Genomic DNA, 113,565 nt, shown 5'->3' with positions numbered 1-113,565 from the left:
TACCGCTGACACGAACAACGCCAAGGCAAACACATGCCTCACCAACGTCTGGCGAATGTAGGCGCTCATCCACAGCGCCAGCACCAACACCACGAACATGGCGCCGAACAGCACGGTCGCCAAGCCCAGGCCCAACGCGTCGAGACGCTCGAGGTAAGCGTCGTACCCCTTGAGCAGGTACAAAAACAGCAGCAATTCCTTGAGGTAGCGGGCCATGTTTTTCCTCGACCGGATCGCGGTGTCGAAAGCGCTTCGTTCCTGCACGTTAGCAGCCGGTTTTCAAAGCGCAAGAAACATCCCCCACAACACGCGTCAAAAAAAAGTTACCCCAAAAACGACACGAAAATAGGTAACAAAATATAAAAATCTATGGATAACGACCGTTTATCGCTTTGTTAAATGCCGGCAATCCCCAGTAAAACAGCCACTTTGCTAGAACAGTCAATGACTTGATATCAAAAGGCCCGATTTCACATGAATTGCCAACACTGACAACTGTCATTTTGCTGACACGCTTTTCTGAAGCTGCGCTATACCCCTCTAAACAGTTTCATCCGAGTTACATCATTCGGTTTGCGAGGCGCGCCAAAAATGGACGTGAGCGTATTTGGTACGGGGTATGTCGGGCTGATCCAGGCGGCTGCAATGGCTGACGTCGGACACCGCGTTTTGTGCATCGACATCGACCCGAACAAGATCCGGCAACTGCAACAGGCTGTGCCAACCATCAGCGAGCCGGGACTGTCCAATCTGCTCGAAGACAACATCAAGGCCGGACGCTTGTCGTTCAGTTCCCAGGCCAGCGACGCGGTCAATCATGGCGAGTTGATCTTCATCGCCGTCGGCACGCCCGCCGATGAAGACGGCTCGGCCGACCTGAGCCATGTGCTGGCGGTCACCCGGCAAATCGCTGATTTCATGGACAGCGACCGCACCCTGGTCATCAAGTCCACGGTGCCGGTGGGTACCGCCGACAAGGTGGCCGAATGCGCCCGCCAGGCATTGGCCCGGCGCGGCCTGAAACAGCTGAACGTACGCGTCGTGTCCAATCCCGAGTTTCTCAAGGAAGGCAGCGCCCTGGCCGATTGCATGCGTCCGGACCGGATCATCGTCGGCACCGCCGATCCAGTGGCCCGCGACCAGATGACGGAGCTCTACGCGCCCTTCTGCCGCAACCACGAAAAACTGATGTTCATGGACAACCGCAGCGCCGAACTGACCAAGTACGCCGCCAACGCCATGCTCGCCACCCGCATCAGTTTCATGAACGAACTGGCCAACCTCACCGAACGGCTGGGTGCCGACATCGAAGCGGTGCGCAAAGGCATCGGCTCGGACCCGCGCATCGGATATCACTTCATCTACCCCGGCTGCGGTTTCGGTGGTTCGTGCTTTCCCAAGGACCTGCGGGCCCTGCTCCACACCGCCGAACAAAGCGGCATGCCACTGCGCCTGCTGCGCAGCGTCACCGACGTCAACGACAGCCAGCGGCACATCCTCTTCGAAAAACTGGCCAAGCAGTTCCAGGATGGCCTGGCCGGCAAGTCGATTGCCATCTGGGGCCTGGCGTTCAAGCCCAACACCGATGACATGCGCGAAGCCCCCAGCCGCTACCTGATGGAAGCCCTGTGGCGTGAAGGCGCACGGGTCCAGGCCTACGACCCGGAAGCCATGTCCGAATGCCGTCGCCTCTACGGCTATCGCAAAGACCTCAACCTCTGCGCGACCCGCGATGACACCCTGGAAGACGCCGATGCCCTGGTGATTTGCACTGAGTGGAAGAACTTTCGCGTGGTGGATTTCGACCTGCTGGCCAGCAAGTTGCGCGCCCGGGTGATCATCGATGGCCGCAACCTGTACAACCCCGAACACCTGGCCGCCGCCGGGCTGTTGTATCGCGGTATCGGGCTGCGACACACCGTGCCCGGCACCCCGGCGCCAGGGCCGCAAGCATGAACATCCTGGTCACCGGCGCAGCCGGTTTCATCGGTGCCCACGTCGTGCTGCGGTTGCTGCGCGACGGTCATCGCGTGTGTGGGCTGGACAATTTCAACGACTACTACGACCCGCAACTCAAGCACGACCGCATGGCCTGGGTGAACGGCCAGGTCGGCAGCTTCCCCTTGGCGCGGCTCGACCTGGCCGACGCGCCGGCCATCGATGAACTGTTCCAAACCCGGCGCCCGGACGTGGTGATTCACCTCGCGGCCCAGGCCGGCGTGCGCTACTCCCTGGAAAACCCCCAGGCCTATGTCGACAGCAACATCACCGGGTTCCTGAACATCCTGGAAAACTGCCGCCGGTATCCCGTCAAGCACTTGATCTACGCCTCCTCGAGCTCGGTGTACGGCGCCAACACGCGCATTCCTTATTCAGTCCAGGACAACGTCGACCACCCGTTATCGCTGTATGCGGCAAGTAAAAAAGCCAACGAGCTGATGGCCCACAGCTACAGCCACCTGTTTGGCATTCCCTGCACCGGCCTGCGGTTCTTTACGGTGTACGGCCCTTGGGGCCGGCCGGACATGTCGCCGATCCAGTTTGCCCGCGCCATCGCCGAAGACCAGGTGCTGCAACTGTTCAACCACGGCGAGCACCAGCGGGATTTCACCTACATCGACGACATCGTCGAAAGCATCGCCCGCCTGATCGACCGTGCGCCCCAGGTCACGCCCTTGCTGGATCACGAACAACCAGACCCGGCCACCAGCCGCGCGCCCTGGCGGGTCTACAACATCGGCGGCCAGCACCCGGTGGCGCTGCGCACCTACGTCGCGCTGCTGGAAAAACACCTGGGACGAACCGCCCGCATCGAGCTGCTGCCCCTGCAAGCCGGCGATGTGCTCAACACCTGCGCCGATGCCAGCGACCTGGCGCGGGCCACCGGCTTCCGGCCGTGCATCGCACTGGACGACGGCCTGGGTCGTTTCATCCAGTGGTTCCTCGATTACTACCCACTGCCTGCCCACGCGCCGCTCGCGGCCCAACCTCAGCGGAGGAGTCTATGACCCGACATGAACAAGCCATCGAGATCAATGCCCCCGTGCGTGACAAACGCATCGATCCCGACCACCGCAGGCGCCTGGACGCGGCCATCCACCGCCAGGGCCGTGGATGGTTGACCGGCCGCGACGGCGGCCGGCCCTGGACGGTCTCGCGCACCAACCGTGTGCTGGCCTGCCTCGGCGCACTGGCGATCCTGGTGATGTTCTGCCCGCTGTTGCTGGGCCTGGCACTGCTGGTCAAATTTTCCAGCCCGGGCCCGGTGCTGTTTATTCAGAAGCGCACCGGTTATCGCGGGCGGGTGTTCGGCATGTACAAGTTCCGCACCATGGTCGCCGACGCCGAGGCCCTCAAGGAGTCGCTGCGCCACCTCAACAAACACGGCGCCGAGGCCATCGATTTCAAGATCGACAACGACCCGCGCATCACGCCCATCGGCCGATTCCTGCGTCGCAGCAGCCTCGACGAACTGCCGAACCTGATCAACGTAGTGACCGGCGACATGCGCCTGGTGGGCCCGCGGCCGACCTCGTTCAACGCCTATCGCTACAAGGACAACCATCTTGTGCGCCTGAGCATCTACCCCGGCATGACCGGCCTGTGGCAGATCTCCGGGCGCAGCAATATCGACTTCGACCAGCGCGTGGAATTGGACCTCAGCTATATCGCTGAACAAAGCCTGTGGCTGGATTTGAAGATCCTGATGCTAACCCCCTTCAAAGTTTTCAGCGGCCACGGAGCGAGTTAAATGGACGGTTCAACGAATATCCTGACCATAGCCAGCCCGAGCGAGACCAACCTGACCTCGACCGTGCTCGACCCTTCCCTGCGGATCCTGCTCTTGACGTCCGCCAACACCGGCACTGGCACCAGCACCAGCGCCATGGCGCTCGCCGCGCAACTGGCGCAGATGAGCAACGGTCGCGTCCTGTTGGTGGATGCCAGCCAGTCACCGCGCAACCTCAGCCAACAGCTGTCGTTGCACAAGGAGCGCGGCTTCACCGACCTGCTGTTCAACAGCCTTGCCCCACCCCTGTTGCAGGATTGCGTGGTGCAGGCGTCCAGCCTGCCCTTCGACGTGCTGCCCCACGGTCGCCTCGGCCGTAATGCCGACCACCTGAGCCCCGAGCGGCTGCGCCCGCTGTTCAGGCAACTGGCGGCGCAATACCGCTTTGTGGTGATCGACGGCGACGCGGTGTATTCGGCCAGCGACACCCTGGTGCTCAGCACCCAGGTGGATGGCGTGGTGCTGGTGGTGCGCGGTGAAGACACCCGCTGGGAAGTGGCCCAGGCCACCCGCCAGCGCCTGTCCCAAGCCGGCGCGAAAGTGGTCGGCAGCGTGTTCAACCGCCGCAAGTACTACATGCCCAAGTGGCTCTACAACAACCTGTAAGCCTGCAAAAGGATGACGAGATGAACGCCAAGATGCTTGTCCTGTTGTTGCTGCCGCTTGCCGGTTGCTCCAGCACCACCGATACCCGCTCGATGCCGGTGCAGATCCTCACGGCCGCGCCGGCCAACGCTCAGGCCACGGACATGCCCAGGGTCGAACAAACCCTGAGGCCCCAGGATGTGCTGGATGTAATTTTTCACATCGACACCACCTCGTCCCAGGCTTATCGAGTGCAACCTGGCGATCAGGTTGCCTTGAACTTCACCGCCGCCAGCCAGCTCAACGGCACGCAACAGGTGATGCCCGACGGCAGCATCGAACTGCCGGGCGCCAACACCTCGGTGAAAGTCGCCGGCCTGACCACCGACGAAGCCCGCCTGGCGGTGCAGCGCGCCTACAACCAGAAGATGCTGTTCCAACCCAACCGCAACCAATTGACCGTTCTGGTGACGAGCCCGCTGTCCGGCGAGACGAACTTGCGCAACACCCTGACCCACCCGGCCACGGGCATGAGCCGGGAAATCATCGTGGGCCGGGATGGCTACGCCAGCTTCCCGGAAATCGGCTCGGTGCCGTTGCAAGGCATGACCGTCACCCAACTGGAAACCTTCCTCAACGAGCGCTACGCACAGTTGCCCGGCCACATGACGGTGGATGTGCTGCTCAAGTCCACCGCCGGCAACGAGATCTATGTCCTCGGCGAAGTGGCGCAGCCGGGTTCCTACCCGATCCGCCGGCCGATCTCGGTCCTCGAGGCCCTGACCCTGGCTCGTGGCACCAACGTCAAGGCCAGGCTCGACTCGGTGGTGATCATGCGTCGCAACGGCAATCAGGTTGAAGCCCGCCACTACGACGTGGAGAAGGCCCTGAGCGGTGACGCCTCGCAGATCGCCTACCTGCAACCGGAAGACATGCTGTATGTGCCCAAGACCGGCTTGGCCAAAGCCGGTGAAATGGCCAGGCAACTGGCCGACGTGGTGCTGTTCCAGGGCGTTGGCGTCAGCTTCGGCTACGACCTCGACAACGACAGCAGCGGCAACTGACCCAGGTGAATGATCATGAACCCCAAGGAAAACTATCTGCACGAGTTCTTCAGGATCTTCTTTGCCAACAAGCAGTGGGTGAAGCGCGTCTTCCTGATTTTCGCCCTGATCGCCCTGGTGCTGCCGTTGATGCTCAAGCAGAGCTTCGACATCACCGCCCAGGTGATCGTCCAGTCGAAAAAACTCTCCCAGGGCGACGCCACCACGTCGCTGAACCAGGAAAACGCCACCTTCATCCCGCCGTCCCTGGCGGACATGGAAACCGAGAGCAATATCTTGCGCTCGCCGGCGCTGATCCGGCAGACCATCAGTGTCCTGCGTGAACAGGGTGAATACACCCCAAGCCCCGGCATTCTCAACAAATGGGTGAGCGAACCGCTCAAGCGCTACATCACCCAGCCCCTGCGCGAGTACGTCGTCAATCCGCTGCGCGATGGCCTGGGGCTTGAGGTCGATCCGGTGCGCGACACCGTGCTCGATACCCTGACCGACGAGGCCATCGAAAACCTGAAGATCGAGACGCTGCCCGGCTCGAACGTCATCTCCATTGTCTACAGTTTCGGCGACCCGGCCCAAGGCACCCGGTTCGTGGCGCAACTGCTGCAGAACTACCTCAGCAACCGCCAGGACCTGCAGTCGATCGAACTGCCGCAGACTTTCTACGAGCAGAAGAAAGCCCAATACCAGACGCGCCTTGACGGCTTGGAAGGCAACCGCCTGACGCTGCTTGAAGGCGTCGGCTCTTCCGATCCCAAGGAAGAAATCACGTTCCGCTTGAATGCGATCAACACCGAGGAGCAGGCCCTGAACCTGTACCGGGATCGCCTGCTGCAAAGCCAACGCTGGCTCGATTACCTCAAGACCAGCCTGACGGCGGCGAACAGCTCGCGGTTCAACGACTACACCTTCCCGTTCACCTTCACCACCACCGTGGACAACATTGCCTTCGAAGACCGGGAAATCCGGCAAATGGGCGAGCAATTGACCAGCCAGGTGAGCCGCTACATGAACGACCTGGCGATCTTCCAGCCCAGCAGCGAACCGATGCTGCTGGCCCGGGAGCAAATCGTGCGCACGCGCCAGCAATTCCTCAAAGTGGTGAACAACCGCATCCAGGAACGCACCACCGACCTGGCGGTGGTCAGCTCGGTGATCAACCAGAAAGTCGAACGCATCGCAGCCTTCAAGGAACGCATCCACCAGTTGCAGGAAACCCAGAGCAAGCTGCGGCAGATGGACACCGAGATCAACGCCCTGCATGCGGCCTTCTCGACTTATGCCCAACGCTTCGCCGAGGCCAGCACCGCGCGTTCGCTGGACAACGACCTGTCCAACGCCCGGGTCCTGAGCCCGCCGTTCGAACCCACCGCCGCGGCCTTTCCCAAGCCGATGCTGATCATTGTCTTCGGCATGTTCAGCGGCCTGCTGCTGGCGATCGCCCTGGTCTATGTGCGTGAGTTCTTCGATCATCGCTTCAAGCACCCAGCGCAAATCAGCCAGCAACTGGATCTGCCGGTCTTGCTGGTGATCAACGAGCAGTCACCCGAGCAGATCAATCCGCACCGCAACTGGAGCCTGCCCAGCCTTGTCCATTGGGTGAGAAATTGAACGCGCCGTTCGGCCCGTCCCGCCATGACAGCCCCTTGTCGATCATTCATTTGCTCGACAGCGGTGGCTTCTATGGGGCCGAGCGGATGCTGCTCGATCATTGCCTGGCGACACCCGGCCAGCACCAAGTGGTGTTTCTGGCGGCGCCGCCGACCTTGATCACGCGGTTCCGCCAGGCCGGAGTCGATTGCCACCACTGCGCCAGTTGGGCCGAGTTGTTGCAACATTTGCGGCAACGGCGCGCCGAGCGACCACTGATCAATACCCACAACTTCAAGGGTCTGTTGTTCGGCTGGTCGGCGGCCACGATGCTGCGCCTGCCGCTGGTGATTACCCAGCACGGCTTCACGCCGCGCAGTCCAAAGCAGCGGTTCTATACGTGGCTGAGCCTGCAACTGTGCCGTACCGCGCCGGTCAAGCGTGTGGTTTGCGTGGCCGAAAGCATCGCGGCGCTGCACCGCCAGGCCAGCGTGCGGGCGGAAAAACTCGATGTGATCCCCAACGGCCTGCCCGCCGTCACGACGCCGCTGCCCCACCACGCCGACAGGCAGCGCTGGCGGGTCGGCTACGTCGGTCGGTTGAGCAGCGAGAAGGGCCCGGACCTGTTCCTCGACGCGATGATCCCGCTGTGCCAGCGCCATGCGTCGCTGCACGCGGTGATGCTCGGCGACGGCCCGGAACGCCAGTCCTTGCTCAAACGCATCACCGATGCCGGGCTGCCCACGCGCATCGAACTGCCTGGTTATCAGACAGACATGAACGGCTGGTGGAGCCGCCTCGATGCGCTGGTGATCAGTTCACGCACCGAAGGCACGCCGATGATCCTGCTCGAGGCCATGCAGGCCGGCGTGCCGGTGGTGGCGTTCGGCGTCGGCGGCATTCCCGATATCCTGCAAGACCGCCACAACGGCCTGCTCGCTACACCGGCCGACAGCGAGGCGCTGGCCCGCCAGATCGAAACGCTGTTCAGCGAACCACCCCTGGCGCAGATCCTCGCCGACAACGCGCGGTGCACCCAACGCGACCGCTACGACCTGCGCACGCTGGCCGAACGCTGGTCACAACTCTATATCCGCACGGCACGGGAGGCTCGGCCATGATCGTCCCGCTCTCGATCGTCAGTCTGCTGGGGCTGGTCTGCCTGGCATTGCTGGCCAGTCCTTATCCGTTCCTGGCACCGGGCGCAGTGTTTGGCCTGGTGGGCGTCGCCATGCTGTACCGCAAGCCCAGCTGGGGTTTGCTAGGCATTGCCGCGCTGCTGCCGTTCGAAGGCCTGTTCAAGGACAACGCGTTTTCCGGCAGCAAATTCCTCGGCGTGGCGCTGATCCTGATCCTGATGCTGCAGTTGGCCTTGCACCAGATCCCTGGGACGCGCCTGCGCAGCAATATCTGGAAGCCGTTGCTCGGCTTCATGGCGTTGTATGGCCTGAGCCTGTTGATCTCGGAAAACATCGGCGTATCCCTGACGCATCTGCGTGAACTCGCCGTAGGGCTGATTCTGTTCGTGATCGCGCTGCTGATCGGCCGCGAGCTGAACCTGGATATGTTCGCCCGGCTGATGACGGTGAGCGTCGCCACGGCCTGCGTGCTCGCGATGTTTTCAGCCCGGTATCAGGATCAGGGCCGCGCCTCGGGTTTGCTGGAAGACCCGAACGCCTTTGCGCTGTTGATTGCGTTTACCGTACCCCTGGCATTGTTGTTGGCCATACGCAGCCAGAACCTGTTGCATCGGTTGTTCTGGGGCGGCGCTTTCATCCTGTTGTTGGGCGGGATGACCAAGACCGAATCGCGTTCAGGGCTGGTTGTGCTGTTGCTCAGTTTAATGATCGGCTTGTATCACTATCGGGCGCAGCTACCTCGCATACGTCCTCGGCACCTGGGGTTCGCGATGCTCGGCCTGGCACTCATGGTTCCGGTGACAGTCGCCGTGATGCCGGCTGGCTACGTGGCGCGCATCCAGTCGTTGAGCATCCTCAGTTCCGGCACCAATGCCCACAAGGACGGTTCCTTGGGTCGTCGCGCCTCCTACATTGTGGTGGGCAGCCAGATGATCCGAGAAAACCCGATTCTCGGTTCCGGCCCCGGGACGTTTCCGCAGCACTACGCCCCCACCGGCTACGCGAAGGCATTCTCGGCCAATCGCAAAATGGGCGATCTGTACCGCCAGGCCCATAACACCTACCTGGAAATCTTCAGCGAAATCGGCGTGCCAGGCGGCTTGATGTTTGTCGCTACGATTGGGCTGGGCCTCTATAACCTGATGCGCGCGCGCCAACTCTGGCTCCAGCGCCGGGACTGGGCCCAGGCGGACCTGCTGACGCACTTGGGCATGAGTTTCCTGTCGCTGGCGTTGTTCCTGATGTTCCTCAGCGCGCCGAACCACAAGTTGCTGTGGATCATGCTCGCCTTGACCAGCATTTTGCGCTACGACGCCGAACAGGCCGAGCCGCAGGAGGCCCGTTCATGAGCCGCGTAAGCATCATTATCCCGATGTACAACGAGGCCCGGCACATCGGCCGCACACTGCTGGCGGCGCAGGAAGCGGCTCGCCAGGCGCGGCTGGATTGCGAGTTGATCGTGGTGGACAACGGCTCCGACGACCATGGCCCGCGCATCGCCAACGAGCTGGGCGCGCGGGTGTTGATCGTACCTGGCGTGCACATCGGCGCCCTGCGCAACCGTGGCGCGGCGGTCGCCAGTGGGGAATGGCTGGCGTTCATCGACGCCGACATGGAAATGCCGGCCGACTGGCTCAAGTCACTGCTCGAAATGGAAGGCCGCCAGGGCGATGTGCTGGGGCTTGACCTGGACACGCCCGGCCAAGCGCCGTGGTTCGCACAGGCTTGGCAGCGCCGCAGTCAGCGTCCGGGCTCCCGCCCCTTGCATCGCGTGCAATGGTTACCCAGCGCCAATCTGTTGATGCGTCGCGCCTGGTTCGAACGGGTCGACGGTTTCGACGAGACCCTGCGCACGGGTGAAGACAAGGATTTCTCCCTGCGCCTGCGTCAAGCCGGTGCGCAGTTGTTGCTGGTCAACGAAAGCGTGGCCCTGCACTGGGGCTATGAAGGCAGCTGGCGCGAATGGATGAGCAAGGAGCTGTGGCGCCAGGGCAGTCACTGGCAGTTGTTGCGCAGCCACGGGCCGAGCCTGCGCCTGCTGCGGTTTCCCGCGCTGTCCATTGGCACCTGGGGCATGGATTTGCTGGCACTGATCGCCCTGCTTCAGGGCCAGGCGCGCCTGGGGCTGATGCTGTTGTTCATCAGCACATTGCCGGCCTTGGTCCTGAGCTTGCGCCAGAGCCAACGCGACCCGCGCCTGACCTTGCAACTGTGGACCTTGCACGGGGTGCGCCTGCACCTGACCGGTGCCGCGCTGCTGCTCAATCTTTTCCAACGGAACGTCAGGAGACCTGCCCGTGGCTGAATATCTGTATTGGTCTTGCCTGTTGCTGCCGGTGTACGCCTACCTCGGCTACCCCGTGCTGTTGACCTTGCTCACTCCGCTGTTTCCGGTACGCCGCTACATCACCGCAGTGCCCATGGACGTCAGCATCATCATTGCTGCCCATAACGAGGCGCGGCACATCGAAGCGAAATTGCGCACGCTGCTGGCCCAGGATTACCCGGCGCGCTCGCTGCAAATCATCCTTGCCAGCGACGGTTCCACGGACGACACGGTGGCCTGCGCGCGCAACGTCGTCGACCCGCGGATTACCGTGCTCGACCTGCCACGCCAGGGCAAGGCCGCCGCCCTCAATACCGGCGTGGCCCACAGCAACGGCGACATCCTGGTGTTCACCGATGCCGACAATCAATGGTTTCCCGACACCCTCGGCCATCTGCTGGCACCGCTAGGGGATCCTGAGGTTGGCGCCTGTGCCGGCCATATGGAGATTCCCGTGCCGGGCAAGGGCCTGAGCCTGGGCGATAGCCTGTATCGCCATTACGAAGGCTGGTTGCGGCGGGTGGAGAGCCGCACCGATTGCATGGTCTCGGCCGACGGTGCCCTGTTGGCTTTACGCAGGGTTTTGTTCCAACCGATACCGGCGCAAGTCAACGATGACTTTTTCCTCAGCACCTGCGCGCCGGCCGCCGGCAAGTCCATTGTCTACGTACCCCGGGCCCGGGTGACCGACCAGGGCGTGGACGAAGCCGACAAGCAGTTTCGCCGCCGCCAGCGAGTCACCGTCGGTGGGTTGCAGAGCCTGGCCCAGCGCCGGGAGCTACTTAACCCGCTGCGTCACGGCCTCTACGCCATCGGGTTGATCAGCCACAAATTGATCCGCCGCCTGGCGCCAGTGTTGCTCTTGCCGCTGTTGCTGAGCAACGCCTGGCTGTGGGACGACCATCCGTTCTATCGCCTGAGCCTGGTGGCGCAGTTGCTCGGCTACGCCATGGCACTGATCGGCTTGATGGACGCTGGCCACCGGTTGCCCCGGCCCTTTCGCCTGGCGGCGTTCGTACTGGTGACACTGGCGGGCATGAGCATCGGGCTGTGGCAGTTCCTGCGGGGCCAGCGCTACAGCCAATGGAACCCCGAGCAGAATCGCTAAGGAGAAGGGCCGATGTCGATCAAACACGTCTTCAAGCGCACCGGCGGCTGGCTGTACCTGAACACGTCCCTGGGCCGCCACCCACTGCGTGGCGCCGGCGTGATCCTGATGTTGCATCGCGTGTTGAACAACGACCGCGCCGCCGAATTGCCCCATCGCAACGAGCTGTGCGTGGGGCCCGATGCGTTTGAACATTTGCTGATCTGGCTGCAACGGCATTTCGAATGTGTGCCGCTGATGAGCTTGCTGCTGGCCGACCCTGAGAGTGTCCCGAATCGCCCACGGGTGGCCCTGACCTTCGACGACGGCTGGCGCGACAACGCCATGAATGCCTTCCCGTTGCTGCGCCAATACCAGGTGCCGGCGAGTATTTTCCTGTCCACCGACTTCGTCGGCAGTCGCCAGCACTTCTGGTGGGAAAGCATCGGCGAAACCCTGTGGGGCAGCCACGGACAGGTGGCCCGGCATTCGCTGATCGAGCAGTTGCAACACGTCGGGCGGCCGTTGCCGGTGCTGCTCGATGATATCGACGATGAGCGCCGCAGCCTGGCGCTGCTGCATTATCTGCAAAGCCTCAAGACCCTCGATCCACGCACCTTGAGCGACCTCACGCAAGCCTGCCCGCACGGCTCGCAACCCCAAGCGCTGGATTGGCCCCAGGTGCGCCTGCTCGAAGATTCCGGCCTGGTCCGCTTCGGCCCCCATGGCGCCAGCCACGCGATCCTGACCGGGCTGGACGACCAGCGCCTGCATGAAGAACTGACCCGCAGTTGGACAGCCCTGGAAAACGGCTGCGCCCAACCTTTGCCGGTGTATTGCTACCCCAACGGCGATAACGACGCTCGCGTGCGCCAACAGGTGGCGGCCCACGGTTTTGCCTTCGCCCTGGGCACCGAGGCCGGGCTGTATCGCAACGATGGCGACCCTTTGAACCTGCCGCGTTTCGGCGTCAGCCAGCGCAACGCCTGCCACCCTGAATTGTTGGCCTGGCGCATTCGCCAAGGAGCCCGGTCATGAATCGCGCACATTACATCAGGCTTTTGGTGTTGAGCATGGGCACGAGCCTGGCGATGATCGGCCTGCGCCTGCTGCGCAACGTGTTGCTGGCACGGATCCTGGGGCCCAGTGAACGCGGGCTGTTGGCACTGCTGAGCACCCTGCCGGACCTGATCAGCGCCACCACCAGTGGAGGCCTGAATTCCGCCGTGGGTTATCAGGCGGCGCAGCATCGCTCGATGAGCCTGTTGCTCAGCCACGTGCTGGTCTTCGGCTGCCTGCTGGCGGGGTTGCTGACGCTGCTGGTGGTGGCGCTGGTGCGCGGGTTCGGCGCCGAACTGGACATCACCCTGCAACTGGGGCTGCTGGCCTGGCTGCTGTTGCTGGCCGTGCCGCTGGCGGTACTAAAGAGCGGCCTCCTGACGCTGCACAACGCCTCCGGCGGCGTCGGTGTGTTCAATGCCTTGCGGCTGATGGAATCCCTGGTCCCGCTGTTGCTGTTCGTGGCGCTGTTCTGGATGTGGAAAGACACGGCGCTGGAAGCGGCGCTGATCAGCTGGCTGGCGGGCCTGAGCCTGGTCGTATTGGCGGGCTGGATGTGGTTGCGCCGAGATCATGCATTCACGCTGCGCTGGGATCGCACCGGCCAGAACGAACTGCTGCGTTACGGTGTCCGCAGTCATCCGGACCTTTTGTTCCAGCAACTGATGATGCGCTCGGATTACCTGTTCATCGGTGCACTGCTGGGCAGCACGGCGCTGGGACACTACGCCATGGCCAGCGCCGCGGCTGAACTGCTGCATATCGTGCCGGAAGCGGTCACCACGCCACTGATGAAACGCCTGCTGCAGCAAGACACAGACATGAAGCGCCTGACCCCGCTGGCCTTGCGCCTCACCGCCACGGCCATGCTCGCCGCCTGCCTGGGCATGGTACTGGTCGGCGAATGGCTGATCGTCACCATGTTCGGCATCGCCTATCAACCGGCGTACCCGGCCCTGCTGGCGCTGCTGCCTGGGGTGTTCGGGTTGTGCTACGCGAGCATCCTGCGCCTGGACCTGCTGGGCAAGGGCCGCCCCGGTAGCGTTTCGTTGCTGATGGGCGTGGGGGCGCTATTGAATCTGGCGCTGAACCTGATCCTGATTCCGAGCTACGGCATCGTCGGCGCCGCCGCCGCTTCGTCCATCGCCTACTTGGGCGTAACCGTTGCCATGCTGGTGATGTATTGCCGCCTGAGCGGCGTGGCGCCGTGGCAGACCCTGATTATCCTGCCCAGCGATTTGCTGCCGATGCGCCAGATGCTGTTGGGGAAATCCGCGTGAGCACCGTCGCCAGCAAAACCGCCATCGCGAGCAAGCTCGCTCCCACAGGGTCCGGTATGTGTAAGCACCACAAATCCCTTGTGGGAGCGAGCCTGCTCGCGAAATCGGTGGATCAGTTGGCGCTGATGTTGCGTGTGACGGCGCCATCGCGAGCAGGCTCGCTCCCACAAAAACCTGGCGCCGAGCACGATTTTCATGACCACCACAAATCAACTGTGGGAGCGAGCTTGCTCGCGATGAGGCCAGTGCAGCGCATGCTCAAAATGAGCGGTTGCCTGTGTTTCCTGCTTTTGGCCACCTCGGCCCAAGCCGCGTCCATGCAGTGGACCGGTATCCGTGACGGCAGCCTGTACCTGCAAACCGACCGTCCGGATGCTGTCACCGTACGCTGGGTGCCCGCCTGGCAAGCCGAGGCCAATGCCGAACACGTGTATCTGCTCGACGGCCACGGGCGCTTGGCGGGCGAACGCCTGGTCAAGGCCGACCAGGTGCGCGGAGAGCAACAATGGCCCTTGCTGCCCGGCGCCGCCAGTTATCGGTTGGAGATTCCCGGCTACAGTTTCCGGCGCTATAGCGTCGAACACGACGCCCGCACCCGTGCCCTGTTCGCTCCGGCCAAGGTGCATTTCAGTGCTGAAGCCCACGATGGCGACGAGCTGTATTTCAAAGTGGCGGCCGGCGAACAGGCGGTGCTGGCAGGCAAGTTCCACGGCGGCGCGCGGGCATTGCAAGCCCGGCGCGTCGCCGATGGCAAACAGCTGCAACTGAACCTCAAGCCGTACCGCGCCTATTGGCAGTTCGACCAAGTGGCCCTGCCGGTGACGGATGTTGAACAAGTCTGGCGCGTGCACGTGCAGGGCAATGGCAAGCTGGCGTTATGGCTGGACGGCACGGCCAACCTGTTCGCCCAGGACCCGGCGCACTTGCAGCCGGTGCGCCAGGCCCCGGGGCAGACCCACCTGACGCTCCACGACGAGGCGCTCGGCACGACCCCTAAACTGGGCATATACCTGCCCTACGAATTACTGCCGCCCTCCAGCTACGCGATGCTCGATGCGCTCAAACCCCAGGCGGCAAGCCTCTACAGTTTTGTCGATGTCATGGCGGCCAAGGTCAATCATGAAGACGCCTTCCGACGTTTGTATCAGGGCCGCTTCGGCATCAGCCAGGACATCACCCTGCTGGCCGCTACCCAGCGCCGGGCAGATCTGCAGGCCGACCGGACCAGTCTCAGCGGTTTGCAAGCCTGGCTCATGTCGACCCGGGCTTCGGGCGGCAACGGCATCCATTACCTCAGCTTTGCCGATGAGCCAAACCTGAACTACCCAGACTTCGCCAGTTTCCAGCAACTGTTCCAGAGCATGGCGGCCCACGTCCGCGCCGACCCTGCCAACGCACGCGCCGGCGTCCGCATCGCCATACCCGCCAGTTCCCGGTTCACCAACGGCCCCTTCACCGACAATGCGGCAGACAAGCGCGGGATCGACTGGGCACGGCGCCTGCTCGCGACGTCCGACGACCAGATCGACGCCTTGGCCTGGCACGAATGGATGATCCGCGACCTGCTGGCCACCCGGGTCTACCGCGACAGCGTCCGTCAGGCCGCCAACCTGGTGGGGCTGGACAGCCAAGGCCGGCCCCGCAAGGCGTTGCTGTTGGACCAGACCAACATGTCCAGCGGCTCGAGCCTGAGCCCTTACGACCAGGAAACCCACTACGCCGCCTTGTGGTGGACGTCGGTGGCAATCAACGCCTCCGCGGATGGTTGGCTCGACATGCTCAACTGGTTCATGCTCGCCGACGAACCTGAATACCCCAAAGGCATGGTGCGGGTGCTGGACGACCAGCGCTTCGAGCTCAAGCCCGTGGGCCTGGCCCAGCAGTTCATCCAACAGCACTGGCTCGACCAGGTGCTGCGCCTGGACAACGACGCGTTTGAAGTCGACGTACTGGCCATGGCCACCGGAAAACAACGCAATCTGCTGGGTGTGAACAAAAGCACGCGAGCCCATCAGGTCAGCCTCGACGGCACGGCCTGCCCTCAGCCAGGCATGACCTTGATGTATTTCGGCCCGGACAACCGCAGCCACAGCGCTGCGCTTGAGTGCAAGGCCGGCCAGGTCGGGTTCCTCCTGCCAGGGGAAACCGTGTTCGCCCTCAGTTGGACAGCTCCCCTTCCCCCCAACCCTGCCACCCGTCAGGAGGCACCATGAACGCTCTGCAAACATTGCGTGATCGCATCCAGAAAAAAGGTCTGCGCGCCGTTCTAAAGCAGCTGTGCAGACGCTACGTATTTGCCCACACCCGACTGGTGTGGTTGGAGCATGACATACGGACCCCGCTCCCCCCCCATAACCTCAAGCCCTACCCACCGATGCGCCTGGAGTTCATCACGGTCGCCAATGCCGATGCTTTTGCCCGGTACTTCGGCGACCGCGTCGAAACCATGCGCGAGTTGGCGGCCGAAGGCTACACCGGCTTGATGTACCTGGATGATCAGGGCGACAGCGTGGGCTTCGCCTGGGCCAGTACACGGGACTATTTCGACCGCCATTTCTACCGCTGCAACTTTCCGATCAAGCCTGGCGAATACTTTCAGTTCGGTGGCGAGGCGATTCGTCAATACTGGGGGACCAGTATCTCGGCGGACATGCAGTTGGAGGTGTGGAAAGTCATGGCGGACCAGGGTTGCAGCACGATGGTCGATGTCTGCGATCTGCAAAACATCCAGGCGATCAAGATGCACATCCGCATGGGCTTCCAGGAGCGCGGGCAGATCACCCACCTCTACCGTTTGTTCGGTCTTTGGCGGTTCCTGCGCAATACGTCTTACGCCGGCACGGCACTGGACGCGTTCCGTAAACCGGCCCAGCCGGCTGCCTCGACGTCGGCGGCCTGATCCCCATGGCGATCCGGTTCCAATGGTGTCGCTCCCTGGGCGCAGCGGATTTTCCTGTATCAGCTTATGAACAGCTGCTGACCCAGGTGGCCGACGCAACACCGTTCAACAGCCTGGCCTGGCTGCAAGCGGCGGAATTCGCCCTGTTGCCCGAGCAGCAGTTGCATGTACTGCTGGGTTGGCAAGACCAGGCCTTGTGCCTTTGCCTGCCCCTGATATCAGGACGTGAACGTATCGGCGGACTGCGGTTCCGAGTGTTGCATCACTTGGGTTTTCCAATGACCGACCGCATCGCCCTGCTGGCGCGCCTGGACGCCGAAGACATGGGTCAGGCGCTGATGCAGATCCGTCAGCACTTGCCTCACGCGTTGCTGCAATTGAATGAAGTGATCGAGCCGATCGGTGAGCAAAGCGTCCTCAGCGCCTGGATGGCGCTGAGTTCAACCGGAGAACGGCGGCTCAGTTGCCGGGTTCCGGTGCATTTGATCAATGACAGTGACCGTCAAGAGATATCCGGCGATCCACGCTACAAATTGCGCCGGGCGCGCAAGCGGATCGCCGCCTGTGGCGCCGAGATCCGCCGGGTGACACCGGATGCCATCAGCATGGGGCAATTGCTGCGGACCCTCGCCGACGTCGAGGCGGTCAGTTGGAAAGGCGAGGAAGGTGTCGGCATTTTCGCCGACTCCAGGCGCCAGCAATGGATGAACCACGCCTTCACCGCCCTCGCCGCCCAAGGCCTGGTGCGGGTGGTGCTGCTGGAGCTGAACGGCGAGTGCATCAGCTATCGCCTCGGCCTGCTGGACCAGGGCCGGCTGTACGATTACAACCTGGCGTTCCTGCCGCAGCATGCCGACCTGGGCAGCGGCCGGGTATTGCTTGAAGAGTGGATCCGCTGGGGGCTGGACGAAAACTGGCGCTGGATCGATGCGTCGCGGGTCAGTCTCAATAACTCCAACCATCAATTGCACGAGCGCATGACCGGCCTGCTGGAACACTGGCGTTGGAGTTTTTATTCCTGGCAGCCTGATGGTTTGCTCCTGGGTTTCGCCTTGCGGCTTTGGAAGAGCCTGAAACCATGGCTTGGCAAGCGCAAGACGAAACCAACCGCGGCGACGTCATCGTCTTCCACCAAGCCCCAGGAGAACACCCATGCCTCGCCGAGCGATCATCAACGCTGACGACTTCGGGCTCAGCCTCAGCGCAAACGCATTGATCCTGCGGGCCTTCGAGACCGGCGTGATCAGTTCCGCCTCGGCCATGGCCAACATGCCGGGTTTCGAGCAAGCCTGTGAATGGGCCCGGCAACCGCTGCTCAACGGCCACGTCGGCCTGCACTTCAATCTCAGCTACGGCCCGCCGCTGGGCCAGGCAATCGCATCGCGCCGGCTTTTTTGCGACGCCAATGGCCAGTTCGACCTGAACCTGTCGCGGTATTGCCTGCGCCTGGGTACTAAGGACTTGGCGGCGGTAGAAGACGAGCTCCATGCGCAATGGCAACACTGTCTGGATCACGGCCTGAGCCCCAGCCACCTCGACTCTCATCAACACGTGCACAATATCTGGCCCATCGGCGAACTGGTGGCCCGCTTCGCCGCCCGGCAAGGCGTGCCCATGCGCCTGGCGCGCAACCTGGGGGTGAACTTGAACCTGCCCAAGCGCATTTTCAAGACCCTGCTCAACCGGCGCTTGCGCAGCCTGTGCGGGGCGACAGCGGATTACGTCTGCACGCCAGCCGACCTGGACCACGCCGCGCCGCCGCAACACGGCTCGCTCGAAGTCATTGTTCATCCGCTGCAATTGGACGGGGATTTTGGCGATGCCAGCCTGATGCCAGGAGACTCGTTGACCCACGTACTGCACAAGCGCCTGGCGGGCGTGCCCAAGGTCGCGCATGACCGGACCACGCGGGTGTTGAAGCTGGTTGAGCATGGGGACGGGCACTGACAGGGACGCGTAGACCTATGGCGAGGGCCCTCGCCACAGCTCATTCGTTGTTTCAACTACCGTGTTCAAGCACCGAGGCACAGCCGCGCCAGCGAGGCACGGCGATCGATGGCCTCACGCAACCGGCGCTTCTGCGCCTCCCAGACATTGGCATCCACCCGGGGTGAACGCATCAGCGCCAACATCGCTTCCTTGGCGTTGAGGTATTCGGCCCACGCATCCCGCGCCTTGAGACTGCGCCGCTCTTCCTCGCTCATGTCCATGCGCCGCAGGGCCAGGGCACATTCGTCCTGGATCAACGGGCCGAGGGTCGCCTGGATCTTGTGGGGTGCCTTGAAACACGCCGTACCGGCGACGATCTCCCGCGCCCGGTCCAGGCCCCATGCCAACGCCTGGGCCAGCGGCTCATGCAAGGTGCGGTCGTAGAATTCTTCGACCCAAACGGAGCCGTTCGGACGATAAACACAGACGAAGACTTGCGCCATGCCCTGCTGATTGATTCTTGCTTGAACCTCGACCTGGGTACCGTCCTCCAGGATCTCTTCGTGGTTGCGCGCCGGCAACCGGCTGTTCACCCAAAGCCAATACTGTGCGCTTCTACGTCGCATCGCGTTGCCCTCCCCCTAAGGAAAAGGCAGTAAGGCACAGGGTTTGAGTAATTTCCAGGGCCACAAGGCACGCTTCTGACGAATGACAACCACTTTTTATCGGTCGAGCTTTTTCTCCACTTCCCTGACCTTGTCCTGCAATTTCTCGGCGTCCTGCTCGTGGCTCTTGATCGACTCGGGCGTGATCGTCTTATCTACCTGGTCAGTCGCCGGTTCAGGGCGATGTACATCGCGCTGCACCACCGGCACCGGTTCGCCGCTCGCATCTTGCGCCTGCGTACTGTTGCCTGGCTGGGTCTGTCCTTTGGAAGGCTTTGTCGTCATGGCTTCGTCCTCGATATCGATGGATGTTGAATTTTCGAGTGGGGCGAAACGGTGAGAGTTCGATCGGGTTGCAGCCACGCTTTGGAGAAAGACCCGGGACTCACTCCCTCGCCAGAGGCACACCGTCCGAAATCCCTGCGCGCTCTGAGAAGAATCTGCTACAAGGCAGCTTTCGTCCCGAGTAGCGAACCGCCTCGATGCCTTCATTTTCACTCTCACGCGCTAAGAAGCGCTGGCTGGCCTGGTCTTTCATGGCCGCGATGGTGGTTGGACTGCCGGTGGGCTGTGCAGTGTTGCAGCACAAAGAGCGAGAACTGGTCTTTCGCATCGAGCCCGGTACCGCACGCTGGTTCAGTGGGTTGCCCAGTGGCGTGCAGGAACTCGACCTCAAGCCCAAAAGCTTCAAGGCCGGGGAAAATATCCACGGCTGGTGGTGGCCGGTCGAACGCAAGAACGCGCCGGCCATTTTGTATTTGCACGGCGTACGCTGGAATTTGACTGGCCAACTGTTCCGTATTCAACAACTGCGGGCGCTGGGCTATTCGGTACTGGCCATCGACTACCGTGGCTTTGGCAAAAGCCACGGGGAGCTGCCGTCGGAGGCCAGCGTCTATGAAGATGCACGCATCGCCTGGGAGCGTCTCGAAGTCTTGCAACCGGACCCAAGCCTGCGGCTGATCTATGGCCATTCCCTGGGGGGCGCCGTCGCGGTGGACCTCGCTGCGCAACTCGGCCAGCAGGTGGCGAAGGATGGCAAAGCCCGGGTCCGGGGCCTGGTCATCGAATCCACCTTTACGTCCTTGGGCGATGTCGCTACCGCGATGGCGAATACCTCCCTGCCGGTGCGCTGGCTGTTGTCGCAGAAGTTCGACTCCATCGACAAGATCGGCGAGATCAACATGCCGCTGCTGGTTGTCCATGGCGCCGCCGACCGCTACGTGCCGCCACGGTTCAGTGAACAACTGTTCAACGCCGCCCGGGAACCCAAGCGCCTGCTGCTGGTGCCTGGGGCGACGCATAACAACAGCATGAGCCTGGCGGGCAAAAACTACCGGCAGGCATTGGATGCACTGATGAAAAGCTCACCATCGCCTGTGGCAGGAAACATCCCCACTGCCCCGGCCAAAGCGGGTTGAGCCACTGAACTCTCCATGCCTCCTGTGGGAAGCGGTGGGTCAGTTAGTAGCGATGTTGGCTGTGCCGGCGCCATCGCGAGCAAGCTCGCTCCCACCGTTTGTCCGAGGTGTTCGCAAATATTGCATACACCAAAAACCCTGTGGGAGCGGGCTTGCTCGCGAAAGCGGTGGGTCAGTTGGTAAAGATATTGACTGTACCGCCATCTTCGCGAGCAAGCCCGCTCCCACAGGGTTCCGAGGCGTTCAAGAAATCGGCATCCACCGCTGATCCCTTGTGGGAGCGAGCTTGCTCGCGATGGCGGTGGGCCAGGCGACGATGAGCCGTCAGGCCCCCGCGCCAAACCGGTCACGACTGTTGGTCAGGTGCAGCCACATGGCGGCGCGGGCGGCGTCCGGGTCCTGGCGCTTGATGGCGTTGAAGATCGCCTCATGCTCAAGGCTGGCAAACTGCGCCAGCTTGCTCAGATCCGCCTGGCCGCGCTCGGCCACGTTCACACGGGTCCTGGGAATCATCGCGTTGCCCAGGTGCTGCATGATCTCGACAAAACAGGCGTTGTCCGTCGCTTCGGCGATGAGCAGATGGAAACGCCGGTCAGCTTCGGCACAGCTGTCGTTGTTGTTGGACAACCGCTGGTAATCATCCAACGCCTGGCGCATCTGCTGCAGTTGGTGTTCGCTGCGACGCTGGGCCGCCAAGGCAACGGCCTGGGTTTCCAGGCCCAGACGAAGTTCCAGCATTGCCCGCACCCCCGCAGCGGTGTCGACATTCAGCCGCAGCCCCTGCTCGCCGGTTTGCGCCAGCACAAACGTGCCGATGCCGTGGCGAGTCTCCACCAGCCCCGAGGCCTGCAACTTGGAAATCGCCTCGCGCACCACCGTACGACTGACGCCATGGGCCTGCACGATGGCACCTTCCGACGGCAACTTCTCGCCCGGTTTCAACTGCCCCAGCAGGATACTCTGGCTCAGCTTCGCCACCAGGTCATGGGCCAGGTTGTGGGTGCGCTTGCGCAGGGGGACGTGGGTGTCTGGCGGCATGAACCGTTGTTCCTTGATACGGGCAGGCTGATCGTCGGATGAAACCTCGTCGCGCCCTGAACTTGTATGACAAGCTAGATCATCGCAGCCCAGACAGGGTTGCGCCAGTACAAACGCCACCCTGTCTGAATTTTTTCGTTTTTTACCAACCCCAACAAACAAAGGAGCTCAGGGATATTTTCAAGTGATCATATTCAAAAATCGACAAAGCTCACTTGTAAGACAAAAAAATCAAGTTGTATGATGTCTATCAACATCGCCCCGTCGCGATGCCCCATAAAAACAACGAGTGGGAAAGACATGCAGATTCAAGAAGCCACCAAAGCCCCGATCATTACCAGCATGCAGGTCGTACCCGTGGCCGGCCACGACGGCATGTTGCTGAACCTCAGCGGCGCCCACGGTCCGTTCTTCACCCGCAACATCGTCATTCTCAAGGACAACGCCGGTCACACCGGCGTGGGCGAAGTGCCCGGCGGCGAGCGCATTCGCCAGACCCTCGAGGACGCCCGTTCGCTGGTGGTCGGCAGCCCTATCGGGACGTACCAGAAGATCCTCAACACCGTGCGCCATGCCTTCGCCGACCGCGATGCCGGCGGCCGTGGCCTGCAGACCTTCGACCTGCGCATCACCATCCATGCGGTTACCGGCCTGGAAGCGGCCTTGCTGGACCTGCTCGGCCAACACCTGGACGTACCGGTCGCCGCCCTGCTCGGCGAAGGCCAGCAGCGTGATGAAGTGAAGATGCTCGGCTATCTGTTTTACGTTGGCGACCGCCAGCAGACCGACCTGGCCTATCGCAGCGAACCGGACGCCGACAACGACTGGTTCCGCGTTCGCCACGAAAAAGCCCTGGATGCCGACGCCGTGGTGCGCCTGGCCGAAGCGGCCCAGGCTCGTTATGGTTTCCAGGACTTCAAGCTCAAGGGCGGCGTGCTCCAAGGCGACGCAGAAATCGAAGCGGTTACGGCCCTGGCCGAGCGTTTTCCACAGGCGCGCATCACCCTGGACCCGAACGGCGCCTGGTCACTCAAGGAGGCGATCCGTTTGTGCCGCGACCAGCACAAAGTGCTGGCCTATGCCGAAGACCCTTGCGGTGCCGAGAACGGCTATTCCGGGCGCGAGGTCATGGCTGAATTCCGCCGCGCCACGGGCCTGAAGACCGCCACCAACATGATCGCCACCGACTGGCGCGAAATGGGCCACGCCATCACCTTGCAGTCCGTGGACATTCCCCTGGCCGACCCGCATTTCTGGACGATGCAGGGCTCCGTGCGCGTGGCGCAGATGTGCAATGAATGGGGCCTGACCTGGGGCTCGCATTCCAACAACCACTTCGATATTTCCCTGGCGATGTTCACACATGTGGCCGCCGCGGCACCGGGCGACATCACCGCCATCGACACCCACTGGATCTGGCAGGACGGCCAGCGGTTGACCAAGGCGCCGCTGCAGATCCAGGGCGGTTGCGTGCAGGTGCCGAAAAAACCGGGGCTGGGGATCGAGTTGGACACCGACCAACTGGCCAAGGCCCATGAGCTGTACAAAGGCATGGGCCTAGGGGCGCGGGACGATGCGGTGGCGATGCAGTTCCTGATTCCGGGCTGGACGTTCAACAACAAGCAACCGTGCCTGGTTCGCTGAGTCGATCAACTTCCCTGTGGGAGCGAGCTTGCTCGCGATGGCGGTGGGTCAGTCGCATTGATGTCGACTGACACTTCGCTATCGCGAGCAAGCTCGCTCCCACATCGGGTCGATGGTACCCATGAGCTTGAGGCCACTCATGACTCCCACACTGGGATCTGGGGTGGCCTTTGATTTCATGACCGCCGCAAACACCTGTGGCGAGGGAGCTTGCTCCCGCTGGGCTGCGTAGCGGCCCCCTTCCGGCGGTTGCTGCGCAACCGAGCGGGAGCAAGCTCCCTCGCCACAGTCATCATCGCCCTCAAACATCACCTAACCAGCGCCAGCTATCCGCTCAGCTTCTGGCATTCATATCTAACCCTCCGGCCGCAGGATCAACACCGCCAACGGCGGCAGGTTGAGCTCCAGCGACAAGGCCTGGCCATGGCTGGGCACTTCTTCGGTGGAGGCTCCGCCGCCGTTGCCGTAGTTGGAACCAGCGTAGGTGTCGGCATCGCTATTGAGCAATTCGACCCAGCGCCCGCCGAACGGCACGCCGACCCGGTAGGCCTCGCGTGGCACCGGGGTGAAGTTGGCCACCACCAGCACCGGCCGGCCATCCTTGCTCCAGCGCAGCCAGGCGTAGACGCTGTTGAGGGCATCGTCACCGATCAGCCATTGGAAACCCTGGGGCGCGTCATCCTGGTCATGCAGCGCCGGTTCTTCGCGGTACAGCCGGTTCAGATCGCTCACCAACTTCTGCACGCCCCGGTGCTCCGGGTATTGCAGCAGGTACCAATCCAACTGCTGGTCGTGGTTCCACTCGCGCCATTGGCCGAACTCACAGCCCATGAACAACAATTTCTTGCCGGGATGGCCCCACATGAAGCTCAGGTAGGCCCTGAGGTTGGCGAACTTCTGCCAGCGGTCACCGGGCATCTTGTCGATCAGCGAGCGTTTGCCATGGACCACTTCGTCGTGGGAAATCGGCAACACGAAACGCTCGGACCAGGCATACACCAGGCCAAAGCTCAGTTCGTTGTGGTGATGGGCGCGGTACACCGGGTCTTGCTGGATGTAGTGCAGCGAATCGTGCATCCAGCCCATGTTCCACTTGTAGGCGAAACCCAGGCCGCCCTGCTGGGTGCTCTGGCTGACGCCCGGCCACGCGGTGGACTCTTCGGCGATGACCAGGGCACCAGGGGTCTCCAGCGCCACCACGTCGTTGAGGTGGCGCAGGAAATCGATGGCTTCGAGATTTTCCCGCCCGCCGTGACGGTTGGGCACCCACTCACCGGCCTTGCGCGAATAGTCGCGGTACAACATCGAGGCCACGGCATCCACCCGCAGGCCATCGACGTGGAAATGCTTGAGCCAGTGCAACGCCGACGCCAGCATGAAGCCGTGCACTTCGGTGCGGCCCAGGTTGTAGATCAGCGTGTCCCAATCCTGGTGGAAGCCTTCCAGCGGGTTGCCGTATTCGTACAGAGCGGTGCCGTCGAACTGGGCCAGGCCGTGGGTATCGGTGGGGAAATGCGCCGGCACCCAGTCGAGGATGACGCCGATATTGGCCTGGTGGCAGGCGTTGACGAACGCGGCGAAATCGTCCGGCGAACCAAAGCGTGCCGTCGGCGCGAACTGTGACAACGGCTGATAGCCCCAGGAACCGCCGAACGGGTGCTCCATGATCGGCATCAGCTCGATGTGGGTGAAGCCCAGGTCCTTGACATACGGAATCAGCCGCTCGGCCATTTCATGCCAGTTGTATTGCCGGGCCACCTCCCCCGCCTCGTCGATTTCGCACTGCCAGGAGCCGGCGTGCAATTCATAGATCGACAACGGCGCGCCCGGTAGCTGGCGTTCGCGACGGCTTTGCATCCACTCATCGTCGTGCCATTCGATGTTCAGCGGCGAGGCGACCTTGGAAGCGGTGTCCGGGGGCATCTGCGTGGCCAGCGCCACCGGGTCGGCCTTGAGGGGCAGGATGCCGTGGGCGCCGAGGATTTCATATTTGTAGCCTTCGCCGGCACCGAGCCTCGGGATGAAGATCTCCCATACGCCGGATGGATAACGGATGCGCATCGGATGCCGCCGGCCGTCCCAGACGTTGAAGTCCCCCACCACCGACACCCGTCGCGCGTTCGGTGCCCAGACCGCGAAGCGCACGCCGTCGACGCCATCGACGGTCTTCAACTGCGCCCCCAGGCAGGCGCTGAGATCACGATGGTTACCCTCGGCGAACAGATAAAGGTCCATCTCCCCCAGCAACGGGCCGAAGCTGTAGGGGTCTTCGGCAACCTGCTCGCCGCCAGCCCAACGGGTGCGCAGCAAGTACGCCTGGGCGCGAGGGAAATGGCCGACGAACAGCCCCGGGGTTTCGGTGGCTTGCAGCTCACCCAGTTCTTCGCCGCTGTCCCGGGCCAACACATGTACGCTCAGGGCACCGGGCAGGTAGGCACGGATGAACTGGCCGCCGGCGCCGTCGCCATGGGGCCCAAGGATGGAAAACGGGTCGTGATGTTCGGCACGCACCAGCGCGTCGATGTCATGGGGCGCCGGCAACAAGGACTCTTTGGCCTGCCCCTGGGGTTCTTTATTCGAGACACTCATGATTCTCTCCACTAAATCGGTCCGGCTACGTCGGAAAAGGGTTGCAGCCCCTTCAACAACCCGACCAGGCCGTGCAGCGGCACGGGCAGCCAGGTGGGGCGATTCTCGGCTTCATAGGCCACTTCATAGGCCGCCTTCTCCAGGCCGAACAACGCCAGCGCGGCGTCTTCGCCTTCAGCATCCTTCCACTCATGGGCAAGACTAGCTGCCGCCAGCCGATATGCCTCGACAAATGCCTGGCGAGCCTCTTTCAAATAACGATCGGCGACCCGTTGCCGCGCCGCATCGGCATCTGCCGTGCTGTCGACGGTGTGCAAATGAATCGCCATGGCCGCCGCATAATCGAAGGAACGCAACACGCCACTGACATCCTTGTACGGGCTGTGCTTGCCCCGTCGCTCATGCAATGGCCGCGCCGGCTCACCTTCGAAGTCGATCAGGTAAGCATCGCCCTTGATCACCAGGACTTGGCCCAGGTGCAGGTCGCCATGGACGCGAATGCGCAAGCCACCGGCGGCCTTGCCGGCCAGTTCCTGGACATGGGCCAGGACGGTTTTCTTGTGCTCCAGCAAGCGTGCGACCATGGCCTGGTCGGCGGGGTTCAATTGGCCTTGGTTCTGCTTGAGCAAGCGCAAGGCGTTTTCCACCTGGGCGGCCACGTCCTTGCCGATGGCCTGGGCTTCCTTGGCGTTGGTGGTTTGCGGTGCGAAGTCCGGGTCGTCGGTGGCCTGGGCCAATACCTGGTGCATTTCCCCCAGGCGTTGGCCGAGCATCCCGGCGAAATCCTTCAGCTCGCCCAAGGCGTTGTAATGCTGCTCCTGCTCGGACACAGCGTCCGCCAGCTCATCGCGCAAGGCGCGTTCGAGGTTGTTCTGGGTCCATTCCCAGGCGTCGCCCTGGTTGCTCAGGTAGCCTTGAGCGATCATCAGCAGCGCATCTTCGCCTTGGGCGTCGCGGCGAATCACCGAACCCAGCAGCGGTGAAATGTTGCTGAACCCCGCTGCGGTCAGGTAGGCACTCATTTCCAGTTCCGGGTGCACACCCGAGGCGACCTTGCGGATCAGCTTGAGGACGAGGCTGCCCCCCACCACCACCGAACTGTTGGATTGTTCGGCGGACAGGTAGCGCACCTCCGGCTCGTCTCCCAGGTTCAACGCGGCCAGGCCTTCGGTCGGCTCGAAACGCAACTCACCTTCGGCGAACGGCAGCACCGTGGCGGCCTGCATGCTGTGCAGCACCGCGCGCACGAAGCTTTCCAGGCTGAAGGCATCGGTGATCAAGCCCACCTGACGCACCCGACGAACCCGGGACAAAGCCAGCTGCTGCGGCAATGCGGCGCCGACCTGGTCCTCGGCAAGCAGGCCGAACGGCAGTTGATAACGCAGGGTCTGGCCGCCACTGGTGACATCGATTTCACTGAGCAACACCGGATGCTGTGGATCGCCGAAGCGCACGCCATAGACGATGTCGACCTTCTCGATCGCGCTGTCCTTGCCGGCGAACCAGCGCCGGTTCTGCAACCAGGTCGGCAGGATGGTTTGCTCCAACGTGGTGCGCGATGGCGCTTCGAGCAATTCTTCCAAGCGTTTTTTCAGCACCAACGTGGTGAAGTCCGGCAGGCTCTGGGCCGGTTCCACGTGCCAGCTCGGCATTTGGTTTTCTGCCGCCAGGGCGAACCAATAGAAGCCGTACGGCGCCAGGGTCAACAGGAAGTTCAACTGGCCGATGGGCGGGAAGGCATTGCCGCCGAGCATCTCCACCGGGACCATGCCGGCGTAGGCCGACAGGTCCAGCTCGGCGGCCTGGGCGCTGCGGGACACGTTGGCCACGCACAGGATGATTTCGTGCTTGCCGTCGGGCCCGGTGTATTCGCGGGTATAGGCCAGGATCCGGCGGTTGCTCGGCGAGAGCATCTTCAGCGTGCCACGGCCGAAGGCCTTGGACTGCTTGCGCACCGCCAGCATGCGGCGGTTCCAGTTGAGCAGCGAGTGCGGGTCGCCGGCCTGGGTCTCGACGTTGACCGACTGGTAGCCGTACAGCGGGTCCATGATCGGCGGCAGTACCAGGCTGGCCGGGTCGGCGCGGGAGAAACCACCGTTGCGGTCGATGGACCACTGCATCGGCGTACGCACGCCATCGCGGTCGCCCAGGTAGATGTTGTCGCCCATGCCGATTTCATCGCCGTAGTACAACGTCGGCGTACCGGGCATCGACAGCAGCAGGCTGTTGAGCAGCTCGACACGACGACGATCGCGCTCCAGCAGCGGCGCCAGGCGCCGGCGAATGCCCAGGTTGATACGCGCCCGACGGTCGGCCGCATAGTAATTCCACAGGTAGTCGCGCTCCTTGTCGGTGACCATCTCCAGGGTCAGCTCATCGTGGTTGCGCAGGAAAATAGCCCACTGGCAATTGGCGGGAATCTCCGGGGTCTGGCGCAAAATGTCGGTGATGGGGAAACGATCTTCCTGGGCCAGGGCCATGTACATGCGTGGCATCAGCGGGAAGTGGAAAGCCATGTGGCATTCGTCACCGTTCAGCCCTTGGGCGTCGACATCGCCGAAGTACAACTGGGTGTCTTCCGGCCATTGGTTGGCCTCGGCCAGCAACATGCGGTCGGGGTAGTTGGCGTCGATCTCGGCGCGGATCAGCTTCAGGACATCATGGGTCTCGGGCAGGTTTTCGTTATTGGTGCCGTCGCGCTCGATCAGGTACGGGATGGCATCCAGGCGCAGGCCGTCGATGCCCATGTCCAGCCAGTAGCGCATCACCGACAACACGGCCTTGATGACCTGCGGGTTGTCGAAGTTGAGGTCGGGTTGGTGAGAGTAGAAACGGTGCCAGAAGTACTGGCCCGCCACCGGGTCCCAGGTCCAGTTGGACTTCTCGGTGTCGAGGAAGATGATGCGCGTGCCGTCGTACTTGTGGTCGTCATCGGACCAGACGTAGAAGTCCCGCGCCTTCGAACCTTTCTTGGCTTTGCGCGCTCGCTGGAACCAGGGGTGTTGGTCGGAGGTGTGGTTGATGACCAACTCGGTGATCACCCGCAGGTTGCGTTTGTGGGCTTCGGCAATGAACCGCCGGGCATCGGCCATGGTGCCGTAGTCGGCGCTGACGCCGCGGTATTCGGCGATGTCATAACCGTCGTCGCGCCGGGGGGAAGGATAGAACGGCAGCAGCCAGATGGTGTTGACGCCCAAGTCGGCGATGTAGTCGAGTTTTTCGATCAGGCCGGGAAAGTCGCCGATCCCGTCGTTATTGGAGTCGTAATAGGATTTAACGTGAACCTGATAAATCACCGCATCCTTGTACCAGAGCGGATCCTTGATGAAGGTGGCAGACCGGGGTTTCTTCGCCATGTGCAACTCCTGATAATTCATTAAAGCCGCGGGAGACAGGCTTGTGGGGTCTTGTTATGCGGCGACGCCTTGTTCTGTGATGAGGTCTTTTGTGGCGAGGGAGCTTGCTCCCGCTCGGCTGCGAAGCAGTCGTGATTTCAAGGGGCCGCTTCGCGCCCAGCGGGAGCAAGCTCCCTCGCCACAACAGCCCTCACTCGACATCGCGCTGCATCACGCCACGCTGATCCGCCAAATCCCGAACGGCTGGTACGCCGGGTCGATCCGCATGAACTGGTACTTGCCGTACCAGGTCCAGCGGTGTCCGTTCATCAGGTCCTCGCCCTGGGTCTGGGCGTCGTCGGGCAGGCCCATTTCCCACAGCGGCAATTCGAAATTGGCTTCCTGTGGGTTGTGCGGGTCGAGGCTCACCGCCACCAGGATGAAATTGCTGCCATCGGCCGTGCGCTTGCCGAAATAGAGAATGTTGTCGTTCCAGGCGTTGTAGATTTTCAGGCCCAGATGGGTATGCAGCGCCGGGTTCTGCCGGCGGATGCGGTTGAGCTGGGCGATCTCGGCAATGATGTTGCCCGGCGCGGTAAAGTCCCGGGGGCGGATCTCGTACTTCTCCGAGTCGAGGTATTCCTCTTTGCCCGGTACCGGGGCCGATTCGCACAGTTCGAAGCCCGAATACATGCCCCACAGGCCTGAGCCCATGGTCGCCAGCGCCGCGCGGATCAAGAAGCCCGGGCGCCCCGACTCATGGAGGAAGGCCGGGTTGATGTCTGGTGTATTCACGAAGAAATTCGGCCGGTAGCACTCGCGCAACGGCGACTCGTTGAGCTCGCTGAAGTAGGTCGCCAGTTCGGCCTTGGTATTGCGCCAAGTGAAATAGGTGTAGCTCTGGGAATACCCGACCTTGCCCAGGCGCGCCATCATCGCCGGCGTGGTGAACGCTTCAGCCAGGAAGATCACCTCAGGGTATTGGGCCCGGACATCGGCGATCAGCCATTGCCAGAACGGAAGAGGCTTGGTGTGCGGGTTGTCGACCCGGAAGATCTTCACGCCTTCCTGGACCCAGCCCACCACGATGTCCCGCAGTTCTTCCCACAGGCTGGGGATCGCATCGGCCGCGTAGAAATCGACGTTGACGATGTCCTGGTATTTCTTCGGCGGGTTTTCCGCATATTTGATCGTGCCGTCCGGCCGCCAGCTGAACCAGCCGGGATGCTGCTTGAGCCAGGGGTGGTCCTGGGAACACTGGATGGCGAAGTCGAGGGCGATCTCCAGGCCGTGCTCAGCCGCCGCCGCCACCAGGCGCCGGAAGTCCTCGCGGCTGCCCAATTGCGGATGAATGGCCTCGTGCCCGCCCTCCTCGCTGCCGATGGCATAAGGACTGCCCGGATCGTCGGGGCCGGCGGTGAGGGAATTGTTCGGGCCTTTACGGAAACTGCGGCCGATGGGGTGGATTGGCGGGAAGTACAGCACATCGAAGCCCATGTCCTGGATTACCGCCAAGCGCGAATGCACGTCGTTGAAGGTGCCGTGGCGCTGGGGATCGTCGGTGATCGAACGGGGAAACAGTTCATACCAGCTGGCAAACTCGGCCAGTTTTCGCTCCACATCCAACGGGTATTCGGGGCTGATGCTCAAGTAGGGTCGATGATCGGCCAGGGACATCAGGTCGGCACTGCGTGGGGCCAGGAACAGCGCCACCTGTTCGTTCGGCAACAGGCCGGAGAGTTCGTGGTGCAAGGCCGCCAGTTGCTCGCTCAGTTCACCGCTGCTGCGCTCGGCCGCCATGTGCACTTGGTTGCGCCCTTCCTGCAATTCCAGGCTGATGGGCACCCCGGCAGCGAACTTCTTCTCCAGCTCGTAGCGGAAACTGGCGAACTGGTCGATCCAGGCCTCGATGCAGAACACATAGCGGCCTTGCTCCGGCACGGTGAACTGGCCGCGCCAGCCGTTATTGCCCAAGTCGCTCATGACCTCGCTGTTCCATACGTCATCCTGAAGCGAGCGCCAGCGAATGCGCACCGCCAGCTTGTCGTGACCGTCGGCGAATACTTTGCTGGTCACCGTCACGTCCTGCCCGGCCACGGCCTTGGCGGCGAATTGCCCGCCGTCGATCACTGGCATGGTGTTTTCAATCGCGATACGCGGCAACAACAAGGCCTGAGACAACGGCAAATGCGGGTTGTAGGCCAGGTCAGACGGGTGTTCGGCAGTCATCGAGCATCGCTCCTTTTACGCCCCATGGACGCGCTTGTGGCGGTAAAGGCCCAACGGGTCCCTGAAAAAACTCACTTAAACTCCGAACCGGAACGACGGCTAAAAGTTCAGCGGGATTTGCCCCCGGGATGCATCCGGGATCAAACCCGGCGCTGGGTGGTCAACAACCATAAGCACGACTCAAGCCATGTGCGTTACGGAGACCCGTCCCGATGAATATTCCCATCCCGGCCGAAACACCCGATCCGAACATCGACGACCCCAACTTGCCCCCGCCCAGCCCTGATCCCGAGCCGATTCCCGAGAAAGACCCGCCGCTGGACCCGCAGCCGCCCAAGGGTGACCCGCCCAGCGAGAAGCCGCCGGAGCGGGTTTGATTCATGGCGGCAGTACCCTGTGGGAGCGAGCTTGCTCGCGATAGCGGAGTGTCAATCAGCATAGTGGCTGGCTGAGGCTCCGCCATCGCGAGCAAGCTCGCTCCCACAGGGTTGCGTGTTCAGGCTGGTTCTCGTGTCACAGCTTGTCGTCCTTCTCCAGCGCCCGGACGATCATCGGCATCACACTGAAGATCGCCAGGGCCAGCACTGTGCTGAGGACTGCCGTGGCTTCCCGCCCCAGCCCAGCCGCAACGCCGATGGCGGCTGTCATCCAGAGGCCGGCCGCCGTGGTCAGGCCCTTGACGTGGCTTTCGTCGCCGTCGTTGTTTTTCAGGATGGTGCCAGCACCGAGAAAACCGATGCCGGCGACCACACCCTGTATCACCCGGCTCATGGCATCGGCCTGGGACCCGGACATCTGTGGCACCAGGACGAACAGCGCCGCCCCCAGGGCCACGAGCATGTGGGTCCGCACACCGGCCGCCTTGCCCTTGTGTTCGCGCTCGAAACCCAGGATGCCACCCAGCAGCGCGGCCATGACCAGCCGCACCGTGACCCGGGTCATCTGCTGGGCATCGGTGATGTCGGCGAATTCCGCCTGCAAGGTTATCCAGACTTCATGCCACCAGGCGTTCATTGACAGTCCTCTTTTGCGTTGGATAAACGATGGACCGCAAGCGAAGCCAGAGGTGCACCCGACCGCTGATCAGCCGCGACGAACCCTGGCTTGGCCGAGGGACCTAACATTCAGGATCCCAGAAGGAGGAACGCCATGACTGTCCGTATCGATGACAACCAGACCTGCCATTTCGAAACCCCCAACGGCACCGAACAGCGCCCCGCCAGCGAGCTGACCATCATCACCGACCCGGACAAAGCCATGTCGGTCGTGGAACTCAATGGCGACCGGGTCTACATCACCGAGGCTGAAGCCGATGCCCTGACCGTGGCCGGTGCGGTCGATGAGCGCAAGCACCTCAAGGCCACGGACAGCGGCTCGGCGATCTGAGCCCATCTACCAGAGCAATAAAATCCCAGTGGCCAGAGCAATGTAGCCCTTGTGGCGAGGGAGCTTGCTCCCGCTGGGCTGCGAAGCAGCCCCAACACATCGCGACCGGTGTATCAGGACGACCACGTTGCGACTCTTGGGGTCGCTTCGCAACCCAGCGGGAGCAAGCTCCCTCGCCACAAAGTGTTATTCGCCCAACCACCGGTTTATCAGCCAGAAGATGTGGTTCTCCCAACTGTCCCAGCTGCGGACACATCAGTCATAAGGTGTTGTTCGCTTGTCCTCGGGTGCATCAAAGTGTCGCAGCGCCTGGGTTTCGCGGCATCTGATCCGGTTTTTATCGAAACACCTGAGTCTGTTATGCAAACAGTTCCATGGTCATAGTGCGCCGGCCAGATAGAGGCTGATGAGCGACCGACCATGAGCGATAGAATCCCCGTCCAGTTGATACAGACGTTCGAACCTGCGCCAACCAAGATCAAGGCCAGGACCACCGACGCCCTGATCCACACCCGCAGCTTCACCGGCTTGTTCCGCACCTTGCGCATCAGCGGTGCGGGGGTTCTGTTCCTGCTGTTCTTCGGCACGGTGTGGTTGAACTGGGGCGGCCGCCAGGCGGTGCTCTGGGACCTTTCCGAAAGCAAATTCCATATCTTCGGCGCGACCTTCTGGCCCCAGGATTTCATCCTGCTCTCGGCCCTGTTGATCATCGCTGCCTTCGGCCTGTTCGCGATCACCGTGTTTGCCGGTCGCGTGTGGTGCGGCTACACCTGCCCACAGAGTTCCTGGACCTGGCTGTTCATGTGGTGCGAGAAAATCACCGAAGGCGAACGCAACCGGCGGATCAAACTGCAAGCGGCGCCGTGGGGCCTGAACAAACTGTTGCGCCGCAGCGCCAAGCACACCTTGTGGCTGACCATCAGCCTGCTCACCGGCCTGACGTTCGTGGGCTACTTCACGCCGATCCGCCCCTTGGCCGAGGAACTGCTGACCCTGCAAATGGCTGGCGTGAGCTTGTTCTGGGTGCTGTTCTTTACCGTCGCCACCTACCTCAACGCCGGTTGGCTGCGTGAGGCGGTGTGCATGCACATGTGCCCTTATGCACGCTTTCAGAGCGTGATGTTCGACAAGGACACCTTGACTATTTCCTACGACACGGCCCGCGGCGAAATCCGCGGCCCGCGCAAACGCGAGGTGAATCCGGCCAATATTGGCCTGGGCGATTGCATCGACTGCCAGATGTGCGTGCAGGTCTGCCCCACCGGCATCGACATCCGCGACGGCTTGCAGATGGAATGCATTGGCTGCGCGGCCTGCATCGATGCCTGCGACTCGATCATGGATAAGATGGGTTACGCCCGTGGCCTGATCAAATACACCTCCGAACATCAATTGCAGGGGGGCAAGACTCATCTGCTGCGCCCGCGACTGATCGGCTATACCGCCGTGCTCCTGGTGATGATCGGCGCGCTGGCCGTGGCGCTGGTGCAACGGCCCATGGTGTCGCTGGACGTCAGCAAGGACCGCGGCCTGTTCCGGGAAAACAGCGCCGGCCAGATCGAGAATATCTACAGCCTGAAAATCATCAACAAGACCCAGCAGCGCCAGGCCTATCAGCTGTCCCTGGTGGACGGCGACGGCTTCGTCCTGCAGGGCAAGACCCGGTTGAGCCTGGCCCCGGGGGAAATCGTCGATGTGCCGGTGTCAGTGGCGATGCTCAGCGAACGGCCCGGCAAAGGTTCCCTGGAAATGACCTTCAAGGTCGCCGACAGTGACGAGCCGGGCATCTACAGCGTGGCCAAGAGCCGTTTTGTCGCACCGATGAATCGGTGAAGCTTTAAGATGCAGGGTAACTGTGGGAGCGAGCTTGCTCCGGGCGGCGTTCCGACGATAGCAGTGGGTCAGTTTGCATCAATGTTGGATATGCCACCGCGATCGCGAGCAAGCTCGCTCCCACAGTCAAGTTCACAAATGTCACTGGGCCCCACCATGAAACGCTACGAGAAATTCGCCGACGACATCGCTGAACTGATCCGCTCGGGCATGCTGGGGCCGGGCCAGCGCGTGCCGTCGGTGCGCTACGCCAGCCAGACCTACGGCGTCAGCCCGTCCACGGTGTTCCAGGCCTATTACCTGTTGGAGCGACGCGGCATGATCCGGGCCCGGCCGCGCTCCGGCTACTTCGTCAACACCCATGCACCGAGCCCGTTTTCCGAGCCGGCGATCAGTAGCCAGGTGCACGAGTCCACCGAAGTCGACGTCAGCGAGCTGGTGTTTTCAGTCCTGGATTCGATCAAGGACCCGAACACCGTACCGTTCGGCTCGGCATTCCCCAGCCCGACGCTGTTCCCGTTGCAACGGCTGTCCCGCTCGCTGTCCAGTGCAACACGGGACATGGACCCGCGGGTGGTGGTCACGGACATGTCACCGGGCAATCCGCAACTGCGTCGCCAGATCGCCCTGCGCTACATGGTTGGCGGGCTGATGCTGCCCATGGAAGAACTGCTGGTCACCAACGGTGCCCTGGAAGCCTTGAACCTGTGCCTGCAAGCCGTGACCGAGCCCGGCGACCTGGTGGCGATCGAAGCGCCGGCATTTTATGCCAGCCTGCAAGTACTGGAACGGCTCAAGCTCAAGGCGGTGGAGATTCCGGTCCACCCGCGCGACGGCATCGACCTGGAGGTGCTGGAGCAGACGCTGGAGCGTCACCCGATCAAGGCCTGCTGGTGCATGACCAGCTTTCAGAACCCCATGGGCGCGACCATGCCCGAGGAACGGAAACAGGCGCTGGTGGCGTTGCTGCGTCGCCATCAGGTGCCGCTGATCGAGGACGACGTCTACGCCGAACTCTATTATGGCCAGCAGGCGCCCAAGCCCGCCAAGGCGTTCGACACTGAAGGATGGGTGATGCATTGCGGTTCGTTCGCCAAGAGCCTGGCCCCGGGTTATCGCATCGGCTGGGTCGCCGCCGGGCGCTACGCGCAGAAGATCGAACGACTCAAGCTCATGACCTCGCTGTGCGCCTCGATGCCGGCCCAGGCCGCCATCGCCGACTACCTGCAACACGGTGGCTACGACCGTCACCTGCGCAAGCTGCGCTACGCCCTGGAAGAACAGCAAAACGCGATGCTCGCCGCCATCGCCCGCTATTTCCCGGCCCAGACCCGGGTCAGCCAGCCGGCGGGCGGCTACTTCCTGTGGCTGGAGCTGCCCGAGCAGATGGATTCGCTGAAACTGTTCCAGATGGCCCTGGCCCAAGGCATCAGCATCGCCCCGGGCCCGATCTTTTCACCGACCCGGCGCTTCAGGAATTGCATCCGCTTGAACTATGGCAGCCCGTGGACCGAAGCCTCGGAAAAGGCCATGGAGACGTTGGGGCGGATTATTCGGTCGTTTTGAGATTGAGGTGCCTGTCAGGCCGCCATCGCGAGCAAGCTCGCTCCCACATTGGGTCTGCTGTGTCCAAGATATCTGGCTCACCACCTATCAAACCGTGGGAGCGAGCTTGCTCGCGATGAGGCCGGAACAGACACCAGGACTCAGCGCCCGCCCCCCAAATCCACAAACGTCCCGGTCGCATACGAAGCCTTGTCCGACAGCAGCCAGATAATCGCCTCGGCCACTTCATCCGGACGCCCGCCCCGGGCCATGGGAATCGCCGATTCCAGCTTGCTGACCCGATCCGGGTCGCCGCTCAGGGCGTGGAAATCGGTGTAGATATAGCCGGGACGCACCGCGTTGACGCGAATGCCTTCGCCGGCCACTTCCTTGGACAGGCCGACGGTGAAGGTGTCCAGCGCGCCCTTGGAGGCCGCGTAGTCGACGTATTCTCCCGGCGAGCCCAGGCGGGCGGCCACCGACGAGACGTTGACGATGCTGCCGCCCTGCCCGCCATGTTTGGGCGACATGCGCAGCACCGCGTGCTTGGCGCACAGGATCGGCCCCAGCACGTTGGTCTTCAGTATCTTGAGGATGCGGAATTCGGACATTTCATCGAGTCGGGACTTATGGGCAACCGTACCGGCGTTATTCACCAGGGCGGTGACACGTCCCAGTTCGGCATCCACCCGATTGAAGAGGCCGATGACTTCATCTTCAATGCTCACGTCGGCCCGCACGGCAATTGCCTGTGCGCCCTTGGCCCGAACCTGTTCGAGCACCTCTTGCGCGGCACTTTCGTCAGACTGGTAATTGATGCAGATCCGATAGCCCGCTTCGGCAGCCAACAGCGCCGTGGCCGCCCCGATTCCGCGGCCGCCACCGGTGATGACGATGACTTTATCCACGCTTGCTTCTCCCCTTCCACGGATAAACGTGCGGCCCAAGAATAGCGTTCACGTCACGCTTTGCACATACCGCTGCGTCTACCGGGCCAGGGCGCGCAGATCCAGGCGTCCTTCCAACAGCGGCGGGCACCAGTAATAGCCGCCGGTGATCGGGCGGCTCATGCGATACAGACCGTCGGTAATGCCATCTTCCAGGCCGCTCATGCGCCGCAATTGCGCCTCGAAGGCGTCAAGGGAGAAACCGAACGCCAGGAACATCAGCCCGGCACGGTCGCCTTCGATCCAAGGCATGGAACGACGGACCACGAAGGCCTCCGGGGCGAAGCTCTCCTGGGCGGTGCGCTTGACGTGGGCCGATTCCGGCGCGTCGTCGATTTCTTCGTTGTCGCTCAGGCGCCGGCCCATGATGTTGTCGCGCTCATGGGGCTGCATCGCCGCGAAACCGTCCAGGTCGTGCTGCCACTGCTGGATCGCGGCGAAACTGCCTCCGCGCAGCCCATCGGCACCCGGGGCCAGGGCGGCGGCGACGGCCGCTTCGTCGTGGGGGTTTTCGGTGCCGTCTTCATAGCCGGTCAAGTCGTGGCCGGTCATGTGGCGGAAGGTTTCGTTCATCTGCACCAGGCGCAGTGCCGGGGCCAGCGCCGCTTCGATGGCGCGACTGCGGTGCATCAGCTCGCCGCGGTCTTCACCGTGCAACCAGCACCACAGGGCATGCTGGGTCGAGGGGTTGTCCACGCCGACGCCGGCCAACGCCGGAAAAGCCCGCAGGCCATCGACCTGGGCGCCCAACGCCTGGACCAACGATTCGCCGAAGCCAACCACGGCCCGGCCATCGAGCAGCAACAGGAGTTTGTCTAGCGCAGCCGGCAGTGCCTCGACCGATTCCAAGGCAAAAAACAAATGACGGGCCTGAGGCGGAACAGGGGTGGCGAGAATGCCGGGCTGGTAATAACTCATGTGAACTCCTTTAGAAAGAGCGCAAGTTTACCCGGCAGCCGCCGCTTTGTGTGGTTTGGCTTGAGGTCCGGTCACGCGGGCAACCGGGCCGTTTGTGGGAAGGTTCCCCCCGCTCTATCGGAAGACTCAGAAACATGCCTCTGCCTTGATAGCCCCGGATTGCCGGGCAGCCAGAAACGCCCTAGATTGTCCCCCCTCCAGGAAGGCCAACGAGAGCGCTGCACCATGCACATTGCCAGATCGATACTCGCCGGGACTTTTCTCCTGGCCTGCGGGACGTCCACAGGCTTTGCCCAGAACCCCATTGAAGACACGGTCAATGCCGTCATCCAGCCACTGATGAAACAACAGGACATCGCCGGTATGGCTGTGGCGATCACCTACAACGGCCAGCGCCATTATTTCAACTACGGCGTGGCCGCCAAGGACACGAAAAAGCCGGTCTCCGACCAGACCCTTTTCGAAATCGGCTCGGTCAGCAAGACCTTCACCGCCACCCTCGGCGCCTATGCCCAGGCCCAGGGCAAATTGTCCCTGACGGATCCGGCCAGTCGCTTTGCCCCCGAGCTGCGCGGCAGCGCCTTGGAGGGCAGCCGCCTGCTCGATCTCGTTACCTACACCGCTGGCGGCCTGCCCTTGCAGTTTCCCGACGAGGCGGATCATCCGGACCGGATGTTCAGTTATTACAAGACCTGGAAGCCGCTCTACCCGGCCGGCACCCAGCGACTTTATTCAAACCCGAGCATCGGCCTGTTCGGTTATCTGGCGGCCCGCAGCCTGGGGCAACCTTTTGACGACGTGATGGAGCGCACGCTGATGCCGGGGTTGGGCCTCAAGCAAAGCTATGTCCGGGTCCCGCAGGATCAGATGGACCGGTACGCCCAAGGCTATGCAAAGGACGGCAAGCCCGTGCGGGTCGGCCCTGGCGCCCTGGACGCCGAGGCTTATGGGGTGAAAACCAGCTCGTCGGACCTGCTTCGTTTCATCGAGGCCAACCTGCGACCTGAAAAACTGGACGCGGATCTGAAGCAGGCCATCGCCACGACCCATACCGGTTTCTACAGCGTTGGCGGGATGAACCAGGGACTGGGCTGGGAGTTCTACCCCGCGCCGTTCAGCTTGGATGACCTGCTCGCCGGCAACACACCGCAGATGGCCCTGACGCCTCAAAAAGTCGAACCTTTGAACCCACCCCTTCCAGCGCCGGACGGCGCCTGGATCAACAAGACCGGCTCCACCAACGGTTTTGGCGCGTATGCGGCGTTCGTGCCTGGCAAGGACATGGGCATCGTCATGCTTGCCAACAAGAACTACCCGATCGAGGAACGGGTGAAGGCGGCGCATCGGATCCTGATGGCGTTGGAACACCGATAACTCATGACGCCTCGGGGTGATGAGTTTCTCTGTGGCGAGGGAGCTTGCTCCCGCTGGGTCGCGCAGCGGCCCCAAACCAGTCATTCGATAATCCATTGAAAAAAAGCAGAGGGCTGCTGCGCAGCCCAGCGGGAGCAAGCTCCCTCGCCACAAAAGCGGCCTCGGCGTTACTGGAGATCAATCTTCCAAAGGCTTCGGCGCCGCCGCCGGCTTGGCGGCCTTGCCAGGCTTGGTGCCTTTCGCATCCTTGGCCGGTGCAGGCTCGGGTGCGGGAGGGGGCGCTGGTGGCGTTGCTTCCTTTTCCGCGGCGGGGAGTTTATCGACGGTGTCGAAGAGATCCTTCAATTCAATCGCGCCGGAATGCTCGAGTTTCTTTTCCCCGTCCTTGCCCACCAGGATGATCTTGGTCTGGGCACCGGCGCCCAGCTTGAGGGAGCGAATCAGTGCCATGGTGCTTTGCGGGTCCAGGTCCTTGCCATCGCGCTGGCCGATGGTATTGAGCACGGTGTAGAGCACCATGTTGCGCTCGGAAAAACCCTGCTTGCCCGCCGGTTCATCCAAGGCCTTTTTCAGGCTGACCCAGGCCGGGTCGACCGTGCTGGGCGCAATGACGATCAGGGAACGCGACTTGCCGACTTCCGCCACCAGAGGGGAGTCGCCATCGGCAGCGAACAGAGGGCCGGCGATGGCCAGCAAGGTAGCGAAGGTCAACGACCGAATGAGCATGCGCCTCTCCTTTTGATAGTTACGCTGTACTGATTGCACAGGGCGGCGATTGTTCCGCGAGCGTCGCCCGATACTGCGCCTGCCTGCCTTGAAGCTTAGGCGAGCACGTTCATTGCGCAACCGCCCTGCACAGCGTTCAAAGGCCAAACGGGAACGTATCCTCCTCGTGCTCCAGGACCTGCGGCGCCGGCAATGGCGTAACGGCTTCGCTCTGTTCGAACCAGAGCCAGGCGTCGAACTGTTCCGCCAGCACCGCTTCGAAATAATGACTCTGACGCTCGGTTTCAGGGCGGTAGATCACACCAATCGCGCGTTCGAGCAGCGGTTCGGACAGCGCGTCCAGGAGCGCCTCGTCAGGATGGGTGCGCCATTGCGTCAACGAGGCATGAACACCGGCCTGGAGGAATTGGTGCTCCCAACTGCCGGGCAGCGCTGGCCGCACCTGTTTGATCTTCATCGGCGCATCCCAGTCGTCCGCCGCCGCGACACTGCCACGGTCGGTGCCCATGCCCAGCAACACCGCGCTGCGGCCATAAGCCATGCGGCATAGCTGGCCAATATTGAACTCCCCTTCCCAGCCCATGCGTGTCGCGGCGGCATTGCCGATGTGGGAGTTATGCGCCCAGACCAACGCCTTCGCATCAGTGCCCCGATGCTCCAACAAGGTTTGCAGGGTGTCGAACATGTGCCGGTCCCGCAGGTTCCACGATGACTTGCCGCCGCGGTACATGGCTCGGTAGTACTGTTCGGCGGCGCGCACGACCCGGGCGTTCTGGGTGGCGCTGAAGAAGGCCTCATCATCATTGATCATCGGATCCAGGCGTTTGGCCAACAAGCTGTTGAGCTGCTCGACCACGGCGTCTTCACACGTCGCCAGGTTGCCGCGCTCGGTGAAATGACCATACAGCGCCGGGTCATCGTGCCACGGCGTGAGGCAGCCATAACGATGACGGGCATCACGGGCCATGTCCGGATGGCTGGTATCCAGGTAGTTCAACACCTCATCGATGGAGTGACGCAGGCTGTAGACGTCCAAGCCGCGAAACTCCACCCTTTGCCCCATGGGCTGCTCCAGATTGTAATCGCGCAACCAACGGACGAAGCCCTGGACTTCGCAGTTGCGCCACATCCAGGTCGGGAATCGGGCGAATGCCTGCTGCTTCCACGCCGACGGCCCCAAGTCGCGTACACAGCGGTCGATTTGCCCGGCATCGGGCCAGTCCGCTTCGACGGCCACGATATTGAAACCGTGGTGCTCTATCAGGTGTCGGGTAATGGCGGCACGGGTCCGATAGAACTCATGGGTGCCGTGGCTGGCCTCGCCAATCAACACGACCTTGGCATCAGCGAAGCGATCGAACATCTCACCAAAGGCCGGGCTGTCCTCGGCAGGCAATGGCTCGGCGTGGTGACGCAGGATATCGGCAATGTCGGTGCGAGGCTCGGCGCCACGCCGGCGTAGTCGTTGCAGCAGATCTCTGGCTGGGCTGTTCATGGGTCTTGGCCTCATCAGTACCTGGTTTACAGGTATGACTGTGGCTATGGCCCCATGACTCCGATCAAATCAGAACGCGAGTTTGAAGCCGATCATCGCCAGCATCACCGCCAGGCAAGGCCGTAGGACCTCATCGGAGATGCGTCCCGACAAATGGCTGCCCAGGTAGATTCCCGGCAACGAACCGATCAGCAGGAAACCCAGGATCTGCCAATCCATGTTACCCATGCTCGCATGGCCCAGGCCAGCCACCAGGGTCAGCGGCACGGCGTGGGCAATCTCGGTGCCCACCAGGCGCTTGGTGACCAGGAACGGATAAAGAATGAACAGCGCCACAGTGCCCAGGGCGCCAGCACCGATGGAGGTCAAGGCGACCATCGTGCCCAGCACGAGGCCGGTGATGACGGTCAGCACATTGAGTCGTGAACCGGAGGGGTTGTAATGACCGCCAGCACGATCATGGGCGAATTGCAGCAGGCGCTTCTTGAACAGGATCGCCAGGGCGGTGGCGAACAACACAAAGCCCAAGGCTTGTTTGATCACCGCGTTCATCGCGTCGGGCGAGCTGTGCAGGCTGCTGAGAAACCACAGCGTCAAGCCGACCGCCGGCACGCTGCCCAGGGTCAACCAGCCGGTGATTGCCCAATCGATATTGCGGTTTTTTGCGTGAACCAGGACACCGCCAGACTTGGTAATGGCCGCGTACAGCAGGTCGGTGCCCACCGCTGTCGCGGGGTTGATACCAAACCACAACAGGATCGGGGTCATCAGTGAACCACCGCCAACGCCGGTCATTCCAACAATGAAGCCGACCACCAGGCCCGCAACGACTAAACCGACATTACCGAAATCCATTGAACCCGTCTCGACACGACCGCGTGAAAAATCTGGCCGCGAGCATAGCGATTTTTCTTATAACCCCCTATATCGATGTGATCTATCTTTATTCCTTTTTCTCAACTCACTGGACCGGCAGGAAGTTGAGGAACAGCAGGCTCTGGGCGTAATTCAAGCCGATGCGCCGGTAACGCTCATCGAGCATCTGGGTCAGCAGGTCCAATCGGGCGACGATTTTGCCAAACTCCACGGCGAAACTCAGGTTGCTGCCCTCCTCCGAAATCTCATTGGAAAACAGCAACGGCGTGCCGTCCTTGTTCTGCCGCTGACTGAGCAGCCAAGTGGCTTTTTCGATGTTGCGCGCCGCGTTGCTGACAAAACGCGGGTCGATGGTATCGGTCATGTAGAACTCGAGGCGATTGCCGTGAGCGGTGACCAGCATGCTGCCGATGGCATAGATGAACGCCCCGACCCGATCACCGAGAAATTCCGGGCTCATGGCATAGCTCAGGGCGGCCAGGTCCTTCTTGCCCCCCAACGTCGGCAAGGGTTGTTGCTGCTCGATGGCCATGCGCACCTGTTTTTCCGCGGTGCGGGCGTCGAGAAAGCCGGACTTGCGCAGTTCCTCGGGGTTGCGCAGGTACAGCTTGCTCATCAGCAGGTAAAGGCTTTGCAAATTGTCGTGCATCGACAACGTCGCCATGCGGTCGACGCTGGTCTGCAAGAACTCCTGAGGCCTGGCTTCGCTGAACTGCGTGACCATGTCCTGCCCCTGCTGATGGCTGCAGCCGCCGCTGAACAGCATCGACACACCAACCAATCCGGCCATGCAGGCGTGGCGCAACCTCGTCACAGAAGAAAAAACACCGGCCATCGAGTCTCAATCTAGGCATGGGGAAGCGATGGGGGTCGCCGCTTCCAGGCCAAGGATAGAGCTGTAAAAACCGCAAAAGTGCGACGCCAGAGGTGAAAGCGTTCGCTTGGGCAAGCCTCGTTTCGCTCAATTAGTCTTACTTTTTAATTGATAAATCCCTATTTATAGCTATAAATCCCTTTCCTACCCGCAAATAGAAAGACTACTGAACAGAAAAACCTTCATCGTTGTCCGACCAAGTAACGGACTCTACCGCGTTAAAACAACAACAAAACAACAGGAAGGAAGGTCACACCATGCTTGAATCCAGACATCTGCTCACGGCCCTCGGAGTCTCTCTGATGATTGCCACCTCCTCCCAGGCCGCCGGCCTGACCAATGAACGCGTTGCCTTCGGCAAGACCGACGACGGCACCGCGGTTGAGAAATTCGTCCTGCGCAACAGCCACGGCATCGAGGCGACCGTCATCACCTATGGCGGGATCCTCCAGTCGCTGATCGTGCCGGACAAAAACGGCATGACTACTGATGTCGTGCTCGGCTTCGACGATGTGCAGGGCTACCAGAAGAACGGCAGCGTGTATTTCGGCGCGACCATCGGCCGCTTTGGCAATCGCCTGGCCGGTGGGGCGTTCGAGCTGGATGGCAAGCGTTATCAGGTGCCGCAGAACGACAAGGACAATTCCTTACACGGTGGGCCACAAGGGTTCGATAAACGTGTTTGGAAAGCCGAACCGAGCAATGACAAGGATTCGGTGGGCGTGACCCTGACGTACCTGTCCGCGGACGGCGAAATGGGCTTTCCCGGCAACCTGAAGACGGATGTCACCTACAGCCTCAACGACAAGAACGAGCTGCGCATCGACTACAAGGCCACCACCGACAAGCCGACCGTGTTGAACCTGACCAACCACAGTTATTTCAACCTGGCGGGTGCAGGCAACGGTGACATTCTCAAACAAGTCGCGACCCTGCACGCGGCCCGTTACACCCCGGTCACCGGCAAACTCATCCCCACCGGCGAGCTAGCCCCCGTGGCCGGCACACCGATGGATTTCACCAAGCCCACCGCCATCGGCACGCACATCAAGGCTGATCACCCACAACTCAAGTTCGCCGAACCGAAACAGGGCGGTTTCGATTTCAACTGGGTGCTGGATGCCAAGGGCGATGTGGACAAACTGGCCGCCGAGGTGCATGACCCGCAGTCCGGACGACTCCTGCAGCTCTACACCAGCGAGCCTGGCGTGCAGTTCTACACCAGCAACTTCCTCGACGGCACCGTCAAGGGCAAGCAGGGCAAGGTGTATCCACATTGGGGCGCGTTCACCCTGGAAACCCAGCATTACCCCGACTCGCCAAATCAGCAGGACTTCCCTTCGACGCGGCTTGATCCGGGCCAGACCTACACCCAGACGATGGTGTTGAAGTTCTCCACGAAATAGAAAAGCTGCGCAACACCCGTAGGAGCTGTCGAGCGAAGCGAGGCTGCGATCTCTCTCCCCAGACAATTGAGTCTGGAGCGAAAAATCAAAAGATCGCAGGCTTCGCCAGCTCCTACTATCCTGCTGTCCATTGGATGATGGATCAGCACAACAGGAGAGAGCCATGAGGACGCTGGAATTGACGGATGTGTCCGTACCGGTCATTGGCCAGGGCACCTGGCGCATGGGTGAAGAACCGTCCCATCACAAAAAAGAAGTGGCCGCCCTGCGGTTAGGGATCGAACTGGGCATGACCCTGATCGACACTGCAGAGATGTATGCCGAAGGCGGCGCCGAAACCGTCGTCGGCGAAGCGATTACCGGCCTGCGCGACCAGGTGTTCCTGGTGAGCAAGGTCTATCCCCACAACGCCAGCCGCAAAGGCATTCCCCTGGCCTGCGAACGCAGCTTGCGCCGGCTCGACACCGATTACATTGATCTTTACCTGTTGCACTGGCGCGGCCAGTACCCCTTGGAAGAAACCGTCGAAGCGTTCGAGCGTCTGCGCGAAGAAGGCAAGATCGGCCGTTGGGGGGTGTCTAACCTTGACGTCGATGACCTTGAGGAGCTGGCGTCTCCGGCCTGCGCCACCAATCAAGTGCTGTACAACCTGCAGGAACGCGGCATCGAATTCGACCTGCTGCCTTGGTGCCAGCAACGACGCATGCCGATCATGGCTTACTGCCCGGTCGGCCAGGGCGGGCACTTGCTCAAGGATCACACCCTGGGGCAAATTGCCGAGCGCCATCGCGCAACGTCGGCCCAGATAGCACTGGCCTGGTTGCTTCGCCAGGACAACGTGATTGCCATTCCCAAGGCTGTGAAGCCTGAGCATGTGCGCCTGAATGCCGAAGCGGCCGACATCCGGCTCGAGCCCCAGGACCTGGCCGCCCTCGACCTGATCTTTCCCCAACCCCAGGGCAAGCAGCGGTTGGCGATGGTCTGACCCTCGCGCCAGAAGCTTTTGTGGCGAGGGAGCTTGCTCCCGCTGGGTCGCGTAGCGGCCCCATTATCCTTGCGATCGCTGCGCAATCGAGCGGGAGCAAGCTCCCTCGCCACAAAAGCAGTCCGGCGCCTCGCAAACGACAGCCGTTAGAACAACCCCATCTGCCCCCCCACCAACGTCGAAAAGTCATCGTCCACAAACGGCAGGATCGCATCCGCCACCGGCTGCAGCTGTTTGGTCACGTAGTGGTCGTAATCGATTGGCGCGCTGCGGGTTTCCAGCGGTTCGGGACCGGCGACAGTGATGACATAGCTGATCCAGCCGCCATTCTGGTATTGCCGCGGACGGCCCTGGCGCTGGTTGAACTCATCGGCCAGCCGCGCGGCCCGTACATGGGGCGGGACGTTGCGTTCATAGTCGTCCAGCGGTCGACGCAGGCGCTTGCGGTAGACCAGCCGCTCATCGAAGGCACCGGACAGGGTCTGCTGCACATAATCGCGCACATAGTCCTGGTAGGGCTTGCGGTGGAAGATCCGCCCGTACAACTCCTGCTGGAACTGCCGGGCCAGCGGCGACCAATCGGTCCGCACGGTTTCCAAACCCTTGTAGACGATTTCATCGCTGCCGTCGGCGCGGGTCACCAGCCCGGCGTAGCGTTTCTTGCTGCCCTCCTCGGCACCTCGGATGGTCGGCATCAGGAAGCGCTTGAAATGCGTTTCGAACTGCAGCTCCAGCGCGCTTTCCAGCCCGAACTCGGCACGCACCTGTTCACGCCACCATTGGTTGACGTGCGCCACCAGCTCGCGACCAATCTTGGCCGCCTCCTCCTGACCGTGGGCACGGCGCAGCCAGACGAAAGTGGAATCGGTATCGCCGTAGATCACCGAATGCCCCTGGGCTTCGATCAACTGGCGGGTGTGCTGCATGATCTGGTGGCCACGCAGGGTGATGGACGAAGCCAGGCGTGTGTCGAAGAAGCGACAGCCACTGGAGCCAAGCACGCCATAGAATGCGTTCATGATGATTTTCAACGCCTGGGACAGCGGCGCATTGTGTTCGCGCTTGGCGGTTTCCCGGCCTTCGGCGACCCGCGCGACGATGGCCGGCAGGCAGTGTCGAGTACGGGAGAAGCGCGCCCCGCGAAAGCCGGGTACCGACTCGTCGTCATCCGGGTGGCGCAGCCCTTCGATCAAGCCCACCGGGTCGATCAGGAAGGTGCGGATGATCGACGGATACAGGCTTTTGTAGTCCAGCACCAGCACCGACTCGTAGAGCCCCGGTCGAGAGTCCATGACAAACCCGCCCGGGCTGGCCTCGGGCGGGCGCTGGCCAAGATTGGGGGCAACGAAGCCCTGGCGGTGCATCAGCGGCATGTACAGGTGCGTGAAGGCCGCCACCGAACCACCGCTGCGGTCCGCTGGCAGGCCGGTGACGCTGGCCCGCTCCAAGAGGAACTTGAGCAGTTCGGTCTTGGCGAAGATCCGCGTCACCAGCTCGCAGTCCTTGAGGTTGTAGCGGGCCAGGGCCGGCTTGTCCTCGTCGAACATGCGATTGATCTCGTCCATGCGCTGGTACGGGTTGTCGATGGACTTGCCCTCCCCCAGCAGCGTCTGGGCAACATTTTCCAAGCTGAACGACGGAAAACTCCAAGTGGCCGAGCGCAGGGACTCGATGCCGTCGATGATCAGCCGACCGGCCGCCGAAGCGAAAAAGTGGTTGTTGCGCGCGCCGTGCTCGCGCCATTGCATTTCTTCGCCACCGCGCCCCAGGCGCAACGGCACCGCCAGCCGCCGGGCATGTTCATGCAACACCCGCAGGTCGAACTGCACCAGGTTCCAGCCAATGATCGCGTCGGGGTCAAAACGGGCGAACCAATCGTTGAGTTTTTTCAGCAGCAGCGTGCGCGATTCGCAATATTCCAGCTGGAAGTCCACGCCGGTCTCGTCGCCGTTAGGTGGCCCGAGCATGTAGACCTGGCGCTCGCCGCAGCCTTCCAGGGCAATGGAATACAACTCGCCCTGGGCGGTGGTTTCGATGTCCAGGGACACCAGGCGCAACGGTGGACGGTAATCGGGCGCCGGTTTCATCTGGGCATCCACCAGCAGGCCATCCGCGGCCGGGGTACCGCCGAACCAGACCGGGGCGGTGATGAAACGCTCCATCAGGTAGCGCTCCGGCGGCCGGATGTCCGCTTCGAACACCTCCACACCGGCGCGGCGCAAGGTGGTGTCCAGGCGCATCAGTTGGGCATGTTGCTGGCAATACAGGCCCAGAACCGGGCGATGCTCGAAATCCAGCAGGTCAAGGGGGCGCAGTTCTATGTCCTTCTCCCCTTGCAGCAAGGCTTCGAGCTGGCCGCGCTGGACCTGCGGCACAAAGGCCACCGACGTTTGCATGGGCAGGCGCACGCGCCGGGGACCGGCGTCGGTCGCCAGCCAGAACTCGACTTCGGTGCCGGCCGGGGTGTCGCGCCAATGCCGGGTCAGGACGAAGCCCTGCTGTAGATCCACCGCTGCAACCTCGAATTTTGCGTAGGCGATGATTCTACCTGTGGCGAGAGGACTTCACCTGAGCAACTGACACACCACCCACCTGCTTTTTGTGGCGAGGGAGCTTGCTCCCGCTGGGGTGCGAAGCAGCCCAAAACCGACCACCTCGGTATATCGGGCGAATGCCAACAACCAGGGGCTGCTTCGCAGCCCAGCGGGAGCAAGCTCCCTCGCCACAAAGGTGGATGACATCGCATCGAGGGAAATTCACCGGCAATGACGTTTTTGGACGATTGGCCGCCGCTTTACCGCTTGCTCTGCGCCGTTGGGTCTACGATGCTTTAACCACCTGCAAAAACAACACCCGAGGCTCCCCATGAAAACCGTCGCGCAGTTGCTCCGGATAAAAGACGAGAAGAACCAGCAAGTGCACACCATCTCACCGGACGACATGGTATTGCAGGCCCTGATGCGCATGGCCGAGAAGAACGTCGGTGCCTTGCTGGTGGTGAAGAACGATGAGGTGCTGGGGATCATCAGCGAGCGCGACTATGCGCGCAAAATGGTCCTGCACGGGCGCTCGTCGGTGGGCACGAAGGTCAGCGACATCATGGTCTCCCCGGTGATCACCATCGACCCGCACCAGAATGTCGAGACCTGCCTGAGCATCATGACCGAGAAGCACTTGCGACATTTGCCGGTGGTAGAAGACGGCAAACTCGTCGGGCTGCTGTCCATCGGTGACCTGGTCAAGGAAGCCATCGCCGAACAGGCCGACCTGATCCGACAACTGGAGCAATACATTCGCGGCGAATGATCCGTCGCAACGGGTTGCTCATTCTCAACACACTTCTATATTGAAGGGGTTGTTCCTGCGAGCATCCCGATGGCCGCCACCGACCGACTGATCATTTGTGAACATTGCGATGCGGTGTACGAGCCGGTTGTGCTCGCTCCGCACCAGAAAGCCGCGTGCGTGCGCTGTCACGCGGTGATCCAGCGCTACAACGGCCTGACCATCGAACAGCGCCTGGCCTTGAGCGTGACGGCTGCGGTGTTGTGGGCTTTCGCCAACATTTATCCGGTGATGAGCATCCGCCTCCAGGGCCTGAGCAACAGCGCGACATTGTGGGACTCCATCGTGGCGCTGAGCCAGGGCCCCATCACTTTCATCGCCCTGGTGACAGCGGTGGCAATCATCATTGCACCGGCCTTCCAACTGGCGCTGCTGCTCTGGGTCCTGGGCCATGCCTACCTCCAGCGGCGGGCGCCGGGGTTCGCCCTGTGCATGCGCAGCCTGGAAACCCTGCGGCCCTGGAGCATGCTGGAGGTGTGCCTGCTGGGCGCACTGGTGGCGGTGATCAAGCTCGCCGGCCTGCTGGACGTGCTGCCGGGCATCGGACTGTTCGCCCTCGCGGCCTTGAGCCTGTTGATGATCCGCATTGCCGGGCGTGATGTCCGCGACCTGTGGGACAGCCTATGAGCGGCCAGCCGCTGGACACCCCGCCCGAGGCCCGCGACCTGAACCTGTGCCTGTGCCACAGTTGCGGCCTGGCCTGCGACATGACCGACGAACCCGATACCTGCCCCCGTTGCGACGCCGCCCTGCACCGACGCAAACCCGATGCCATCACCCGCACCTGGGCCTACATGCTCGCCGCGCTGGTGTTCTACATCCCGGCCAACCTGCTTCCGGTCATGAACACCCAGATGCTCGGCGAAGGCGCCGACAGCACGATCATCAGCGGCGTCATCGAGTTCTGGCAAAGCGGCGCCTGGGACATCGCCCTGATCATCTTCATCGCCAGCATCGCGGTGCCCGGCATCAAGTTCGTCGTGTTGACCCTGCTGCTGGTGACCGCACAGCGGCGCAGCACCTGGGCCCAGGTCCAACGGGCGAAGCTGTACCGACTAGTGGAAGTCATCGGCTACTGGTCGATGCTCGACGTGCTGGTGGTGGCCCTGGTGGCGGCCCTGGTCAAGTTCCAGGCACTGAGCGATATCGAACCGCGACCGGGTATCCTGTTTTTCGGCCTCGTGGTGCTGTTCACCATGCTATCGGCCATGAGTTTCGACCCCCGGCTGATCTGGGACACCCAACCTTCCGAGGAGACCATGGATGAAGTCGCAAGTCACTGACGGGCAACAACCCGCACCCGGTCGGGCTCACGTCAGCACCCGTCGCTGGACGGTGTCGCTGGTGTGGATCGTGCCGATCATCGCGGTGCTGGTGGGCATTTCCCTGGTGGTCAACAACTGGCTGCAGGAAGGTCCGACCATCACCATCACCTTCAAGACCGGCCAGGGCCTGACCGCCAACAAGACCCAGGTGAAATACCGCAATGTGGTCATCGGCCAGGTCACCGACGTGCAATTGAGTGAAGACCAGAAGAACGTCACCGCCACCGTCAAGCTCGCCAAGACCGCCGACACCTTCACCCACGAAGACTCGGTGTTCTGGGTCGTACGGCCACGTATTGGTGCCGGTGGGATCTCGGGAATCGACACGCTGCTGTCCGGCGATTTCATCGGTGCCGACGCCGGCCAGTCGAAAGTGCGCGCCAAATCCTTCACCGGCCTGGAAGCCCCGCCGCCGATCACTTATGGCGAACCGGGCAAACGCTTCACCCTGCACTCCCAGGACCTCGGTTCGCTGGACATCGGCTCACCGGTGTACCTGCGCAAGATCCCGGTGGGCCAGGTCGTGTCCTATGCACTGGACGCCGAGGGCAAAGGCGTCAACATCGACGTGTTCGTCAACGCGCCCAACGACCGGTACGTCACCGAGAACACCCGGTTCTGGAACGTCAGCGGCGTGGACGTGAACGTCGGCGCCAACGGGTTCGCCGTCAAGACCGAGTCGCTCTCGGCCTTGCTGCTGGGCGGCATCGCGTTCAGGGCACCGGAATACAGTCCAAACGACACCATTGCCAGCGAAGACAAGACCTTCGAATTGTTTGCCGACCAGCAGAGCGCCCTCGCCCCACCCGACGGCAAGGGGCAATACCTGGCCCTGCGTTTTGACCAGGCACTGCGCGGGTTGCGAGTCGGGGCACCGGTGGAGTTCCTCGGCGTTGAAGTCGGCCGGGTGGTGGCCATCAACCTGGATTTCGATGAGAAACAACGCAGCTTTCCGGTCAACGTCGGCGTGGTGATCTACCCTCAGCGCCTGGGCAAGGCCCATGAAAAACTGCTCAAGTCGCTCAACCACGACCCGGAAGACGAAGCCGCCGGTGCCCGCCTGATCGGCAGCTTTGTCGAGCGCGGCCTGCGCGCCCAGGCCCGCAGCGGCAACCTGCTGACCGGGCAGTTGTACATCTCGCTGGACTTCTACCCCAAGGCCGAAAAAGTGGCCTTCGACCCCAGCGCCCGCCCCGTGCGTATTCCAACCCTCCCGGGCAGCCTGCAGCAATTGCAGGAACAACTGCAGACGATGGTCGAGCGGATCAACAAACTGCCATTGGAGAGCATCGCCGGCAACCTGGATGGCAACCTGGTGGAGTTGCGCAAAGGCCTGGCCCAGTTCAACAGCAAGACCCTGCCCGGCGTGCAAAGCACCTTGCAGGACGTCAGCAAGACCCTGCAATCGGCCAACTCGACCCTGGCCGAAGACTCGCCGCAGCGTGAACAACTGACCCAGACCTTGGACGACCTGGGCCGCATGTCGCGCTCGTTGCGCGAGCTGTCGGACTACCTGAGTCGCCATCCCGAATCGCTGCTTCGCGGTCGTCCCAAGGACGCACCGGCACAGAACCTGACCTTGCCGGTGAAAGAATGATCACAGGAGCCCGCCCCATGCCACTGACGCTGAAACTCTCCCTGGTTGCCGTGGCCCTGCTAATCGGCGCCTGTCGCAGCGATCCGATTCATTACCACACCCTGAGCCCGGTTCAGCCGGCAGGCCAGTCACGTTCTGGCATGGACATCCAGATCGAACAGGTGAGCGTTCCTCCCCAGGTGGATCGCACCCAGATGGTCATTCGCCAGGGCAGCAGCGGGTTGGCGATCCTCGAAACCGAATGGTGGGGCGCCAGCCTGGCGGATGAGCTGCACAGCAGCCTGGACGAACAACTGAGCAACCCTGGTGCGCCGAAATCATCGCTGCGGGTGGATGTGCAGCGCTTTGACTCGATCCCGGGCCGCTACGCCCGCATGGACGTGCAATGGCGGCTGCGCAGCCTGAGCGGCGATGTTCGCCCCCTCGTTTGTCGCAGCAGCCTGCAGACACCGTCGGGCGCCAGTATCGACGACCTGGTGACAGCCCATCAGCAGAACGTCCGGCAATTTGTCGACCTTGTCGAACAGGCGGCTGCGCGCAAGGCGTGTCCTTGATTCATTCAGGCCAATGCAGCGACAGTATCGGCGCCACGCGTGGATGGCGGTCGATGCGCTCCAACAATCCGTAGAATTGCGGGCGGGCGTTGAGCATCGCCTCCCGCGTATTTCTCCACTTGGTAATCACAGCCGCCAGGATATCCAGCGCCCCCGGCTCGGCACCGCCGAGAAACGGCTGGGCCGGGAATTGGTCGGCAAACAGCGCCCAGTTGCGGTAGAGCCGTTGCTGGGTACCCGATACCAAGCGCTGCCGAGTCTCTTCGTCCGCATCGTCCAGCCAGCGCTCCGGAAAATCGATGATGCCGATGGGGGTGTAGCAGTTGGCCGCGATGTAAACCAGGCCTCGTATGGCTTGCGCACGTTGGGCTGCGTCATCAGGGAGCAGCTTCGAGGCGGGAAAGGTCAGCCCGAGGTGAATCAGAATCGCCGATCCCTCGGTCAGCACCGAGCCATCCGGCAGTTGCAGCGTCGGAACCTGCTTCAGGGGGTTGAGGGCCTCGAGCTCTTTCGCTGCTTCACTTTCTTCCGTCGAATAGGCATCGACCCGCCGATAAGCCACATCACAAAGGTCCAGGGCTACCTCCACTGCCGACGAGCCGGATTGCCTGTGACCGAATAACTGATACATGAGCTTGCCTCCTGCCTGTGGGTTACCCGGTAGAACCTACAAATCTGGCAGTGTTCCACCCGAAGGACGACGCGCACGCCAGGGGACACCCTCATTAAATCAACCGACATCGAGCTATCACTGCCGTCGATGTTCACCATCATGCCAATGAAGTTCTCTTGATGATCGCCCGGGACAACAATGGCCCCACACAAACCACTGCATCCCCCGGAGCACACCATCATGAAACGCCAAGCCATCCTCAGCCTCGCTTTCTCCGTACTGGCCGCCAACGTATTCGCCGCCTCCTCGCAACCCGTCGTCGCCGAAGGCGGTTCTGATCGCCTGATCGAAAACCGCGTAGCTGAAGGTGGCTCTGATCGCCTGCTGGAACGCCGAGTTGCCGAAGGTGGCTCTGATCGCCTGCTGGAACGCCGCGTAGCCGAAGGTGGCTCCGACCGCCTGATCGAAAACCGCGTCGCTGAAGGTGGCTCTGATCGCCTGCTGGAACGCCGTGTAGCCGAAGGTGGCTCCGACCGCCTGATCGAAAACCGCGTCGCTGAAGGTGGCTCTGATCGTCTGCTGGAAAACCGCGTCGCCGAAGGTGGCTCTGACCGCCTGATCGAAAACCACGCATGAGTTGCTTGACCGTAATACCTGAAAACATCGCAAGTCATAGGCAACACACCCCGTGGCGAGGGAGCTTGCTCCCGCTCGGGCGCGCAGCGGCCGCAACGATCGACAAGCCGCTGCGTAGCCCGCCCGACACGCCAATCGAAACGACTCCCCCCTAAAAGCCCGGCCTCATCCACCGGGCTTTTTTTGCCCCGACATCTGCTAACGCCCCGACGCCCGCGCCATGCAGCGCTGATACCGCTCATCCACCCGCTTGGCAAACCATGCCGTGGTCAGCTTGCGCGTGATCTTCGGGCTCTTGAGCACGATCCCCGGCAATACCGCCCGCGGCAACGGCTTGCCCTCGGCGCGCTCAGCCAGTTCGAACACGCGCTTGTAGAGCTTGCTGTCCTCGAACGCCAGGCTGTCGCCCTGCTCCAACTGATCGCGAATGGTCGGGTTGCGCATCCCCAACGACTTGCCCAGCGTACGAACCGCCAGCTCCGTGCTACCCGGCATGATTGAGTCATGGGCAACCAGATCGCCATCCAGTGCCAGGGAAATGCCCGACGCCACGCTCACCGCATGCTGGAAAGCCGCGTTGCGACTGGCGTACCACCCGGCGTTGAAATCGGCGAAACGATACAACGGCTCGGTATAGCTCACCGGATAACCCAGCAAATGCGCGATACCGAAGTACATCCCGCCACGACGACTGAACACTTCGCGACGAATCGAACCATCCACCGTATAGGGGTAATCCCGCGCATTGGCTTGGGCAAACGCGATGCTGACCTGCATCGGGCCACCGGTGTGCACCGGATTGAAACCGCCGAACAGCGTCTTGCCCAGCGGCACCATGCCAATGAAATCATCGAAAATCCCGCTCAGCTCTTTCTCGCTACGCGCCGCATTGAGTCGATCGCTGTAGCTTTTGCCATTGGGCGAACGCACCTGGAGCGCGCCGCTGACCAACAGCTCCGGAATATGCACCTTCGCCGCACGGCGGTTGATCTCTTGACGAGCGATCTTGCCCAGCCCCGGCACTGGCGGGTCGGCCTGGAACGTCGACTCCTGTTCGGTCACCGCCAGGACCGCACAGATATTCTGCGTCGTGGACGGAATCTGCTGGGCCGCAAAGGCCACATAGATGTCAGTCGCCCAACCTTGGCGATCCGTCGTCTTGGCCGGCAACAACTGCACGATCTGCTTCTTGACCTCAGCAGGCTGGCGCTCGGGCTCCTGGGCCTGACGACTGCCGCAACCGGCCAGGGCCAGCAGCGCCGCGAGGCTGATCATCAATCGGTTGAATTGCATGGGGCTCCATCGGGTTTGTTATTCCGGAGCAACCATACGATCAAAAGTGAATGTGAGCTATAGCCCACTGTGGGAGCGAGCTTGCTCGCGATGACGGCGGCACTGGCGCCCTTGATACACGCTGACCCACCGCTATCGCGAGCAAGCTCGCTCCCACAGGAGAATGGCGGTGTACCTGGATTTCCCATCCAACCCAAAACCACTATGGGAGCGAGCCTGCTCGCGAAGGCGGCGGCACTGGCAATATTGATACAAGCTGACCCACCGCTATCGCGAGCAAGCTCGCTTGTATGGTAGGACTTGAAGGGAGGAGGAGGGACAAGGCTCGATTCTGACTGTTAGCGCAGTACAGACCGTGGGAGATTTCGCCCCTCCTCCTTTCACCCAAGCGCCGATAAAGAATGCATCTGGCCTAGACCGACGATAGGAACAAGCCTGCGCCTCTGGGTGAACCCTTCAAGTGTTCAAACCTTAGCCCGGAGGATTTTCAATGGCAATGCCGGTTTCTGTCACAAAGCCGATCGTAGGCGTGGATGTCGCCAAGAATGAACTGGTGATCTATCACGCCGAACTTGACCTGCTTGAAGCGATTGTCAACGACAAAGCAGCTATCAAGAAATGGCTCAAGGCATTGCCGGGGCCAGTCGCTATTGCCATAGAGTCGACCAATATCTATCACTTGGAATTCGCTGATCTGGCCTATGAGGCTGGCTGCGAGATTTACATGGTGGGTGGTTATGAACTGCATCATTACCGCGAAGGCGTAAAGGTGCGCGCAAAAACCGACGCGCTGGACGCCAAGTTACTGGCTCGTTATCTAAAAAATGAAGCTGAGGAACTGCGCCCTTGGGCCCCACCATCCCCGCTGTATCGCCAGCTTCTGAGCCTTTTCCGCCGTCGCGCAGCCTTGGTTCAGGCTCGGGTCGCCTTGGTGCAAAGCTGGGCGAATGAGCCGCTATTGAAAACGGCTTTCGACGACCAGATCAAAGCCATGCAGAGGCTTGAGACGTTGGTCGAGAAGACGATCAAGGATCAACTGAAAGATGCTGGTTTATTGGGGCAGCTGAAGCGTTGCATGGAAGTTGAAGGCATTGGTTTTTTGACCGGAGCCCGCCTGATTACGGCTTTTCAGCGAGGCGACTTTAGAAATGCAGATGCCTTTATTGCTTTCTTGGGAATGGATTTGCGAGTGTCGAAATCAGGACAAAAAGACGGTCGCCGAAGCCTGAGCAAACGAGGCGACCCGGAAGTCCGTCGGCTTTTGCACAACGCAGCCATGTCAGCTCGCCGTACAAAGACCTGGAAAAAGTTTTATGAAGAGAAGAGAAGTCGAGGCTTCAGTACTACTGAGGCGCTGGTAATGCTGGCTCGTAAGCTTGCTCGGATCGTATTCGCTTTGCTGAAAGGACAAAGCGAATACCAACCAAAAGCGGCATGAGGGGCTTCCCCCTAACCATAGAATCTCCCACAGGAGAATGGCGGTGTACCAAAATTTCCCATCCACCCCAAAACCACTGTGGTACGAGCTTGCTCGCGAAGGCGGCGGCACTGGCAATATTGATACGAGCTGACCCACCGCTATCGCGAGCAAGCTCGCTCCCACAGGAGAATGGCGGTGTACCTGGATTTCCCATCCAACCCAAAACCACTGTGGGAGCGAGCTTGCTCGCGAAGGCGGCGGCACAGGCAACATTGATGCAGGCGGATCAGATCCCGCTCAGCGCCAGGTCCATGGCGAAGTAAGTGAAGATCAGATCCGCCCCTGCCCGCTTGATTGCGCCAAGGCTCTCGCGTACCACGCGGGCTTCGTCGATGGCGCCGGCCTGGGCGGCGAATTTGATCATCGCGTATTCGCCACTGACCTGATACGCCGACAGCGGCAGGTTCGACGCCTGGCGAATGTCGCGGATGATATCGAGGTAGGCACCGGCCGGCTTGACCATCAGCGCATCGGCACCTTCCTGCTCGTCGAGCAGGGATTCGCGCAAGGCTTCGCGGCGGTTCATCGGGTTCATCTGATAGCTCTTGCGGTCGCCTTTGAGCGCGCTACCGCCGGCCTCGCGGAACGGGCCATAGAGCGCCGAAGCGAACTTGGTGGAATAGGCCATGATTGCCGTCTGGCTGAAACCGGCGTCATCCAGGGCCTTGCGAATCGCCTGCACCTGCCCGTCCATGGCTGCCGACGGCGCGATCACATCGGCACCGGCGCGGGCCGCCGCCACGGCTTGCTTGCCCAGGTTGACCAAGGTCCGGTCGTTGTCCACTTCATCGCCGTGGAGGACGCCGCAATGACCATGATCGGTGTATTCACAGAAGCAGGTGTCGGACATCACGATCATTTCCGGCACCGCGTCCTTGCAGATCCCGGCCATGCGCGACACCAGGCCGCGCTCGCTCCAAGTGTCGCTGCCGTCGTTGTCCAAGTGATGGGACACACCAAAAGTCATTACCGACCTGATGCCGGCACGGGCATAGCGCTCGATCTCACTGGCCAGCTTCGACTCAGGGATGCGCACCACGCCGGGCATGCTCTTGATCGGCACAAAATCATCGATTTCTTCTTCGACGAAAATCGGCAGCACCAGGTCGTTCAAGGTGAACTCGGTTTCCTGGAACAGGCTGCGCAAGCTTGCATTGCGACGCAGGCGGCGTGGACGTGCTTCGGGGAACTGGCTGGACATGGGACTCCTGGGCAAAAAAGGGTGCTCGATCACAGAGCGCAAAGCTTATGCCCTGGCCAGCCAGGGCACAAACGCCTGCTGGAAAACAGAGTGTTACCAGCCGAGCAATAATCGCCTCACAAGGTCAACGAGCCATTGATGCACGTCACGACTGTGCCGCCAATCCAGACCTCATCCCCCAACCGATCGACATGAATGCGCCCGGCCCGGCCCATCGTCAGTCCCTGACTGACCACGTAGGACGCCGGCGCCAGGCCTTTGTCCAGCATCCATTGCGCGAGCCCGGCGTTCAGGCTTCCGGTGGCCGGATCCTCGGGCATGCCATCACCGGCGATGAAACCGCGCACTTCAAAGTGGGCCTCAGCGCCGTCCACGGCCCGATCCCAAGGGGCGATCACGCCCACGGCCAGATCCAACAACAGTTGATAATCAGGCTCAAGCGTCAGCACCTGCTGGCGATCCTTGAGCATCACCGCCAGCCAGCCGGCACCGTTGTCGACCCATTGCGCCTCGACAATCGCCTCCGCGGCAAGCCCCAGCCCCTTGCGCACCCGCTCCAGCAGCTCGGCGTCCAGCGGACCGGACTTGAGCAAGGGCGGCGCGAGGAACGCCAACCCATGATCGCTGCGGCGAATCCTGACCAGGCCGACGCCGCACTCCTGCACGATCTCCTGCCCTTTCGGCACGCCGCCGGCTTCCAGCCAGGCGTGACAACTGCCCAAGGTCGGATGCCCGGCAAACGGCAACTCGGACGAGGTGGTGAAGATACGCACCCGGTAATCGGCTTCCGGGTGCCGCGGCGCCAACAGGAACGTGGTTTCGCTGAGGTTGGTCCAATTGGCAAAAGCCGCCATGTGCCCGTCACCGAGCCCGTCGGCCCCCAGCACCACCGCCAGTGGATTGCCTTTGAGCGGCACGTCGCTGAACACATCCAATTGTTTGTAATCGAAACGGCGGGACGTCGGGCCACTCATTCCGGAATCTTCAACCCGCGCGCCACAGCCGGTCGCGCCAGGAAGCGCTCCAATACCCGCGTCACATTGGGGAAGTTCTGGATACCCACCAGATCACCGGCCTCATAAAAACCGATCAAGTTGCGCACCCAGGGAAACGTGGCGATATCAGCGATGGTGTAGCGCTCGCCCATGATCCAGTCCCGGCCTTGCAGACGGCCATCGAGGACCTTGAGCAGGCGCTTGCTCTCCTCGACATACCGATCCCGCGGCCGCTTGTCCTCGTAGTCCTTGCCGGCGAACTTGTTGAAGAACCCCAACTGCCCGAACATCGGCCCGACCCCACCCATCTGGAACATCAGCCACTGGATCGTCTCGTAGCGCGCCGCCGATTCCTGGGCCAGCAACTGCCCGCTCTTGTCCGCCAGATAAATCAGTATCGCCCCCGACTCGAACAGCGCCAACGGCTGGTCCCCCGGCCCATGGGGATCGAGAATCGCCGGGATCTTGTTGTTGGGATTCAGGGAAAGGAACTCGGGCGACAGCTGGTCGTTGCTGGCGAAGTCCACTTTGTGAGGCTCGTACGGCAGGCCGATCTCCTCCAACATGATCGAGACCTTCACGCCGTTGGGGGTAGGCAGCGAGTAGAGCTGGAGCCACTCCGGGTATTGGGCGGGCCATTTTTCGGTGATGGGGAACGGGGTCAAGTCGGGCATGGGGTCGGCTCCAAGTGTTTATCTAAAGAACTGGAGCTTAAATCAGAAGGCTCAGCTTTTGGATCCGGAATTTTTCGTTGGATGAATTGGTAGGCCCGTGGCTCTGAGCCGAGCCACGGGCCTATGGAGTTATCCTTTGGAATAAATCAGAAGCGGAGAAAGCTGATCCTCCTCAGTCAAGGCCCCGTGATGCCCTTTCCATGACGTTTGTTTTTTCTCCGTAAGGCTCTGTACGATGCCACCGCGTCCTGTCGGATATACAATCAGATCTCCCAAGCGCTGTTCGAAGGAGGCTCTCACAGGCCCTCCGAACAAACCCTCATTAACCGCTTGGCTGCGAGAAAGCACCATGAAATCGTCGCCGAGCTTGTTCTTCCAGCGCTCTAATACGGCCGACGTTTTTCCAACCTCCGCGTAAATGTGCCGGGCACGAATATCACCCGCAATCCACGACACGTCCTCTTGAAGACCGGGGTCGGTATCGAAGTCGAAAATGGCTTCAGAAGAAAGAGTTGTCATGCCGTGGTCGGCAGCGACAAGTAGCTTTGTTCCTCCAGCAAGCGCGCTGGCCGTTGAGGAGATCAGAGCATCCACCTGTCGCAGGCTGTCGAGCCAAGCCTCTGAGTTCGTACCATAGACATGACCCACGTAATCCAACTCACCCAAATAAACGTAAATCAACCGTCGCGATGATTTTTTTAACGCCCCCCTAATTTTAAAACCACAGTGCCAATAGTCCATATAGGGAGTAATTGTGGCTCCTTTATAAATGGCTTTACTGTAATAGGAGTTAGCAATTTTTAACGGGAGTATGCATTCTATTTCCAGCCCCAGCTCACTGGCGCTTTCCCAAGCTGTCTTTTCGACTGTAAAAATCGGAAGTACAACGGAATGAGCACCGTTTGTCTGACTACGACAAATGCCGCCCGTTTGCCATGACAATGGGGAAAATGCGGTCTGATTATCCAACGCAAAGCGACTCCCAACTATGCCATGCTGACCGCTTCCTTGACCGAGAGCAAAAGAAGCCAAACTGGCCGCGGTAGTGGCAGGGAATCCGACTCCAAAAGACTGACCTGTGCGAAGCAGTGTTTTCAAAAATGGTGCATGGGACTGATGCTCGTCGAGCAATAGCTGACCCAAACCGTCAACGATAAAAATGACCAGTCCATTTGTAGGTTGGAGACCGAATCCAGAATCAAATGAGGAAACACCCAGACTCGCCAAAATGGCATGTGACAGTTGAGACAATCCGGACTTTTGAGCGTGACTCGCGTTTTGAGTCGATATCTTCATGTCAGCGGTCTCAAGAAAGAATAGCGGAACTGGCAGCGACGCTGTGCATGACGTTGCGTACTACATCGGTGGTTGCCAGAAACTCTCCCTTCGTTAAATCACCCACGACAAAGAGCCCCGAAACCTCATTATTACGATTGGAAAGTGCTTGATAAGTTAGTGGATTGATGGAGATACCACCCAATGGGTGGATCGTGATCGAGCCATTGGCTAACATATTCCTCAACAAGGGTATCTCTTTTAAGTCCTTATCTCCATAACCAACACCACGCCCATCGATCAAGTACTGAACATTCAAGCATTCGTTTCGGCCATGATAGATATCAAAACCCTGCTCAGTTGTTTCGACTCCCTGTAAGTCAGAGTAAATCTCTAACTGCTCACTCTGCATCAATTGCAGTATACGTACAGCACTAGAGACTGGAAACGCCGCTAAATACGTCATCCAAGGTCCATAGTATTTTTCCATGAACGCAGCTTTCTCTGGATCACTTAGCTTCGCCCACAACTTATCTATGATCGAATAAGAGGCCAACAGAACGCTTTGCCACAGATGATTACCCTCTGCCTTGAATATAAGCCGACACCTTATATATTTTATTTCTGAGCTCTTGATATGTGACAACATCATCACCTACCACAATAGCTGTCGCACCAAGTGAGGAGTAGCAGTGATCCAGCACAAGATTAAGTATCGAATCATGAGGAACTGCATCAGACATAAATAAACCCTTATATTTATAATTTGGCGCATCAAGCTTTAAGCGTGACGCCGTCAACCAAAGAACACCCTGATCTAGAAATTGGAAACAAGGCGCACCAATGCCAGGCTTGATTTTACTAAAGGCATATCTGAATCATATATTTCGTGAAAAACATAAGATTCCGAAGGCCGCAGCAAATTATCCACCACTGAGAGCGGTGTTCCGTAGACACACATCGATGTAAATAATCAGGGAGAGAGTTTGTTAAGACAACAAACATACGCGAGACAAAACCCAGGCGTTATCCTAATCATTTTCCGCCTTCCTTGGCTGTCATCTGAACTCAATGTTTAGCGGCTGTTGATCCCCCTGTCAACCCTCAACTGTTTGCTTAGGCGAACTAACCATACGCAGCGGGCGTTTCAAAGTTATTCGCAAAAGCTACAAAATGTAACAGCACCTTAGCAAACTAATGAGGAGTCGCCACACCCCATGCAAAAGATATATCGAAAGTAAGCATCATCAAAAAAATACGGCACCAATATTTTGCAGGTCTAGGTAAGACACCTGTCAGATAAGTACGACAGCTAATTAAACAAAAGAGCAGTCAGTAGCTGAGATGCAGAACCTTGCAGTGCCGGACGAACACGAGACTTCTGTCGAGACTGAGGAGATGAGTCAGGGAAAGAAGCGGTGAACGCAGACGATTCGCTAAATTCAAATTCCCATGGCCCCGTCACAGAATTCACACCGCCCCTTCTTAAATCCGCAACATCCTGTCGCTAACATTCGCCCTACCTCCTCGCAGGAGGCCTTACAGTGCAGCCAAAATCGAACCAAAGCGCTCAAAGGGACTCTGAGCAATGCCCCCGAGAATTCGACGAGGCGTAACGACAGGGAAAACACCCGAAGCCAGGCGCCTCGCGGTGCCAGGGTTTGTCAGCCTGACTCACGCGTGCCGAAGACTATTTATTCGATGATGAACCCACTGAATTTCGCCAGACGTTTCAAACACCGTTCGTGGCTGATGCTGCCGACGCTGCTTGTGGTCTGTGGCCTGGTGTTGTCGCTGGAGTCCAGCGTCAGCCGTGCCCAGCCAGCCGACGGTGTACAGACCCTGGTGTTCCTGCGCCACGCGGAGAAACCCGCCGGCGGCCTGGGCCAGCTCAACTGCCAGGGCCTCAACCGCGCCATCGACCTGGCCACCCTGTTGCCGGAAAAATTCGGCAAGGCCGATTACGTGTTCGCGGCCAACCCTACCCGCAATGTCGAGGAGGGCGAGCTGGACAACTCCTACAGCTACATTCGCCCGCTGATGACCATCAGCCCCAGCGCCATCAAGCTCGGGTTGCCGGTGAACATCAATTATTCGGCCAACGACACCAGCGACCTGGCTGATGAACTGCTGGACGACAAGTACCACAACGCCACCATCTATACCGCCTGGTCCCATGGTTACCTGCCGGAGCTGATCAACGAAGTCGCCGGGGAGGCCTTGGGCAAGAAGCAGACCATTACCGATGACTGGGCCTCGGGAGACTTCGATTCGCTGTATGTGCTGACCCTGACCTGGCACAACGGCAAGGCCAGCCTCACCAGCCAGAGCTATAAGCAAGGTTTGGATAACGGCCAGGAGACCTGCCCGACCTGATTGTAGGAGCGGGCTTGCTCGCGAAGGCGATAGCAGTAGTCAACATCACCGCCAACTGACCCACCGCCTTCGCGAGCAAGCCCGCTCCCACAGGGATTGGCGGTGGACACCAAACCTGTGGTCACCCTCCCCTCAGTGCCCGCTCGCGCAAGTACGCCAGCACCGCCGCCTGCTCCCCCGAGAACTCGATCCGCAGCCCTTTCTTTTCCCGCTGGAACACGTACATCGGGTCATAATACTCACGCAACAGACCTTCGATCCACCCGCGATGCAAATCGACGGCGCCGCTGTTGGCCTGCTCGGCCAAGGCGGCTTCCAGGATGTCCTTCAAGCGTCGGTGGCGGTCGCCGCCCAGGCGTTTGTGGATGTTGTCCAGGCTTGCCAGCAGTCGCTCGGCAAACAGAGAGAAGCCTTCGTCGCCGTGCACCGCGACAAATTCCGCGCAAAGGTCGATGACGTAATCCTGCAGGATCCGTTCGACCCGACGCTCCACGCTGTCCTCCAGCCAGACCATCGGAACCTGTTGCATGCGCTGATACAAGGACAGCGGCAAGGCACAACTGCCGACCGCACGGCTCTCATCTTCCAGCACAAATTGCCCGATACCGGCGGCGCGCTTTTTCAGCACGTCCACGGCCAGGCGATTCTCGAAATCGATGTTGGACGGCTGGCCCGTGGCGCGTTTGCCGAAGCTCGAACCGCGATGGTTGGCATACCCTTCCAGGTCCAGGCTGTTGCCCAATTGGCCCAGCACTTGGGTCTTGCCAGTACCGGTCATACCGCCCAACAGCACCAGGTCGCACTGGGCGACTGCCTGCTCGATGGTGTCCAGCAAGAACGTGCGCATCGCCTTGTAGCCACCGCCAACCCGAGGGTAGTCGATGCCCGCTTCGTCCTTGAGCCACTGTTGGACGATCTGCGAACGCAAGCCGCCGCGAAAGCAATACAGCAAGCCTTCGGGATGGGCCTTGGCGAACGCGGCCCAAGCCTGGATGCGCTGGGCCTTGGTCTCGCCGGACACCAGTTGATGGCCCAGGACGATGGCGGCCTGCTGCCCCTGCTGCTTGTAACAGGTACCGACGCGTTGCCGTTCGTTGTCGGTCATCAACGGCAAATTGACCACGCCGGGAAAGGCACCCTTGATGAATTCCACCGGGGCGCGCGTGTCCATCATCGGTAAATCATTGAGGAAGATCTCGCGGTAATCGGTGATGTCATGGCTCATCAAGACACCTCGACCGCGTGACTCTGTCGCTCGACCAACTCGCCGATGGGTTCCAGCGCCAGACCGAGTTCAGCGGCCACCCGCAGGAACTCGCCCTCGCCTTCGGGGGTGACGGCAACCAACAAACCACCGCTGGTCTGCGGGTCGCACAGCACGCGCTTGTGCAGTTCCTGGACCCGACCCACCTTGCTGGCGTAGCTGTCGTAGTTGCGCAGCGTTCCGCCCGGCACGCAGCCCAGGTCGAGGTAGTACTCGACGCCTGGCAAACGCGGCACCGCGTCATAGCGGATACGCGCGGTCAGTTGGCTGCCGTCGGCCATTTCCACCAAATGCCCGAGCAGGCCGAAACCGGTGACATCGGTCATCGCGGTCACGCCGTCGAGCTTGCCGAAGCGGCTGCCAGGCTTGTTGAGGGTGCACATCCAGTCACGGGCCAGGCCAACATCGGCGGCGCGCAGCTTGCCCTTCTTTTCCGCCGTGGTAAGGATGCCGATGCCCAGGGGCTTGGTCAGGTACAAGCGGCAACCGGCGGTGGCTGTGTCGTTGCGCTTCATGTGGCGCTTTTGCACCAGGCCTGTCACCGCCAGGCCGAACATCGGCTCAGGCGCATCGATCGAGTGCCCGCCCGCCAGGGGGATACCGGCCTCGTCACACACGGAACGACCGCCGCGAATCACTTCCCGGGCGATTTCCGGGGCCAACACGTTGACTGGCCAGCCGAGAATCGCGATGGCCATCAGCGGGTCACCGCCCATGGCATAGATGTCGCTGATGGCATTGGTGGCAGCGATGCGGCCGAAATCGAAAGGATCATCGACAATCGGCATGAAAAAATCGGTGGTCGAAACCACTCCACGCTCCTCGTCGATGGCGTACACCGCCGCGTCGTCGCGAGAAGCATTGCCGACCCACAGCTTCGGATCGAGGTTCTGCGCACCACTGCCGGCGAGGATCACTTCCAGCACTTGGGGCGAAATCTTGCAGCCGCAACCGGCGCCGTGGCTGTACTGGGTCAGGCGAATCGGCTCGCTCATGGGCATCCCTCTATTCAGTCAATTGGCCGATTCTAGCAGCAACGCCACCGACTCAGTGCCGCGCCGAGCATTCGCCCATACAACAGGTTGGGGCGATTCCCCCTCAGCCCATCAGATGGAATTTTCCATTTCCGGAGGGATCACTTGAACATCACCCCCGCTTATCCACCCAGGAGACTGCCGATGCGCCTCGCACCCGCTGCTGCCGACAGCACTCACATCGATTACGGCCTCGACACGCTATTTGGTCGCGAAACCAAAAGCGTCCACTGCCAGTTCGATGTCAAACGCCTCGACGACGGCGAACCGCCCTGGTTCGCGCTGCACCTGCGCCCGCCATTGCCGAAGGATCTGGAAAAGGCCCAGATCGTGGTATTCAGCGCCGAAGGCAAACGCATCAGCGGCATTGTCCGGCGAGCCGAACGCCTGGCTGATGACAGCCTGCTACTGGAGGTGGAACCCGACTGAGGTTTCGCAGGCGCCGCGGCCTGATAAACGTCATGGCCGTCCCGCCGCTATCGCGAGCAAGCTCGCTCCCACAGGGACAATGGCGAGACCCACACCGCCCCACTGTGGGAGCGAGCTTGCTCGCGATGACGTTAGCCCAGACGCCCCAATCCTGTGGGAGTGCGCTGTATAGGGCATTGAGCCAGACGGTGCTAACGTGGCGCTTCTACCACAGACAAGGATGACCGCGTGCTGCTGCTCAAATTGCTGGTGATTCCCATGTTCCTGCTGCTGATTTCCCGGGCTGGCAGGCGCTGGGGGCCGAGCGTGGCCGGCTGGCTGTCGGGATTGCCAGTGGTAGTGGGGCCGATTCTGTTGTTCCTGGCCGTGGAGCAGGGCGAGCTGTTTGCCGCGCAGTCGGCGACCGCGGCGTTGGCGGCCATGTTTGCGATGATTGCATTCTGCGTGGTGTACGCCCAAGTCGCCCAGCGCCGTAACTGGCCCTGGGCGCTGGGCATCGCGTTGGGCGTCTGGGCCGTGGTGGCGTTGATCCTGTCCTGGCTACCGGCGTCACTGCCGTTGTCGAGCCTGATCGCCTTGGTCGCGCTGTTGGCGGCGCCGTATCTGTTCCCGACGGTCCGACCGGCGATGAACGGGCCGGCGGCAAAATCCGACAAGTTGTTGCTGCGCATGATCGCCGGCGCACTGTTGACCCTGGCGGTGACGTTGCTGGCCAGCACCGTGGGCGAACGCTGGAGCGGGCTGCTCGCGGTGTTCCCGGTGCTGGGCAGCGTCATGGCGGTGTTCTCCCAACAAACCCGCGGGCCGGCCTTCACCGTCACGCTGCTGCGAGCGACGGCCACCGGCATGTATTGCTTCGCCGCCTTCTGCCTGACCCTGGCCCTCGCCCTGCCTGTGATGGGCATGCCAGCTTTTGCCTTGGGCGTCGCGGTGTCGGTGGCCATGTTGCTGGTGACCCGACGCCTGCTGGCGCGGGCACCCTCCGGCGTTACCACACTCCTTTCGCCGAAATGACGTCTCGTCGGCACTGGCGCTGGAGTCCGGTGCGACGCCCATGGGATGATCGGCCTTCAAGCGCGACCATCCGTGGAGAGTTCCAATGTCATTGCTGAGTAAACAAGCCGCCGCCCTGTTGCTGGGGGCCATCGCCAGCCTGGTCGTGGCATCCGCCCAGGCGGCCCCGGCCAAACCTGCCAGTGATGCGCCGGCGCAGAAGGTATCGATGCTCGGCGGCAAGTTCATCTTCACCTTGCCCAAGGGCTTCACGGCAATGCCATTGCCCGCCGGCGAGGCTGCCCAGGGCACCGCCGGGGCGACGGGGACGATGTACAGCAATGCCACCAGCAGGACCGTGGTGATCGCAGCGGAAAACGTCATCATCAACGGTGCGAATGTGAAGGATGACGATGGTGCGTTCCTCGACACCACCATGGCCGACTTCGCCGTTCAGCGCCTCAAGTCCCTGCCGGACGCCAAGATTCTCAGCGAGAAAAGCCTGAAGCAAAAAGGCACCGGCCTGGGCCTGCGACAGCTCGATACCCAGGCAACCCAGGGCGGTGGGCCGACCCTCGACAGCACCTTGCTGGCTGCCTCCGGCACGCGCATGGCGGCGGTGCAAATCATCTCCCGGGCCAGCGACAAGGCAGGTCATGAAGCGTTGGTGAAACAGATCGCCAGCGGTCAATAAGCGCCCCGGAACCGGTGGGGGCCGAGCTTGTTCGCGATGGCGTCGGCCCACATGGCATCGATGCAAGCTGACCCACCGCTATCGCGAGCAGGCTCGCTCCCACAATGGACCTGGGTGTACGCAACATCTAACTCCGTCGCTGAACCCTGTGGGAGCCGGGCTTGCCCGCGATGGCGTCGGCCCACATGGCATCGATGCAAACTGACCCACCGCTATCGCGAGCAGGCTCGCTCCCACAATGGACCTGGGTGTACGCAACATCTAACTCCGTCGCTGAACCCTGTGGGAGCCGGGCTTGCCCGCGATGGCGGCGGCCCACATGGCATCGATGCAAGCTGACACACCGCTATCGCGAGCAAGCTCGCTCCCACAGTGGATCTGCCTGCAGTCAGGGATTGAGCCGTTCCAGCCAGGCCCGCAGGTCTTGAATTTCCAAGGCACTGATGCTGTGGCCGACGCCCGGGTAGGCATGGAATTCCGGTTCCAGCGCCAGCGTTTTCAGGAAGCTGTTGGCCTCGGTGCCATCGTGATACGGGATGATCGGGTCTGCCGTGCCATGACCGATGAACACCGCCAGCGTCCGGCGTGACTCGTCGGGGGTCAGCTCCGCCCGCAGTACCGACAGGACCCGCCCGCCCATCGCGGCAATGCCGCCGACGGCTTCGGGGTGTCGCAAGGCCACTTCATAGCTCATCATGGCCCCCTGGCTGAAACCCACCAGGTAGACCTTGCTCGCATCGGTCGAATATTTGGCCCGGGCCTTGTCGATGAAGTCCAGCAGCATCTGGCCGCTGGCCTTCAGGTCCGAAGTGTCACCGTCATAAGCGCCGTCGCCCTTTTTCGCGAACCACTGGTAACGGTCCCGCTCCATGCTCTTCGGCGCCCGCACCGAGAGGTAGTTGTAGTCCCGGGGTAGCTCGTCCTTGAGTTCGAACAGGTCCTGCTCGTTACTGCCGGAACCGTGGAGGAAGATCACCAGAGGTCGGTTCCGGGCGTGCTCATCGACTTGGGCCAGGTAGTTGAGCGGCAAGTCCGTGTGCAACGAGGGTTGGGCCTGCAACCCGGATGAGACCAGCAACAGAAACAGGGCGAGCGCTTTGAACATCGATCTTCCTCCATCGTTTCGACAGCCGCACGGCAAGGTGCGTGCGGTGAGGTAGACAGCAGTTATCAGTCGTTGATCAATTTCCCCGTACGAATCGGTTCACGCCCGGCGACTTTAGCCTGCCAGATACCCGGCTGCGTATAACGTCCACGGTCCAGGGCGAACAACACACCGCTGGTACCGGCCCGCACGGTGGTGACCAGATCACCCAAAGGGTCGACCACTTCAAACAGCGGATCGCCCCGCTCCACCCATTCGCCGGCCTCCCGCAGGAAGCTCACCACGCCATGGTGCGGCGCGAACAGGTATTGCGTGCCATCGAACGGAAAGCCTTCACAGCACTGCTCTGGCGCGGGCGGCCACTCCCCGGCGATGAAACCCTGCTCGGCCAGGAACCCGAGGATGGCTTCACAATTGGCCTGGGCCTGCTCCACCCGGGTATCGCCCATGCTGCCCAGCTCCAGCGTTGTCGCCAGGTTCGCCGGTGGGATTACCGCCGCGGGAAAGGCCTTGGCCAGGCGCAACCAGGGCGCGGAGCAGGATTCATCGAACGAACTGCCGCCCGAATCCTCGCACAGCAACGCCACACCCGCTTTCAAGCGTGCGGCCAGGGAACGCCATTGCGGCCACTGTTGCGGCAAGGCGTACAAGTGGATAGCGGCCTCGAAATCGCAATGCAGATCCAGGGTAATGTCGGCGTCGCAGGCGTGGCGCAGCAGCAGGCGATGCAGTGCTTCGAGTTGCGAAGGAGGTGGCGGCAGGTCGTCGAGGACCTCGGTCATGGCCTGGCGGATCAAGGTGATATTGGCAGCCGGATCGTCGTCCAGGCGCTCACCGATACGCTGCGCCACCGGTGCGCTGAGCTCCACGAAGGAACGGTTGAAATTCTTGCCGCTACCCAGTTCGAAACGCCCCATGTGGGCACTTTGCAGATGTTGATCCAGGCCGATGGGGTTGGCCACCGGCACCAGCTCGATCACGCCCTTGAGCATGCCCTGGGCCTCCAGGTCGTTGAGCCGCTGCTTCAGCTCCCAGGCGGTACGCATGCCCGGCAGTTCATCGGCGTGCAGGCTGGCCTGGATGTAGGCCTTGCGCGGGCCATGGCCGTAACGAAACACGCTGAGCCGGCGCTCGGTGCCCAGGTGGCTCCATGGCAAGGTATGGTCGATGCGTTGCATGAAGAACTCCGAATGGCGGTATCTCGATAGGTGCAGGGTAAACAATCGCCCATGAAAAAGGTGGCCGGCCGGGTCAACGGCGGGCCACCTTGGGGTTCAGCGATTAATGGCCGTAGACGTCAAAGGCAAAGTATTTGTCCTGCACCTTCTTGTACGTGCCGTTGGCGCGGATCTCGCTGATGGCGGTGTTGAATTTGTCGGCCAGGGCCTTATCGCCCTTGCGCACCGCTATGCCGGCGCCGCCGCCGAAGTATTTCGCGTCTTCATAGGTCGGGCCGACGAAGGCGAAACCTTTGCCGGCATCGGTCTTCAAGAAACCTTCGTCGAGAGTGACCGAGTCGGCCAGCGTGGCGTCGAGGCGGCCGGCAACCATATCCAGGTTGGCTTCCTGCTGGGAGCTGTAGCGCACCAGGTCGACACCGACGGGCACCAGCACTTCGGTGGCGAAACGGTCATGGGTGCTGGCGCGCAGGACACCGACTTTCTTGCCCTTGAGTTCGGTCAGCGGATCCTTGACCGCGGTGCCTTCCTTCATCACGAAGCGGGCCGGGGTGTGGTAGTACTTGATGGTGAAATCAACGTTTTTCTTGCGATCGTCAGTGATGGTCATGGACGACAGGATCGCATCGATTTTCTTCACTTTCAGCGCGGGGATCAGGCCATCGAACTCCTGCTCGACCCAGACGCACTTGACCTTCATCTGTTCACACAAGGCATCGCCAATATCGACGTCGAAGCCGGCCAGCTTGCCGTCGGGGGTTTTCATCGAAAAAGGTGGGTAACCGGCTTCGATCCCGAGGCGGATCGGCTTGGCGTCTTCGGCCACGGCCGACAGGGACAATACGGACAGTGCCAAAGCACCGAACATGGCTAGCTTCTTCATTTTCGCTCCTGAGTGCGCAGGTATTTTATTGGATCGTTATAGGCAGATTCATAGCAGCGTTCGGTCAGCAAAAACCGAAGTGGCCGGGAGTCTAGAGGGGCACTCAGGAGGGGAATTATGTTGAGGCGACAAATAGTTATAAAAACAGCCAGGTGCGTCCGGCGGTCACAGAATTTGCGAAAAGCCTGACAGGGAAACACTCCAAAGGCAGGTAAACACCCTGTGGCAGATAACCCCTGTGGCGAGGGAGCTTGCTCCCGCTGGGGCGCGCAGCGGCCCCAATAAAGGCGAGGCACCAGGGGGCTGCTGCGCAGCCCAGCGGGAGCAAGCTCCCTCGTCACAAAAGCCTGGTTGCAGGAGGCATCAGCAATCGCAGCTGATCGCCTCGTCCGCCACGCGCTCCACCGAGCCGGTCAGGCGAAAGCCTTCGTCGAGCCAGCCCATGATGCCGCCGATCATTTCCTTGACCGGGTAACCCAAGGTTGCCAAACGCACCGCCGCCTTGTTCGCGCCATTGCAATGGGGACCGGCGCAATACACCACGAACAAGGTGCTCTTGGCATAGGCCGCCAGTGTCTGGGCGGTGAGCGTGCGGGTCGGCAGGTTGATCGCCCCGGGGACATGGCCGCGCTCATAGGCCAGCGGTCCGCGAACATCCACCAGCACAAAATCGACATGACCGGCCTGTTGACTGGCGTGAACGTCGGAACAATCCGTTTCGAACGACAAGCGACGGCTGAAATGCTCCAGGGCAATATCGGAAGGGGCGGCAGGCACTTCGCGAACCAGGCTGGTCATGGGTGTGTACTCCAAGGGTAGATAAAGGCGTGGAGAGACTTTATCCCCCCGATGCTTGCCGCTACAGTGGCGTACAAGACACTCTGTGGGAACTTTCCGACAAATGCAGCCTATTCCGGGTTTGGTCGCGATCCTCGCCTACGACGGCCTGTGCACCTTCGAATTCGGTGTCGCCGTCGAGATTTTCGGATTGGAACGGCCGGAATTCAATTTCCCGTGGTACGAGCATCGGATCGTCGCGGTCGATGATGGCCCGATGCGCGCCATGGGCGGCTTTCAGGTATTGGCCGATGGCGGCATGGAACTGCTTGAAACCGCCCGGACCATTGTCATACCAGGCTGGCGCAGCCGCAGCGAGCCACCGTCTCAGGCGCTGCTCGACGCATTGCGCAGGGCCCATGCCCGTGGGGCGCGCCTGTTGTCCATCTGCTCCGGTGCCTTCGTGCTGGCCGCCGCCGGCCTGCTCGATGGCCTCGGCGCCACGACTCACTGGCGCTACACCGACGAACTGGCCAAGAGCTTTCCCGCCGTGCGGGTCGACCCGGATGTGTTGTACGTCGACTCTGGGCAGGTCATTACTTCGGCGGGCAGCGCCGCCGGCATCGATGCCTGCCTGCACCTGGTGGCACGGGACTATGGCCTTCAGGTCGCCAACACCGTGGCGCGCCGGTTGGTGATGACACCGCAACGGACCGGCGGCCAGGCGCAGTTCATCCCCTCGCCGGTCAGCCGTACGCCACGCAGCGACCTGTCGAGCGTCATGCAATGGGCCCGCGAGCGCCTGCACGAACCCCTCGGCGTGCGCGAGCTGGCCAGCCAGGCGGCCATGAGCGAACGCACCTTCCTGCGCCACTTCACCCAGGCCTGCGGTGTGTCGCCCAAGGCCTGGCTGCAACACGAACGCCTGGCCCGGGCCCGGGAGCTGCTGGAAAGCACCGGCGACAACACCGACAACATTGCGCAACTGTGTGGTTATCGCTCGGTGGAAAGCTTTCGCGTGGCGTTTCGCAGCGTGGTGGGGTTGGCGCCGTCGGTGTATCGGGAACGGTTTGGGCGGGGATGAAGATGCCGGGGGATCATGCCCCTCCGTGGCGAGGGAGCTTGCTCCCGCTCGACTGCGCAGCAGGCGCAAGATGGAAGTCATGACATGTCTCAGTGATCAGGGGTTGCTGCGCAACCCAACGGGAGCAAGCTCCCTCGCCACAGGGTGAGGTGCAAGCGTCATCGTGGCTTACGCAACAAATACGTATCCATGATCCACCCATTGGCCTCTCGCGCGGCCTTGCGGGTGCGTTCGATGTCATCTGCCACGTCTCCCAGCCGGCCGGCGATCAGGATTTCCTCCGGCATTCCCACATAGGCGCCCCAATAAATCTGCGTATCGGGATCGCTGACGTGGCGATAGCCATCCTCGGCATCGAGCATCACCACCACACTGGCCGCGTCGCCCACCTGCCCCGCCACCAAACGGCGTCCGGTGGTGATTTCCAGCGAACCGCCAATAGTGTTCAACGGCACTTTGTGCCGGGCGGCCATGGCCTGGACACTGGTGATGCCGGGGATCACCTCGAATTCGAAAGCGCAGCGGCCCGCCTCGAGAATCGCCTGCAGGATGCGCACGGTACTGTCGTACAACGCCGGATCGCCCCACACCAGAAAACCGCCCCGCTGCCCATCAGACAGTTCTTCATCGATCAAGCGTTCGAAGGTGGCCTGTTTGGCGCGATTCAGCGCTTCGACGCTGTCCTTGTAGTCCACGTCGCCGCGTTGGCGTTCCGGGCTGTAGGCTTCGACGAAACGGTAGGGGCGATCAACGATGTAGCGTCGACAGATTTCGCGCCGCAGGTCCAACAGCTGGTCCTTGGCCGGGCCCTTGTCCATGAGGAAGACCACGTCCAAGCGGTTCAAGGCTTTCACTGCCTGCATCGTCACGTGGTCCGGATCACCGGCCCCAATACCAATGACGGACAACTGCTTCATCGCGGCGACTCCTGGCCAGGTTCCTGGGCGCGCAATCGCCATACGCCGTTGAAACGCAGCTCCAGGGTGGACAACGGTTCGATGTCGATCCGGTTGAACGTGGCGGCCGGGCAACCCAGGACGGTCATCAGCGCGGCACGAATCACGAAGGGGTGGGTGACGGCCAGCAGATGCCCCGGTCGGCCTTCCAGACTGGCCAGCCAGTCTGCGACACGACGACACAACCGGGCGACGGATTCACCGCCATGGGGAGCCGCCTCGGCATCGTCGAGCCAGGTTTGCAGGGCCTGCGGTTCAACCTTGAGCAATTCATCGATGGACAATCCGCGCCAGCGTCCAAGGTCACAATCGGCCAGGGCCAGGTCCACCTGAGGCTCGTCGCCGAACAGCGCGGCGGTCTGGCGAGTGCGCAGCTCCGGCCCGCAGAGCAGTTGCCTGACGTTTCGATAGCCATGCTCGATCTGCCCACGGCGCCCCAGCCAGTCGGCGTCCAGGGCTTCGTCCAGACCGAAGCGCGCCTGCTTCTGGGCAACGGTGCGTGCGTGGCAGATCAACGTCAGGCGAGTGGTTTGCACACTGGATTCTCGGGTAATCGGACGGGGCCCATGAGCTGAATATTCACGCGTTTAGTTGTACAGCACCTTATACGAAATCAAATAACTGAGACAAAAAGGCGTTATTTCCGACGACTCCATGAGCAACGACTGACATACCAGGCCCAGCTGACCAAGACCAATTCCTACAGGGCTTTCGCACAACTTTGGAGCATTTTAAACGGAACGTAAAAACCACTGGACATGTAGCACTAGCTACATAAATACTGTTTTCAGGAGTTATGAAAGAAAACCAACATTCATCCAGGCAAGGAGCACGGATGCCGCCCCTCAGAGACCTGATCACCGATCCCGGCCTGGTATTGACGCCGTCGGAACGCAAGGTCGTACGTGCCCTGCTCGATCATTACCCACGCAACGGCCTCGGTCCGATGTCACGCCTGGCAGACCATGCCGGTGTCAGCGACCCGACCATCGTGCGGCTGGTGAAAAAACTCGGGTTTGGCGGTTATGCCGAATTCCAGGATGCGCTGCTCAGCGACATGGACCATCGCCTGCGCTCCCCCCGCACCCTGTTGCAACCGCGGGCCAAATTGCAGCAAGGCGATACCTGGAGCCAATACCTGGCCGCCAGCCAACGCAACCTCAGCGACACCCAGGCGCTGACCCAACCCGAAGACGTGCGCATTCTCGTGCAGTGGTTGCTCGACAGCCGCCATCAGGTGCATTGTTTCGGCGGCCGCTTCAGCAGCTTTCTTGCCCATTACTTGCTCAACCATTTGCGACTGCTGCGTGCCGGCTGTTTTGCCCTGGAAGACAACGCCCAACTGCCTGACCGGCTGTTCGACGTGCAGCGCCAGGACGTGGTGCTGATTTTCGATTACCGTCGCTACCAGGCCCAGGCCCTGCGCGTGGCCAGCGCGGCCAAGGCGCGGCACGCCCGGGTCGTGCTGTTCAGCGACGTCTATGCTTCGCCGTTGCGCGAGCTGGCGGACCTGATCATCAGCGCCCCGGTGGAATCGGTCTCGGCCTTTGACAGCCTGGTGCCGGCGCTGGCCCAGGTCGAGGCCCTGATCGCCTGCCTGACCCTGCAATGCCCTGAGCTGGCCGAACGCCTGGAAGGCATCGACGCCTTGCGCACGGAATTCAACACGCACCTGTTGGAGGAAAAATAAGGATGTTCTCGCTCCCCCACCGCTCGCCCCGGGATCTGCCGTTCACCCGCCAACACACGGCATTGCTGTTGGTGGACATGCAACGCGCCTGGCTGGAACCGCAATTCGATGCCCACCTGCACAGCCCCGAGGCCGCGTATTTCCTCCAGCGGGCCCGCCAGCAGGTCATTCCCAACCAGCAGCGCTTGCTCAACGCCATGCGAGAGGCGCGGCAAAACGTGTTGCACACCCACATCGAAAGCCTCACCGCCGATGGCCGCGACCGCTCCCTGGATCACAAGCTGTCGGACATGCACCTGCCCAAGGGCAGCCCTGAAGCGCAGATCATTGCCGAGCTGACGCCGCAGGAAAACGAAATCGTGCTGCCCAAGACCTCGTCCGGGGTGTTCAATTCCACCAACATCGACTACGTGCTGCGCAACCTGGAGACCCGGCACTTGATCGTCGCCGGAATCGTCACCGACCAGTGCGTCGACATGGCCGTGCGCGACGCCGCCGACCGCGGCTACCTGGTCACGCTGGTGGAAGATGCCTGCGCCACTTACACCGAACAACGGCACCTGGCGTGCCTGAACGCGATCAAGGGCTACTGCTGGATCACCGATACCGACACGGTACTCGCTCGCCTGCAGGAGATGCAGCCATGAGCCGCCCCGATGCCGCCGCCCTCCTCGCCCCCCTGCCGGTCACGACCCTGGTGACCACCGACCTGATCGGCGTGACCCGTGGGCGCTCGTTTCCCAGCGATGAATTGCCCCACTACGTCGCTGCCGGCTGTGGCTGGGTGCCGGCCAACAGCGCGTTGACGCCCCAGGACATCATCGCCTCGACCAGCCCCTGGGGCGCCTATGGCGACCTGCGGCTGGTACCGGACCTGTCCAGCCGGGTGACCGTCAGCAATGGCCCCGACGCCCAGGCGCCGGCCCTGGACTTCATCCATTGCGACATTCGAGAGACCGACGGCCGGCCCTGGAGCGCCTGTCCGCGCACGCTGCTGCAGGATGAAGTGGAGCGTTATCGCAGCGAACTGGGCCTGCAAGTTTTCGCCGCCTTCGAGCATGAGTTCAACCTGGCTGCCACCCCTGCGCAGCCTGATCGCCTGGCCTTCAGCCTCCAGGCCCAGCGCCAGCAGGCGGGGTTTGCCGGGTGGTTGCTCAGTGCCCTGCGGGCCGGCGGCGTCGAACCGGAAATGTTCCTGCCGGAATATGGCAAGCAGCAATACGAAATCACCTGCCGCCCGACCCTGGGCGTGGCCGCTGCCGACCGGGCCGTGAACGTCCGGGAAATCACCCGCGAGATCGCCCGGCAGATGGGCCTGGACGTGAGTTTCGCCCCCAAGACCTCGGAACATGCCGTGTGCAACGGCGTGCATCTGCACCTGAGCCTGCAGAACCTGAGCGCGGATCCGGTGCTGCATGACGCCGCCAGCAGCAATGGCTTGTCCAGCCTCGGCCAGCATTGGGCCGCGGGTGTGCTGCATTATCTGCCGGCGCTGTGTGCGCTGACCGCGCCGACGCCGCTGTCCTACGAGCGCCTGCAACCTCATCACTGGAGCGCCTCTTATGCGTGCCTGGGACAGCGCAACCGCGAAGCGGCGCTGCGCATCTGCCCCACCGTGAGCCTCGGCGGGAAACCACTGGCGAACCAGTACAACCTGGAGTTCCGCGCCATGGACGCCACCGCCTCGCCGCACTTGGCGATGGCCGCGCTGTTGATTGCCGGGCGGCTGGGCATCCAGCAACGGCTGCCATTGCAGGCGGTCACCGATGAAATACCCGATGAGCTGGATGAAACACAACGCCGCGCCCGTGGCATTATCGCCCTGCCGACAACCCTGGCACAGGCACTGGACTGCCTGCGCCACAGCGGGGCGTTGCTCGAGACCCTGCCCGGCCCGCTGGTCGAAACCTATTTCGCCTTGAAGGCCCAGGAGTTGGCCTTGACCCAGGCGCTCTCACCTGTCGAGCGTTGCGAGCACTATGCACGAATCTATTGAATGTGCTGAAACGGGCCTCTACACCAGGCCAGCCTATCGATTGACCCGGGAAGACTCCGACCACCCGGTGCTGCTGGTGTGCGAACACGCCAGCCGTTTCATTCCCGTGGCGCTGAACGACCTGGGCCTGGATGAAACCGCGTCCCAGGAACACATCGCCTGGGACATCGGCGCCCTGCTGCTGGCCGAACGCCTGTCCGAAACCCTCGGCGCGACCTTGCTGTCGGCCAATTACTCACGGCTGTTGATCGACCTCAACCGCCCGCTGCACGTGCCCGACAGCATTCCGGCCCAGAGCGAGATCTACCAGGTCCCGGGCAACCACGATCTGGACGAGGCCACCCGCGAATATCGCCAGCAGTGCCTGTTCCATCCCTTCCATGATCGGTTGCGAGCGTTGATCGACCAGCGCCTGGCGGCCAACCGGCCGGTGCGCGTGGTGGGCATCCACAGTTTCACCCCGGTGTTCTATGGCCAGCCACGCGCACTGGAAGCCGGCGTGCTGTTCGGCGAAGCCAAGGAATACGCCCAGCACATCGTCGACGGGCTGAGCCGGCATTCGCTGCGGGCAGCGGGCAACCAGCCCTACAAGATCAACCCCCTGACCGACATGACAGTCCCGGTGCACGGCGATGGCCGTGGCCTGGATTCGGTGCTGATCGAAGTGCGCAACGACCAACTGCGCAGCCCCGAATCGGTACGGACCTGGAGCGCCTACCTGGCGCCCCTGCTGTAGCGACAGGCTTCCAGCGACAGACAGCAAGCAAGCGCAACCCACACAGCTGAAAAGGAAAACGGCTCATGAGCATCGAGGCATTTGGCTACAAACAGGAATTGAAACGCGGCCTGTCACTGACAGACCTGGTGGTCTACGGGATGATCTTCATGATCCCCATCGCACCGTTCGGCGTGTATGGCTACGTCAACGCCGAAGCACCGGGGATGGTACCGCTGGCCTACATCATCGGCATGGTGGCGATGCTGTTTACCGCGTTGAGCTACGGCAGCATGGCCCGGGCCTTTCCGGTGGCAGGTTCGGTCTATTCCTACGCGCAACGGGGCCTTAACCCACACGTCGGGTTCATTGCCGGCTGGCTGATGCTGCTGGATTACCTGCTGATCCCGCCACTGCTCTATGTCTACGCCGCCATGGCGCTGAACCATTTGTACCCGGACATTCCCAAGGTCGGTTTCATCCTGGCCTTCCTGGTGAGCGCGACCTTCGTCAACCTGCGGGGCATCACCTTCACCGCGCGGATGAACATCATCTTCCTGCTGGCACAGCTGGTGGTGCTGGGGATTTTCCTGTTCTACGCCTGGAACGCCCTGCAGGGTGGGGCCGGTAACGGCCAACTGACCCTGGCGCCGTTGTACAGCCCGGAACACTTCAACTTCGCCCTGCTGATGCAAGCCGTGTCCATCGCGGTGCTGTCGTTCCTGGGGTTCGACGCCATTTCCACCCTGGCTGAAGAGGTCAAGGGTGACCCGGGGCGCAGCGTCGGCAAGGCGGCACTGGTGACCTTGCTGGTGATGGGGGCGATTTTCGTGGTGCAGACCTGGATCGCCACCGACCTGGCGGCCGGCATGGGCTTCAAATCCGCCGACACCGCGTTCTATGAAATCGCCGAGCTGGCGGCCGGCAGTTGGCTGGCCACCTTGACCGCGGTGGCCACGGCCCTGGCCTGGGGCGTGGCGGTGGCGATCACCTCCCAGGCAGCGGTGTCGCGCCTGTTGTTCGGCATGGCCCGGGACGGCCAGTTGCCCAAGGTATTGGCCAAGGTCCATCCGAAACACAACACCCCCTACATGAGCATCTATCTGGTGGCGGTGCTGTCGTTGCTGATCTGCTACCTGTTCATCAACGCCGTGGACACCCTCACCTCCCTGGTCAATTTCGGCGCCCTGAGCGGCTTCATGTTGCTGCACATCACGGTCATCAACCATTACTGGCGCCGCCAACAGTCCGGCCAACTGATTCGCCACGTGATCTGCCCGCTGGTCGGCTTCGTGATCGTCGCGGCCATCATGTACAACATGGGCGTGGCTGCGCAGAAACTCGGCCTGATCTGGATTGCCGCGGGTGTGGTCTATCTGTGCCTGCTCAACAAATTCGGCAGTCGTACCGCCCTGCCCGATCCGGCAGGTCAATGAGGGGCGGCGGTCGAAAGGGTTCGGCCAGCCGTGGTTAAAACGCGTGGACATCGACAGTGATCGTCAAGCCCGGTGCCAGTCACGGGGCTCCCTGGAACAGGAGTGCAATCCATGCTGGCCTTACGTCCAGTTCAATTAGCCGATCTGCCGCAACTGCAACAATTGGCCCGTGACAGCCTGGTGGGCGTCACGTCGCTGCCGGACGATACCGGGCGTCTTGAGGAAAAAATCCTCGACTCGTGCGCTTCGTTCGCAGCCGATGTGCAGGGGCCGGGGGCGGAGAATTATTTTTTCGTCCTGCAGGACTTGGAATCCGGGCGCCTGGTGGGTTGTTCGGAGATCCTCTCCAGCACCGGTTGCAACGAGCCGTTCTACAGCCTGCGCAACCGGCCGTTTTCCAGCGAGTCCCGGGAGCTGAACATCCAGCATGGCGTGCCCGCGCTGTCGTTGTGCCAGGACCTCAACGGGCAGACGCTGCTGCGTGGCTTCCACATTGACGCCGAGCGGGTGCGCACGCCGGCATCGGAGCTGCTGTCCCGGGCCCGGCTGATGTTCATCGCCGCCCACCCCCAGCGCTTTGCCGAATCGGTCATCACTGAAATCGTCGGTTTCAGCAGCGAAGACGGCCAGTCGCCCTTCTGGGACGCCATCGGCCAGCACTTCTTCGACCTGCCCTATGTCGAAGCCGAACGATTGTGTGGCTTGCAGAGCCGGACCTTTCTCGCCGAACTGATGCCACAGTACCCGATCTACGTGCCCATGCTCCCGCCAGCGGCCCAGGCCTGCATCGGCCGAGTGCATCCCGACGGCCAGGAAGCCTTCGATATCCTCGAGCGCGAGGGTTTCGAAACCAACAGCTACGTCGATATTTTCGACGGCGGGCCGACCTTGCATGCCCGTATCGCCCATATCCGTTCCATCACGCAAAGTCGCCTCACCACCGCCAGGCAGAGCCTGCAGATTGACGCCCGCGGCCTGTACCTGGTGAGCAACGAGCACCTGGGCAGCTACCGGGCCATTATTGCCGAGCTGGACGTCAACGCCGACGGCCCGGTGGCCCTGTCACCCGCCATGCTGACCGCCCTGGACATCCAGGACGGCGCGCGGATCCGGGTGGTTGCCCTATGAGCCTCATTCGAACCCATGGCTTGCACCGACGTTTGGACCGACACGACAAAGGAGCTGCAGCATGATTGTTCGTCCGGTGGCCATCACCGATCTGCCTGCCTTGCTGGACCTGGCCCGTTGCGCGGGGCCCGGGTTCACCAGCCTGCCGGCCAACGAAGAGCGCCTCGCCCATCGTGTTCGCTGGGCCCAGCGGACCTTTGCCGGGCAAGTCGAACGCGCCGACGCCGACTACCTGTTCGTGCTCGAAGACGACGACCGGCAGGTGGTGGGCATCAGCGCCTTGACCGGGGCGGTGGGACTGCGTGAGCCCTGGTACAACTATCGGGTCGGGGTCACGGTCAGCTCGGCGCCGGAGCTGGGCATCCAACGACAGATCCCGACGCTGTTTCTCAACAACGAGATGTCCGGGCAATCGGAAATCTGCTCATTGTTCCTGCACCCCGAGCAACGCCACGGCCACAACGGCCGCTTGCTGTCCCTGGCACGCCTGCTGTTCGTGGCCGAGTTTCCCCATCTGTTCGGCGAAAAACTGATCGCCGAACTGCGGGGCCACGCCGACGAACAAGGCTGTTCGCCGTTCTGGGACAGCCTGGGACGGCACTTTTTCAAGAAGGATTTCAGCTACGCCGACCAGTTGTCCGGCATGGGCAACAAGTCGTTCATCGCCGAGCTGATGCCACGCCAGCCGCTGTACACCTGCCTGCTCACCGAACAGGCCCAGGCGGTGATCGGCAAGGCTCACCCGAACACCGAGCCGGCCCTGAAGATCCTCAGTGCCGAGGGGTTCAGCCATAAGGGCTACATCGACATTTTTGACGGTGGCCCGGTGATCGAGGCGCCGGTGTCGAAGATCCGCAGCGTACGCGACAGCCAGGCGCTGACCCTGGCCATTGGCACCCCGGATGAACGCGCTCCGGTCTGGCTGATCCACAACCGGCGCCTGGAAAACTGCCGTGTGACCAGCGCCCGCGCGCACTTGCATGGCCACACCTTGGTGGTCGATCGCCTCATCGCCAAACGCCTGCAAGTGCAACCGGGTGACACCGTGCGCGCCGTGGCATTGCCCAGGCAGGGACAACAGGCGGTGGCGGCATAGCCCGCGTATCCGTCGGCTACCGGCCTTCGGGACCTGGGACCGTTGCGCTGATGCCATAACGGCATCGTCCATACGCATTCGTCATCATCTTTGCGCTTGCCACGTGATAGCCTTTGGATCTTTCGGCGTTGACACTTTTGCTCAAGCCTTTCCATTCCATTGGTGGAACTCATATGTCCAGGCTTTCCCATCAAGATTTGCGTCGTAACTTTCGTCAACTACTGGCTTCCAAGACCTGCTACCACACCGCCTCGGTGTTTGACCCGATGTCGGCGCGCATTGCCGCCGACCTGGGTTTTGAAGTCGGCATCCTCGGAGGCTCGGTGGCGTCGTTGCAAGTATTGGGCGCGCCGGACTTCGCCCTGATCACCCTCAGCGAATTTGCCGAACAGGCCACCCGTATCGGTCGCGTGGCCCAACTGCCGTTCATTGCCGACGCCGATCATGGCTATGGCAATGCCCTGAACGTGATGCGCACCATCATCGAACTGGAGCGAGCCGGCGTTGCGGCGTTGACCATCGAGGACACCTTGCTGCCGGCCCAGTTCGGGCGTAAATCCACCGACTTGATCGGCGTGGCCGAGGGCGTCGGCAAGATTCGCGCGGCGCTGGAAGCGCGAGTCGATCCGGAAATGGCGATCATCGCCCGGACTAACGCGGGGATCCTGCCGGTGCAGGAAATCATCAGCCGGACCCAGCAATATGAACGTGCCGGGGCGGACGGGATTTGCATGGTGGGCGTGCAAGACTTCGATCATCTGGAGAAAATCAGCGAAAACCTGACGGTGCCGCTGATGCTTGTCACCTATGGCAACCCGTTGCTGCGCGACGACAAGCGCCTGGCCGAACTGGGCGTGCGCGTGACCATCGACGGCCACGGCGCCTACTTCGCCGCGATCAAGGCGACTTACGACAGCCTTCGCGAGCAACGGCAGATCTTCACCCAGGCCTCGGACCTCAGCGCCACCGAACTGACGCACACCTACACCCAGCCCGAGGACTACATCCGCTGGGCCGAGGAATACATGAGCGTCAAGGAGTAAGCTGATTCAGCTGTCCTGGAGGCCGTCATCGCGAGCAAGCTCGCTCCCACAGTGGGTCTGCGGCGAGACGTATATCTGGCCCACACGTCCATTCCTGTGGGAGCGAGCTTGCTCGCGATAGCGGTGTACCAGGCGACATTGATGCTGGCTGATACGACGTTATCGCGAGCAAGCTCGCTCCCACAGAAGCTTGCGGTGAACGCCAATGCTGCGGTCGTCCAACAAACTCTGTGGGAGCGAGCCTGCTCGCGATAGCGGTGCAAGCATGACGAACCTTCAGCGCCCGCTGCGCAGCATTTCCTTGGGCACGTACTTGCCGATCTCGAACTTGCCAATCGCGGCGCGGTGGACTTCATCCGGGCCGTCGGCCAGGCGCAGGGTGCGTTGCATGGCGTACATGTAGGCCAGCGGGAAATCGTTGGAAACCCCAGCGCCACCGTGGATCTGGATCGCCCGGTCGATGACCTTCAAAGCCACGTTCGGCGCGACGACCTTGATCTGGGCGATTTCGCTTTTCGCCACTTTATTGCCCACGGTGTCCATCATGTACGCCGCCTTCAACGTCAGCAGGCGCGCCATGTCGATTTCCATCCGCGAGTCGGCGATCTTGTCGATGTTACCGCCCAGGCGCGCCAACGGCTGGCCGAAAGCGGTGCGGCTGATGGCCCGCTTGCACATCAATTCCAAGGCGCGCTCGGCCATGCCGATGGAGCGCATGCAGTGGTGGATCCGGCCCGGGCCGAGGCGGCCCTGGGCAATCTCGAAGCCACGGCCTTCACCCAGCAGGACGTTTTCGTACGGCACCCGCACGTTATCGAACAGCACCTCGGCATGGCCGTGAGGCGCATCGTCGTAGCCGAACACCGGCAGCGGTCGGACGATCTTGACCCCGGGAGTGTCCACCGGAACCAGAATCATCGAATGCTGGGCATGCCGTGGTGCATCGGGGTTGCTCAGGCCCATGAAAATCAGGATCTTGCAGCGCGGATCGCAGGCGCCTGAGGTCCACCATTTCTTGCCATTGATCACCCACTGGTCGCCGTCACGCTCGGCGCGGGCGGCCATATTGGTGGCGTCCGAAGAAGCCACGTCCGGCTCGGTCATGGCAAAGGCCGAACGAATCTCGCCGCGCAGCAGGGGTTCGAGCCAGCGTTGCTTTTGTTCTTCATTGGCGTAGCGCACCAGCACTTCCATGTTGCCGGTGTCCGGCGCCGAGCAGTTGAACGGCTCCGGCCCCAACAACGAGCGCCCCATGATCTCTGCCAGCGGCGCGTATTCCAGGTTGGTCAGGCCGGCGCCCAGCTCGGACTCCGGCAGGAAAAGATTCCACAGGCCTTCTGCCTTGGCCTTGGCCTTGAGCTCTTCCATGATGGCCGTGGGTTGCCAGCGGTCGCCTTCGGCCACTTGTCGTTCGAACACCGCTTCGGCCGGGTAGACGTAGGCGTCCATGAACGCTGTGACGCGTTCACGCAGTTCCTGAACCTTGGGGGAATAGGCAAAATCCATGAGCAGCACCTTCTTGGCAGAGGTTGTTTTAGGTCATGAAATCGATGCTAGTTCAGCTACGAAAATTTACCTAACCTATTCTCGGCGTGTATTAACATTCATCACCGATATATGTTTCACTGATTCTCATCGCCACCCGGCACCTCACAACAAGCCCAAGAACAAGAGTGCAGCGCCATGAATCTGAGCAAGGTCGACCTCAACCTTTTCATTGTCTTCGATGCGATCTACACCGAAGCCAACCTGACCCGCGCCGGGCAGATCGTCGGCATCACTCAGCCAGCCGTGTCCAATGCCCTGGCCCGTCTGCGCGAGACCTTCAACGACCCCCTCTTCGTACGCACCGCCCAAGGCATGGTGCCGACGCCCATGGCCCAGAACATCATCGGCCCGGTGCGCAACGCCTTGTCACTGCTGCGGGTGTCAGTGCAGGAAAGCCGGATCTTCAACCCGCTGCAGGCCGTCAAGACCTATCGCATCAGCATGACCGACCTCACCGAAGGCGTGATCCTGCCGCTGCTGTTTCAACGCCTGCGCCGCCTGGCGCCGACCGTGGCGATCGAGAGTTTCCTGTCCAAGCGCCGTGAAACCACCAAGGAACTGGCCGCCGGCCGCCTCGATTTCGCCGTGGACGCGCCGCTCAACACCGACCCGCAGGTGCGCCACGTCAAGTTGATGGAAGATCGCTACGTATGCGCCATGCGCAAGGGCCATCCCCTGGCGGGCAAGGAAAAGATCAGCCTCGACGATTACCTGGCCCAGACCCACGTGCACATTTCCAGCCGCCGTAACGGCCTGGGTTACGTTGACCTGGCCCTCGGCAAGATGGGCATCCAACGCAAGATCGCCTTGCGCTCCCAGCATTACTTGATGGCCTCCCAAGTGCTGCAGCAGACCGACATGGTCATGACCGTCCCCGAGCGCTTTGCCCGGCGTCACGATTTGCACGCCTTCCTGCTCCCGGTGAACGACGTGCCACCGGTGGAAACCCATCTCTACTGGCACGAAAGCACCGACCAGGACCCGGCCAACCGCTGGATGCGCGAGCAGATGATCGAGCTGTGCCAGCAGGTGACGGCTCATGAGAAGAAGCTCGACAAGGTTTAGGAGATCAAAACTGTGGGAGCGAGCTTGCTCGCGATAACGGTGGATCAGCTTGCATTCATGTTGAATGTGCCGCCGTCATCGCGAGCAAGCTCGCTCCCACAGGTTTTATGTGCAAGAACCGCATTGCTTGACGCGCACGTCAACCTGCCTTTAGCTTAGCGCCAACCCTTTCGTTTCGAGCGCTTCCATGAGCAGCCAGACCTACAGCATCTCCGACCTCGCCCGCGAATTGGATATCACGACACGGGCCATCCGTTTCTACGAAGAACAAGGCCTGTTGAGCCCGGAGCGACGGGGTCAGGAGCGCATTTACTCGCCGCGGGACAAGGTCAGCCTGAAGCTGATCCTGCGTGGCAAGCGCATTGGTTTTTCCCTCGCTGAGTGCCGCGAGCTGATCGAACTCTACGACCCCACCAGCGGCAACCAGAAACAACTGCACAGCATGCTGGCAAAAATCGCCGAGCGCCGGGAACAGCTCGAGCAGCAATTGCTGGACATCGAACAGATGAAGCTGGAACTCGACACCGCCGAGGAACGTTGCATCCAGGCGCTGGAGCAGACGCTCAAGGGCGAGGAAATCGCCCAGTAACACGACATGCCCCCTGTGGGAGCGAGCTTGCTCGCGATAGCGGTAGACCGGCCAATATCAATGGCGACTGATCCGACGCTATCGCGAGCAAGCTCGCTCCCACAGGGGGACATCATCGCTCTCGATATTTTGGCAACTCATTACAGGTCACTCCCCATGTCCCTCCCCTCCTTTGTACGCTTGATCGAAGTCGGCCCCCGCGACGGGTTGCAGAACGAAGCCCAGCCCATCAGCGTCGCCGACAAGGTGCGCCTGGTGGATGCCCTGAGCGCCGCCGGCCTGGGTTACATCGAAGTCGGCAGTTTCGTCTCGCCCAAGTGGGTGCCGCAAATGGCCGGGTCCGCCGAGGTGTTCGCGCAGATCCAGCGCAAGCCCGGTGTGACTTATGGCGCCCTGGCGCCCAACCTGCGGGGGTTCGAAGATGCACTGGCGGCGGGCGTAAAAGAAGTGGCGGTGTTCGCCGCCGCGTCCGAAGCGTTTTCCCAGCGCAACATCAATTGCTCCATCAAGGAAAGCCTGGAACGCTTCGCGCCGATCATGGACGCCGCCAGACAGCACGGCGTCAGTGTGCGCGGCTACGTCTCTTGCGTGCTGGGCTGCCCGTATGAAGGGGCGGTCAAGCCTGAGCAGGTCGCGTGGGTCGCTCGGGAGCTGTATGCGATGGGCTGCTACGAAGTCTCCCTGGGTGACACCATCGGCACGGGCACCGCCGGCGCCACCCGCAGGATGTTCGAGGTGGTGGGCGCCGAAGTGCCGCGGGACAAACTCGCCGGACATTTCCACGACACCTACGGCCAAGCCATGGCCAATGTGTACGCCAGCCTGCTGGAGGGCATCGCGGTGTTCGACAGTTCCATCGCCGGCCTGGGCGGTTGCCCGTACGCCAAGGGCGCCAGCGGTAACGTCGCCACCGAAGACGTGCTCTACCTGCTCAATGGGTTGGGTATCGAAACCGGTGTCGACCTGGACGCATTGATCGCCGCGGGGCGGCAAATCTGTGACGTGCTCGGCCGCCCCAGCGGTTCGCGCGTGGCCAAGGCCCGTAGCGCACAGTGAGGTGTTACCGCTGGCTTTGTAACAGCGGCGAAACGAGTAACACGGAAACAATTTGTCAGGTTTGGTCCGTCAGGTTTTTCAGCTGAAAATCACAACCTATTGATTCATATAGAATTTTAAAAGTTGGCACGCCGCCTGCTATATCTCTGGCATAACAAGAATAAAAAAACGCAGCAAACCCAATAAAAACAAGACGAAACGACTCTGACATAACAAAAACAACACGGCAGAGACGCAGCTAACAGATTTTTTTGGAGAAGATGGGCTTTTCAGGGTGCTTCCAGGAGCAACCCGCAACCGGGCAGAGAACAATAAAACTACCTTCAGGTAGCTCCCGAATCGGTTGGATCGCAAAGCGAAAAAGCAAATCAGCGCTCAAAAAAATACGTTTGCTCTTGATCCCGGATGGGGATCGCCAAAAACAGCGGTAAAGGGCCACGGCTGCCAATAACAACAACAGGCCGCCCCTCAATAATAAAAAAAGAGCACGCGACGACAAAATTAAAGGGGAGCTTCGGCTCCCCTTTGTGCTGTCTGGCGTTTGGGTTTTTCGTGTGGGAGCGGGCTTGCTCGCGAAGGGGCCCGGACAGTCAATATCAATGTCGACTGACACACCGCTTTCGCGGGCAAGCCCGCTCCCACAGGGGATCTTGCTCAGCCTTCTCTATCACGCAGTTCTTCGATGCTGATTTCGCGCATGCGGAATTTCTGGATCTTGCCAGTGACCGTCATCGGGAACTCTTCGACGAACTTGAAATGACGCGGCGTCTTGAAATGGGCGATGCGTTCCTTGCACCAGGCTTGCAGCGCTTGCTCGGAGGCGCTGTGGCCGGGGTGGAACTTGATCCATGCCACGATTTCTTCGCCATAGCGCGAACATGGAATGCCGATCACTTGCACATCCGCCACCGCCGGATGGGTGAAGAAGAACTCCTCCAGCTCGCGCGGGTAAATATTCTCCCCGCCACGAATGATCATGTCCTTGTTGCGCCCGACGATGCAGACGTAACCCTGTTCGTCCATGGTCGCCAGGTCGCCGGTGTGCATCCAGCCCTGGGCGTCGATGGCATCGGCGGTGCCCTTGGGGTTGTTCCAGTAACCGAGCATCACACTGTAGCCACGGGTGCACAATTCGCCGACCGCGCCACGCGGGACGACCTGGCCTGCCTCATCGATAATCTTGCTTTCCAAGTGTGGCTGGGTGCGGCCGACGGTGGTCACCCGCAGCTCCAGTTCGTCTGAAGGACCGGTCTGCAACGACACCGGACTGGTTTCCGTCATGCCGTAGGCAATCTGCACCTCAGCCATGTGCATCTCGTTGATGACCCGCCGCATCACTTCGATCGGACATGTAGCCCCAGCCATGATGCCCGTGCGCAGGCTGGACAGGTCGAAGTCGCCCCGCTGCGGCTGGTCCAGCAGGGCGATGAACATGGTCGGCACGCCATACAGCGCGGTGGCTTTTTCCTCGGCCACGGCTTTTAGCGTCAGCAACGGGTCGAAGGCATCGTTGGGGTAGATCATGGTGCTGCCATGGGTCATGCAGCCCAGGTTGCCCATGACCATGCCGAAGCAATGGTAGAGCGGCACCGGGATCACCAGCCGGTCGCCAGCCGTCAGGCCCAGGCTTTCGCCGACCATGTAACCGTTGTTGAGAATGTTGTGGTGGCTGAGGGTCGCACCCTTGGGAAAGCCGGTGGTGCCGGAGGTGTATTGGATATTCACTGGCTGATCGAAGTGCAGGCTGGATTGGCGCTCGGCCAGTTGTCCTGGCGCCACCGCCGCACCCAGGGCGGCCAGTTGTGACCAAGGCAGAAAGCCTGACGGGGGGTGGGGATCGAGGCTGACTACACCGCGTAAATCCGGCAGGCGTTCGCTCTGCAGCTGGCCGATCGATTGCTCCGCCAGCTCCGGTGCCAGCGCTTGCAACATGGCGTGGTAGTCCGAGGTCTTGAACGCTCCGGCACACACCAGCCATTGGCATCCGGACTGTTTGAGCACGTATTCGAGTTCGGAGACTCGATAGGCCGGATTGATATTGACCAGAATGACGCCGATCTTCGCACTGGCGAACTGGCTGATGCACCACTGGGCGCAATTGGGCGCCCACACGCCGAGACGGTCGCCGGTTTTCAAGCCCAGCGCCAACAAGGCCCGGGCGTGCAGGTCGACGGCCTCAGCCAGTTGCCGCCAGGTGTAACGCAACGATTGATGACGAACCACCAACGCCTCGCCCTCTGGATAACGGGCCACGGTCTGGTCGAAAACCTCGCCAATGGTTTGTGCCAGCAAGGCCTTGTCCTGCGAGCCGCGGGTGTAGCTGAGCTGCGAATGCGAACCGGGTTGATCCATGACGCCCCCTCTTGTCTTTATTAGTGGGTGTAGCGGTGGAACCTCATGCACAAATGCCGTTGTGGCGAGGGAGCTTGCTCCCGCTCGGCTGCGAAGCAGTCGTCATCGAAATCAAACGTCCACAAGATACGACCGCTGCGCGCTCGAGCGGGAGCAAGCTCCCTCGCCACAAAAGCTGATCAAAAACACCCGTACTCTGGCCTAAGTTGACGTTAACGTAAAGGGCGATTGACAGCCTCTCGTCGCAGGCTTACGTTAACGTAAAGGTAGAGCATTTCCCGCTCTCCGCACCCGATAAAAAAGCCAAAGGTGTCCCATGAGCTACCCATCCCTGAATTTTGCCCTCGGCGAAACCATCGACATGTTGCGCGACCAGGTGCAAGCCTTCGTCAAGGCCGAACTGGCGCCTCGCGCAGCGCAGATCGATATCGACAATCTGTTTCCCGCTGACATGTGGCGCAAATTCGGTGACATGGGCCTGCTGGGCATCACCGTACCGGAAGAATACGGCGGCGCTGGCCTCGGCTACCTGGCCCACGTGGTGGCGATGGAAGAAATCAGCCGCGGCTCGGCCTCGGTCGCCCTCTCCTATGGCGCCCATTCCAACCTCTGCGTGAACCAGATCAACCGCAACGGCACTCACGAACAGAAAACCAAGTACCTGCCCAAACTGATCAGCGGCGAACACATCGGCGCCCTGGCGATGAGCGAACCGAACGCCGGCTCCGACGTGGTTTCCATGAAACTGCGGGCCGACAAGCGCGGCGACAAATACGTCCTCAACGGCAGCAAGACCTGGATCACCAACGGCCCCGATGCCAACACCTACGTGATCTACGCCAAGACCGACCTGGAAAAAGGCGCCCACGGCATCACCGCTTTCATCGTCGAGCGCGACTGGAAAGGCTTCAGCCGCAGCAACAAGTTCGACAAGCTCGGCATGCGCGGCTCCAACACGTGCGAGCTGTTTTTCGATGACGTCGAAGTGCCGGAAGAAAACATCCTCGGCGCCCTCAACGGTGGCGTGAAAGTCCTGATGAGCGGCCTCGACTACGAGCGCGTGGTGCTGTCCGGCGGCCCGACCGGGATCATGCAAGCCTGCATGGACCTGATCGTGCCCTACATCCACGACCGCAAACAGTTCGGCCAAAGCATCGGCGAATTCCAACTGATCCAAGGCAAGGTCGCCGACATGTACACCCAGCTCAACGCCAGCCGCGCCTACCTGTATGCGGTGGCCCAGGCTTGCGAGCGCGGCGAAACCACCCGCAAGGACGCCGCCGGGGTGATCCTCTACAGCGCCGAGCGCGCCACGCAAATGGCCCTCGACGCGATCCAGATCCTGGGGGGCAATGGCTACATCAATGAATTCCCCGCCGGTCGTCTGCTACGGGACGCCAAGCTGTATGAAATTGGTGCTGGCACCAGTGAGATTCGTCGGATGTTGATCGGCCGCGAACTGTTCAACGAAACCCGCTAACGGAGCTGACCATGGCCACGCTGCATACTCAGCTCAACCCACGTTCCCCGGAGTTCATCGCCAACCGCGATGCGATGCTCGGACACGTCGAAGCCCTGCGCACCCTGCTCGCGCACATTCGCCAGGGCGGCGGACCCAAGGCTCAGGAACGGCATGCTTCGCGAGGCAAATTGCTGCCCCGTGAGCGCATCAACCGATTGCTGGATCCGGGCTCGCCGTTCCTGGAGATCAGTCCATTGGCGGCCCATGAAGTCTATGGCGAAGACGTGCCGGCGGCCGGCGTGATTGCCGGCATTGGCCGCGTGGAAGGCGTCGAATGCATGATTGTCGCCAATGACGCGACGGTCAAAGGTGGCTCCTACTATCCGTTGACGGTGAAAAAACACCTGCGCGCCCAGACCATCGCCCAGCAGAATCGCCTGCCGTGCATTTACCTGGTGGATTCAGGCGGCGCCAACCTGCCGCGCCAGGATGAAGTGTTCCCGGACCGCGAGCACTTCGGCCGGATCTTCTTCAACCAGGCCAACATGAGTGCCCTGGGTATCCCGCAGATTGCCGTGGTCATGGGTTCCTGTACCGCTGGCGGCGCTTATGTGCCGGCCATGGCGGACGAGGCGATCATGGTCCGCCAGCAAGCGACGATTTTCCTCGCCGGCCCACCCTTGGTAAAAGCCGCCACCGGTGAAGTGGTCAGCGCCGAAGACTTGGGCGGCGCCGATGTGCACTGCAAGATTTCCGGCGTGGCGGATCACTATGCCGACAGCGACGAACATGCCCTGGCCCTGGCCCGGCGCAGCGTGGCCAACCTCAATTGGCGCAAACTCGGTGAGTTGCAGCGTCGCCAGCCCATCGCCCCGCTGTATTGCAGCGATGAGCTGTACGGCGTGGTTTCGGCCGATGCCAAGCAGCCGTTCGATGTGCGGGAAGTGATCGCGCGCCTGGTGGACGGTTCGGTGTTCGATGAGTTCAAGGCGCTGTTCGGCACGACCCTGGTGTGCGGTTTCGCTCATTTGCACGGCTACCCGATCGCAATCCTGGCCAACAATGGCATCCTCTTCGCCGAGGCTGCGCAGAAAGGCGCGCACTTCATCGAACTGGCCTGTCAGCGCGGGATCCCGTTGCTGTTCTTGCAGAACATCACCGGTTTCATGGTCGGGCAGAAATACGAAGCCGGTGGCATCGCCAAGCACGGCGCAAAACTGGTGACCGCGGTGGCCTGCGCCAAGGTGCCGAAATTCACCGTGATCATTGGCGGCAGTTTCGGCGCGGGCAACTACGGCATGTGCGGCCGCGCCTATGATCCGCGGTTCCTGTGGATGTGGCCGAACGCGCGAATTGGCGTGATGGGGGCCGAGCAGGCGGCCGGCGTGCTGGTGCAAGTCAAGCGTGAACAAGCCGAACGCAGTGGCCAGCCCTTCAGCGCCGAGCAGGAAGCCGAGATCAAGCAACCGATCCTCGATCAGTACGAAGAACAGGGTCACCCCTATTACTCCAGCGCACGGCTGTGGGACGACGGCGTCATCGACCCGGCCCAGACCCGCGATGTACTGGGCCTGGCCTTGTCCGCGTCACTGAACGCGCCTATCGAACCGAGCCGCTTCGGCGTGTTCCGGATGTAAACGGGGAATGACCATGGAAAACTTCAACACCCTCGAACTGCACACCGACCCACGGGGCGTCGCCACCCTGTGGCTCAGTCGCGAGTCGAAGAACAACGCGTTCAACGCCGAAATGATCCGCGAACTGATCCTCGCCCTCGATCACGTCGGCAGCGATCCAAACCTGCGTTTCCTGCTGATCCGCGGTCGCGGCAAGCATTTCAGCGCTGGCGCCGATCTGGCCTGGATGCAGCAATCGGCCGAGCTCGACTACCACACCAATCTCGACGACGCCCGGGAACTGGCTGAGCTCATGTACAACCTGGCCAAGCTGAAGATCCCCACGCTGGCCGTCGTCCAGGGTGCGGCGTTCGGTGGCGCGCTGGGGCTTATCAGTGCCTGCGACATGGCCATTGGCGCCAATGAAGCACAGTTTTGCCTGTCGGAAGTGCGCATTGGCCTGGCGCCGGCGGTGATCAGCCCGTTCGTGGTGCAAGCCATCGGCGAGCGGGCGGCGCGTCGGTATGCCCTGACAGCAGAACGCTTCGACGGGCAACGTGCGAAAGAAATCGGTTTGCTGTCGGACAGTTACCCAGCCGAGACCTTGGACCAGCAGGTCGAACAGTGGATCGACAACCTGTTGCTCAACAGCCCGGCGGCCATGCGCGCCAGCAAGGAACTGCTGCGTGAAGTCGGCAACGGCGCCCTGACCCCGGCGCTGCGACGCTATACCGAAAACGCCATCGCCCGCATCCGCGTCAGCCCGGAGGGCCAGGAAGGCCTGCGGGCCTTTCTGCAAAAGCGTGCACCGAACTGGCAAGCCGAATCGAATAACAAGGAGTCGCGTCGATGAGCGCCCCTGCCCTCACCACGTTGCTGGTGGCCAATCGCGGCGAAATCGCCTGCCGCGTGATGCGCACCGCCAAGGCCATGGGCCTGACCACCGTTGCCGTCCACAGCGCCACCGACCGTGATGCCCGCCACAGCCGTGAAGCCGACATTCGTGTGGACCTGGGCGGCAGCAAGGCTGCCGACAGTTATCTGCAAATCGATAAATTGATCGCCGCGGCCAAAGCCAGCGGTGCCCAAGCCATCCATCCCGGTTATGGTTTTCTGTCCGAGAACGCCGGGTTCGCCCGGGCGATTGAAAACGCCGGGCTGATCTTCCTCGGCCCACCGGCCTCGGCCATCGACGCCATGGGCAGCAAATCGGCGGCCAAGGCCTTGATGGAGACCGCCGGCGTGCCGCTGGTGCCCGGCTATCACGGCGAAGCCCAGGACTTGGAGACCTTTCGCGACGCCGCCGAGCGCATCGGCTGCCCCGTATTGCTCAAGGCCACCGCCGGCGGTGGCGGCAAGGGCATGAAAGTCGTCGAAGACGTCAGCCAACTGGCCGAAGCCCTGGCCTCGGCCCAGCGTGAAGCGCTGTCCTCGTTCGGCGATTCACGGATGCTGGTGGAAAAATACCTGCTCAAGCCGCGCCATGTGGAAATCCAGGTATTTGCCGACCAACACGGCAACTGCCTGTACCTCAACGAGCGCGATTGCTCGATCCAGCGCCGCCACCAGAAAGTCGTGGAAGAAGCCCCCGCGCCCGGCCTGACCCCGCAACTGCGCCGGGCCATGGGTGAAGCCGCCGTGCGCGCGGCCCAGGCGATCGGTTATGTCGGGGCCGGTACGGTGGAGTTCCTGCTGGATGCCCGGGGCGAATTTTTCTTCATGGAAATGAACACCCGGTTGCAGGTCGAGCATCCGGTCACCGAAGCGATCACTGGACTGGACCTGGTGGCCTGGCAGATTCGCGTCGCCCAAGGCGAGCCATTGCCGCTCACTCAGGCGCAAGTACCGCTGCGCGGCCACGCCATCGAAGTGCGGTTGTATGCCGAAGACCCGGCCAACGATTTCCTGCCCGCTACCGGGCGGCTGGCGTTGTATCGCGAGTCGGCCGAGGGGCCGGGGCGGCGAGTCGACAGCGGGGTTGAAGAAGGCGATGAAATCTCGCCGTTCTACGACCCGATGCTCGGCAAGCTGATCGCCTGGGGTGAAGACCGCGAGCAGGCGCGCTTGCGACTGTTGAGTATGCTCGACGAATTTGCCATTGGCGGGCTGAAGACCAACATCGGCTTCCTGCGACGGATCATCGCCCACCCCGCCTTCGCAACGGCGGAACTGGACACCGGATTTATCCCACGTTACCAAACGCAATTACTGCCAGAGCCCGGCGAATTGGATGACGCGTTCTGGCTCGCCGCCGCCCAAGGGTTCGCCTTGAGCCTGACCCCGCGTGTACGCGGCGATGATGCCGACTCACCCTGGGCCAGCACCACCGGGTTGCGTCTGGGGCTGCCCAGGGAAACCACCTTGCACCTGAACTGCGAAGGCCAGGATCGCGCACTGACGCTGGACAGCACCGTCTGTTGCGCGGAACTCAAGGGTGAGCAACTGACGATCGAGCACCACGGCCTGCGCCGCAGCCATCGGGCCATTCGCCAGGACGACAGCTTGTACCTGCAATGGCAAGGTGACCTGCACCGGATCGACCTGTACGACCCATTGGCCGCCGCCGAAGCCAGCCACAGCCATCAAGGCGGCCTGGTGGCGCCCATGAACGGCAGTATCGTGCGGGTATTGGTGAATGTCGGCCAGACCGTGGAGGCCGGGGCTCAACTGGTGGTGCTGGAAGCCATGAAAATGGAGCACAGCATTCGTGCGCCCCAGGCTGGCGTGATCAAGGCGCTGTACTGCCAGGAAGGCGAAATGGTCAACGAAGGCAGTGCCTTGGTGGCGTTCGAAGAATAGGCATCGGCCCGTTCCCCGGGCCGATCCAGTCAGAACCTGATGGTGGCCTGCACCACCACACCGATGATGCGGCATCGCTCGGTGTACAGGTTTTTCGGGTAAGTCGGATTGAGCGGAACCAGGTAACGCTGCCCGCTCTCTTCGATCAATTTGCGAAAGGTCGCGTCACTGCTGCCGGGTAGGCAGGCGACCACCAATTTGCCGGGCACCGCCTCGATGGCCGGATCCACCAGGATCGACATGCCCTCGGGAATGCTCAACCCGCTGGGTGCGGTCATCGCGTCGCCCACCACCACCAACCAGAATGCATCGCCCAGGGCGTGGTAGTCCGTCAGTTCGTAGCGCGCCTGACTGTAAGCGCCAGGATCACCTTCACGAACTTCGCCCACCTCGTGCCACTCACTGACCGGGTAGCGGAAGTACGGGTTGTACTTCTGCGCCAGGGCCATGCCTTCTTCGGTGGAGGTGTCCGGCTCGCGGATCACCATCGCCACTTCCAGAAACTCCAGCCCCAGCTCCCGCAGGACCCGGTTCATGTCGTCGACACTGGGCTGCCGGCGCTTGGTCAGCCAATGGCCGACGCCGCCCTGGGACATGCCCAACCGCTCTGCAAGCACCACTTGCGTGATGTGCAGCTCCTTCATCTTGGCCTTGACCAACTCTATCCATTTATCCATGTGCGGCACGATACGTGGGTGACCCCGACCCTCAAAACACAAATTGTAGTATTTAAATTGTCGTCACAATTACGGTAAGTACTATTCTGGAATCAGGAGTTCAGCCCCACACACGGAGATTTTCATCACCATGGACACACCCAATAAAGACCAGCCCAGCAGCCCTTTCGACGGTACATTCCCTTCGCTGCAGGATTGCCCGGCGGCCAAACGCGCCCTCGACTACTACTTGAAACCAGGTGTTTCACCAGCCCAGACAGAACATCGCTTCTTCGAGGTCAGCCGCAGCGTCAGCGCGGAAGAAGCCCTTGTCCACGCCTGCGACCTGTTGCGCTGCGCAGCGGCGACCGCCCATGAGTCGGCCAGCCAGTTGGAAGGTTCGAGTCGTGACCTGGCGTTTTCGGTGGTACACATGATCGATCTGGTCAAGGTGATGCTTGACCGATCCCTGGATGGCTACCCTACTCGCTAGCGGTAACCCTTTGGAATGTCGTCGCGAATGCGGACGAAGAGAAAAATTTCCAATCGATGCGATCAAATCATTTGACTTCCAAATGATAATGATTATTATTGCATCAGCTGATCGCGAGATCAGTCGATAGGCCAGAAGACCTTAGGTCGGACTTCTGGAATATCTCCTCATCAGGCTAATCACGGTTTTTGACCCGGCTTTTTGCCGGGTCTTTTTTTGCCGATTTTTCGGCTTATGTCTTCAGGCTAATGAAGTCTTTCAGGGTGCTGCCAATTCGATGGCCGCGATCATAACAAATGAATATCTGTTTACAAGAGTCCCCTCGCCACACAGGCGAAACTATCGACAACCAGCACTTGAGAATCAATTGCAGACTCTCTAAGCTGGCTTCGCGTCCAGGGAGGACGCCCCCTCCGTTACCTGATGCAAATCGTCCCGGTTTCGCCTTTCTTGCGTGTAAAGTAACGGTCATGTAAATCCTTTCCAGGAACCGTGACCGTGGCTAAATCTTCCTTTGATATCAGTGCCAATTTCGACAGCGGCAACATCGAGGTCGTCGACATCAGCAACCCGTTGCAGTCGTTGCTCAAGATCAGGCCCGACACCCGCAGCGCCCATTTCCAGTGGTTCCATTTCAAGGCCAGCGGCTTGCACGTCGGCCAGGAATATTCCTTCCGCCTGCTCAACGCCAGTCAATCGTCCTATAACAAGGCCTGGACGGGCTACCAGACCGTTGCCTCCTACGATCACGTCAATTGGTTCCGCATTCCGACCCAGTTTGAAGGCGACGCCCTGCGCTTTCACCTGGAGGCCGAACAACCCCACGCCTGGTTCGCCTACTTCGAACCCTACAGCCGTGGCCGTCATGACTGGCTGATCGAACAGGCGCAGCACAAGGCCGGCACCGAGCTGTTGGCCGTCGGTAAAAGCGTGGAAGGCCGGGACATTCAACTGCTGCGCAAGGGCAGCGGCGCCGAAGGCCGGCGCAAAGTCTGGATCATCGCCCAGCAGCACCCCGGCGAGCACATGGCCGAATGGTTCATGGAAGGCGTGATCGAACGCCTCCAACAGCATGACGATGCGCAACTGAACCGGTTGCTCGCCAAGGCCGATTTGTACCTGGTGCCGAACATGAATCCGGACGGCGCCTTCCATGGTCATTTGCGGACCAACGCCATGGGCCAGGACCTCAACCGTGCCTGGCAGAATGCCAGTCCGGAAATCAGCCCTGAGGTCTTTTTCGTCCAGCAGCAAATGGAAAAGTATGGCGTCGATCTGTTTCTCGATGCGCACGGCGATGAGGAAATCCCCCACGTCTTCACCGCCGGTTGTGGGGTAACCCGGGCTACACGCCACGCATCGCCGAGCTCGAAGAGCGCTTTCGCAGCCAACTCAAGCACCAGACCAAAGACTTCCAGACCGCTCACGGCTACACCCGCGACGAACCGGGCCAGGCCAACATGACCCTGGCCTGTAATGCAGTCGGGCAGAAATATGACTGCCTGTCCCTGACCCTGGAAATGCCATTCAAGGACCACAACGACCACCCGAACCCGATCACCGGTTGGTCCGGCAAACGCTCGATGCAACTGGGCAAGGATGTGTTGAGCACCATCGAGGCCATGGTTGACGAATTGCGCTGAGCCAACGACCTGATCATCTCTAAGGTGAACACCTGTGGCGAGGGAGCTTGCTCCCGCTCGGCGGCGCAGCCGTCGTAAAACCGGCTGACGCAATCTGCCTGGAAGATTGCGTCAGCCCATTTGGGGCGGCTGCGCCACCTAGCGGGAGCAAGCTCCCTCGCCACAGGGTTCATCAGCCCTTGCCGCGCAACATACTGTCCAACACCTCATCCCGGCGCACCCACGCGTGAAACAGCGCCGCCGCCAGATGCACCAGCACGGTCACGAACAACAAATAAGCCAGGTACCCATGGGCCTTGCGCAGCAGCGCGAACGTCTGGGCGTGGGCAGGCAGGATCGAAGGCAGTTGCAACGAGTCGCTGAGCATAACCGGGTCCCCCGCCGCCGAAATCATGCCCCAGCCCAACAGCGGCAGGATCAGCATCAAGGCGTACAGCAACACATGGGAGGCGTTTGCCGCCAGCACTTGCCAGCCCGGCAGATCGGCCGGCAGCGGCGGTTGACGAGTGGTAAAGCGCACCAGGAGGCGGACGATCACCAGCAGTAAAATCGCGATCCCCAATGCCTTGTGCAATTGCAGCAGCCATTCATGGCGTTCGGACACCGAGGCAACCATGCCTGCGCCGATAAACAGCATGGCGATGATCATCAGTGCCATCAGCCAGTGGAGCAGTCGAGCCAGCGGAACAAAGTGACGAGGGGCGCTCATGGGCGGGACTCCTGGGTAGCGGGCAATTGGCTCACTTCGCTGGTACGGCGCAGATAGGAACTGGCATAGGCGGCGGAGCGCGCGACCAGCAGCGGATCGTCAGAACCTTCGATCCCTTGGGGCAGGACCAGCGGGTCGTAGTTGATGTCGCGGCATTCGCCGTTGTCCTGGGCCTGGGTGCGCTCCAGCACCAGCGTGCCGGCATTGACCACCTTGCGGTCAGCGGGCCAGGCCTTGCTGGCGTCGTTCACCGGATCCCCCGGGTTGGCCAGGGTGATGTTCAACTGCCAACGCAACGGCCCGGCGGCAAGACGCTTCGCCAAGTCTTGTTCGAGGAAGTCGGCGCCCTGGGGCGGCGGCGCATCGGCTGCGTCCTGGCTCAGCGGCACCACGCCCCAGCGCACGGCCTGGCGCTGCCCAGCGGGGTTGACCAGATAGAACGCGTTAATGCCGTTGTAGGTTTCGGTGGCATAGCTGGCCGACGGCTTGGCGGTCTTGATCCATTGCAGGAACGGCACCGCTTCGGGGTGCGCGGCAAAAAACGCCGGCACGGCCGCAGGGTTCGGTTTTCCAGTGGCAGGGTCCGGCGACTGGGCTTGCTGAAATTGGTAGAACGCTTCGACCGTGCCCACCGGAAACACCGGCATGCTGTTCATACCGGTGCGCCATTGTTGGCCGTTGGCCTGGGTAAAACGCAGCGCCAGGCTGCGAATCGGCACACTGCCGTCTGGTGCATAGGGGTTGCCACTGGGCAAGGCAAAACGCCCGACTACCGGCGTCTGCGGCTGCGTGAACACCTGGGCACTGGAATAGGCGCTGGCCTCGCCCGTGCTTTGGAAATAACCCGCGACGCAGACACCCTTGGAGTGGTTGCGTCGAAAGCCCGGATGCATGCCATTGTTTTTTTCCAGGACATTGACCAGCGCGTCCGGCGTCAAGCGCTGCGGGTCGAGGCTGCCATTGACGTAGGCAAATGCCCCGGCCAGCGCGGCAACAATCACCGCGATGCCGCTCAGGCGCAGGGTCAGGGCGGCGGCACTCAAGGGCCGCCGGCTCGACGAGGGTGAAGGATCAACCATGAGAAAGCTCCAGGGCACGAGGCCGTTCGTTGGAAAGGACCCGTCAGACGAAGGCCCGCCAGGTTTATTCCCACGCCTCGTATTTATTTTTCCTGCACTGGAATAATCTCGTTCGCGGGGCGTCTTTCCAGTCCCGGCGCAGTGACTGCCTACAGAAGCCACACTTTCATGAACGCACTTGACGAACAGTTGCGCGAACTCATCCCCAGGCTACGGCGTTTTGCCGTGTCGCTGACGCGCAACCCGAGCAACGCCGACGACCTGGTGCAGATGTGCCTGGAACGGGCGTTGTCCAAATGGAACGACAAGCGCCCGGACGGCGATCTGCGGGCCTGGCTGTTTTCGATCCTGTATCGGCAGTTTCTCGACGGCCATCGCCGCTCCCGACGGTATGCGCGCATGCTGGCGTTCTTCACTGGCCGCGACGATGCCCACCCTTCGGCCGAGCGCAGCGTGATCGCGCAATCGTCCCTGCAAGCCTTCGATCAGCTCACGACGGAACAGCGCGCACTGTTGCTCTGGGTGTCGGTGGAAGGTTTGAGTTACCAGCAAGTCGCCGACATCCTCGGCGTACCGACCGGCACGGTGATGTCGCGCCTGTCCCGCGCCCGCCAGGCCCTGCGCCAACTCAGCGATGGCGAAATCACCCGCCCCACCCTGCGGATACTCAAATGATCAGCATGCCCCCCAGCGACAGCGACCTGCACGCCTACGTCGATCGTCAACTGAGCGAAGCCGACCAGCGCCTGGTCGAGACCTACCTGGCCAACCAGCCTGAAGTCGCCGCCCGGGTCCGCGCCTGGCAACAGGACACGCAGCACCTGCGCACGGCCCTGAGCGGCGCCTTGCAACAGCCATCCAACCCGGACCTCGACCCGGCCATGATTCGCCAGCGCCTGAAACATCGCTCCCGCCGCCACCTGGCCAACGCCGCGGTGTTGCTGCTGGCCGTCAGCGTGGGTGGCTTCAGTGGCTGGCAGGCGCGGCAGATGACCCTGCTCAGTGCCGCCGCTCCCATGGGCGATGCCCTGCAGGCGTACCGGTTGATTGCTCAGCAGGGCATCCTCCCAGCCGACTACCAGAGCGGCGACGAACAGCACATGCAAGATTGGCTCGACCGTTACTTCACCCAGGCCGACCGGTTGCCCGACCTGTCCAGCGCCGGGTTCAAGCCGGTCAGCGGGCGCTTGCTCAGCACCGAGCAAGGCGCGGCGGCGATGGTGGTCTATCAGGATCCGAGCGGTCAGAAGATCAGCTTCTACGTGCGCCCTCCCGGCCCGAAGAATTTCCTGCTGCCCCGGGGCAGTCGCCGCGATGGCGAGCTGCAGGCCGAGTACTGGTCCGGGCCGGGCTACAACTATGCGATGGTCATACCGAGTGATACGCCGACGACGCAGCGGCTCAAGCAGACCCTGAATTTCTGAACCCCCTACCCTGTGGGAATCTCTGTGGGAGCGAGCTTGCTCGCGATAGCGGTGTATCAGTCGACATCATTTCTAACTGAACCACCGCCATCGCGAGCAAGCTCGCTCCCACAGGGGATACAAGCTGCTCTTGAGAGTGTATTCACCCCTGCCCAAACACCTGCGAAGGCCTTCGCAGCAACGGGTCGAACGGGTTGATCCGCGGCCCGATCAGCGCCGCTTCGCGCTTGAGCATATCCACCACCGTCGGCAGGCGATCGGGGCCCAACCGGTCGCTCACGGTGGCCACGCTCAAGGCCGCCACAGCCCGACCTTCACGATCGAGAATCGGCACGGCCACCCCGGCCATGCCCTGCAATACGCCGGTGTTGCGTCCGGCGTAGCCCAGCGCGCGCACGTTCTCCACTTCCGTGCGCAGGAAAACTTCGTCGTACAAATGGAAATCCTTGAGCCGCGGCAGGTTGTATTGAATCACCGTGTCGCGCTCTTCTTCCGGAAGGAACGCCAGGATCGCCAGGCTGCCCTGCCCCACGCCCAACGCCACGCGGCCACCGATGTCGCCAGTGAATGTGCGGATCGGAAACGGCCCCTCGCTGCGGTCCAGGCAGATGGCATCGAAACCACTGCGGGCGAGCAAAAACAGCGAGTCCCCCAAGGACGCCGACAACCGCAGCATGGCCGGGCGCACCAGCTCGCGCAGGTTGCCGGTGTTCCCGGCCCGGGCCGCCAGGGCGAAAAAATCCAGGCTCAGGCGATAGCGTTTGCTGCGCGCGTCCTGCTCGACCATGCCCTCGTCCATCAGGCTGCGCAGCAGGCGATGCGTGGTGGGCTGGGACAGGCCGATGCGCTGGGCCAGTTGCGTCACCCGCTCACCGCCCTCCACCGTGTCGCCCAAGCTGCGCAACACGGCAAACAGCCTGGAGACTGCGCCGACACCAACTTCGCCTCTCTCATTATTCCGATCAGTGGAATCATTCATCTACTTTCTCATTGTTAAATTTATCCATTGAATGAAATTGAAAATAGTCTTCTCTTCAGTGAAATAGTCCATTGAGCCCATCCTATTCTTCGTCCTACTCTTCGTCCATACAGGGGCGATTCGAACAACAGCGGCAGCCGACTTGAGGTCGAGCGCCAACGCACCCCAGCAGCACCCTTTCGTATCTGCCCATACAAAAAAGCGCGCCTTGCGGCGACGCATAACAATCCCAGGTGGAGCGCAGCGATGGCTTTTTTGCAACTTGAAGGGCTTGGCAAACGTTACGGCGATATCGACGCCGTGGTCGCCACCTATCTGTCGGTGGAAAAAGGCGAGTTCGTCTCGCTACTGGGGCCTTCCGGCTGCGGCAAGACCACGACCTTGCAGATGATCGCCGGCTTCGTCGAAGTCAGCAGCGGGTGCATCCTGCTGGACGGCCGTGACATCACCCACGCCAAGCCCGCCAGCCGCGGCCTGGGGGTGGTGTTCCAGAGCTACGCGCTGTTCCCCCACATGACCGTCAAGGACAACGTCGCCTTCGGCCTGCGCATGCGCAAAGTGGCCAACGCCGAGTTGCAACAACGGGTGGACCGGGTGTTGAAACTGGTTCGCCTGGACCGTCACGCCGACCGCTACCCACGCGAACTCTCGGGTGGTCAGCGCCAACGCGTGGCACTGGCCCGGGCGCTGGTGATCGAACCGCCAGTGCTGTTGCTCGACGAGCCGCTGTCCAACCTCGACGCCAACTTGCGCGAAGAGATGCAGTTCGAAATACGCCGCATCCAGCGCGAAGTCGGCATCACCACGCTGATGGTGACCCACGACCAATCCGAAGCCCTGTCGATCAGCGACCGGGTCGTGGTGATGCAGGCCGGGCGCATCACCCAGATCGACGCGCCGTACACCCTTTACGAGCATCCGCGCACCGAGTTCATTTCCGGTTTCGTCGGCAAAGCCAACCTGCTGGCCGGCAGGCGCGACAGCGCGGGTATGGTTCAAGCCTGCAGCCCGGCCGAGGGCGAGCTGACCCTGAGTTTGCGTCCGGAAAAAATCGACCTGTGCGAAGTCGGTTCAGGCCGACTGCAGGGCACCCTCACCAGCCGCTTCTTTCTCGGCAGCCAATGGCTGTACGGCGTCTCCACCCGCCTGGGTGAACTCTGCGTGGTGCGCCGCAACGATGGCTCGGCGCCCCTGGCCGAAGGCACGGCGGTGGGCCTGGATTGGGATCCGGCGCTGCTGCGGGTGCTGAGCGCGGACGAGGTACCGGCATGAAGCTGATCGATGCGATGCGCCGCGGCCGGCAAGGCTACCTGATGTCCGCGCCGGCGCTGGCCCTGTACCTGGGCTTGCTGGTCATTCCCTTGGGCTTGACCTTGGTCTTGTCATTCAACGTATTCGACTACAGCTCGGGCATCAACGGCGATGCCTACACCTTCGAGCACTACACCAGCCTGTTGGGCGATCCGTACTTCTACGAGATCTTTTTGCGCACGTTCTGGATCAGCGCCCTGACCACCCTCCTGTGCGTGCTGATCGGCGTGCCCGAGGCGTACATTCTCAGCCGCATGGGCGCACCGTGGCGCTCGATTTTCCTGATCCTGATCCTCACGCCGCTGCTGATTTCGGTGGTGGTGCGGGCGTTCGGCTGGAGCCTCTTGCTCGGCGCCGACGGCCTGGTCAACCAGGCCCTGCAAGCCTTCGGCGGTGCGCCGGTGAAGCTGCTCTATACGCCGTTCGCCGTGGTCATCGCCCTGGTCCACGTGATGTTGCCGTTCATGATCATTCCGGTCTGGACCTCGCTGCAGAAACTCGACCCGGCCGCCGAGCAGGCCGCGCTGTCCCTCGGGGCGAGCCAGTTCACGGTGATCCGCAAGGTGGTACTGCCGCAGATCATGCCCGGCGTGTTGTCCGGCACGCTGATTGTGTTCGGTCTCGCCGCCAGCTCCTTTGCGATTCCCGGCCTGCTCGGCGGACGGCGCTTGAAGATGGTCGCCACGTTGATCTACGACCAGTACCTGTCGGAGCTGAACTGGCCGATGGGCGCGGCCATTGCCGTCGCGCTGCTGCTGCTCAACCTGCTGATCATGCTGTCGTGGAACCGGATGATCGAAGGCCGCTACAAGAAGTCATTGGGGTAATGGGTCATGTCTAGAAACGGTCCTTTCGCGCTGTTATTCCACGCCTTGGTGGTGATCTTCATGCTCGCGCCGCTGGTGGTGGTCTGCCTCGTCGCCTTCACTCCGGAAAACACCCTGAGCCTGCCGACCACCGAGTTTTCCCTGCGCTGGTTCCGCGCGGTGTTCGAGCGGGCGGATTTTGTCGACGCGTTCTACAACAGCCTGGTCCTGGCGTTCTGCGCGGCCTCGCTGGCGACCTTGGTCGCGGTGCCGGCGGCCCTGGCGATCACCCGGCTCGAGTTTCCGGGCCGGGACTTCTTCAACGGTCTGTTCCTGTCGCCGATCATCATTCCGCACCTGGTGCTCGGGGTGGCGTTGCTGCGCCTGTTTGCATTGATGGGCGTGAACGGCAGCTTCGCCTGGCTGATCTTCGCCCATGTGCTGGTGATCACGCCGTATGTGCTGCGCCTGGTGCTGGCCTCGGCCATCGGCCTGGACCGCAGCGCCGAACAGGCCGCGCAATCGCTGGGCGCCGGACGCTTCACGCTGTTCCGGCAAATCACCTTGCCGATGATCCTGCCGGGCGTGGCCGGAGGCTGGCTGCTGGCGTTCATCAACAGTTTCGATGAGGTCACGCTGTCGATCTTCGTCACCTCGCCGGCCACGCAAACCTTGCCGGTGCGCATGTACGTGTACGCCACCGAATCCATCGATCCGATGATGGCGGCAGTGTCGGCGCTGGTCATCGGGCTCACCGCACTGACCATGATTCTGCTCGATCGGGTCTATGGCCTGGATCGGGTCCTGGTAGGCAAACAATGAGGGTGTCATGGCACTGCTGAAACGACTGGCCGAAGGCGACCGCCCGGCCCTGGACTTTATCCTCGACGGCCAGCCTGCCACCGGCCTGCTGGGCGACACGCTGCTGACCGCCGTGCTGACCTGCAGCGAACACTTGCGCGGCAGTGACTTCAGTGCCGAACCCCGGGCCGGCTTCTGCCTGATGGGTGCCTGCCAGGATTGCTGGGTGCGCCTGGGCGACGGCCGCCGCGTCCGCGCCTGCTCGACCTTGCTCGAAGCCGGACAGCACATCAGCCGCGAACCGGGGCGCCAGGTATGAACAGTGTCGACTGGCACGGCCTCATCGCGAGCAAGCTCGCTCCCACAGGGGAACTGCGGCGTGTTCAAAATCAGCATCCACAACCGAGCCAATGTGGGAGCGAGCCTGCTCGCGAAAGCGGTCTGCCTGCTGAAACCGTCGTTGGATGTGCCGCCGTCTTCGCGAGCAGGCTCGCTCCCACAAGGGAACTGGAGCGCTCACAAAACCAGCATCCACAACCAATCCCATGTGGGAGCGAGCTTGCTCGCGATGACGGCTTCGACAACAACACAAATCCCCCGGCCCTGCCCATGAGGTGGCGATGAAACCGATAACCATCATCGGCGCCGGCCCGGCGGGTATCCGTGCCGCGCAGACCCTGGTCGCCCACGGCCTGTACCCCGTGCTGCTGGACGAAGCCGCCCGCGGTGGCGGGCAGATCTATCGACGCCAACCGGCCAATTTCAAGCGCCCGCCGGACAAGCTCTATGGCTTCGAAGCACACAAGGCCAACGCCATCCACCAGACCCTCGACCAATTGCGCGGACAGCTCGATTACCGTCCCGATACCCTGGTGTGGAATGCCGAGGCCGGCCTGCTCGATACCTTGCATGCAGGCCGCGCCGATCGCCTCGAATACGCCGGCGTGATCGTCGCAACCGGCGCCACCGACCGGGTCCTGCCCGTGCCGGGGTGGACCCTGCCCGGCGTCTACAGCCTGGGCGCGGCGCAGATCGCCCTGAAGTTCCAGGGGTGCGCCATCGGCGAACGGGTGGTGTTCGCCGGCAGCGGCCCGTTGTTGTACCTGGTGGCCTATCAATACGCCCGAGCCGGCGCCAACGTGGTCGCAGTCCTCGACAGCTCACCGTTTAGCGCCCAGGTCCGCGCCCTGCCCGACCTGCTGGTTCAACCGACCACCCTCGCCAAAGGCCTGTATTACCGCGCCTGGCTGACCGCCCATGGCATCGCCGTGCATCAAGGGGCGAGCCTGGCGCGTGTCGAAGGAGAACGCCGGGTGCAGTCGCTGGCATGGCGCAACGCAAGCGGCGAACACACACTCGATTGTGACGCGGTGGCCTTCGCCCACGGCTTGCGCAGCGAAACCCAACTGGCCGACCTGTTGGGCTGCGACTTCACCTGGAACACGCTCAATCGCGCGTGGCTGCCCCAACGGGACCGCGCCGGACGCAGCAGCGTGCCGGGGATTTATCTGGCCGGTGACGGTGCCGGCATCATGGGCGCCGACGCGGCGGAACTGGCCGGTGAACGGGCGGCCCTGGCCTTGCTTGAAGACCTCGGCTACGCCACCGACCCACGGCGTTGCACGCAACTGGAACAAGCCCTTGAACGCATCGGCCGGTTCCGCGAAGGCCTGGAGCGCGCCTTTGCCTTTCCTGAACACTGGGCTGCCGATGCCGCCGATCAACTGATGATCTGCCGCTGCGAAGAAGTCAGCGTCGGCGATATCCGCCGCGTGGTGAACGAAGGCCATTGGGAAATCAATCGGGTCAAGGCCCATTGCCGGGTCGGCATGGGGCGTTGCCAGGGACGGATGTGCGGTGCCGCCGCCGCGGAAATCATTGCCTGCGAGAGCGGCCGCGCCATCGCCAGCATCGGCCGCTTGCGGGCCCAAGCGCCGATCAAGCCCGTACCGTTCGGCCTGGAGGTCGAGCCATGATCGAAGTGGATGCGGTGATCATTGGCGGCGGTATCGTCGGCGCCTCGGCGGCGCTGTTCCTGAGCCAGGCCGGACGCCGGGTGGCGCTGTTGGAGCGCGACTTCTGCGGCTCGCATTCCAGCGGCGTGAACTACGGCGGTGTACGTCGCCAGGGTCGGCCGCTGTCGCAATTGCCCTTGTCGCAACGGGCCCATGAAATCTGGCGCCAGTTGCCCCAGTTGATCGGCATCGACGGCGAGTACCAGCGTAGCGGCCACTTGAAGCTGGCTCGCAGTGCCGCAGACCTGCAAGCGCTGCACGACTATGCCGCCGCCAGCCAAGGCTTTGGCCTGGACCTGCAACTGCTTGATCGCACGGCCCTGCGCGCGCGCTTTCCGTGGGTCGGCACCGTCGCGGTCGGGGCGTCGCTGTGCCCGGAAGACGGCCATGCCAATCCGCGCCTGGTGTCGCCAGCCTTCGCCCAAGCCGCGCGCCGACAGGGTGCGCAAGTCCACGAACAATGCGCCGTCAGCCATGTTGAGCACGAGGGCCAGCGCTTTGTCGTACGCACCGCAACGGGCCTGACGTTCCACGCGCCCTGGCTGCTGAACTGCGCCGGTGCCTGGGCCAGCCAGTTCGCCGCGCAATTTGGCGAAGCGGTGCCGATGCACGCCGGGCACCCGGCGATGCTGGTCACCGAACCCTTGCCCTTGGTCATGGATGCCAGCACTGGCGTCGAGGGCGGTGGCATCTACGCCCGCCAGGTCTCGCGCGGCAATTGCGTGCTGGGAGGCGGCCAAGGTTTTGCGCTGGATGCCGCTCGCGCCCGGCCCGGCCAGAACGCCGTGCTGGACATCCTGCGCCAGGCCGTCGAGCTCTACCCGTTTCTGCAAGGCGCCCAGGCGATTCGTACCTGGAGCGGCACCGAAGGCTACCTGCCCGATCGCCAACCGGTGATCGGCCACAGCAGCACCCAGCCCGGTCTGTTGCACGCGTTCGGCTTTGCCGGCGCGGGCTTCCAGATCGGCCCGGCGGTGGGCCAAGCGCTCACCGAGATCATCTGCAGCGGGGCTTCGTCCACGCCGCTGGATGCGTTTTCCATCACCCGGTTTCACTCCATCTCCGTTGCTTGATAGAGGAAGGTCGCGCCAATGAATAACGTCAAACGCAGTGCACTGTTCGGTTTCTGCTCGCTGGGTTCCGCTTGCCTGGGCGCCCTGCTCCCGGTCACCCAGGCGTTGGCCGAGCCGACGCTTTACCTGGGCATGAACGGCGGCACCATGGAGCGGCTCTACGCCGACAAGGTCTTGCCGGCTTTCGAGAAAGCCAACAACGTCAAAGTGGTCATCGTGCCCGGCACCTCCGCCGACATCCTGGCGAAAGTCCAGGCCAGCAAGGGCACCCCGCAGATGCACGTGATGTTCCTCGATGACGGCATCATGTACCGCGCCATCGCGATGGGGCTGTGCGACAAACTCGAGGACAGCCCGACCCTGGCGCAGATCCCGGCCAAGGGACGCATCAAGGATCAGGCCGTGGCAGTCAGCCTCGGCGTGACGGGGCTGGCCTACAACACCCGGCTGTTCAAGGAAAAAGGCTGGAATACCCCCACCTCCTGGATGGACCTGGCCGATCCGCGCTTCAAGGACAAAGTGGTGTTCCAGTCGATGGCCTCGTCTACCTTCGGCCTGCACGGCTTCTTGATGTTCAACCGGATCCAGGGCGGTAGCGAAACCGACGTCGAGCCGGGCTTCAAGGCGTGGCCGAACACGGTGGGCCGCAACGTGCTGGAGTACATCCCAAGCTCGGCGAAGATATCCGAAATGCTGCAGACCGACGAAGCCGCGCTATTCCCGCTGACGCCGACCCAGGTGACCGCGTTGAAACTCAAAGGCATGCCGGTGGAATATGCCCAGCCGAAGGAAGGCGCCGTGGTCCTCAACGTCGCCGAATGCGCCATCGCGCAAAACACCCAGCCGGAACTGGCGCAAAAACTTGCAGAGTTCCTGCTCACCCCGCAAGCCCAGGCCATCGCCCTGGAAGAAGGCGACCAGATTCCGTCCAACCCCAACACCCCGACCACCGACAAGACCCGTGGCCAGGTAGAGGCGATGAAGCAATACCTGGAGACAGCGATTGCCGTGGATTGGGACCAGGTCAACGAACAACGCCCGGCCTGGAACGCCCGTTGGAACCGCAGTGTCGAGCGCTAGGACACGCTTTGCAGTTATCATGCGGCCGATTCACAAACCAGGCTGATCACCTGTGGCGAGGGAGCTTGCTCCCGCTGGGCTGCGAAGCAGACCCCAAACCTGACACCAAGGTGTGTCAGACTGATTGCATGGCCGCTTTTGGGGCTGCCATGCAGCCCAGCGGGAGCAAGCTCCCTCGCCACAGGTTCTGTGCTGGTTTCAGTATTTGTGCCCGCCCCTTGATCAACAGCGAACCCTCCCATGCACACCCTCGCCCAACTACGCGCCGGCCAGCTCTCGGGGATTACCCGGCTGGACCTGGCCTGCGGCTTGACGGAGTTTCCCCGGGAAATCTTCGAGCTGGCCGATTCCCTCGAGATCCTCAACCTCAGCGGAAATCAGCTGGACGCGCTGCCCGACGACCTGCATCGGCTGCCCCACCTGCGTGTGCTGTTCTGCTCGGATAACCGCTTCACCGAACTGCCCGAATGCCTGGGCCGTTGCAGCGCTTTGACCATGGTTGGTTTCAAGGCCAATCGCATCACCCGTGTCACGGGCGCCGCGCTGCCGCCAAGGCTGCGCTGGTTGATCCTGACCGATAACGATGTCGACAAGTTGCCCGACGAGCTGGGCCAACGCCCGCACCTGCAAAAACTGATGCTGGCCGGTAACCGTTTGCAGCAGTTGCCGGCGAGCCTGGGCCAGTGTCATCGCCTGGAACTGCTGCGCATCGCCGCCAATCAACTGACCGAACTGCCGCAATGGTTGTTGGAGCTACCGAGCCTCAGTTGGCTGGCCTACGCCGGCAACCCGCTGGAAGCCCAGGCGGAAGCGGCGGCCCTGAATACCACTGTGCCTATCGACTGGTCGCAACTGGCGCTGCAACAACCACTGGGTGAAGGCGCATCCGGGGTGATTCACCAGGCGCTCTGGCAAGCCCTCGGCCGGGTGGCGCGAAACGTCGCCGTGAAGCTGTACAAAGGCCAGATGACCAGCGACGGCTCGCCCCTGCATGAAATGCATGCCTGCATCACGGCCGGTCGACACCCGAACCTGATCGACGTATTGGGCCAGGTCGCTGGGCACCCCGAGCAACAGGCCGGCCTGGTGATGGCACTGATCGAGCCCAGCTACCGCAACCTCGCCGGGCTGCCGAGCCTGGCGTCATGCAGCCGCGACGTGTATGCCGATGATCTGCGCCTGAGCGCACCGGCGGCCTTGCGCATCGCTCACGGCATCGCCTCGGCGGCGGCGCACCTGCACCGCCAAGGCATCACCCATGGCGATCTCTACGGGCACAATATCCTGTGCAATGACCAGGGCGATTGCCTGCTGGGCGATTTTGGCGCGGCGTCGTTCCACGCCATCACGGATAACCTGCAAACCCGCGCACTGCAACGCATCGAGGTGCGGGCCTTCGGGATTCTGCTGGGGGAATTGCTGGCGCGGATCGAACCGGCGCTCGCGGCACAGGATATTGCATGGCTGCAGGATTTGCAGGCGCGCTGCTGTCAGCCGGAGGTGTTGGCACGGCCGGGGTTCGATGAGATTGAAGGTTTGCTAAGCGAGTTCAAACACATCGACTAAACCAGCCCCCCAAACAAACACACCACCTATTGTGGCGAGGGGATTTATCTGTGGGAGCAAGGCTTGCCCGCGATGCGGACACCTCGTTTTCTCAGAGACCGCGTTGTTTTCATCGCGGGCAAGCCTTGCTCCCACAGAATGAGCGGCCCCCAGGAATACCCCCCTTGCCACAGGGCGTACTGCTTACCCCGCCAACCCGACAAACATGTCCTGCACGTCATCGTGATTGTCGAGGCCTTCGAGGAAGGCTTCGACTTCGGCCATCTGCTCATCGGTCAAGCCGCTGACCGGGTTCTTCGGCTGGTAGCCCAGCTTGGCCGACAACACGGTGAAGCCCTGCTCCGGCAAGGCCTTCTGTACCGCATCGAGGTCGGCAGGGTCGGTGATAAACAACGTCGCGCCTTCTTCACCCGGCTCGAAATCCTGGGCACCGGCCTCGATGGCGGCCATTTCCGGATCGGCATCCGGGCTGTCCGGCGCGGCTTCGATCATGCCGACATGGTTGAAGTCCCACGCCACCGAACCCGAGGCGCCCAGTTGACCCTTGCGGAAGGCGACGCGAATTTCGGCCACGGTACGGTTGATGTTATCGGTCACGCATTCAACGATCAGCGGCACCTGGTGCGGCGCGAACCCTTCGTAGGTGACGCGGTGGTATTGCACGGTTTCACCGAGCTGGCCAGAACCTTTCTTGATCGCACGTTCCAGGGTCTCGCGGGGCATCGAGGCCTTTTTCGCCTGCTCGACCACCAGCCGCAAGTGCGCGTTGGTCGCGGTATCAGCACCGTTGCGTGCGGCAATGGTGATTTCCTTCACCAGCTTGCCGAAGATCTTGCCCTTGGCGTTGGCAGCCGCTTCTTTGTGTTTAACCTTCCACTGTGCGCCCATTACTCACTCTCTTGTCTGACGCGCCGAGACATCTGCCGGCCGGCGCTGTGGCGCAAGTTTATACGGCCTAAACCGGCTGATCGACCAAAAAATCACCGTGCCGGATCGACATTTTCACAGTGTGTTGTAGGGCGTTTCTGAAATAGCGGCTCACAAGCACCATTTCCTCCCGTGGTTTCGTACCCTCTGTGCCTCTCTCCCCGCCAGTAGGAGGCGCGATGCGCAACGACACGGAAAGTCCCTTCAGCCTGACGCTCACGCAAAGCGATTTACAGTTGCAAGTCTTGCGCTTCAATGGCCGCGAAGCCCTCAACCAGCCGTACCGTTTCGACCTCGAATTGATCGGCCTGGCCCCACCGATAGACCCCGACCTGCTATTGGGGCACCCGGCCTTCCTGCGCCTGGACCGCGACTCGGGTATCCATGGGATTATCCACAGCGTTTGCCTGAGCACCCCGGCACCGCGGCGCATCGGTTATCGCTTGACCTTGGTTCCCTACCTGCAGCAATTGGAACAAGGCCCACGGCGCCGGGTTTTCCATCGGCTCAGCGTGGTGCAGGTGCTGCAACGCCTGCTGGAAGACAACGGCCTGCCCGCCGACAGCTACCGTTTCGAGCTACCCCACGGGCAGTATCCATGCCGCCCATTCTGCATCCAGTACGACGAAAGCGACCTGACCCTCCTGCAACGGCTGTGCGAAGAAGAAGGCATTCATTACCACTTCGAACACACCCCCCAGGGCCACGTCCTGGTGTTTGCCGAAGATCCGAAGAGTTTTCCCACACGGCCCGTCGAACTGTCCCTGCGCCCGAACGACAATTCGATACCGGCCATCAAGCGCTTGTATTTGCGTCACCACGGGGTGCTGCCTGGCTTGCCCGTCGGGTTCAGCGATCGGGCCACGACCGACACCGAGGCCTGGGCGGCGAATCAACCCCTTGAGCAGATCGACCATGAGGCCATGCACGGCGACCCGGCCTTGACTCACCGGTACCAGGTCGGTCGTCGCCACCTGGAACGGTTACGCTGTCGGCAACGGGAAATCCATGGCCACAGTGACCAACCCGCCCTGCACGGCGGCGACATCGTGCAGATCTGCGAGCACCCGGTTTCCACATTCAACGATCAATGGCTGATCACCGAGGTCCAGCACCGCGGACGGCAGTTTTCGATTCTTGAACCTGACCTCCCCACCACATCGTCGGCCCGTGACTACCACAACCGCTTCACCGCCATCCCCTGGGCCACTGTGTTCAGGCCGGCCCTCAAGCACCCTAAGCCCTGCATCCCCGGGTATCACTTGGCCCATGTACTGGGCCATCCCGGCCAACCGGCCCAGTCCGATGAGCGCGGGCAAGTCAGCGTCAGCCTCTGGGCGCCGGACCAGGAAGGCATCACGCTGCCCGTGTCGCGACTGACGCTGAACAACAGCCCCTCGCTGAGGGCCGGCAGCGAAGTGCTGGTGAGTTTTCTCGATGGCGACCCCGACCGGCCGGTGCTGTGCCCAGGGGCTGTCGATACCGGCGCAGGACACGCCGCCGCCCCACCGAAACCGTCCCGTGGCAACCCTGATGCCGGATTGCTGTTGGACTGGCTGCTGAACCCGCCAAACTTCACGCCCTGAGCCGGCGCGTGGCTTCTTGCCGGCAAACCTGATC

101 protein-coding genes and 1 pseudogene (1 of these 102 only partly in view) are annotated in these 113,565 nt (G+C 61.9%); 65 read left to right on the top strand and 37 right to left on the bottom strand.

All coding sequences use genetic code 11. From position 1 onward, the window contains the following. Positions 1–216: the beginning of a sulfatase-like hydrolase/transferase gene (locus J3P85_RS10480; RefSeq protein ID WP_434705734.1), read on the bottom strand. It extends 1,482 nt beyond the left edge of the window; 216 of the gene's 1,698 nt are visible here — the first part of the coding sequence; the start codon lies at positions 214–216; the stop codon falls past the left edge of the window. Positions 217–591: 375 nt separating this feature from the next. Here J3P85_RS10480 and J3P85_RS10475 point away from each other — a divergent pair, with 375 nt between their 5' ends. The 16 genes from J3P85_RS10475 (at position 592) to J3P85_RS10400 (ending at position 18,763) form a co-directional block, all read left to right on the top strand. Continuing rightward, positions 592–1,956 (top strand): UDP-glucose dehydrogenase family protein, encoded by a 1,365-nt coding sequence (locus J3P85_RS10475; protein WP_411385072.1) that lies wholly within the window; start codon positions 592–594, stop codon positions 1,954–1,956. After that, entirely contained in the window at positions 1,953–3,008 is a 1,056-nt protein-coding gene (locus J3P85_RS10470; protein WP_434705733.1) for an NAD-dependent epimerase, read from the top strand. Before J3P85_RS10475 ends, J3P85_RS10470 begins: the two co-directional genes overlap by 4 nt. Beyond that, the gene (locus tag J3P85_RS10465) at positions 3,005–3,751 is read left to right on the top strand and encodes a sugar transferase (RefSeq protein ID WP_434705732.1); all 747 of its coding nucleotides are present in this window, start codon (positions 3,005–3,007) and stop codon (positions 3,749–3,751) included. Before J3P85_RS10470 ends, J3P85_RS10465 begins: the two co-directional genes overlap by 4 nt. Continuing rightward, positions 3,752–4,396, top strand: a complete 645-nt coding sequence (locus J3P85_RS10460) for a CpsD/CapB family tyrosine-protein kinase (protein ID WP_186708626.1) — start codon at positions 3,752–3,754, stop codon at positions 4,394–4,396. It begins immediately after the preceding gene. Positions 4,397–4,416: 20 nt separating this feature from the next. Continuing rightward, on the top strand, positions 4,417–5,439 hold the full coding sequence (locus J3P85_RS10455; RefSeq protein ID WP_186708624.1) for a polysaccharide biosynthesis/export family protein: 1,023 nt from the start codon (positions 4,417–4,419) through the stop codon (positions 5,437–5,439). Positions 5,440–5,454: 15 nt separating this feature from the next. Next, complete coding sequence (locus J3P85_RS10450) at positions 5,455–7,047, top strand: GumC family protein (protein ID WP_434705731.1); 1,593 nt, start codon at positions 5,455–5,457, stop codon at positions 7,045–7,047. Next, complete coding sequence (locus J3P85_RS10445; RefSeq protein WP_434705729.1) at positions 7,044–8,147, top strand: glycosyltransferase family 4 protein; 1,104 nt, start codon at positions 7,044–7,046, stop codon at positions 8,145–8,147. Before J3P85_RS10450 ends, J3P85_RS10445 begins: the two co-directional genes overlap by 4 nt. Beyond that, positions 8,144–9,514, top strand: coding sequence for an O-antigen ligase family protein (locus tag J3P85_RS10440; protein WP_434705728.1), 1,371 nt, complete (start codon positions 8,144–8,146; stop codon positions 9,512–9,514). The genes J3P85_RS10445 and J3P85_RS10440 overlap by 4 nt, the downstream gene beginning before the upstream one ends. Further along, a complete protein-coding gene (locus J3P85_RS10435; RefSeq protein ID WP_434705727.1) occupies positions 9,511–10,470 on the top strand; it encodes a glycosyltransferase in 960 nt (319 codons plus the stop codon). The genes J3P85_RS10440 and J3P85_RS10435 overlap by 4 nt, the downstream gene beginning before the upstream one ends. After that, complete coding sequence (locus J3P85_RS10430; protein ID WP_434705726.1) at positions 10,463–11,599, top strand: glycosyltransferase; 1,137 nt, start codon at positions 10,463–10,465, stop codon at positions 11,597–11,599. The genes J3P85_RS10435 and J3P85_RS10430 overlap by 8 nt, the downstream gene beginning before the upstream one ends. A gap of 12 nt (positions 11,600–11,611) precedes the next feature. Continuing rightward, positions 11,612–12,616 carry a polysaccharide deacetylase family protein gene (locus tag J3P85_RS10425; RefSeq protein ID WP_434705725.1) on the top strand — a complete coding sequence of 335 codons (1,005 nt, stop codon included), beginning with the start codon at positions 11,612–11,614 and terminating at the stop codon, positions 12,614–12,616. After that, the gene (locus tag J3P85_RS10420) at positions 12,613–13,917 is read left to right on the top strand and encodes an oligosaccharide flippase family protein (RefSeq protein ID WP_186708605.1); all 1,305 of its coding nucleotides are present in this window, start codon (positions 12,613–12,615) and stop codon (positions 13,915–13,917) included. The genes J3P85_RS10425 and J3P85_RS10420 overlap by 4 nt, the downstream gene beginning before the upstream one ends. Positions 13,918–14,180: 263 nt before the next feature. Further along, the gene (locus J3P85_RS10415; protein ID WP_434706348.1) at positions 14,181–16,130 is read left to right on the top strand and encodes a hypothetical protein; all 1,950 of its coding nucleotides are present in this window, start codon (positions 14,181–14,183) and stop codon (positions 16,128–16,130) included. Continuing rightward, a complete protein-coding gene (locus J3P85_RS10410) occupies positions 16,127–16,816 on the top strand; it encodes an N-acetyltransferase (protein ID WP_434705724.1) in 690 nt (229 codons plus the stop codon). The genes J3P85_RS10415 and J3P85_RS10410 overlap by 4 nt, the downstream gene beginning before the upstream one ends. A gap of 5 nt (positions 16,817–16,821) precedes the next feature. Beyond that, positions 16,822–17,997, top strand: a complete 1,176-nt coding sequence (locus J3P85_RS10405; RefSeq protein ID WP_434705723.1) for a GNAT family N-acetyltransferase — start codon at positions 16,822–16,824, stop codon at positions 17,995–17,997. Further along, positions 17,969–18,763 (top strand): carbohydrate deacetylase, encoded by a 795-nt coding sequence (locus tag J3P85_RS10400; RefSeq protein WP_434705721.1) that lies wholly within the window; start codon positions 17,969–17,971, stop codon positions 18,761–18,763. The genes J3P85_RS10405 and J3P85_RS10400 overlap by 29 nt, the downstream gene beginning before the upstream one ends. A 65-nt stretch (positions 18,764–18,828) precedes the next feature. On the opposite strand, the gene J3P85_RS10395 is transcribed toward J3P85_RS10400, so the two are convergent. After that, positions 18,829–19,371: a hypothetical protein gene (locus J3P85_RS10395; RefSeq protein ID WP_434705720.1), complete on the bottom strand. Its 543-nt coding sequence runs from the start codon at positions 19,369–19,371 to the stop codon at positions 18,829–18,831. A gap of 96 nt (positions 19,372–19,467) precedes the next feature. Next, positions 19,468–19,695, bottom strand: a complete 228-nt coding sequence (locus J3P85_RS10390) for a hypothetical protein (RefSeq protein WP_434705719.1) — start codon at positions 19,693–19,695, stop codon at positions 19,468–19,470. Positions 19,696–19,892: 197 nt separating this feature from the next. On the opposite strand from J3P85_RS10390, the gene J3P85_RS10385 reads away from it, so the two are divergent. Further along, positions 19,893–20,831 carry an alpha/beta hydrolase gene (locus tag J3P85_RS10385; RefSeq protein WP_434705718.1) on the top strand — a complete coding sequence of 313 codons (939 nt, stop codon included), beginning with the start codon at positions 19,893–19,895 and terminating at the stop codon, positions 20,829–20,831. Positions 20,832–21,155: 324 nt separating this feature from the next. Here the strand turns inward: J3P85_RS10385 and J3P85_RS10380 are convergent, their stop codons facing one another. Further along, on the bottom strand, positions 21,156–21,869 hold the full coding sequence (locus J3P85_RS10380; protein ID WP_434705717.1) for a FadR/GntR family transcriptional regulator: 714 nt from the start codon (positions 21,867–21,869) through the stop codon (positions 21,156–21,158). A gap of 300 nt (positions 21,870–22,169) precedes the next feature. Between J3P85_RS10380 and gudD the strand changes: the two genes are divergently transcribed. Then, on the top strand, positions 22,170–23,513 hold the full coding sequence (gudD, locus tag J3P85_RS10375) for a glucarate dehydratase (protein WP_186708585.1): 1,344 nt from the start codon (positions 22,170–22,172) through the stop codon (positions 23,511–23,513). A 354-nt stretch (positions 23,514–23,867) separates the two neighbouring features. Here the strand turns inward: gudD and glgB are convergent, their stop codons facing one another. From glgB to J3P85_RS10360, 3 genes are all read right to left on the bottom strand, one after another. Further along, positions 23,868–26,102, bottom strand: coding sequence for a 1,4-alpha-glucan branching protein GlgB (glgB, locus tag J3P85_RS10370; RefSeq protein WP_434705716.1), 2,235 nt, complete (start codon positions 26,100–26,102; stop codon positions 23,868–23,870). A gap of 11 nt (positions 26,103–26,113) precedes the next feature. Next, positions 26,114–29,458 (bottom strand): maltose alpha-D-glucosyltransferase, encoded by a 3,345-nt coding sequence (treS, locus tag J3P85_RS10365; protein WP_434705714.1) that lies wholly within the window; start codon positions 29,456–29,458, stop codon positions 26,114–26,116. A gap of 210 nt (positions 29,459–29,668) precedes the next feature. Continuing rightward, positions 29,669–31,666 carry an alpha-1,4-glucan--maltose-1-phosphate maltosyltransferase gene (locus J3P85_RS10360; RefSeq protein WP_434705713.1) on the bottom strand — a complete coding sequence of 666 codons (1,998 nt, stop codon included), beginning with the start codon at positions 31,664–31,666 and terminating at the stop codon, positions 29,669–29,671. Positions 31,667–31,878: 212 nt separating this feature from the next. Here J3P85_RS10360 and J3P85_RS10355 point away from each other — a divergent pair, with 212 nt between their 5' ends. Then, a complete protein-coding gene (locus tag J3P85_RS10355) occupies positions 31,879–32,043 on the top strand; it encodes a hypothetical protein (RefSeq protein ID WP_411385089.1) in 165 nt (54 codons plus the stop codon). Between the two features lie 136 nt (positions 32,044–32,179). Here the strand turns inward: J3P85_RS10355 and J3P85_RS10350 are convergent, their stop codons facing one another. Next, positions 32,180–32,680, bottom strand: a complete 501-nt coding sequence (locus J3P85_RS10350) for an MgtC/SapB family protein (RefSeq protein ID WP_186708554.1) — start codon at positions 32,678–32,680, stop codon at positions 32,180–32,182. Positions 32,681–32,815: 135 nt separating this feature from the next. Between J3P85_RS10350 and J3P85_RS10345 the strand changes: the two genes are divergently transcribed. The 3 genes from J3P85_RS10345 (at position 32,816) to mapR (ending at position 36,451) form a co-directional block, all read left to right on the top strand. Further along, positions 32,816–33,052: a DUF3203 family protein gene (locus tag J3P85_RS10345; RefSeq protein ID WP_411385090.1), complete on the top strand. Its 237-nt coding sequence runs from the start codon at positions 32,816–32,818 to the stop codon at positions 33,050–33,052. A 420-nt stretch (positions 33,053–33,472) separates the two neighbouring features. Next, a complete protein-coding gene (ccoG, locus tag J3P85_RS10340; protein WP_434705712.1) occupies positions 33,473–34,885 on the top strand; it encodes a cytochrome c oxidase accessory protein CcoG in 1,413 nt (470 codons plus the stop codon). 156 nt (positions 34,886–35,041) lie between these two features. Further along, on the top strand, positions 35,042–36,451 hold the full coding sequence (mapR, locus tag J3P85_RS10335) for a GntR family transcriptional regulator MpaR (RefSeq protein ID WP_434705711.1): 1,410 nt from the start codon (positions 35,042–35,044) through the stop codon (positions 36,449–36,451). Between the two features lie 140 nt (positions 36,452–36,591). Here mapR and J3P85_RS10330 read toward each other — a convergent pair whose 3' ends face one another. Both J3P85_RS10330 and J3P85_RS10325 read right to left on the bottom strand, forming a co-directional pair. Further along, entirely contained in the window at positions 36,592–37,338 is a 747-nt protein-coding gene (locus J3P85_RS10330) for an SDR family oxidoreductase (protein WP_186708540.1), read from the bottom strand. Positions 37,339–37,416: 78 nt separating this feature from the next. Beyond that, positions 37,417–38,295 carry a Dyp-type peroxidase gene (locus tag J3P85_RS10325; RefSeq protein ID WP_434705709.1) on the bottom strand — a complete coding sequence of 293 codons (879 nt, stop codon included), beginning with the start codon at positions 38,293–38,295 and terminating at the stop codon, positions 37,417–37,419. 225 nt (positions 38,296–38,520) lie between these two features. Here J3P85_RS10325 and ampC point away from each other — a divergent pair, with 225 nt between their 5' ends. Continuing rightward, the gene (gene ampC, locus J3P85_RS10320; RefSeq protein WP_434705708.1) at positions 38,521–39,669 is read left to right on the top strand and encodes a class C beta-lactamase; all 1,149 of its coding nucleotides are present in this window, start codon (positions 38,521–38,523) and stop codon (positions 39,667–39,669) included. A gap of 177 nt (positions 39,670–39,846) precedes the next feature. Here ampC and J3P85_RS10315 read toward each other — a convergent pair whose 3' ends face one another. The 4 genes from J3P85_RS10315 to J3P85_RS10300 form a co-directional block, all read right to left on the bottom strand. After that, entirely contained in the window at positions 39,847–40,395 is a 549-nt protein-coding gene (locus tag J3P85_RS10315) for a DUF4174 domain-containing protein (RefSeq protein ID WP_434705707.1), read from the bottom strand. Positions 40,396–40,531: 136 nt separating this feature from the next. Then, the gene (locus J3P85_RS10310) at positions 40,532–41,890 is read right to left on the bottom strand and encodes an erythromycin esterase family protein (protein WP_434705706.1); all 1,359 of its coding nucleotides are present in this window, start codon (positions 41,888–41,890) and stop codon (positions 40,532–40,534) included. Between the two features lie 69 nt (positions 41,891–41,959). Further along, a complete protein-coding gene (locus J3P85_RS10305) occupies positions 41,960–42,745 on the bottom strand; it encodes a sulfite exporter TauE/SafE family protein (protein ID WP_434705705.1) in 786 nt (261 codons plus the stop codon). A gap of 106 nt (positions 42,746–42,851) precedes the next feature. Continuing rightward, positions 42,852–43,556, bottom strand: coding sequence for a hypothetical protein (locus J3P85_RS10300; RefSeq protein WP_250964640.1), 705 nt, complete (start codon positions 43,554–43,556; stop codon positions 42,852–42,854). A gap of 341 nt (positions 43,557–43,897) precedes the next feature. Between J3P85_RS10300 and J3P85_RS10295 the strand changes: the two genes are divergently transcribed. Then, entirely contained in the window at positions 43,898–45,046 is a 1,149-nt protein-coding gene (locus J3P85_RS10295) for an aldose epimerase family protein (RefSeq protein ID WP_434705704.1), read from the top strand. 163 nt (positions 45,047–45,209) lie between these two features. Continuing rightward, positions 45,210–46,031 (top strand): aldo/keto reductase, encoded by an 822-nt coding sequence (locus tag J3P85_RS10290; protein WP_434705703.1) that lies wholly within the window; start codon positions 45,210–45,212, stop codon positions 46,029–46,031. 146 nt (positions 46,032–46,177) lie between these two features. On the opposite strand, the gene J3P85_RS10285 is transcribed toward J3P85_RS10290, so the two are convergent. Beyond that, entirely contained in the window at positions 46,178–48,541 is a 2,364-nt protein-coding gene (locus tag J3P85_RS10285; protein ID WP_434705702.1) for a DNA polymerase II, read from the bottom strand. A 355-nt stretch (positions 48,542–48,896) separates the two neighbouring features. Between J3P85_RS10285 and J3P85_RS10280 the strand changes: the two genes are divergently transcribed. From J3P85_RS10280 to J3P85_RS10260, 5 genes are all read left to right on the top strand, one after another. Then, a complete protein-coding gene (locus J3P85_RS10280) occupies positions 48,897–49,337 on the top strand; it encodes a CBS domain-containing protein (RefSeq protein WP_030138503.1) in 441 nt (146 codons plus the stop codon). Positions 49,338–49,406: 69 nt separating this feature from the next. Continuing rightward, positions 49,407–50,003, top strand: coding sequence for a paraquat-inducible protein A (locus J3P85_RS10275; RefSeq protein WP_186708496.1), 597 nt, complete (start codon positions 49,407–49,409; stop codon positions 50,001–50,003). Then, the gene (locus tag J3P85_RS10270; RefSeq protein WP_434705701.1) at positions 50,000–50,659 is read left to right on the top strand and encodes a paraquat-inducible protein A; all 660 of its coding nucleotides are present in this window, start codon (positions 50,000–50,002) and stop codon (positions 50,657–50,659) included. The genes J3P85_RS10275 and J3P85_RS10270 overlap by 4 nt, the downstream gene beginning before the upstream one ends. Further along, complete coding sequence (locus J3P85_RS10265) at positions 50,640–52,298, top strand: intermembrane transport protein PqiB (protein WP_411385095.1); 1,659 nt, start codon at positions 50,640–50,642, stop codon at positions 52,296–52,298. Before J3P85_RS10270 ends, J3P85_RS10265 begins: the two co-directional genes overlap by 20 nt. Positions 52,299–52,315: 17 nt before the next feature. After that, positions 52,316–52,852: a PqiC family protein gene (locus J3P85_RS10260; protein WP_434705700.1), complete on the top strand. Its 537-nt coding sequence runs from the start codon at positions 52,316–52,318 to the stop codon at positions 52,850–52,852. A 1-nt stretch (position 52,853) separates the two neighbouring features. Here J3P85_RS10260 and J3P85_RS10255 read toward each other — a convergent pair whose 3' ends face one another. Next, entirely contained in the window at positions 52,854–53,483 is a 630-nt protein-coding gene (locus J3P85_RS10255; protein ID WP_434705699.1) for a glutathione S-transferase family protein, read from the bottom strand. 222 nt (positions 53,484–53,705) lie between these two features. Here J3P85_RS10255 and J3P85_RS10250 point away from each other — a divergent pair, with 222 nt between their 5' ends. Further along, positions 53,706–54,101, top strand: a complete 396-nt coding sequence (locus tag J3P85_RS10250) for a hypothetical protein (RefSeq protein ID WP_434705698.1) — start codon at positions 53,706–53,708, stop codon at positions 54,099–54,101. 198 nt (positions 54,102–54,299) lie between these two features. Here J3P85_RS10250 and J3P85_RS10245 read toward each other — a convergent pair whose 3' ends face one another. Beyond that, positions 54,300–55,394: a DUF1615 domain-containing protein gene (locus J3P85_RS10245; protein WP_434705697.1), complete on the bottom strand. Its 1,095-nt coding sequence runs from the start codon at positions 55,392–55,394 to the stop codon at positions 54,300–54,302. A 490-nt stretch (positions 55,395–55,884) separates the two neighbouring features. On the opposite strand from J3P85_RS10245, the gene J3P85_RS10240 reads away from it, so the two are divergent. Continuing rightward, entirely contained in the window at positions 55,885–56,832 is a 948-nt protein-coding gene (locus J3P85_RS10240; protein ID WP_434705696.1) for an IS110 family transposase, read from the top strand. Between the two features lie 268 nt (positions 56,833–57,100). Here J3P85_RS10240 and hemB read toward each other — a convergent pair whose 3' ends face one another. From hemB to J3P85_RS10215, 5 genes are all read right to left on the bottom strand, one after another. Then, the gene (gene hemB, locus J3P85_RS10235; protein WP_186710862.1) at positions 57,101–58,075 is read right to left on the bottom strand and encodes a porphobilinogen synthase; all 975 of its coding nucleotides are present in this window, start codon (positions 58,073–58,075) and stop codon (positions 57,101–57,103) included. Between the two features lie 116 nt (positions 58,076–58,191). After that, positions 58,192–59,049 carry a PhzF family phenazine biosynthesis protein gene (locus J3P85_RS10230; RefSeq protein WP_434705695.1) on the bottom strand — a complete coding sequence of 286 codons (858 nt, stop codon included), beginning with the start codon at positions 59,047–59,049 and terminating at the stop codon, positions 58,192–58,194. Then, positions 59,046–59,744 (bottom strand): glutathione binding-like protein, encoded by a 699-nt coding sequence (locus tag J3P85_RS10225; protein WP_250964630.1) that lies wholly within the window; start codon positions 59,742–59,744, stop codon positions 59,046–59,048. Before J3P85_RS10225 ends, J3P85_RS10230 begins: the two co-directional genes overlap by 4 nt. Positions 59,745–59,873: 129 nt before the next feature. Beyond that, positions 59,874–61,040, bottom strand: coding sequence for an alkaline phosphatase family protein (locus J3P85_RS10220; RefSeq protein ID WP_434705694.1), 1,167 nt, complete (start codon positions 61,038–61,040; stop codon positions 59,874–59,876). Positions 61,041–61,050: 10 nt separating this feature from the next. Continuing rightward, a complete protein-coding gene (locus J3P85_RS10215) occupies positions 61,051–61,509 on the bottom strand; it encodes a hypothetical protein (RefSeq protein ID WP_434705693.1) in 459 nt (152 codons plus the stop codon). Positions 61,510–62,720: 1,211 nt separating this feature from the next. Between J3P85_RS10215 and J3P85_RS10210 the strand changes: the two genes are divergently transcribed. Next, positions 62,721–63,395: a histidine phosphatase family protein gene (locus tag J3P85_RS10210; protein WP_411387534.1), complete on the top strand. Its 675-nt coding sequence runs from the start codon at positions 62,721–62,723 to the stop codon at positions 63,393–63,395. Positions 63,396–63,516: 121 nt separating this feature from the next. Here J3P85_RS10210 and mnmH read toward each other — a convergent pair whose 3' ends face one another. Together mnmH and selD are read right to left on the bottom strand one after the other, a co-directional pair. Continuing rightward, positions 63,517–64,620: a tRNA 2-selenouridine(34) synthase MnmH gene (gene mnmH, locus J3P85_RS10205; RefSeq protein WP_434705692.1), complete on the bottom strand. Its 1,104-nt coding sequence runs from the start codon at positions 64,618–64,620 to the stop codon at positions 63,517–63,519. After that, positions 64,620–65,654 (bottom strand): selenide, water dikinase SelD, encoded by a 1,035-nt coding sequence (gene selD, locus J3P85_RS10200; protein WP_411385105.1) that lies wholly within the window; start codon positions 65,652–65,654, stop codon positions 64,620–64,622. Before selD ends, mnmH begins: the two co-directional genes overlap by 1 nt. A gap of 183 nt (positions 65,655–65,837) precedes the next feature. Here selD and J3P85_RS10195 point away from each other — a divergent pair, with 183 nt between their 5' ends. The 3 genes from J3P85_RS10195 (at position 65,838) to J3P85_RS10185 (ending at position 67,809) form a co-directional block, all read left to right on the top strand. Beyond that, on the top strand, positions 65,838–66,122 hold the full coding sequence (locus J3P85_RS10195) for a hypothetical protein (protein WP_434705691.1): 285 nt from the start codon (positions 65,838–65,840) through the stop codon (positions 66,120–66,122). Between the two features lie 228 nt (positions 66,123–66,350). Next, positions 66,351–67,136 carry a hypothetical protein gene (locus J3P85_RS10190; protein WP_434705690.1) on the top strand — a complete coding sequence of 262 codons (786 nt, stop codon included), beginning with the start codon at positions 66,351–66,353 and terminating at the stop codon, positions 67,134–67,136. Between the two features lie 85 nt (positions 67,137–67,221). After that, positions 67,222–67,809 carry a hypothetical protein gene (locus tag J3P85_RS10185; protein ID WP_250964622.1) on the top strand — a complete coding sequence of 196 codons (588 nt, stop codon included), beginning with the start codon at positions 67,222–67,224 and terminating at the stop codon, positions 67,807–67,809. A gap of 388 nt (positions 67,810–68,197) precedes the next feature. Here the strand turns inward: J3P85_RS10185 and J3P85_RS10180 are convergent, their stop codons facing one another. The 4 genes from J3P85_RS10180 to J3P85_RS10165 all read right to left on the bottom strand — a co-directional run bounded on the left by J3P85_RS10180 (position 68,198) and on the right by J3P85_RS10165 (position 71,773). Continuing rightward, positions 68,198–68,914, bottom strand: coding sequence for an alpha/beta hydrolase (locus J3P85_RS10180; protein ID WP_434705689.1), 717 nt, complete (start codon positions 68,912–68,914; stop codon positions 68,198–68,200). Positions 68,915–68,979: 65 nt separating this feature from the next. Further along, positions 68,980–70,092 carry a succinylglutamate desuccinylase/aspartoacylase family protein gene (locus J3P85_RS10175; protein ID WP_434705688.1) on the bottom strand — a complete coding sequence of 371 codons (1,113 nt, stop codon included), beginning with the start codon at positions 70,090–70,092 and terminating at the stop codon, positions 68,980–68,982. Between the two features lie 103 nt (positions 70,093–70,195). After that, positions 70,196–70,975 (bottom strand): ABC transporter substrate-binding protein, encoded by a 780-nt coding sequence (locus J3P85_RS10170; RefSeq protein ID WP_434705687.1) that lies wholly within the window; start codon positions 70,973–70,975, stop codon positions 70,196–70,198. A 363-nt stretch (positions 70,976–71,338) separates the two neighbouring features. Continuing rightward, positions 71,339–71,773, bottom strand: coding sequence for a rhodanese-like domain-containing protein (locus J3P85_RS10165; protein ID WP_434705686.1), 435 nt, complete (start codon positions 71,771–71,773; stop codon positions 71,339–71,341). 103 nt (positions 71,774–71,876) lie between these two features. Here J3P85_RS10165 and ftrA point away from each other — a divergent pair, with 103 nt between their 5' ends. After that, positions 71,877–72,836 carry a transcriptional regulator FtrA gene (ftrA, locus tag J3P85_RS10160; protein ID WP_186710052.1) on the top strand — a complete coding sequence of 320 codons (960 nt, stop codon included), beginning with the start codon at positions 71,877–71,879 and terminating at the stop codon, positions 72,834–72,836. A 158-nt stretch (positions 72,837–72,994) separates the two neighbouring features. Here ftrA and cobF read toward each other — a convergent pair whose 3' ends face one another. Both cobF and J3P85_RS10150 read right to left on the bottom strand, forming a co-directional pair. Then, on the bottom strand, positions 72,995–73,753 hold the full coding sequence (gene cobF / locus J3P85_RS10155; RefSeq protein ID WP_434705685.1) for a precorrin-6A synthase (deacetylating): 759 nt from the start codon (positions 73,751–73,753) through the stop codon (positions 72,995–72,997). Then, on the bottom strand, positions 73,750–74,328 hold the full coding sequence (locus J3P85_RS10150) for a histidine phosphatase family protein (RefSeq protein ID WP_434705684.1): 579 nt from the start codon (positions 74,326–74,328) through the stop codon (positions 73,750–73,752). Before J3P85_RS10150 ends, cobF begins: the two co-directional genes overlap by 4 nt. Before the next feature lie 299 nt (positions 74,329–74,627). On the opposite strand from J3P85_RS10150, the gene J3P85_RS10145 reads away from it, so the two are divergent. The 8 genes from J3P85_RS10145 (at position 74,628) to J3P85_RS10110 (ending at position 82,896) form a co-directional block, all read left to right on the top strand. Beyond that, the gene (locus J3P85_RS10145) at positions 74,628–75,482 is read left to right on the top strand and encodes a MurR/RpiR family transcriptional regulator (RefSeq protein WP_053183441.1); all 855 of its coding nucleotides are present in this window, start codon (positions 74,628–74,630) and stop codon (positions 75,480–75,482) included. Positions 75,483–75,484: 2 nt separating this feature from the next. Further along, positions 75,485–76,129, top strand: a complete 645-nt coding sequence (locus tag J3P85_RS10140) for an isochorismatase family cysteine hydrolase (RefSeq protein WP_434705683.1) — start codon at positions 75,485–75,487, stop codon at positions 76,127–76,129. Continuing rightward, a complete protein-coding gene (locus tag J3P85_RS10135) occupies positions 76,126–77,478 on the top strand; it encodes a glutamine synthetase (protein ID WP_434705682.1) in 1,353 nt (450 codons plus the stop codon). Before J3P85_RS10140 ends, J3P85_RS10135 begins: the two co-directional genes overlap by 4 nt. Then, the gene (locus tag J3P85_RS10130) at positions 77,462–78,214 is read left to right on the top strand and encodes an N-formylglutamate amidohydrolase (RefSeq protein WP_186730699.1); all 753 of its coding nucleotides are present in this window, start codon (positions 77,462–77,464) and stop codon (positions 78,212–78,214) included. Before J3P85_RS10135 ends, J3P85_RS10130 begins: the two co-directional genes overlap by 17 nt. 65 nt (positions 78,215–78,279) lie before the next feature. Beyond that, positions 78,280–79,629, top strand: coding sequence for an APC family permease (locus tag J3P85_RS10125; RefSeq protein WP_434705681.1), 1,350 nt, complete (start codon positions 78,280–78,282; stop codon positions 79,627–79,629). Between the two features lie 111 nt (positions 79,630–79,740). Then, complete coding sequence (locus J3P85_RS10120; protein ID WP_186730701.1) at positions 79,741–80,757, top strand: arginine N-succinyltransferase; 1,017 nt, start codon at positions 79,741–79,743, stop codon at positions 80,755–80,757. A gap of 61 nt (positions 80,758–80,818) precedes the next feature. Further along, on the top strand, positions 80,819–81,853 hold the full coding sequence (gene astA / locus J3P85_RS10115; protein WP_434571162.1) for an arginine N-succinyltransferase: 1,035 nt from the start codon (positions 80,819–80,821) through the stop codon (positions 81,851–81,853). A 173-nt stretch (positions 81,854–82,026) separates the two neighbouring features. Next, positions 82,027–82,896, top strand: a complete 870-nt coding sequence (locus J3P85_RS10110; RefSeq protein WP_250964608.1) for an isocitrate lyase/PEP mutase family protein — start codon at positions 82,027–82,029, stop codon at positions 82,894–82,896. A 276-nt stretch (positions 82,897–83,172) separates the two neighbouring features. Here the strand turns inward: J3P85_RS10110 and J3P85_RS10105 are convergent, their stop codons facing one another. Continuing rightward, positions 83,173–84,402 carry an acyl-CoA dehydrogenase gene (locus J3P85_RS10105; protein ID WP_434656871.1) on the bottom strand — a complete coding sequence of 410 codons (1,230 nt, stop codon included), beginning with the start codon at positions 84,400–84,402 and terminating at the stop codon, positions 83,173–83,175. Between the two features lie 177 nt (positions 84,403–84,579). Here J3P85_RS10105 and J3P85_RS10100 point away from each other — a divergent pair, with 177 nt between their 5' ends. The 3 genes from J3P85_RS10100 to J3P85_RS10090 all read left to right on the top strand — a co-directional run bounded on the left by J3P85_RS10100 (position 84,580) and on the right by J3P85_RS10090 (position 87,154). After that, positions 84,580–85,509: a LysR family transcriptional regulator gene (locus J3P85_RS10100; RefSeq protein WP_003200002.1), complete on the top strand. Its 930-nt coding sequence runs from the start codon at positions 84,580–84,582 to the stop codon at positions 85,507–85,509. A 187-nt stretch (positions 85,510–85,696) separates the two neighbouring features. Beyond that, positions 85,697–86,098, top strand: a complete 402-nt coding sequence (locus tag J3P85_RS10095) for a MerR family transcriptional regulator (protein ID WP_186730703.1) — start codon at positions 85,697–85,699, stop codon at positions 86,096–86,098. A 156-nt stretch (positions 86,099–86,254) separates the two neighbouring features. After that, the gene (locus tag J3P85_RS10090; protein WP_434705680.1) at positions 86,255–87,154 is read left to right on the top strand and encodes a hydroxymethylglutaryl-CoA lyase; all 900 of its coding nucleotides are present in this window, start codon (positions 86,255–86,257) and stop codon (positions 87,152–87,154) included. A gap of 654 nt (positions 87,155–87,808) precedes the next feature. On the opposite strand, the gene J3P85_RS10085 is transcribed toward J3P85_RS10090, so the two are convergent. After that, positions 87,809–89,506: an AMP-binding protein gene (locus J3P85_RS10085; protein WP_434705679.1), complete on the bottom strand. Its 1,698-nt coding sequence runs from the start codon at positions 89,504–89,506 to the stop codon at positions 87,809–87,811. A 316-nt stretch (positions 89,507–89,822) separates the two neighbouring features. On the opposite strand from J3P85_RS10085, the gene J3P85_RS10080 reads away from it, so the two are divergent. From J3P85_RS10080 to J3P85_RS10065, 4 genes are read left to right on the top strand one after another with little or no spacing between them, the layout of a single operon-like run. Further along, complete coding sequence (locus tag J3P85_RS10080) at positions 89,823–90,986, top strand: isovaleryl-CoA dehydrogenase (protein ID WP_250965215.1); 1,164 nt, start codon at positions 89,823–89,825, stop codon at positions 90,984–90,986. 11 nt (positions 90,987–90,997) lie between these two features. After that, a complete protein-coding gene (locus J3P85_RS10075) occupies positions 90,998–92,605 on the top strand; it encodes a carboxyl transferase domain-containing protein (protein WP_411385120.1) in 1,608 nt (535 codons plus the stop codon). Positions 92,606–92,618: 13 nt separating this feature from the next. Further along, positions 92,619–93,437 carry a gamma-carboxygeranoyl-CoA hydratase gene (locus tag J3P85_RS10070; protein ID WP_434705678.1) on the top strand — a complete coding sequence of 273 codons (819 nt, stop codon included), beginning with the start codon at positions 92,619–92,621 and terminating at the stop codon, positions 93,435–93,437. Beyond that, a complete protein-coding gene (locus tag J3P85_RS10065; protein WP_434705677.1) occupies positions 93,434–95,383 on the top strand; it encodes an acetyl/propionyl/methylcrotonyl-CoA carboxylase subunit alpha in 1,950 nt (649 codons plus the stop codon). The genes J3P85_RS10070 and J3P85_RS10065 overlap by 4 nt, the downstream gene beginning before the upstream one ends. 29 nt (positions 95,384–95,412) lie before the next feature. Here J3P85_RS10065 and J3P85_RS10060 read toward each other — a convergent pair whose 3' ends face one another. Continuing rightward, positions 95,413–96,060, bottom strand: coding sequence for a LexA family protein (locus J3P85_RS10060; RefSeq protein WP_434705676.1), 648 nt, complete (start codon positions 96,058–96,060; stop codon positions 95,413–95,415). A 130-nt stretch (positions 96,061–96,190) separates the two neighbouring features. Here J3P85_RS10060 and J3P85_RS10055 point away from each other — a divergent pair, with 130 nt between their 5' ends. Together J3P85_RS10055 and J3P85_RS10050 are read left to right on the top strand one after the other, a co-directional pair. After that, positions 96,191–96,532, top strand: coding sequence for a DUF6124 family protein (locus J3P85_RS10055; protein WP_434705675.1), 342 nt, complete (start codon positions 96,191–96,193; stop codon positions 96,530–96,532). Between the two features lie 492 nt (positions 96,533–97,024). Continuing rightward, a pseudogene (locus J3P85_RS10050) lies at positions 97,025–98,175 on the top strand (M14 family metallopeptidase). Positions 98,176–98,347: 172 nt separating this feature from the next. Here J3P85_RS10050 and J3P85_RS10045 read toward each other — a convergent pair. After that, positions 98,348–98,884: a cytochrome b gene (locus J3P85_RS10045; RefSeq protein ID WP_434705674.1), complete on the bottom strand. Its 537-nt coding sequence runs from the start codon at positions 98,882–98,884 to the stop codon at positions 98,348–98,350. Continuing rightward, complete coding sequence (locus J3P85_RS10040) at positions 98,881–99,963, bottom strand: catalase family peroxidase (RefSeq protein ID WP_434705673.1); 1,083 nt, start codon at positions 99,961–99,963, stop codon at positions 98,881–98,883. The genes J3P85_RS10045 and J3P85_RS10040 overlap by 4 nt, the downstream gene beginning before the upstream one ends. A gap of 168 nt (positions 99,964–100,131) precedes the next feature. Between J3P85_RS10040 and J3P85_RS10035 the strand changes: the two genes are divergently transcribed. Together J3P85_RS10035 and J3P85_RS10030 are read left to right on the top strand one after the other, a co-directional pair. Further along, positions 100,132–100,638 (top strand): sigma-70 family RNA polymerase sigma factor, encoded by a 507-nt coding sequence (locus J3P85_RS10035; protein WP_250965206.1) that lies wholly within the window; start codon positions 100,132–100,134, stop codon positions 100,636–100,638. After that, positions 100,635–101,387, top strand: a complete 753-nt coding sequence (locus J3P85_RS10030; RefSeq protein ID WP_434705672.1) for an anti-sigma factor family protein — start codon at positions 100,635–100,637, stop codon at positions 101,385–101,387. The genes J3P85_RS10035 and J3P85_RS10030 overlap by 4 nt, the downstream gene beginning before the upstream one ends. A 142-nt stretch (positions 101,388–101,529) precedes the next feature. Here J3P85_RS10030 and J3P85_RS10025 read toward each other — a convergent pair whose 3' ends face one another. Next, a complete protein-coding gene (locus J3P85_RS10025) occupies positions 101,530–102,366 on the bottom strand; it encodes an IclR family transcriptional regulator (RefSeq protein ID WP_434705671.1) in 837 nt (278 codons plus the stop codon). A 246-nt stretch (positions 102,367–102,612) separates the two neighbouring features. Between J3P85_RS10025 and J3P85_RS10020 the strand changes: the two genes are divergently transcribed. The 8 genes from J3P85_RS10020 (at position 102,613) to J3P85_RS09985 (ending at position 111,018) form a co-directional block, all read left to right on the top strand. Continuing rightward, complete coding sequence (locus J3P85_RS10020; RefSeq protein ID WP_434705670.1) at positions 102,613–103,638, top strand: ABC transporter ATP-binding protein; 1,026 nt, start codon at positions 102,613–102,615, stop codon at positions 103,636–103,638. Next, entirely contained in the window at positions 103,635–104,504 is an 870-nt protein-coding gene (locus J3P85_RS10015) for an ABC transporter permease (protein WP_186710009.1), read from the top strand. Before J3P85_RS10020 ends, J3P85_RS10015 begins: the two co-directional genes overlap by 4 nt. Positions 104,505–104,510: 6 nt before the next feature. Next, entirely contained in the window at positions 104,511–105,305 is a 795-nt protein-coding gene (locus tag J3P85_RS10010; RefSeq protein ID WP_434705668.1) for an ABC transporter permease, read from the top strand. 7 nt (positions 105,306–105,312) lie between these two features. Next, complete coding sequence (locus J3P85_RS10005; RefSeq protein WP_186710006.1) at positions 105,313–105,603, top strand: (2Fe-2S)-binding protein; 291 nt, start codon at positions 105,313–105,315, stop codon at positions 105,601–105,603. Between the two features lie 301 nt (positions 105,604–105,904). Beyond that, positions 105,905–107,260, top strand: coding sequence for an FAD-dependent oxidoreductase (locus tag J3P85_RS10000; RefSeq protein WP_434705667.1), 1,356 nt, complete (start codon positions 105,905–105,907; stop codon positions 107,258–107,260). Further along, complete coding sequence (locus J3P85_RS09995; RefSeq protein ID WP_434705666.1) at positions 107,257–108,372, top strand: NAD(P)/FAD-dependent oxidoreductase; 1,116 nt, start codon at positions 107,257–107,259, stop codon at positions 108,370–108,372. The genes J3P85_RS10000 and J3P85_RS09995 overlap by 4 nt, the downstream gene beginning before the upstream one ends. An 18-nt stretch (positions 108,373–108,390) precedes the next feature. Further along, the gene (locus J3P85_RS09990) at positions 108,391–109,452 is read left to right on the top strand and encodes an ABC transporter substrate-binding protein (protein WP_434705665.1); all 1,062 of its coding nucleotides are present in this window, start codon (positions 108,391–108,393) and stop codon (positions 109,450–109,452) included. A 240-nt stretch (positions 109,453–109,692) separates the two neighbouring features. Then, complete coding sequence (locus J3P85_RS09985; RefSeq protein ID WP_434705664.1) at positions 109,693–111,018, top strand: leucine-rich repeat-containing protein kinase family protein; 1,326 nt, start codon at positions 109,693–109,695, stop codon at positions 111,016–111,018. A 183-nt stretch (positions 111,019–111,201) separates the two neighbouring features. On the opposite strand, the gene J3P85_RS09980 is transcribed toward J3P85_RS09985, so the two are convergent. Continuing rightward, a complete protein-coding gene (locus J3P85_RS09980; RefSeq protein WP_058544045.1) occupies positions 111,202–111,906 on the bottom strand; it encodes a YebC/PmpR family DNA-binding transcriptional regulator in 705 nt (234 codons plus the stop codon). Between the two features lie 218 nt (positions 111,907–112,124). Between J3P85_RS09980 and J3P85_RS09975 the strand changes: the two genes are divergently transcribed. Then, entirely contained in the window at positions 112,125–113,531 is a 1,407-nt protein-coding gene (locus J3P85_RS09975) for a type VI secretion system Vgr family protein (protein ID WP_434705663.1), read from the top strand. Positions 113,532–113,565: the final 34 nt, after the last annotated feature.

It is taken from the genome of Pseudomonas sp. Z1-12, from assembly GCF_051132015.1.
In the GTDB taxonomy this organism is placed as follows: Bacteria; Pseudomonadota; Gammaproteobacteria; order Pseudomonadales; family Pseudomonadaceae; genus Aquipseudomonas; species Aquipseudomonas zanjanensis.
This window is presented reverse-complemented; position numbering and strand designations above follow the sequence as displayed.

What these genes read in the sequence shown, in the direction of transcription:
- J3P85_RS10475 (WP_411385072.1), top strand. Translation starts at nt 592, where the DNA reads ATGGACGTGAGCGTATTTGGTACGGGGTATGTCGGGCTGATCCAGGCG.
- J3P85_RS10470 (WP_434705733.1), top strand. Translation starts at nt 1,953, where the DNA reads ATGAACATCCTGGTCACCGGCGCAGCCGGTTTCATCGGTGCCCACGTC.
- J3P85_RS10465 (WP_434705732.1), top strand. Translation starts at nt 3,005, where the DNA reads ATGACCCGACATGAACAAGCCATCGAGATCAATGCCCCCGTGCGTGAC.
- J3P85_RS10460 (WP_186708626.1), top strand. Translation starts at nt 3,752, where the DNA reads ATGGACGGTTCAACGAATATCCTGACCATAGCCAGCCCGAGCGAGACC.
- J3P85_RS10455 (WP_186708624.1), top strand. Translation starts at nt 4,417, where the DNA reads ATGAACGCCAAGATGCTTGTCCTGTTGTTGCTGCCGCTTGCCGGTTGC.
- J3P85_RS10450 (WP_434705731.1), top strand. Translation starts at nt 5,455, where the DNA reads ATGAACCCCAAGGAAAACTATCTGCACGAGTTCTTCAGGATCTTCTTT.
- J3P85_RS10440 (WP_434705728.1), top strand. Translation starts at nt 8,144, where the DNA reads ATGATCGTCCCGCTCTCGATCGTCAGTCTGCTGGGGCTGGTCTGCCTG.
- J3P85_RS10435 (WP_434705727.1), top strand. Translation starts at nt 9,511, where the DNA reads ATGAGCCGCGTAAGCATCATTATCCCGATGTACAACGAGGCCCGGCAC.
- J3P85_RS10425 (WP_434705725.1), top strand. Translation starts at nt 11,612, where the DNA reads ATGTCGATCAAACACGTCTTCAAGCGCACCGGCGGCTGGCTGTACCTG.
- J3P85_RS10420 (WP_186708605.1), top strand. Translation starts at nt 12,613, where the DNA reads ATGAATCGCGCACATTACATCAGGCTTTTGGTGTTGAGCATGGGCACG.
- J3P85_RS10415 (WP_434706348.1), top strand. Translation starts at nt 14,181, where the DNA reads ATGAGCGGTTGCCTGTGTTTCCTGCTTTTGGCCACCTCGGCCCAAGCC.
- J3P85_RS10410 (WP_434705724.1), top strand. Translation starts at nt 16,127, where the DNA reads ATGAACGCTCTGCAAACATTGCGTGATCGCATCCAGAAAAAAGGTCTG.
- J3P85_RS10405 (WP_434705723.1), top strand. Translation starts at nt 16,822, where the DNA reads ATGGCGATCCGGTTCCAATGGTGTCGCTCCCTGGGCGCAGCGGATTTT.
- J3P85_RS10400 (WP_434705721.1), top strand. Translation starts at nt 17,969, where the DNA reads ATGCCTCGCCGAGCGATCATCAACGCTGACGACTTCGGGCTCAGCCTC.
- J3P85_RS10395 (WP_434705720.1), bottom strand. Translation starts at nt 19,371, where the DNA reads ATGCGACGTAGAAGCGCACAGTATTGGCTTTGGGTGAACAGCCGGTTG.
- J3P85_RS10390 (WP_434705719.1), bottom strand. Translation starts at nt 19,695, where the DNA reads ATGACGACAAAGCCTTCCAAAGGACAGACCCAGCCAGGCAACAGTACG.
- J3P85_RS10385 (WP_434705718.1), top strand. Translation starts at nt 19,893, where the DNA reads ATGCCTTCATTTTCACTCTCACGCGCTAAGAAGCGCTGGCTGGCCTGG.
- J3P85_RS10380 (WP_434705717.1), bottom strand. Translation starts at nt 21,869, where the DNA reads ATGCCGCCAGACACCCACGTCCCCCTGCGCAAGCGCACCCACAACCTG.
- gudD (WP_186708585.1), top strand. Translation starts at nt 22,170, where the DNA reads ATGCAGATTCAAGAAGCCACCAAAGCCCCGATCATTACCAGCATGCAG.
- glgB (WP_434705716.1), bottom strand. Translation starts at nt 26,102, where the DNA reads ATGAGTGTCTCGAATAAAGAACCCCAGGGGCAGGCCAAAGAGTCCTTG.
- treS (WP_434705714.1), bottom strand. Translation starts at nt 29,458, where the DNA reads ATGGCGAAGAAACCCCGGTCTGCCACCTTCATCAAGGATCCGCTCTGG.
- J3P85_RS10360 (WP_434705713.1), bottom strand. Translation starts at nt 31,666, where the DNA reads ATGACTGCCGAACACCCGTCTGACCTGGCCTACAACCCGCATTTGCCG.
- J3P85_RS10355 (WP_411385089.1), top strand. Translation starts at nt 31,879, where the DNA reads ATGAATATTCCCATCCCGGCCGAAACACCCGATCCGAACATCGACGAC.
- J3P85_RS10350 (WP_186708554.1), bottom strand. Translation starts at nt 32,680, where the DNA reads ATGAACGCCTGGTGGCATGAAGTCTGGATAACCTTGCAGGCGGAATTC.
- J3P85_RS10345 (WP_411385090.1), top strand. Translation starts at nt 32,816, where the DNA reads ATGACTGTCCGTATCGATGACAACCAGACCTGCCATTTCGAAACCCCC.
- ccoG (WP_434705712.1), top strand. Translation starts at nt 33,473, where the DNA reads ATGAGCGATAGAATCCCCGTCCAGTTGATACAGACGTTCGAACCTGCG.
- mapR (WP_434705711.1), top strand. Translation starts at nt 35,042, where the DNA reads ATGAAACGCTACGAGAAATTCGCCGACGACATCGCTGAACTGATCCGC.
- J3P85_RS10325 (WP_434705709.1), bottom strand. Translation starts at nt 38,295, where the DNA reads ATGAGTTATTACCAGCCCGGCATTCTCGCCACCCCTGTTCCGCCTCAG.
- ampC (WP_434705708.1), top strand. Translation starts at nt 38,521, where the DNA reads ATGCACATTGCCAGATCGATACTCGCCGGGACTTTTCTCCTGGCCTGC.
- J3P85_RS10315 (WP_434705707.1), bottom strand. Translation starts at nt 40,395, where the DNA reads ATGCTCATTCGGTCGTTGACCTTCGCTACCTTGCTGGCCATCGCCGGC.
- J3P85_RS10310 (WP_434705706.1), bottom strand. Translation starts at nt 41,890, where the DNA reads ATGAACAGCCCAGCCAGAGATCTGCTGCAACGACTACGCCGGCGTGGC.
- J3P85_RS10305 (WP_434705705.1), bottom strand. Translation starts at nt 42,745, where the DNA reads ATGGATTTCGGTAATGTCGGTTTAGTCGTTGCGGGCCTGGTGGTCGGC.
- J3P85_RS10300 (WP_250964640.1), bottom strand. Translation starts at nt 43,556, where the DNA reads ATGGCCGGATTGGTTGGTGTGTCGATGCTGTTCAGCGGCGGCTGCAGC.
- J3P85_RS10295 (WP_434705704.1), top strand. Translation starts at nt 43,898, where the DNA reads ATGCTTGAATCCAGACATCTGCTCACGGCCCTCGGAGTCTCTCTGATG.
- J3P85_RS10290 (WP_434705703.1), top strand. Translation starts at nt 45,210, where the DNA reads ATGAGGACGCTGGAATTGACGGATGTGTCCGTACCGGTCATTGGCCAG.
- J3P85_RS10280 (WP_030138503.1), top strand. Translation starts at nt 48,897, where the DNA reads ATGAAAACCGTCGCGCAGTTGCTCCGGATAAAAGACGAGAAGAACCAG.
- J3P85_RS10275 (WP_186708496.1), top strand. Translation starts at nt 49,407, where the DNA reads ATGGCCGCCACCGACCGACTGATCATTTGTGAACATTGCGATGCGGTG.
- J3P85_RS10270 (WP_434705701.1), top strand. Translation starts at nt 50,000, where the DNA reads ATGAGCGGCCAGCCGCTGGACACCCCGCCCGAGGCCCGCGACCTGAAC.
- J3P85_RS10265 (WP_411385095.1), top strand. Translation starts at nt 50,640, where the DNA reads ATGAAGTCGCAAGTCACTGACGGGCAACAACCCGCACCCGGTCGGGCT.
- J3P85_RS10260 (WP_434705700.1), top strand. Translation starts at nt 52,316, where the DNA reads ATGCCACTGACGCTGAAACTCTCCCTGGTTGCCGTGGCCCTGCTAATC.
- J3P85_RS10255 (WP_434705699.1), bottom strand. Translation starts at nt 53,483, where the DNA reads ATGTATCAGTTATTCGGTCACAGGCAATCCGGCTCGTCGGCAGTGGAG.
- J3P85_RS10250 (WP_434705698.1), top strand. Translation starts at nt 53,706, where the DNA reads ATGAAACGCCAAGCCATCCTCAGCCTCGCTTTCTCCGTACTGGCCGCC.
- J3P85_RS10245 (WP_434705697.1), bottom strand. Translation starts at nt 55,394, where the DNA reads ATGCAATTCAACCGATTGATGATCAGCCTCGCGGCGCTGCTGGCCCTG.
- J3P85_RS10240 (WP_434705696.1), top strand. Translation starts at nt 55,885, where the DNA reads ATGGCAATGCCGGTTTCTGTCACAAAGCCGATCGTAGGCGTGGATGTC.
- hemB (WP_186710862.1), bottom strand. Translation starts at nt 58,075, where the DNA reads ATGTCCAGCCAGTTCCCCGAAGCACGTCCACGCCGCCTGCGTCGCAAT.
- J3P85_RS10230 (WP_434705695.1), bottom strand. Translation starts at nt 59,049, where the DNA reads ATGAGTGGCCCGACGTCCCGCCGTTTCGATTACAAACAATTGGATGTG.
- J3P85_RS10225 (WP_250964630.1), bottom strand. Translation starts at nt 59,744, where the DNA reads ATGCCCGACTTGACCCCGTTCCCCATCACCGAAAAATGGCCCGCCCAA.
- J3P85_RS10220 (WP_434705694.1), bottom strand. Translation starts at nt 61,040, where the DNA reads ATGAAGATATCGACTCAAAACGCGAGTCACGCTCAAAAGTCCGGATTG.
- J3P85_RS10215 (WP_434705693.1), bottom strand. Translation starts at nt 61,509, where the DNA reads ATGGAAAAATACTATGGACCTTGGATGACGTATTTAGCGGCGTTTCCA.
- J3P85_RS10210 (WP_411387534.1), top strand. Translation starts at nt 62,721, where the DNA reads ATGATGAACCCACTGAATTTCGCCAGACGTTTCAAACACCGTTCGTGG.
- mnmH (WP_434705692.1), bottom strand. Translation starts at nt 64,620, where the DNA reads ATGAGCCATGACATCACCGATTACCGCGAGATCTTCCTCAATGATTTA.
- selD (WP_411385105.1), bottom strand. Translation starts at nt 65,654, where the DNA reads ATGAGCGAGCCGATTCGCCTGACCCAGTACAGCCACGGCGCCGGTTGC.
- J3P85_RS10195 (WP_434705691.1), top strand. Translation starts at nt 65,838, where the DNA reads ATGCGCCTCGCACCCGCTGCTGCCGACAGCACTCACATCGATTACGGC.
- J3P85_RS10185 (WP_250964622.1), top strand. Translation starts at nt 67,222, where the DNA reads ATGTCATTGCTGAGTAAACAAGCCGCCGCCCTGTTGCTGGGGGCCATC.
- J3P85_RS10180 (WP_434705689.1), bottom strand. Translation starts at nt 68,914, where the DNA reads ATGTTCAAAGCGCTCGCCCTGTTTCTGTTGCTGGTCTCATCCGGGTTG.
- J3P85_RS10175 (WP_434705688.1), bottom strand. Translation starts at nt 70,092, where the DNA reads ATGCAACGCATCGACCATACCTTGCCATGGAGCCACCTGGGCACCGAG.
- J3P85_RS10170 (WP_434705687.1), bottom strand. Translation starts at nt 70,975, where the DNA reads ATGAAGAAGCTAGCCATGTTCGGTGCTTTGGCACTGTCCGTATTGTCC.
- J3P85_RS10165 (WP_434705686.1), bottom strand. Translation starts at nt 71,773, where the DNA reads ATGACCAGCCTGGTTCGCGAAGTGCCTGCCGCCCCTTCCGATATTGCC.
- ftrA (WP_186710052.1), top strand. Translation starts at nt 71,877, where the DNA reads ATGCAGCCTATTCCGGGTTTGGTCGCGATCCTCGCCTACGACGGCCTG.
- cobF (WP_434705685.1), bottom strand. Translation starts at nt 73,753, where the DNA reads ATGAAGCAGTTGTCCGTCATTGGTATTGGGGCCGGTGATCCGGACCAC.
- J3P85_RS10145 (WP_053183441.1), top strand. Translation starts at nt 74,628, where the DNA reads ATGCCGCCCCTCAGAGACCTGATCACCGATCCCGGCCTGGTATTGACG.
- J3P85_RS10140 (WP_434705683.1), top strand. Translation starts at nt 75,485, where the DNA reads ATGTTCTCGCTCCCCCACCGCTCGCCCCGGGATCTGCCGTTCACCCGC.
- J3P85_RS10135 (WP_434705682.1), top strand. Translation starts at nt 76,126, where the DNA reads ATGAGCCGCCCCGATGCCGCCGCCCTCCTCGCCCCCCTGCCGGTCACG.
- J3P85_RS10130 (WP_186730699.1), top strand. Translation starts at nt 77,462, where the DNA reads ATGCACGAATCTATTGAATGTGCTGAAACGGGCCTCTACACCAGGCCA.
- J3P85_RS10125 (WP_434705681.1), top strand. Translation starts at nt 78,280, where the DNA reads ATGAGCATCGAGGCATTTGGCTACAAACAGGAATTGAAACGCGGCCTG.
- J3P85_RS10120 (WP_186730701.1), top strand. Translation starts at nt 79,741, where the DNA reads ATGCTGGCCTTACGTCCAGTTCAATTAGCCGATCTGCCGCAACTGCAA.
- astA (WP_434571162.1), top strand. Translation starts at nt 80,819, where the DNA reads ATGATTGTTCGTCCGGTGGCCATCACCGATCTGCCTGCCTTGCTGGAC.
- J3P85_RS10110 (WP_250964608.1), top strand. Translation starts at nt 82,027, where the DNA reads ATGTCCAGGCTTTCCCATCAAGATTTGCGTCGTAACTTTCGTCAACTA.
- J3P85_RS10105 (WP_434656871.1), bottom strand. Translation starts at nt 84,402, where the DNA reads ATGGATTTTGCCTATTCCCCCAAGGTTCAGGAACTGCGTGAACGCGTC.
- J3P85_RS10100 (WP_003200002.1), top strand. Translation starts at nt 84,580, where the DNA reads ATGAATCTGAGCAAGGTCGACCTCAACCTTTTCATTGTCTTCGATGCG.
- J3P85_RS10095 (WP_186730703.1), top strand. Translation starts at nt 85,697, where the DNA reads ATGAGCAGCCAGACCTACAGCATCTCCGACCTCGCCCGCGAATTGGAT.
- J3P85_RS10090 (WP_434705680.1), top strand. Translation starts at nt 86,255, where the DNA reads ATGTCCCTCCCCTCCTTTGTACGCTTGATCGAAGTCGGCCCCCGCGAC.
- J3P85_RS10085 (WP_434705679.1), bottom strand. Translation starts at nt 89,506, where the DNA reads ATGGATCAACCCGGTTCGCATTCGCAGCTCAGCTACACCCGCGGCTCG.
- J3P85_RS10080 (WP_250965215.1), top strand. Translation starts at nt 89,823, where the DNA reads ATGAGCTACCCATCCCTGAATTTTGCCCTCGGCGAAACCATCGACATG.
- J3P85_RS10075 (WP_411385120.1), top strand. Translation starts at nt 90,998, where the DNA reads ATGGCCACGCTGCATACTCAGCTCAACCCACGTTCCCCGGAGTTCATC.
- J3P85_RS10070 (WP_434705678.1), top strand. Translation starts at nt 92,619, where the DNA reads ATGGAAAACTTCAACACCCTCGAACTGCACACCGACCCACGGGGCGTC.
- J3P85_RS10065 (WP_434705677.1), top strand. Translation starts at nt 93,434, where the DNA reads ATGAGCGCCCCTGCCCTCACCACGTTGCTGGTGGCCAATCGCGGCGAA.
- J3P85_RS10060 (WP_434705676.1), bottom strand. Translation starts at nt 96,060, where the DNA reads ATGGATAAATGGATAGAGTTGGTCAAGGCCAAGATGAAGGAGCTGCAC.
- J3P85_RS10055 (WP_434705675.1), top strand. Translation starts at nt 96,191, where the DNA reads ATGGACACACCCAATAAAGACCAGCCCAGCAGCCCTTTCGACGGTACA.
- J3P85_RS10045 (WP_434705674.1), bottom strand. Translation starts at nt 98,884, where the DNA reads ATGAGCGCCCCTCGTCACTTTGTTCCGCTGGCTCGACTGCTCCACTGG.
- J3P85_RS10040 (WP_434705673.1), bottom strand. Translation starts at nt 99,963, where the DNA reads ATGGTTGATCCTTCACCCTCGTCGAGCCGGCGGCCCTTGAGTGCCGCC.
- J3P85_RS10035 (WP_250965206.1), top strand. Translation starts at nt 100,132, where the DNA reads ATGAACGCACTTGACGAACAGTTGCGCGAACTCATCCCCAGGCTACGG.
- J3P85_RS10030 (WP_434705672.1), top strand. Translation starts at nt 100,635, where the DNA reads ATGATCAGCATGCCCCCCAGCGACAGCGACCTGCACGCCTACGTCGAT.
- J3P85_RS10025 (WP_434705671.1), bottom strand. Translation starts at nt 102,366, where the DNA reads ATGAATGATTCCACTGATCGGAATAATGAGAGAGGCGAAGTTGGTGTC.
- J3P85_RS10020 (WP_434705670.1), top strand. Translation starts at nt 102,613, where the DNA reads ATGGCTTTTTTGCAACTTGAAGGGCTTGGCAAACGTTACGGCGATATC.
- J3P85_RS10015 (WP_186710009.1), top strand. Translation starts at nt 103,635, where the DNA reads ATGAAGCTGATCGATGCGATGCGCCGCGGCCGGCAAGGCTACCTGATG.
- J3P85_RS10010 (WP_434705668.1), top strand. Translation starts at nt 104,511, where the DNA reads ATGTCTAGAAACGGTCCTTTCGCGCTGTTATTCCACGCCTTGGTGGTG.
- J3P85_RS10005 (WP_186710006.1), top strand. Translation starts at nt 105,313, where the DNA reads ATGGCACTGCTGAAACGACTGGCCGAAGGCGACCGCCCGGCCCTGGAC.
- J3P85_RS10000 (WP_434705667.1), top strand. Translation starts at nt 105,905, where the DNA reads ATGAAACCGATAACCATCATCGGCGCCGGCCCGGCGGGTATCCGTGCC.
- J3P85_RS09995 (WP_434705666.1), top strand. Translation starts at nt 107,257, where the DNA reads ATGATCGAAGTGGATGCGGTGATCATTGGCGGCGGTATCGTCGGCGCC.
- J3P85_RS09990 (WP_434705665.1), top strand. Translation starts at nt 108,391, where the DNA reads ATGAATAACGTCAAACGCAGTGCACTGTTCGGTTTCTGCTCGCTGGGT.
- J3P85_RS09985 (WP_434705664.1), top strand. Translation starts at nt 109,693, where the DNA reads ATGCACACCCTCGCCCAACTACGCGCCGGCCAGCTCTCGGGGATTACC.
- J3P85_RS09980 (WP_058544045.1), bottom strand. Translation starts at nt 111,906, where the DNA reads ATGGGCGCACAGTGGAAGGTTAAACACAAAGAAGCGGCTGCCAACGCC.
- J3P85_RS09975 (WP_434705663.1), top strand. Translation starts at nt 112,125, where the DNA reads ATGCGCAACGACACGGAAAGTCCCTTCAGCCTGACGCTCACGCAAAGC.